This is a genomic window from Rhizobium sp. Leaf371 (assembly GCF_001424045.1).
Lineage (GTDB): Bacteria > Pseudomonadota > Alphaproteobacteria > Rhizobiales > Rhizobiaceae > Ferranicluibacter.
Genome location: NZ_LMQB01000001.1, coordinates 1 through 115,343, shown reverse-complemented (window position 1 = coordinate 115,343; position 115,343 = coordinate 1). Strand labels below are relative to the sequence as shown.

Here is a 115,343-nt window from a genome sequence, read left to right as displayed (position 1 = left end):
GTGGGAGGTCTTCCTTTCGCAAGGTGCTGCGTCTACGGTCTTGCAACCCATCGCTGAAGGAGGCGCGCATGCCGGATATCAACAGCCTGATCGGCTTCATGCTCATCGCTCTGGGCATGGCTCTGACGCCGGGGCCGAACATGGTCTATCTCGTTTCCCGGTCGATCTGCCAGGGCCCCGCGGCCGGCCTGATCTCGCTTGGCGGCGTCGCGCTCGGCTTCGTCGTCTATCTCCTCTGCGCCGCCTTCGGCCTCACGGCGCTGATGCTCGCCGTGCCCTATGCCTATGACGCCTTGCGCTTCGCCGGCGCCATCTACCTGCTCTGGCTCGCATGGCAGGCCGTGCGTCCCGGTGGAGGGTCCCCTTTTCAGGTCCGGAACCTGCCGAAGGACAGCCCGCGAAAACTTTTTCTCATGGGCTTTGCCACCAGCGTTCTCAATCCGAAGATCGCCGTCATGTACCTCTCGCTGCTGCCGCAATTCATTCATCCCGGCAATGGCAGCGTGCTCGTTCAGGCGCTTGTCCTTGGATCGGTGCAGATCGTCGTCAGCGTTGCGGTGAACGCCACGATGTCCTTCTCCGCCGGCTCGATCTCGAAATTCCTCATCGCCAAGCCGGGTTTCGCCACCGTCCAGCGCTGGATCATGGGAACGGTGCTGGCCGGTCTCGCCGTGCGCATGGCGACCGAAGCCCGGCGCTGAGGTGCGCCCGGAACGCTTATGACGACATCGCTCTCCAAACCGCGCTCGCAGGCCCTGCTGGACGCGGGCCGCAAAGGCCCGAACGGAACGACGTCCGGACCCCATTCGTGAGCGATATCGCGGACGCCGGCGTCGTCTACCGCTCGGCTGCCACCAGCGAGAAAAACGCGCCCTGCGGATCGACGGCGTTGACGATATAGGCCGGGCCCGGAACCTCCATCGGGCCGTTGAGGACGCTGCCGCCGCCGGACACGAGGCGGGAGACGGCCGCGTCGAGCCTGTCGACCGTGATGTAGGCGGCCCAGAATGCCTTCTGCATTTGCGGCATGCGGGTCATCATGCCGCCGACGACCTGCCCGTCATGGGCAAAGATCCTGTAGATGCCGAGCTCGCCCATATCCATGTCGTGATCGACCGTCCAGCCGAAGACCTCCGCATAGAAGGCAAAGGCGGCTTCGCAATCATCGGCATAGAGCTCGTACCAACCGAACTGCCCGGGCGACGTCGGCGGGATCGGCCGCGGCGGAACGTCCATCGGCACCGGCGTCATGATACAGAGCACGGCCCCGTGCGGATCGGCGATGACGGCGAAACGCCCGATCTCGGGGATATCTTCCGGTGGCCGCCGGATCGTGCCGCCGAGCGCCGCAACCTTCGCCACCGTGGCATCGCAGTCGGAAACGGACACATAGGCCGTCCAGTTCGGCGGAACGTTTTCCGCCAGCAGCTCCGGCGGTACGCGCATCATGCCGGCAATGCCGGCCCGCCCATCGCCATCCGGCCGGGCCGCCTCGAAAACCGTGTAATCATAATCCGACATTTCGACCGTGGTCCAGCCGACAACCGTGCGGTAGAACGCACCCGCCGCCTCCCGATCGTTCGTCATCAGTTCCGTCCAGATGAATTTTCCATGCTCTTCCGACATTCTGCCCTCTTCGCATTCATCGTGCTTCGCACGGGCATGATGGCATCCTTCTGTGTCACGATCAAATCCACACGCGTGACGCGAATTATGTAAGAGAATGAGAACGTATCAACCGAAAAAGGGTGGAAACGGACGCGCCGTCTCCACCCTCTCGATTTGGTCTCGCCTGTCGGCGATCGCCTCAGCCGGCCTGTCAGGCCACCTTGACCGGCACTTCCGTCGATGTGCGCATGGCATGGCTGTAGGGGCAGACGATATGGGCGGCAGCGACCAGCCGTTCTGCGGTTTCGCGGTCGAGGCCGGGGATGTCGACGAGCAGGGAGACGTCGATGCCGAAGCCGGTACCATCGTCGCGCGGGCCGATGCCGACCGTCGCCGTGACCTTGGTCTCTTCCGGAACCTTGATCTTTTCCTTGCCCGCTACATTCTTGAGAGCACCGAGGAAGCAGGCGGAATAGCCGGCCGCGAAGAGCTGCTCGGGGTTCGTGCCCGTGGCGCCATCGCCACCGAGTTCCTTCGGAACGGTCAGGACGACGTCGAGCACGCCGTTTTCGGACACGGCGCGACCTGCACGGCCGCCGGTCGCAGAAGCTTTGGTGGTGTAGAGAATAGCCATTGGGGTCTCCTGTCGTCGCTTTCGACGCGTTTCGTGAAGAAGAACTTCCGTCTTCCCGGCCTTTATAACGCACAATTCAATTGCACGCAATCCAATTTTGCAAATTGCAATTTTCCGTCGCTTCCTGTAGGTTCACAGCATGAAAAAGCGGACGGCAGACGGGACGGAGAAGGCGGCACAGGCGGTGTCTTTCAGCATTCCCTTGCCGCTCGAAGACCAGCTTTGCTTCGCGGTCTATTCGCTGTCCCACGCCTTCAACCGGACCTACAAACCGCTGCTCGACCGCTTCGGCCTGACCTACCCGCAATATCTCGTGCTTCTCGCATTGTGGGAGCACAGGGTTATGACGGTGAAGCAGATCGGGGAGCAGCTGGGGCTCGATTCCGGCACGCTGTCCCCGCTCCTCAAGCGGCTCGACGCCGCCGGCCTGGTCAGCCGCACGCGCGACCGCAAGGACGAGCGGCAGGTCAACATCGCGCTGACCGGGAAGGGCGAAGCCCTGCAGGCGGAGGCCGGCCATGTGCAGACGGCCATCGGCAGCGCGATCGGGTGCAGCACCGGCGAGGCCGAGGCGCTGCGAACCGTCCTGGAAGCGCTGACCGACCGCCTGTCCCGGCCGAGCGACCCCGCGATATCGGCCGACGACGCGCTTTAGAGTAAGGATGCGTTGACGACGCCCGCCGGCCGTGATCTCTGGTGGTGCAAGGGGAAGCGGAGGGTGACCTGGAGGGATGGTTCGCGCGCACGCGATGGATGAGCACGGGTCGTTGCGGCCGATTGGCGCGCAAGACCGTGACGTGACCCGGAAACGGTCCTCGTCGGTCGATCCCGTCGCGCTGCCACGGCAGAAGCGAGGCTGGCACATGGCCGGGATGGCGGCGGCCTGGTTCTGCGTCGCCGTCGGCCTCGGCATCGGCGCTCTCTGGCTCCTGAAGGTCGGCTTCCTCGCCGACACCCTCCCCATTCTCTTCCGCATGCAGTTCAACACCGCCGTCAGTTTCGTTCTGATCGGCTTCGCCGTTGTCGCTCTCCTGCACGAGAGGGGCCGGGTTGCGGCCATCCTGTCGATCGTCGTGGTGCTCATCGGCCTCGTCTTCCTGCTGGAGCCGATCCTCTTGACGGGGCACCCGCTCGATCGGCTGATGCTCGATCCCTTCCGCCAGACATCGCCCTATCCCGGACATCTGGCGAGCGGCACGGCGCTCTCCTTCGCCCTTCTCGGCATCTGCATCCTCGTCAGCGCCCTCACCGGCAAGCCGACGCTCCTGCGCATCGTCTTCGCCGCGACCGTCTTCATGACGGCTGCCGCGACGCTGCTCGGCTACGGGCTCCAGCTGGTGACAGAAAGCGACTGGCCCCGCTACGGCCATATGTCGCCGCACACCGCGCTCTGTTTTGCAGCCCTCGCCCTGCCCATGATCTTCCTGCGGGTCGAGGAGCTCGACTACGACGCCGCGACCATCGCCGCCATGCTCGGTGCGGCGAGCTATCTGCTCCTCCTGCTTCTGACCTTGCTCGACCTGCAGGATGCCTTCGAGGGGACGGGCGCGACGATCAGCATCGATCCCCAGGGCAAACCGGCCTCCCAGGCAATCCTCGCCGGGCTTCTGGTCGTTTCCGGCATCGTCTATGCCGGCCTGATCGTCTATGCCTTTCGCAACGCGCAGAGCTATCGCGGCATCGCCCTGAAGCTGCGCGAAAGCCAGGAGCGCCTGAGCGCGATCATCGATACCGCCGCAGACGGGATCGTCACCATCGACGCAGGCGGCCAGATCCTCTCGACCAACCATGCCATGGAAACGATCTTCGGCTATCGCACCGAGGACATGCTCGGCCATGACGTCCGCGCCCTCATTCCCGGCTTCCTGCCGGCATCAGGCAGCGACGTCGAGAGCACCGAGATCGCCTGCTCCGCCCGGGAGACCGAGGGCATGCGCCGCAGCGGCACCCGCTTCCCGCTCGACCTTTCGGTCGCCCGCATCGAGCTCGATCGCACGGTGCTCTACAGCGGCATCATCCGCGATATCTCCCAGCGGAAACGGCACGAACAGGAAATCCTCGAAGCCAATGCCGAGCTTGAGGAATTCGCCTACCGCACCTCCCACGATCTGCGGGCGCCGATCGCCTCCTCCATCGGCCTCACCACCATCATGCGCGACATGATCGGCCTCAAGACCCCGACGGCGCAGATGACGCCGGTTATTGAGCGGATCGAGCGCGGCCTTCAGAAACTCGACGGACTGATCGAGAACATCATCCAGCTGAAGCGCAGCCGCCTGCTGGACGAGCCCGTGACGGCGGTTCCCCTGCTGTCTGCCGTCGAGGAAACGATCGAGCGCCTGCGCTTCATCGATCCCGCCCGGCAGGTGTCGTTTACGGTCGATGTCGCAGACGACCTCACCATCCGCACCAAGCCTGCGCGCCTGCGCATGATCCTCGACAATCTCATCTCGAACGCCATCAAATATGCAGACCCCGACGAGGGCGCGCGCCGCGTCGCGATCGACGCCGCCATGGCGCGCGACGGATGGCTGGACCTGCGCATTTCCGACAACGGCCTCGGGCTCGACCCTGGGGACGAGACGAACCTGTTCCAGATGTTCAAGCGCTTCCACCCCTCCCGCGCCGACGGCAGCGGTCTCGGCCTCTACATCGTCAGAAAGAGCGCCGAGCATCTCGGCGGCACCGTGGCCTACGTCCGGCTCGACAAAGGCAGCCAATTTGTCATACGATTGCCCCAGAGGAACGACGCATGACCATAGGCTCCCTCCTGATCATCGACGACGATGAGACGGATCTCTTCATCTGCGGCTATACGATCCAGCGCTTCGACCCGACGATCAAGGTCGTGCAGGCGCTCAACGGCCGCGAGGGGCTGGAGATGCTGCGCCGGGAACAGCCGGACGCGATCATCCTCGACATCAACATGCCGGTCATGAACGGTTTCGAATTTCTGGAGACCTATGCGCGCGATTTCGCCCGGGGGCTCGACGGCCCTGCACCGCTCGTGGTGATGCTGACCAGTTCGCACCTCGGCACGGACCGGAACAAGGCGCTGCAATACGACTTCGTGAAACGGTATTTCGAAAAGCCGCTGACCTCGGACAATCTCAAGGCGCTGGCCGACATCATCGAGACAGGCCGGCACTGACGCCGAGCCGCCGAGAAAAAACCGGCGAAGCCGCCGGTCTTGTGCCAGGTCGAGAAATTTATAACCTCCGGACGGACGCCGACGATCAGACGACGAGGATCGGCGATTTCGTCCGCACGCGATCGTAGAGATCGATGACATCCTGGTTGATCAGGCGAACGCAGCCGGACGAGACGGCCTTGCCGATCGACTGCCATTCCGGCGAGCCGTGCAGGCGGTAGAGCGTATCCTGCCCATCCTTGAAGATGTACATGGCGCGCGCGCCCAGCGGATTGGAGAGGCCGGGCTCCATGCCGCCGTTCTCGATCGAATAGGCGGCGAGATGCGGCTGACGCGCGACCATTTCGTTCGGTGGCTTCCAGCGCGGCCATTTCTGCTTCCACTGGATGACGCCGCGGCCGGACCAGGCAAAGCCCTCGCGCCCGATGCCGACGCCGTAGCGCATCGCCCGTCCGCCCGGCTCGGTCAGGTAGAGAAACCGATCCTGCGTATCGACGATGATCGTGCCCGGCGCCTCTCCGAAGGGATCGGCCACTTCCTGGCGGTAGAAGCGCGGATCGATCTCCTGATAGGGCACGGCGGGAATGGCGAAGCCGTCATCGACCACGGGGCCGTAGATGCTGGCGGCATAGGCGGACTGCGGCGGCAGGCCCGTCATGTAGGCGGCATTCTGGGGCTGGCCGAAGGTCGCGTAACCGCCATTGGCCGGAGCGAAACGATTGTCGAACTCCGGATTGCGGAAATACGGCCGGGTCTCGGCATTGAAGCTGGCGGTGTTGGACGTGTAGTTGCAGGCCGACAGGGCAGCCGTGGCAGCAGCCACGCCGCTCAGGTTCAGAAACTGCCGGCGGGACAGAGGGGACATCGGAGGCTTGAGCGGGCTCATGGGGGCGGACTTCCGGTTGACGCGACGATCATGGTCCGTTTGGCCGACCGCACCGGACCGCTGGGAGAACGGAACCGTGCCTTCGGCTTCATGGAGCACAACAGCCTAGCTAGTGCGCGACAAACGGAGGAACAGCAGGCCCTGCAGGGTTTTTTAGGACCGTTGCAACTTTGCATCCATCCGCTGTCGGCGGTTGTCGCCCTTTATGGCAGGGAGGTGCTGGCGCGAGGCTTGCCAAGCGAGGTTTGCCAAGCGAAGCTTAAAAGGCACGGAGGTCGCCCTATCAGACGCTCGGAGCGCCCAGCGCCGTGTCCCGGCAAAGCTGCGAGACGAAGGCGGCCGGCGGCAGCGGCCGGCTGACCCAGTAGCCCTGGATTTCGTTGCAGCCGGAAGCGCGCAGGAAATCGAGCTGCTCCTGCGTTTCGACGCCCTCGGCGATCACGTCGAGCTTGAGCTTCTGCGCGAGCGAGATGATCGCCGCCGTGATCGCCATGTCGTCCTCGTCGTCGGGAATATCCTTCACGAAGGACCGATCGATCTTCAGGCGGCTGACGGGAAAGCGCTTGAGCGCGCTCAGGCTGGAATAACCGGTGCCGAAATCGTCGATGGCGAGCCGCACGCCGAGCGCTTCCAGCTCGTGCATGGTGGCGATCGCCTGGGGCACGTCCTGCATGATCAGGCTTTCGGTCAGCTCGAGCTCCAGGAATCGCGGGTCGAGCCCGGTTTCGGCCAGCGTCCGGGCGACGCGGGAGACCCAGGCCTTTTCTGCGAACTGGCGGGCCGAGACGTTGACGCTGACGATGAGGTTCGGGAGCCCCGCATCCTGCCAGGCCCGGTTCTGGCGACAGGCGGCATCGAGAACCCATTCGCCGATCTCGACGATCAGCCCGGTTTCCTCGGCCAGCGGCACGAATTCGGCCGGCGAGATCAGGCCGTGTTCCGGATGGTCCCAGCGCAGAAGCGCTTCAGCCGCAAAGATGCGGCCCGAGGCGAGATCGAGCTGCGGCTGGTAGTGCAGCACGAATTCGCTCTGCTCCAGCGCCTGCCGCAGGGCTTCGACGCGCACCAGCTTGGCAAGCGCCGCATCCGCCATCTCCGACGAGAAGAGCTTGAGGTTGTTTCGCCCGAAGGCCTTCGCCCGATACATGGCGGCATCCGCATTGGCCAGCAGCTCGCCCGTACTCTCGCCCTGCTCCGGATAGCACACGACGCCCATGCTGCAGGTGACCTGCAGGGTCTGCCCGGCCAGCGTCATCGGACGGGCGATCGCGCCGCGAATACCCTCGAACCGCGCAAGAACCAGCTCCCGGTCGGCCTGCAGGCCGGTGAGCAGAATGATGAACTCGTCGCCGCCGACACGGATGATCATGTCGCCCTGGCGCACGCAGAGGCTCATCCGCTGCGCGACGGTGCGCAGCAGCTCGTCGCCGGCCGTATGGCCGAGGCTGTCATTGACGAGCTTGAAATTGTCGAGATCGAGGAAGGCCAGCGCCACCCACTCGCCCTTCTGGCGCGCATCCAGCATCGCCCGTTCCATCTGTCCGTCGAGCATGACGCGGTTGGGCAGGCCGGTGAGCGCGTCGTGATGCGCCATGAAATGGATGCGCTCGGCCGCCTCCCGCCGCTCGATGGCGATCGCCGCGAGGCGCGCGGCCATGGCGATCAGGTCGCGAACCGGGTCTGCCGGCAGGCCGGCGGTCTTGGAGTAGAGCGCGAAGGTGCCGAGCACCTTGCCGTGAAAGGACAGGAGCGGCGCGGCCCAGCAGGCCCGAAACGCGAAAGGCCGCACGAAATCGACATAGGGCGCCCAAAGCGGGTCGGTGAGGATATCGCCGACGAAGACCGGCTCGCCGCGATAGGCAGCCGTGCCGCAGGAGCCGCTGTTCGGACCGATCGGAAAGCCTTCCAGCGCCGCCGTGTAGGCCGGGTCGAGACCGGGGGCGACGCCCTTCAGCAGCCGCTGCCCGTCCTCCGTCAGCATGTAGATGGACCCCTGGACGCCCGGCACATGCGCTTCGATCATCAGGATCAGTTCGTGGAAGAGATCCTCGAGAGGCGTGTCCTTGGCGATCATCTCCAGAACGCGCGTCTGGCCGATCATCAGCTGCTCGGCCCGCTTGCGGTCGGTGATGTCCCGGGAGACGCCGACGGTGCCGATCGTCCGGCCGAGCTTGTCGCGCAGCGGCACCTTCGACGTCATCAGCCAGCGTTCGTTGCCCTTGTCGACGGCTGCCCGTTCCTCCAGGCCGATGATCGGCTCGCCGCTGGCGATAACCTGCCTTTCACCATCGGCGATCCGGGCCGCGACGTCTTCGGCGTGGAGGTCGAAATCGGTGAGACCCACGATCTGGTGCATCTCGGCAAAGCCGTTGTCGCGCACGGTCGCCTCGTTGGCGATGAGAAAGCGGCCCTGCAGATCCTTGGCATAGATGTAATCGGGAATATGGTTGACCATCGTCTCCAGCCAGTAATGGCGTTCGGCGATGTCGGTGCGCGGGCCATAGAGACGGGCCGCTTCATTGGCCAGCCGGCGCGTCGCCTCGATCAGGCGCTGCGTATCCTCGTCACCCGGAGGACTTCCGGGGATCATGCCGCGTCCGCGAAGGTTCGTTTTGGTCAAGGCCATCTCCCGCCAGTCATTGGCGCGCGCTGTCGATACGAAGTGCTAAAGGAAAGAAGTTATTCTTCCCTAAACAAGCCCTGTAACAGGCTAGATCTTCCGGAGAGACATGACCACCCGCCGCACCCTGTTTTTTGCTCTCGCCGGCCTGCCGGTCGCGCTCGCAGGCCGGCGCGCGGGCGCTTCCTCGCTGCCCGACGGTTTTCGCGGCGCGCTCGATGCTACCGACTTCGGCGTTCGGCCCGGCCGGCGCGCCGACCAGTCCAAGGCGTTCCGGGCCCTTCTCGCCGAAGCCGCAGAGCGCCGCTTGCCCGTCCTGCTGCCGCCGGGCGATTACCGGCTCTCCCAGATCACGCTTCCGGACGGCCTCACGCTTGCCGGCACGCCGGGTGCCACGCGTCTGATCGCATCGGGAGACGGCCCCGTTCTGATCGCCGAGAACCTCGCCCGCCTCACGCTAACGGGCCTGACGCTGACGGGATTGACGATCGCAGCCGAAGACCTGTCGGGCGACCCCGGCAGCGGCCTCGTGGACCTCGCCGGCATTGCGCGGCTGACGATCGACAATTGTGCGATCTCGGGCCGCACGCGCGGTCACGGCCTCAACCTTCGACGCTGCGGCGGGCGCATTCGCGACAACGATATCGCAGGCCCCCAGGGCGTCGGCATCTTCGCCACCGACAGCACCGGCCTGTCGATCACCGGCAATATCGTCGCCGACTGCGGCAATGGCGGCATTCTCGTCCACCGGTCGCAAACAGGTCCGGACGGAACGCTGGTTTCGGGCAACCGCGTCGCGCGCATCGCGTCGCTCGCTGGCGGCACCGGGCAGACTGGCAACGGCATCAACATCTTCCGTGCAGGCGACGTCGTCGTCTCCGGCAACCACGTGTCCGACTGCGCCCTCTCCGCCATTCGCGCCAACGCGGCCAACAATGTGCTGATCTCGGCCAACCAGTGCCTGCGCTCCGGCGAAACCGCGATCTATTCCGAATTCGGGTTCGAGGGCGCCATCGTGACCGGCAACGTCGTCGACACCGCCGCCAACGGCATCGCGATCGTCAACTTCGACGCCGGCGGCCGGCTCGCGACCGTCGGGCAGAACATCATCCGCGACATCACCGGCATCGCCCCCTACGTCTCCGATGGCGCCGGCTTCGGCTACGGCATTTCGGCGGAGGCGGACACCGTGATCACCGGCAACGTCATCGAGAAGGTGGCGCGCTGGGCGCTGATGATCGGCTGGGGCCCCTACCTGCGCAATGTCTCGGTGACCGGCAACATCGTCCGCGTCGCGCCGCTCGGCTGCGGCGTCACGGTTGCGGACGGCGCCGGCACGGCGCTCATCGCCGACAATCTGTTCGAAAGCGTCGGAGATGCCGTCCTCGGCTATCGCTGGACCGAGAAGGCCAGCGCGGAACTGGTGGACGGGGCAGCCAAAACCTTCCCGCATCTGACGCTCTCGGGAAACCGCCGGGTCTGAGGCGCGACCCATCAGCAACAATCATGTTCGTATCAGCGCGCCCGTCTTCCTTCGCCCGGCCAAAAGCTTACCGTGACGCGAGACCAAACACGGGAGAGCGCCATGCTGACCATCTACGGAGTGTACCGATCGCGGGCCTCGCGCAACTACTGGATGGCCGGCGAACTCGGCATCCCGTTCCGCTCCGTGCCTGTGGTGCAGGCGCGACGGCTGATCGACCCGCTGTCGGAAACGGCCCCGATCAACACCCAGTCGCCCGCCTATCTCGCCATCAACCCCAGAGGCATGATCCCCGCCATCGAGGATAACGGGCTGGTGCTGGCCGAATCGCTTGCCAACAACCTCTATCTCGCGCGCAAACATGGCGGACCGCTTGCAGCCGCGAATGCCGCCGAGGAGGCGGAGATCCTCGACTGGACGCTGTGGGCCGCGACCGAAATCGAGCCGCATGCGGTCAAGATCGTGCTCGCTTATGACGCCGAACCGAACGGTCCCGCGCGGGGCCGGGCGATCGTGGATGCCGCAGCGCAGGCACTGGACACGCGTTTCGGCATGCTGGAGCGACGCCTGTCGCAGCATGCCTACATCGTCGGCGACCGCTTCACGGTGGCGGATCTCAATCTCGCGGAGGTGTTTCGCTACGCCCAGAGCCAGACGGCTTTGTTCGACAGGCATCCCGGCATCAAGGCCTGGATCGGACGCTGTCAAGCGCGCGCCGCCTTCCGCGAGATGATGACGGTGCGCGAGGCCGAGCCCGCCTGACGGGCCGGCAACGCGCGCTACGCCGAGGCTTTGCAGCCCGGCACATCCTCCAGCCTGTCAAAGACCGGAATGCCGCGTTCGCGCGCGATCCGCACATCGTTATCGGCCCCCTTCGAGGCGCCGGGCAGGCGGAGGACGGCGTCGCAGAGCGCCAGCAGCCGGCCGGCGACCGGGTGGAAGATCTCTTCATAGAGCGCATCCCCGACCGTCTTTCCGCCGGCGGCATGCCAGATCGGCAGCGCCACCCATTCCCCGATCATCGGCACATGCCCTGCCTCGAACAAAGCATGCGACGGCGCCTCCAGCACCTTCAGATTGGCTGCCATCTTCGCGGGATCGTCATCCGTGCCCGAACGATAAGGGCCGGCAATCAAAATCAACATGAGAACTCCTTCACGATTTTGCGGTTATTTTCTTGATAATTCTTATTTGATCATGCAGTATCCTGAAGAGTCAAGACGGAGATTTCGATGCTGACCAGCCAGCGCCACGCCCTCATTCTCGATCGCCTGCGCCGCGACGGGCAACTCGTCGCGACAGCACTCGCCGGCGAGCTCGGCCTGTCGGAGGACACGATCCGGCGCGACCTCCGGGAGCTTGCGGGCGCCGGCAAGCTGCAGCGCGTCCATGGCGGCGCCCTGCCGGTCGCCCCGCCGCTCCCGGATCTCGGCGCGCGAACGCAGATCGCCAAGGCGACCAAACAGGCCTTGGCGCTGCGGGCGGTCGCGCGGATCGCGGCCGGACAGCTCGTCTTTCTCGACGGCGGCAGCACCAACGAGGCGCTCGCCCGGGCCCTGCCGCGCGATCTCAGCATCACCATCGCCACCCATAGCCCGACCATCGCCGCAGCGCTTTCCGGCCACGATGCCGAGGTGATCCTGATCGGCGGGCGGCTCTACAAGCATTCGATGGTGGCGACGGGATCGGCCGCCCTGGCCGCCATCGAGACGATGCGCTTCGACCTGTTCTTCCTCGGCGCGACCGCCCTTCACCCGGCCCACGGCGCGACCACGGGCGATTTCGAGGAGGCCGCGATCAAGCGCGCCATCGCGGGCCAGTCCGCCGAAACCTTCATTCTCGCGGCCGGCGACAAGCTCGGCGCCGTCTCGCCGCACCGCATCCTGCCGCTTGCCCAACTGACCGGTCTTGTGGTTTCCGCCGATATCGAGGACACGACACTCTCGCTCTATCGCGAAGCCGGGCTGGAAATCCTTCAGGCCTGAGCCCCCATGTCCCGCGGCGCCGGAAAGGTCTTATCGATGCGATCCCTGTTCCTCTCCTGGCAAGCCTGGGCCCTGCTCTCGGCCGTCTTTGCCGCGCTGACCGCCATCTTCGCCAAGATCGGCATCGAGAACGTCAATTCGGACTTCGCCACCTTCGTGCGCACCGTGGTTATCCTCGCGGCGCTCGGGCTCCTGCTTTCGCTGACGGGACACTGGCAGTCGCCGGCCACGGTCTCCCCGAAAAGCTGGCTGTTCCTCGTCCTCTCGGGTCTTGCGACCGGCGCGTCCTGGCTCTGCTATTTTCGCGCCTTGAAGATCGGCGATGCCGCGCGCGTGGCACCGGTCGACAAGATGAGCGTCGTCCTCGTCGCCCTCTTCGCCGTCGTCTTCCTCGGCGAAAAGCTGTCGGCCCTGCACACGCTCGGCATCGGCCTGATCGCCATCGGCGGCGTGCTTCTGGTTCTCTGAGCGGCCTTGGCCTTTGACCCGGCCGTCGGACGCACTAGCTCTGGCCTCAACCCAGCACAGGAGTTCCCATGCCGCTGCCCACGGAAATGACGTTCATCGATCTGCCCTCCCCCGGCGGGCCGGAGGCCATGCTGCTCGCCAAGGGCCCTCTTCCGGAGCTCGAAGCCGGCCACCTGCTCGTGCGCGTGGAGGCCGCCGGCATCAACCGGCCGGATGTCATGCAGCGCAAGGGCCTCTATCCCGCCCCATCCGGCGCAAGCCCGATCCTCGGTCTGGAAGTCGCGGGCGAGATCGTCGCGATCGGTGACGGCGCGGAGGGCTTTGTTATTGGAGACCGCGTGACCGCGCTTGCCAATGGCGGCGGCTATGCCGAATATTGCAGCGTACCCGCGACGCAGGCCCTGCGCTGGCCGACCGGCTACGACGCGGCCCGGGCAGCCGCCCTCCCGGAAACCTTCTTCACCGTCTGGGCGAACGTGTTCCAGATGGCCGATCTGGTCGAGGGCGAGTCCATCCTCATCCATGGCGGATCGAGCGGCATCGGCACCACGGCGATCCAGCTCGCCGGCGCGTTCGGGGCGCAGGTCTTCGTCACCGCCGGCAGCGGCCCCAAATGCGAGGCCTGCCTGTCGCTCGGCGCGGTCAGGGCCATCAACTACAAGCAGGAAGACTTCAAAGAGGTCATCCTGTCGGAAACCGGCGGGCGCGGCGTGGATGTCATCCTCGACATGATCGGCGCCGCCTATTTCGAGCGCAATCTGCAGTGCCTGGCCACCGACGGACGGCTGTCCATCATCGCGTTCCTCGGCGGCGCAAAAGTCGAGAACGCCAATATCGCGCCGATCCTCTCCAAGCGCCTGCGCGTCATGGGCTCGGCGCTGCGTCCCCGCACGGCGGTGGAAAAGCAGGCCATCCGCGACGATCTGGAGGACAATGTCTGGCCGCTGCTCGACGACGGCACCGTGGCCCCGGTCATGAGCACCGTCCTGCCCTTCGCCAATGTCGCAGAGGCCCACCGGCTGATGGAGGAGAGCGATCACATCGGCAAGATCGTTCTGACGCTCTGAAGAGCCTCTCCGGCGTCCCTCACGTCCTGACAATGGAACGTTACTCTTCGTGATCGGGAAGACGGACGTTTTGTCGGAGAAGGACTTGCGCTTCCCCGAAAATCGCCTATCTTTTCCTCATGTTCAACGTAGTGAAAGGAAGGTGGTCCAATGTCTAATGAGATTTCGGTACTCGTAACGGACAAGGGAAGCATGGTTGCGGAAACGAGGCAGCCCTCGCTCTGAGCCTTCCTTCTACGGACTGAGCCAGCAGCCAGTCCGGGCCGTTTACGGGCCGTATTTCGTGGAAAGGGTCGCTAACGCGGCCCTTTTTCCGTTTTGGGGATTTGGTTTTGTGTGAGCCAATGCGCCGCGACCCGCAGGCCCTGATCGCACGGTCAATTGGATATCAGACACCCAACCGGCCGAAGGCGGGGATCTTGAGTGCGGGCCGCGCGAAATCCACGCCGGCGACCAGCCCCAGGAAGTGCAGCTCGAACCCGCTTCGAACGCCGGCCGAAATGCCGAGCAGGCCATAGAGCGTCGCGTGCAGATCGCGGCCATCGGCATCGATCGAAAAGAGCTTGCCCTCCGGCAGATAGTCCCGCCCGACCGCATCGGGCGGCAGCACGGCGCCGAGATCCGGCACGGTGCGCAGCACATGCGCGACGAAGGTGTTGGAGTTGGGTCCCGGCCAGATGCGATAGGCGCCGGGCTGGGCGTAGGGATAGCTTTGGATCGCCGCCTCGACCTGCGGGATCAGCCGCTCTGCCTCCGCGCCGGTTATGGCGACGACGATGTTCGGCCGGTTGGAATACCAGGCGCCATCGGCCTCACGCATGTTGCGGCGAATGGGCGTGCCCCAGCCGACCTTGTCGTAGCGATTGTAGACCCGGTCTCCCGCACCCTTCGTGACGATCCAGGCATGGCTCGCCACCGCGCCCTTCAGGCCGCCGGTGGCCGCCGAGAGCACATAGACCGCAGCCTCCCGGTCCGCCGTCGCCTTGGGCAGCACGCCGGACGACGACCAGTCGGCATTGCGCCAGCTTTCCGGCCGCTCCTTGACGTACCAGAACCCGGCGGAGGCAAGTGCGGGAAGAAGATAGACGACGAGGATGGCGAGCAGGAGAATGCGGATCAGATTCATGCAATGTCCGGGTTTGACGCGGAAGCGCGATCGGTTATGGCAGGGTACGGAAGGCATAGGCTTTCAGGACAGAGATCGTCGTGACGGAAAGGGTTCGCAAGGCCCGCACCGAAATGTGATGACGAGCAGCGACGGCAAGAGGTTTTGGACATGACGAACCCGGTACTGGTCGAGGTGACGCGCGGCGCGCTCGTGGAAAGTCGCCATCGCGGCATGGTGATCGCGGTGGACGGCGACGGCCGCACCGTCTTCTCCCTCGGCGACGTCGATGCCGGCATCTTCCCGCGCTCGGCCTGCAAGGCGATGCAGGCCCTGCCCCTCATCGAGACCGGCGCCGCCGACGCCTACGGGCTCGATCAGCGGATGCTGGCCCTCGCCTGCTCCTCCCACAATGGCGAGCCGGAACACGCAGCCCTTGCTGCCGAGATGCTGGCGCGGGCCGGTCGCGACGTCTCGACGCTCGAATGCGGCGCGCACTGGTCCTTTGCCCAGCCGGTCCTGATCGATCAGGTGCGGGCGATGGACAGACCGAACGCGCTGCACAACAACTGCTCCGGCAAGCACTCCGGCTTCATCTGCGCCGCCTGCCATGCCGGCGTCGAGCCGGAAGGCTATATCGGCTACGACCACTTCATCCAGCGCGAGATCCGCGACGCGATGGAAAGCCTGACCGGTGCGGCCCTCGGCCACGACACTTGCGGCATCGACGGCTGCGCCATCCCGACCTATGCCGTGCCGCTCAAAGGTCTTGCCCACGGCTTTGCCAAGATGGCAACCGGAACGGGCCTCGGACCCGAGCGCGCGAACGCATCTCGCCGCCTGATCGACGCCTGCATGGCCGAGCCCTTCTATGTCGCGGGAACGAAGCGCGCCTGCACCCGCCTCATGCAGATCGCCCCAGGCCGGATCTTCGCAAAGACCGGCGCGGAAGGCGTCTTCTGCGCCGCCATTCCCGAACAGGGCATCGCCATCGCGCTGAAATGCGAAGACGGCACCACCCGTGCGGCCGAAGCCATGATCGCCGCTACGCTTGCCCGCTTCTTCCGCGACGCGCCCGAGATCGAGGCGGCGCTGCTGGCGGAAGCGACGACCTCCATGCACAACTGGAACGGCATGCCTGTCGGCGATGTCAGGGTGACCGAGGCTTTCGGCCAGGGCTGATGGGTAGGCAGTAGGCAGTAGGCAGTAGGCAGTAGGCAGTAGGCAGTAGGCAGAGAAACAAGATCTTTGGTGCCAGCGTCATCGTCGAGATAGACGTCTAAAAATCGCATCTTCTTTTTTCTTGATTGACGGCTCAATCAAAATTAAGCTGCCTCTTGACGGGGGGAGATGCGGATGCCGAAGGTCGGAATGGAGCCGGTGCGCCGAAAGGCTTTGGTCGATGCCGCCATCAGCGCCATCGGAGACCAGGGCACGCTCTCCGTGACCATGTCGGACATTGCCCGCCGCGCCGGCGTCTCGCCGGCTCTCGCCCATCATTATTTCGGCAGCAAGGACCAGTTGCTGACCGAGACCATGCGTTCGCTGCTGCGCGACCTGCGGCGCGATACGGTGTCGGCGCTGGCCGGGGCCGGTGATCCCCGCGCGCGCGTTTCGGCCATCATCCGCGTCAGTTTTCACGCCGGCCAGTTCGCGCCGGAAACGGTCGCCGCCTGGCTCGCCTTCTACACCGAGGCACAGCGTTCGGAGGCCGTCCGGCGATTGCTGGTGCTTTACGCCCGCCGCCTGCACTCCAATTTGTCGGCGAGCCTGTCGCAGCTCTGCCCGAAGACCGAGGCTGCCCGCATCGCGGAGGCGACCGCCGCACTGATCGACGGGCTTTATATCCGCCGCGCCCTGGGCGCCGCACCATTGACGACCGAGCGATCGATCGCGCTTGCGGAAGACGCGGTCGATGCCGCTCTTGCCCGCATCGCGTTTCGCCGAGAAGAAGGAGCCGCCGCGTGAGCGCCGCCGAGAGCAGCAAGCCGAACATCCTGATCATCATGGTCGACCAGCTCAACGGAAAATTCTTTCCCGATGGGCCGGCGGAATGGCTGCACGCTCCGCATCTCAAGGCGCTCGCCGCTCGCTCGGCCCGCTTCGCCAACAACTACACCTCGTCGCCGCTCTGCGCGCCGGCCCGGGCGTCCTTCATGGCGGGACAACTGCCGAGCCGTACCGGCGTCTATGACAATGCGGCAGAATTCATCTCCTCCATCCCCACCTTCGCCCATCACCTGCGCCGCGCCGGCTACTACACGGCGCTCTCCGGCAAGATGCATTTCGTCGGGCCGGATCAGTTGCACGGCTTCGAAGAACGGCTGACGACGGATATCTACCCCGCGGATTTCGGCTGGACGCCCGACTATCGAAAGCCCGGCGAGCGGATCGACTGGTGGTACCACAATCTTGGCTCGGTCACCGGTGCCGGCGTCGCCGAGATCACCAACCAGATGGAATATGACGACGAGGTCGCCTTCCTGGCCGAGCAGAAGATCTATCATCTCGCGCGCGACATCGGCAGCGCGGATCGCCGTCCCTGGTGCCTGACGGCATCCTTCACCCATCCGCACGACCCCTACGTGGCCCGCCGCCAGTTCTGGGATCTCTACACCGACTGCGACCATCTCCTCCCCGAGGTCGGCATGCTGGACACCCAGGACCCGCATTCCGAACGCCTGATCGCCGCCTGCGACTATGCCAACTCCACCGTCACGGAGACGGATGTCAGGCGCTCGCGTCAGGCCTATTTCGCCAACATCTCCTATATCGACGAGAAGGTCGGCCGGCTTGTCGATACGCTGGAGCGGACGCGCCAGTTGGAGAGCACGCTGATCCTGTTCTGCTCCGACCATGGCGACATGCTGGGCGAGCGCGGCCTCTGGTTCAAGATGAACTTTTTCGAGGGCTCCGCCCGCGTGCCGCTGATGATCGCCGGTCCCGGCGTGACGCCCGGCCTGCATGTCCGTCCCGTCTCCAATCTCGACGTCACCCCCACGCTCTGCGACCTCGCCGGCATCTCGATGGACGAGATCATGCCGTGGACGGATGGCGAGAGCCTGCTGCCGGTGATCGACGGCACGGAGCGCGTCTCGCCCGCGCTGATGGAATATGCGGCGGAAGGATCGATTTCCCCGCTCATCGCCATCCGCGAGGGCAAATGGAAATACGTCCACTGCGCCGACGATCCCGACCAGCTCTACGATCTGGAGGCCGACCCGCTCGAACGTGACAATCTCGCAGCCTCTCCGCCGACCACCGCGATCGCCGCGACGCTGGACGCCTTTCGCCAGATGCGCGACGCCCGCTGGGACATGGCAGGTTTCGACGGCGCCGTGCGCGAAAGCCAGGCCCGCCGCTGGGTGGTCTACGAGGCGCTGCGCAACGGAGCCTACTATCCCTGGGACCACCAGCCGCTGCAGAAAGCCTCCGAACGCTACATGCGCAACCACATGAACCTCGATAATCTCGAAGACTCCAAGCGGTTTCCAAGAGGGGAATGAGGCATGGCGCGAGCGAAATCCAAGGTAGCGACACCGAACGGCATGCGCAAAGCCGTCTTTTCCGACGACATGTTCGGTCGCGGCATCGACAGTCCGGCCGACGAGGTCGTCAACGACGCCGGCTGGTGGGGTTTCCTCGGCACACGCCCCTGGATGCGCGCCCAGCACAATCTCGGGCTCGCGCTGATCGCGGCGGGAGACCACAGCGACGCCACCCCATCCAAGACCGCCACGAAGGACAAGTCCCCATGAGAGCCCAGCCGAAAGCCTCCCACTTCATCGATGGCGCCTATGTCGAGGATACCGCCGGCACCCCGTTCGACAGCCTCTATCCCGCCACCGGCGAGGTCATCGCGACGCTCCATGCCGCAACGCCTGCCATCGTCGAGCAGGCCGTGGCCGCGGCGAAGCGCGCGCAGCCGGAATGGGCGGCGATGAGCCCGACGGCGCGCGGTCGCATTCTGAAGAAGGCGGCCGACATCATGCGGACGCGCAACCGGGAACTGTCGGAGCTGGAAACGCTCGATACCGGCAAGCCGATCCAGGAAACGATCGTCGCGGACCCCACCTCCGGCGCCGACAGCTTCGAGTTCTTCGGCGGGGTGGCGGCGGCCGCGCTCAACGGCGAGCACATCCCGCTCGGAGCCGATTTCGCCTACACCAAACGCGTGCCCATCGGCGTCTGCGTCGGCATCGGCGCCTGGAACTACCCGCAGCAGATCGCCTGCTGGAAGGCGGCGCCCGCCCTCGTCTCCGGCAATGCCATGGTGTTCAAGCCATCCGAAAACACGCCGCTCGGCGCCCTGAAGATTGCCGAGATCCTCATCGAGGCGGGCCTGCCCAAGGGGCTCTTCAACGTCATCCAGGGCGACCGGGACACAGGTCCCCTTCTCGTCGGCCACCCCGATGTCGGCAAGGTCTCCCTGACCGGCTCGGTGCCGACAGGGCGCAAGGTCGCCGCCGCCGCCGCCGGCCAGCTGAAGCATGTCACCATGGAGCTCGGCGGCAAGTCGCCTCTGATCGTATTCGAGGATGCCGACCTCGACAGCGCCATCGGTGGCGCGATGCTCGGCAATTTCTATTCCACCGGCCAGGTCTGCTCCAACGGCACGCGCGTCTTCGTCCAGAAGAGCGTCAAGGAACGCTTCCTGTCGGGCCTCAAGGCCCGCACGGAGAAGATCGTGATCGGCGACCCCATGGACGAGGCGACCCAGCTCGGACCGATGGTCTCACGGCCCCAGCGCGACAAGGTGCTCGCCTATATCGAGACCGGCAAGGGGGAAGGCGCAACGCTCGTCACCGGCGGCGCGATCCCCAACGACGTCCCGGCCGAGGGCACCTACATCCAGCCGACCGTCTTTGCCGACGTCACCGATACGATGACGATCGCCCGCGAGGAGATTTTCGGCCCGGTCATGTGTGTGCTGGATTTTAACGACGAGGACGAGGTGATCGCGCGCGCCAATGCCACCGAATTCGGTCTCTCCGCCGGTGTCTTCACGAGCGACATCGCCCGCGCCCATCGCGTGGTGGATCGGCTGGAAGCCGGGACGCTGTGGATCAACACGTACAATCTCTGCCCGGTCGAAATCCCTTTCGGCGGCTCGAAACAATCAGGCTTCGGCCGCGAGAACTCGGTGGCCGCGCTCCAGCATTATACCGAGCTGAAGACGGTCTATGTCGCGATGGGCAAAGTCGAGGCGCCTTATTGATGGGCCTCGCGCTCCACCACGAGATCGTCGAGATCGACCTTCAAGGCCCTGGCGATGCGCTTGAGCACATCGACCGACCCGGTCTTCTTGTTGCTCTCGATGTCGGAGAGGTCTTGTTCCGCGATGCCCGCCGCCGCCGCAAGTTCGGCCGTCGTCGTCTTGCGGTATTCCCGAAACGTCCTCACGCGGCTGTCGGTGTCGAACAATTCCTTGACCAATTCGTAAGGCCAGGTTTCCTCGCCCGCGGCAATGCGCACCATGATCGCATTGGCATGAAGGCCATCGACGAGATCCTCATAGTCGTCTTCGCTGAGGAGAACGTAGTTCTTGCCGTCAATCGTCAGCTTTTGAACGTCGGTCATGAGTCGTTACCTCTGATAAATGCTTCCGCGCGGCCCCGCATCGATCACCATAATCACCCGGCCGAGATCGTCGATCACGATGCGGTCGTGACCTACTCGAATCCTGAAGTAAGGATTCCCCTGCATCTTCTTGATGTCAACGGCTTCGCCACGCGCATAGGCGTCAAGCTTTGCAAAGATCGCAGCGCGACGTTGCGGCTGCATCCTCTTCAAACTTTTCTGCGCTTCGCGCGTGACGAAGATCTCTTTCATTCATCGAACATAGCTCCGAGAAAATTCGACGGCGAGTCCTTTCATCGTCGGCAGCGCATTTGCCAAACCGTCTTTCACTAGGGCGATAGGATATCATCATGGATGCAGACTTCATCATCGTCGGCTCCGGCTCCGCCGGCTCGGCGCTCGCCTATCGGCTGTCCGAGGATGGCAGGAACACGGTGATCGTCATCGAGGCCGGAGGCTCGGATATCGGGCCGTTCATCCAGATGCCGGCAGCGCTCGCGTGGCCGATGAGCATGAAGCGATACAATTGGGGCTATTATTCCGAGCCCGAGCCGAACCTCAACAATCGCCGCATCAGCGCCCCGCGCGGTAAGGTGCTCGGTGGCTCCTCCTCGATCAACGGGCTCGTCTATGTGCGCGGCCATGCCGAGGACTTCAATCGCTGGGAAGCGCTCGGCGCCCGCGGCTGGGCCTATGCCGACGTGCTGCCCTACTTCAAGCGGATGGAGCATTCACACGGCGGCGAAGAGGGATGGCGGGGCACGGACGGCCCCCTGCATGTGCGGCGCGGGCCGGTCAGGAACCCCCTCTTCCACGCCTTCATCAAGGCCGGAGCCGAGACCGGCTTCGAGATGACGGAAGACTATAACGGCTCCAAGCAGGAGGGCTTCGGCCTGATGGAGCAGACGATCCACAAGGGTCGCCGCTGGTCGGCGGCCAATGCCTATCTCCGCCCGGCCCTGAAGCGCGACAACGTCTCGCTCGTCCGTGGCTTTGCACGCCGCATCGTCATCGAAAACGGCCGGGCGACCGGGGTCGAGATCGAGCGCGGCGGCGCGATCGAGATCGTCAGGGCGAAGCGCGAGGTCATCGTTTCCGCCTCCTCGTTCAATTCGCCGAAATTGCTGATGCTCTCCGGCATCGGCCCGGCGGAGCATCTCCGGTCGATGGGCATCGCGGTCAAGGCCGATCGCCCGGGCGTCGGTGCCAATCTCCAGGACCATATGGAGTTCTATTTCCAGCAGGTCTCCACCAAGCCCGTCTCGCTCTATTCCTGGCTGCCCTGGTTCTGGCAGGGGGTCGCGGGTGCGCAATGGCTAATGACGCGGACGGGGCTCGGCAGCTCCAACCAGTTCGAGGCCTGCGCCTTCCTGCGCTCCGCACCGGGGCTGAAGCAGCCGGACATCCAGTATCATTTCCTGCCGGTCGCCATCTCCTATGATGGCAAGGCGGCCGCCAAGAGCCACGGTTTCCAGGTGCATGTCGGCTACAACCTGTCGAAATCGCGCGGCGCCGTCACCCTGAGATCCGCAGACCCGAAAGCCGATCCCGTCATCCGCTTCAACTATATGAGCCACCCCGAGGACTGGGAGAAATTCCGCCACTGCGTCCGCCTCACCCGCGAGATCTTCCGCCAGCCGGCCTTCGACACCTATCGCGGACCCGAAATCCAGCCGGGCGAGGCCGTGACCAGCGACGAGGATATCGACGCGTTCCTGCGCGAGCATCTGGAAAGCGCCTATCACCCCTGCGGCACCTGCCGCATGGGCGATGCGAACGATCCCATGGCGGTCGTGGATCCCGAGACCCGTGTGATCGGCGTCGAGGGCCTGCGCGTCGCCGACAGCTCGATTTTCCCGCACGTCACCTATGGCAACCTCAACGGTCCCTCGATCATGACCGGCGAGAAAGCGGCCGATCATATCCTCGGCAAGCAGCCTTTGCCCCGCTCGAACCAGGAACCCTGGGTCAACCCGCGGGCCGCCTTTAGCGACCGTCGGTCCTGAGACCGGCCTGACGGAGCCGCGCGACAGCCTTTTCCCACATCTTGCGGGATCGGAGTGATATTTGCTCCGATCTCCTGTCATTGGAAATCCGTTTTTCTGTCTTTCATGACGAAGGGCTGCGATAAAGGCTGTAATCATACAGGATAACCCATGACATCCATGTCCCTTGAAACAACTGCTGCGGCGCTGGCCCGGCAGCTGGAATGTCTCACCCTTGGCGAGCGACTGGCTCTGGTCGCTTCTCTGGATGGCCGTGCCGTATTCACCACCAGCCTCGGCATCGAGGATCAGGTCATTACGGCTGCCATCGGCACCGCAAAGCTCGACATCGAGGTCTCCACGCTCGAAACCGGACGGCTGTTCAACGAGACCGTCGCGCTGATCGATACGACCGAGGAGGCCTACGGCATCCTGATCAAGCGGTTCCATCCCGAGCAGGCCGATATCGATGCCTATGCCGCGACCTACGGCCTGAACGGCTTCTACGAGAGCATCGAGGCGCGCCATGCCTGTTGCGGCGTGCGCAAGGTCAAGCCGCTGGCGCGTGCGCTGGCCGGCGCCACCTACTGGGTCACCGGCCTGCGCCGCGGCCAGTCCGGCAACCGCGCCGATACGCCTTTTGCAGAAGCCGATCTCGACCGCGGCCTGATCAAGATCAATCCGCTGGCGGACTGGGATATCGACACCATCCGCGCCTATGTCGTGGCCGAAGCGATCCCCGTCAATCCGCTGCATGCCCGCGGCTACCCATCGATCGGCTGCGAGCCCTGTACGCGGGCCATCAAGCCTGGCGAGCCCGAGCGCGCCGGCCGCTGGTGGTGGGAAAACGACGAGACCCGCGAATGCGGCCTGCACGTGGCGGAAGCCGCTTCACAGCCGATACCCGACACCAAGGCCTTGGCCGGCAGCGCCGCCTGACGCGCGCCCCGCCCGAGAACGAGACTGGAGACGACCCGATGTCCCTCACGCTTCCGGAAACGGAACTTCACAATCCGCAAAGCGCCCGCCCGCCGCTCGATCCGCATCTGAAGGCGCTCGAAAACGAAGCCATCCACATCTTCCGCGAAGTGGCCGGCGAGTTCGAAAAGCCCGTCATGCTCTATTCGGTCGGCAAGGACAGCTCCGTCCTGCTGCACCTCGCGCGCAAGGCGTTTTACCCCGGCCGCATCCCCTTCCCGCTGCTGCATGTGAACACCGGCTGGAAGTTCGCCGAGATGATCGCGTTTCGCGACGAGATCGTCGAGCGCTACGACCTCGACCTGATCGAACACATCAATCCGCGTGGTGCGGCCGAGAACGTCACGCCGTTCACCCACGGCTCGGCGCTCTACACCGACATCATGAAGACCGAGGGTCTGCGCCAGGCGCTGGACGCCGGCGGCTTCGATGCGGCCTTCGGCGGCGCACGCCGCGACGAGGAGGCGAGCCGCGCCAAGGAGCGGATCTACTCCTTCCGCACGCCCGACCACCGCTGGGACCCGCGCAACCAGCGCCCCGAGCTCTGGAACGTCTATAACGGCATGATCCGCAAGGGCGAGAGCGTGCGCGCCTTCCCGCTCTCCAACTGGACCGAAGTCGATATCTGGCGCTACATCCAGGCCGAGGAAATCCCGATCGTGCCCCTCTATTTCGCAGCGGACCGCCCGATCGTCGAGCGCGACGGCATGATGATCCTTGCCGAAGATCCACGGCTGGAGCTGCAGCCCGGCGAGACCAAGCGTCAGGAGCGCATCCGCTTCCGCACGCTCGGCTGTTTCCCGCTGACAGGCGCCATCCGCTCGAGCGCCACCACGCTCGACGATATCATCACGGAACTTGAGACCGCGACCGTCTCCGAACGTCAGGGCCGCGCCATCGACCGGGACCAGTCCGGTTCGATGGAGAAGAAAAAACGCGAAGGATATTTCTGATGACCGTTTCCGCTTCCACCGGCAGCCAGACGACCTTGCACACGGCGGCCCGCACGACCGGCGACATCAAGGCGCCGACCGGCAACGTCACGGCCTTTGCCGGAGCCGAAGCCCGCGCCCCGCGCGACAGCCGCCCTTTGCGCCTCATCACCTGCGGCAGCGTCGATGACGGCAAGTCCACGCTGATCGGCCGGCTGCTCTGGGATACCAAGGCCGTCAAAGAGGACCAGGCGGCGACGCTCGCCCGCGATTCGAGCGGTAAGCAGAACGATCTCGGTCTGCCGGATTTCGCCCTCCTCCTCGACGGTCTCCAGGCCGAGCGCGAGCAGGGCATCACCATCGACGTGGCCTACCGCTACTTTGCGACCGAGAACCGCTCCTTCATCGTCGCCGACACGCCCGGCCACGAGCAGTACACGCGCAACATGGCGACCGGCGCCTCCACCGCCGACCTCGCCATTCTGCTGGTCGATGCCCGCGTCGGCCTTCTGGAACAGACGCGCCGCCATGCGACGATCGCCACGCTGATGGGCATTCGCCAGTTCGTGCTCGCGGTCAACAAGATCGACCTGACCGGCTACGATCGCGCGCGCTTCGACGCGATCAGCCACGACTTCAAGGAACTGGCTCTGTCGCTCGGCGTGCGCCAGGTCACGGCCATCCCGGTTTCGGCGCTGAAGGGCGAGAACGTCGTGTATGACGGCCGCGCCTCCATGCCCTGGTACGAGGGCCCGACGCTGGTCGAGGTTCTGGAGCTGGCAACCGTCCGCTCCGGCCAGACGACCGGCTTCCGTCTTCCGGTCCAGCGCGTCTCGCGCCCGGGCGAAAGCTTCCGCGGCTATCAGGGCACCGTCGCCGGCGGTTCGGTCAAGCCGGGCGACAGCGTCGTCGTGCTGCCCTCGGGCATGGTGGCCAACGTCACCAAGATCGTCACCTTCGACCTCGTCCGCAATGCGGCGGTGACCGGCGACGCGATCACGCTCGTGCTCGATCGTCAGGTCGATGTTTCGCGCGGCGACATGATCGTCGCCATCGACAGCCAGCCCCAGACAGGCGTCGCCTTCGACGCGCAGATCGTCGCCTTGCAGCCGGACGGCATCCAGCCGAACAAGCGCTACTGGCTGAAGAGCGGCTCGCGCCGCCAGCGCGTCAGCGTCGAACCGGTCAGCCAGCTCGACCTGAAGAGCGGCAAATGGGGCCCGTCCGACGCGCTGTCGATGAACGCCATCGGCAAGGTCCATCTCGCGTTCGACGAGCAGGCCATGTTCGACGCCTACGAGCAGAACCGCACGACGGGCGCCTTCATCCTGATCGACCCCGACACCAACAACACGGTGGCCGGCGGCATGATCACGGGCAAGCGCTCGTCCCTCGGTGGCATCCACACCGATGAAACGCGCGTCCTCCTGTCCCTGCCCGCCGATCTGGCCGACCGGATTCTCGCAAGCGACCTCCTCGCCGGACGTCGCGACGAACTGGAAGTTCGCCGCATCTCGGCCGCCCGCGCACAGGATCTGCTCGATACGCTCGACGGCTGATGCCGCTGCAGGCGCATCTGACGCCTTGACCTTCCCACGGTTGGAAGCCCTATCATGGGGACGTCTCTGAAAGGAAACGTCCCCATGATTGCGTTCGACATACCCGACATGACCTGCGGCCACTGCAAGAGCACGGTGGAAAGCGCCATCCATCAGGTGGATGCACGCGCCGCGATTCGCATCGACCTCGCCGCAAAGACCGCCGATGTGGAAACCGAGGCAAGCGCCGACAGGATCGCCGAGGCGATCGCGGCGGCCGGCTACACGCCCCATCTCCGCTCCCCGCTCTGATCGCCACGCGGGCTCCCGGTTCCGATCGCGGGCCGCCCGGCCGCCAAGGCGTCCGAGGCGCATGTCCGGTCTCCCGCACGGACCATGCAGGTTTGCCCCTTGACCTTCCCATGATGGGAAGGTCTATCTCTACCGGCAGATGACAACAGGGACGCTTCCCGATGACCGTGCATACGCCTCTCCGGCCCCCCAATTCCGCCTCCGCGACGACGACGCTTGCCGTCGATGGCATGAACTGCGCCTCCTGCGTGGGGCGGGTCGAGAGGGCGCTCGCCGCCCTCCCCGGCGTCATCGATGCCAGCGTCAATCTCGCGACCGAGCGGGCCACCGTGACCCATGCCGCAGACCTTCAGAACGGGGCGATCGTCGCAGCGATCGAAGCCGCCGGCTATGCGCCACGGCGCGTCACGCAGACGTTTCCGATCGAGGGCATGAGCTGCGCCTCCTGTGTCGCCCGGGTGGAAAAGGCGCTTGCAGCCGTGCCCGGCGTCATCGAGGCAAGCGTCAACCTCGCGAGCGAGACAGCGACCGTCCAACGGCTGGACGGCACGGATGTCGCGACGATCGAGGCGGCCGTGGCCAAGGCCGGCTACAGCGTCAGACCAGAGGCGGAGGGCGAACCCGCAAGCGATGTCGACGAGACCGGCGATCGCCGATCGCGCGAGGCAAAACGGCTCGCGCGCGCCTTCAGCCTGGCTGCCGTGCTCACCCTTCCGCTTTTCCTTCTCGAAATGGGCGCGCACCTCGTGCCGGCCATCCATGACGGGGTCATCTCGACGCTCGGCATGGAGGGCAGCCGCCGCCTGCAATTCGTGCTGGCAACGCTGGTCCTCTTCGGTCCCGGCCTCACCTTCTTCCGCAAAGGCGTGCCGAACCTGCTTCGGCTCGCGCCCGACATGAATGCTCTCGTCGTGCTCGGCACCTCGGCCGCCTGGTCCTATTCCGTCCTTTCGACCTTCCTGCCGTCCGCGCTGCCGCCGGGCACCGACAACGTCTACTTCGAGGCGGCCGCCGTCATCGTCACGCTGATCCTGCTTGGCCGGATGCTCGAAGCCCGCGCGAAAGGCCGCACCGGCCAGGCGATCCGCCGGCTGATGGGTCTTCAGGCAAGGACCGCGCGCGTGATCCGGGCGGAGGGGATCGTCGAGGTTCCGGTCGGCACGGTGAAAAAGGGCGATCGCGTGCTCATCCGCCCCGGCGAGAAAATTCCGGTCGATGGCGAGGTCGTGGAAGGCCGGTCGCTGGTCGATCAGTCGATGATCACGGGCGAACCTCTGCCCGTTTCCGTCGCGGAAGGCGCCTCCGTCGTCGGCGGCACGATCAACGGCACGGGCACGTTCAATGTCGTCGTAACGAAGACGGGGTCGGAGACGCTTCTGTCGCAGATCATCCGCATGGTCGAGACGGCACAGGGTTCGAAACTGCCGATCCAGGCGACGGTCGATCGCATCACTGCGCGTTTCGTGCCCGCTGTTCTCGCCGCCGCCCTGCTGACATTTGCGGCCTGGCTCGTCTTCGGGCCGACGCCGTCGCTCGGCCTCGCGACGATCAATGCCGTTGCCGTTCTCATCATCGCCTGCCCCTGCGCCATGGGTCTGGCAACGCCGACCTCCATCATGGTCGGCACCGGACGCGCTGCCGAGCTCGGCATCCTCTTCCGCAAGGGCGATGCCTTGCAGGCCCTGCGCGATGTCGACATCGTCGCCTTCGACAAGACGGGGACGCTGACGGAAGGCAAGCCGGAACTGACCGCTTTCGTGCTGACGCCCGGCTTCGAACGCGCGGATGTCCTGCGCCGTGTCGCAAGCCTCGAAGCCCGCTCGGAGCATCCGATCGCCGCCACCATCGTCTCCGCAGCGCGTGGAGACAAGGTCGTGCTTGCGGATGTCACCGATTTCCAAGCCCTTCCTGGCTCCGGCGTCAGGGGCATGATCGAGGGTGAAGCCGTCCTGGTCGGCTCCGACCGCGCGATGCGCGACAGCGGCATCGACGTTTCCGGGTTTGCGCCGCAGGCGGTCGCATTCGGCGATGCCGGGACGTCGCCGATCTATGCGGCCGTTGCCGGCAGGCTTGCCGCCATGATCGCCGTCACGGATCCGGTCAAGCCGGGCAGCGCCGCCGCCATCGCGGCATTGAAGGCCGCGGGCCTCAAGGTCGTGATGATCACCGGCGACAACGGCCGCACGGCGAACGCCGTCGCCCGTGTGCTCGGCATCGACACGGTGGTGGCCGAAGTCCTGCCCGGCGGCAAGGTCGCGGCGGTGCAGGCCCTGCGGCGCGAGGGCCGCCTTGCCTTTGTCGGCGACGGCATCAACGATGCGCCGGCGCTGTCGGAAGCCGATATCGGCATCGCGCTCGGCACCGGCACCGACATCGCCATGGAAAGCGCCGATATCGTGCTGATGTCGGGCGATCTTGGCGGCGTGCCCCGCGCGATCGCGATCAGCAGGGCGACGATCCGCAACATCCGCCAGAATCTGTTCTGGGCCTTCGCCTATAATGTCAGCCTCGTGCCGGTGGCCGCGGGTCTCCTCTATCCCGTGAACGGCACGCTCCTGTCTCCGATCCTCGCGGCCGGCGCCATGAGCCTCTCAAGCGTCTTCGTCCTCGGCAATGCGCTGCGCCTGCGCCGCATCTCTCCCTCCGCTCCCTTGGAAAGGATGGCATCGTGAACATCGGCCAAGCCGCAAAAGCCTCCGGCGTATCCTCCAAGATGATTCGCTATTACGAGCAGATCGGCCTGATCGCGCCCGCCCATCGCAGCGAGGCGCAGTACCGGACCTATGAGGACGCCGACATTCATACGCTGCGCTTTATCCGCCGCGCCCGCGATCTCGGCTTCTCGGTCGAGCAGATGAAGACGCTGCTGGCGCTCTGGCACGATCGCGGGCGGGCCAGCGGCGACGTGAAGGCGATCGCGCTCGAGCATATCGCCGAACTCGACCGCAAGGCTGCCGCCATCGCGGCGATGACGGCAACGCTGCGGCATCTCGCAAGCAACTGCCACGGAGACGATCGCCCGGATTGCCCGATCCTCGCCGATTTCGCCGACGCCCCACCCGAGGCGGACCTGCCGGAGGTCTCCGCCCGCTTCGGGCGTGCCAATCTCGGCTAGGGCGTAACCAGCCTGAAATCCGGCGGCTGACGCGCCCGAAAATACGGTGGATGCCCGAGGCGGAAGCATTGTCGCGTCGCTTTCACGCGATAAGATGGCGCCGCATCGAGCGGAAGGGCCTGCATGTTTCTCGACCAGAACGACCTCGCCGCCCTCGTGGCGTTCCGGCACGACCTGCACCGCCACCCGGAAATTTCGGGCGAGGAGCGCGAAACCGCAGCGCGGGTGCAGGCGCATCTCGAAGCTTTGAAACCGGACCGTGTTCTCACCAGCCTTGGCGGACATAGCGGACAGGCCGGACATGGCGTGGCGGCGGTGTTTGCCGGCAGCGCACCGGGGCCGACGCTCCTGTTTCGCTGCGAACTCGATGCCCTGCCGATCCCGGAAATCTCCGACGCGCCGCACCGGTCCGAATATCCCGGCAAGGGGCATCTCTGCGGGCATGACGGGCATATGGCGATCGTCGCGGCGCTCGGTCGCGGCCTGGCCCGGAAGAGGCCCTTGCGCGGACGCGTGGTGCTGATGTTCCAGCCGGCCGAGGAAACCGGCGCGGGTGCCGCCGCCGTGATCGCCGATCCCGCTTTCGAAGACATTCGCCCGGACATGTCCTTCTCGCTGCACAACCTGCCCGGCCTGCCGCTCGGACATGTCGCGCTCGCCTCCGGTCCCGTCAACTGCGCCTCGCGCGGCCTGCGCGTCATCCTCGACGGCAGGACGGCGCATGCCTCCATGCCGGAAACGGGCATCTCGCCCATGCTCGCCGTCTCCCGCCTGATGCCGCAACTGACCGCCCTGACGACCGGCCGCTTCCCGGCTGCGGATTTCGCCATGGTCACGCTGACCCATGCCGTTCTCGGCGAGCCCGCCTTCGGCATTGCCCCCGGCCGGGCGGAAATCTGGGCGACGCTGCGCACGTTGACCGATGACGGCATGGCCGATCTCTGCGCCCGCGCCGAAGCGCTGATCGCGCAAACGGCCGGAGAGGAGCGATTGCGCCTTTCCCACTCTTACGCGGATATCTTTCAGCATTGCGAGAACGCGCCGGAAGCGGTCGCGCATCTCCGGCAGGCGCTCGACCAGGAGGGCATCGACCATGACGCGGCGGGACTGCCGATGCGGGGGTCGGAGGATTTCGGACGGTTCGGCGCCTGCGGCCCCTCGGCCATGCTGTTTCTGGGCAGCGGCGAAGCGCATCCCGCACTCCACAATCCCGACTATGATTTTCCGGATGCGCTGATCGAGCGCGGGTCACGCGTTTTCCTGCGGGTCGTCGCGAATATTCTAGAATTGCAGCAATGACAGCCCGTGAGCCTGCCTTGCCCTTGTCTCGCCATGATGGCGCCCCATCTGTTGTGCACTGCACCATGCGCCACCCGATATTCCCAGGGGTCCGGCCCAGAGCCCGGAGACGGCCATGAGAAAACTATCCGACACGATCGAACGTCTGGCACGCCTGCGCACCCGGCCGGACGGTCTCCAGCCCGCAACGTCGGCGTTGCGCCCGCTCGACATCACCGGCAGCAACCCCGGCGAGCTCACGGGCTGGTACAGCATGCCTGAAAAGCCGAAAGGCGCGCCGCCGCTGGTCGTCGTGCTCCACGGCTGTACGCAGAACGCGGCAGGCTACGATCGCGGCTCCGGCTGGTCGGCTCTGGCGGAGGAATACGGCTTTGCCGTGCTCTACCCGGAGCAGAGCCGCAGCAACAACGGCAATCTCTGTTTCAACTGGTTTTCAAAGCCCGACGTGACCCGCGGTTCCGGTGAGGTGCTTTCGATCCGGGAGATGATCGCGACGATGATCGCCGATCACGGGATCGATCGGCGCCGCGTCTACGTGACCGGCCTGTCGGCCGGCGGGGCGATGGCGAATTCGCTGCTGGCCACCTACCCCGAGATCTTCGCCGGCGGCGCCATCATCGCCGGCCTGCCGCATGGCGCAGCCAGAACCGTGCCGGAAGCCTTCGACCGCATGCGTGGCCATGGCCTGCCCGACGCGGACAGGCTGCAGGCGCTGCTGTCCGCCGCCTCGCCGCACAAGGGTCCCTGGCCGACCATCTCGATCTGGCAAGGCACGGCCGACAGCACCGTCGCCGACAAGAATGCCGGCGCGCTGATCGACCAGTGGCGGGACGCGCTCGGCGTCGCGGCCCGTCCCGAACGCGTCGAGACGGTGGATGGTCAGGAACGGCATATCTGGGTGGACAGTGCCGGGCGCGAGGTTCTCGACCTCTTTCTGGTGCGCGGCATGGGCCATGGGACGCCGCTCGATACGGCGAGCGGCTATGGCGAGGCGGCACCCTACATGCTGGATGTCGGGATCTCCTCCACCCTCCACATCGCCCGTAGCTGGGGCCTCACGGCCTCGTTCGAGAAGAGGGCGCATCGCCCGCAGCCGGCATCGGCCCGTGCCGAGGCAGCCGGCAACAGCGCTGGCAACAACGCTGGCACTGGCGCTGGCAACAGCGCTGGGACCGCCTCGCTCTTCTCTGCCGCCTGGCCGGGAAAGGCCAAGCCGGAAGGCGTCAAGGACGTCATCGAAGCGGCCCTGCGCGCTGCCGGCCTGATGAAATAAGGCCTGGCGCTTCGGCGCAGGGTCCGAAAGCCCTTTTCGGCCCGTCCCGCTCTGGACCCACGTCCACGGCTGAGGCACAGTCGTGGCACGACGAAGCCGCCATCGGCCTTGAGGGAATGAAGCGCGATCGATGAACTTCTTTGAGAGCCTCCTCGTTCTTCTCCTCGTGGCCATCGCCCTTCTTCAGGTGTCGCGGCGCCTGTCGGTGCCCTATCCCTCCATGCTGGCCATGGCCGGCGTTGCCGCAGCGCTCGTGCCGGGCGTGCCCTATATCGCGTTGGAACCGGAAACGGCGCTCGCGCTCTTCATCGCCCCGGCCCTCATGGATGCCGCCTTCGACTTCCCGGTCAACACGGCGCGGCGCTACTGGGCGGCGCTGATCGTGTTTGCCATCGGCGGCGTGGTCGCCACTGCCCTTGCCGTCGCCTTCATCGGCGCCACTTATGCCGGCCTGCCGATCGCCGCGGCGCTCGTTCTCGGCGCGATCGTCGCGCCGCCGGATGCCGCGGCCGCGACCGCCGTCCTTTCCGGCATGTCCATTCCCCGCAGCACGGATGCGATCCTGCGCGGCGAAAGCCTGTTCAACGATGCCGCCGCGCTCCTGATCTTCGGCGCGGCACTGTCGGTGCAGACCTCGGGCGGGCTCGGGCCGGCGGTCGCGCTGCACTTCGCCATCGCCGCGCCGGGCGGCATCCTCCTCGGCATGGCCGCGGCCTGGGCCACGTCGCGCGTCACCGGTTATGTCGCCGGCACGCTCGGCGGCAACCTGCTGCAATTCGTCCAGACGTTCCTGCTGTGGATCATCGCCGAACATCTCGGCCTGTCCGCGGTGCTCGCCATCGTCGCCTTCGCCATGACCATCGCCGCCAGCAGCACCAGCCGCTCCTCTGCCCGCATGCGCGTCCAGTCCTATGCGGTGTGGAGCGCCGTCGTCTTCGTGCTCAACGTCATGGCCTTCCTGCTGATGGGCATGCAGGTGCGCGACATCATCGGCGGCATGACGACCGAGCGGCTGATCCATGCATCCGGTTTCATTGCCGCCGTGGTCGCGACCGTCGTCATCGTCCGCTTCGTCGTCTTCATCGGCTTCAACCGCCTACGCAACGCTTTGCTCAGCAGCGAAGAACAGACGAATATGCGCCAATCGGTTCTTGCGGCCTGGTGCGGCATGCGCGGCCTCGTCACCCTGGCCACCGCCTTCGCGCTGCCCGCTGATTTCCCGCAGCGCGATCTCGTTCTGCTTGCGGCCTTCGCCGTGGTTCTCGCCACGCTCGTCCTGCAGGGGCTGACGCTTGCGCCGCTTATCCGGCTGCTCGGCCTCGACCAACGCGAACAGGGCGCCCGCGACATGACCGATTTCCGGCTTGAGATCGCCTCCGCCGGGCTCGAACGGATCGGCGATCGCACAGGACCCGAGGCAGAGCTGGTGCGCAGCAAGTTCGCCATCGAGCGTGCCGCATTGGCGGATACGTCGGGTGCCGATGCGCTCCAGACCTACCGCGCCCTCGCGCTGGAGGCGATCGACGCCCAGCGCAAGACCCTGGAGCGGCTGCGAACCGGCAACCGGCTGAATGTCGACGAATACAACCAGCTTCTCGAAGAGATCGACTGGCGCGAACTGGCCGTCCTCCCCGACGACGAGCGGCGCATCGAGGAGACGTAGCCTCTCGACCCCACCCTACGCCTTGGGAAAGAACCGGTTGCCCGGCCGCGGCAGGCCGAGATGATCGCGTAGCGTCGTGCCTTCGTATTCCCTGCGGAAGCGACCGCGTCGCTGCAACGCGGGCACGAGCCGCTGCGCCACATCGTCGAGACCCTGCGGCAGATAGGGGAACACCACGTTGAAGCCGTCCGATCCCTCCGAATCGATCCAGGTTTCCATCTCGTCGGCCACGCTTTCCGGCGTGCCGACGAAGGCAAGGCCCGAATAGCCGCCATAGCGCTGCGCCAGCTGCCGCACCGTCAGCTTCTCGGTCTCGGCCAGCCGCAACACCTGCTGCCGGCCCGTCTTGCTGGCATTCGTGTCGGCAAGATCGCGCGGCAGCGGCGCATCGAGCGGAAAATGCGAGGCGTCGAGGCCGAGCGCGATCGACAGCGATGCGATGCCGCTTTCGAAATGCACCAGACTGTCGAGCAGCGCGCGCTTCTCCCGCGCCTCCTCGATCGTATCGCCGATGACGATGAAGGCGGCCGGCAGGATCTTTAAATGATCGCGCGACCGACCGAGCGCGCCGAGCCGCCCCTTGATGTCGGCATAAAGCTCCTGCCCGCCGGCCAGATCGCGCGGGGCTGCGAAGATCACTTCGGCCGTTTCCGCGGCAAGCTGACGGCCGGGCTCGGATTGCCCCGCCTGCACGATGACGGGCCAGCCCTGTGGCGGGCGGGCGATGTTCAGCGGCCCGCGCACGGTAAGGCTCGGGCCCTGATGGTCGAGCACATGCATGCGCTCGGGGTCGAAGAACAGCCCGCTCTGCTGGTCGCGCAGGAAGGCATCGTCGGCAAAACTGTCCCAGAGGCCGGTGACGACATCGAAGAACTCGCGCGCCCGACGATAACGCTCGCCATGCTCCACATGCTCGTCGAGGCCGAAATTGAGCGCGGCATCCGGGTTGGAGGTGGTGACGATGTTCCACCCGGCCCGGCCCTCGCTGATGTGATCGAGCGAGGCGAAGCGCCTCGCGATGTGATAGGGCGCATCGAACGTGGTGGAAGCCGTGGCGACGAGGCCGATCCGCTCGGTGACGGCCGCGAGCGCCGAGAGCAGCGTGAAGGGCTCGAACGAGGTCACCGTATGGCTGCGCTTCAGCGCCTCCACCGGCATATTGAGCACGGCCAGGTGATCGGCCATGAAGAAGGCATCGAACTTCGCGGCCTCCAGCGTCTGCGCGAAGCGCTTCAGATGCGGGAAGCTGAAGTTCGCGTCCGGGGCCGCGCCGGGATAGCGCCAGGCGCCGGTGTGCAGGCTGACAGGCCGCATGAAGGCACCGAGATGCATCTGCTTGGACATGGGCACTTCCTTGGGTTCCCCGGCACGACAGGCCGGGCCTGATGCGGAAACGGCGCTGCGATCACCGATGGTCGAGGCGATCGACCAGACGATCGCCGATCCACTGGATGGCACAGACCAGCACGATGAGCACGACGACGACCGCGATCATGACCGATGTCTCGAAGCGCTGATAGCCGTAGCGGATGGCGAGATCGCCGAGCCCGCCCGCGCCGATGGCGCCGGCCATGGCCGAGGCACCGATCAGCGTGACGAGCGTGACGGTGAAGCCGGCGACGATGCCGGGCAGCGCTTCCGGCAGCAGCACCTCCCGCACGATCGTCCAGCGATTGCCGCCCATGGAGCGCACCGCCTCGATCAGCCCGCGATCCACATCGCGCAGCGACACCTCCGCGATGCGGGCGTAATAGGGCGTGGCGGCGATGGAGAGCGGCACGATCGCCGCCCATGTTCCGATCGAACTGCCGACGATGACGCGCGTGACGGGGATGAGTGCCACGAGGAGAATGATGAACGGCACCGAGCGGAACCCGTTGACGACAGCGCCGAGCACGCGGTTGACCCAGAGGTTCTCCGAAATGCCGCCCTTGCCGGTCATCACCAGGGCAAGGCCGAGCGGCAGGCCGGCGACCAGCGAGATGATGCCGGAGGCGAGCGTCATCAGGACGGTCTCCCAGAGAGACCGCAGCAGAAGATCAAACAGGATCGGCGACATGACCGGTGGTCTCCACATGGGCGCCGTGGCGCGTCAGGAAGGCGATCGCCTGCGGCAGCGAGGCGCCGGGGGCAAGCGTGATGAAGAAGCGGCCGACCGACTGCCCCTGGATATGATCGATGCCGCCATGCACGAGGCGCACCGGCGCGCCGAGCGCGATGGACAGCGCGGGAAGAAGCGTCGAGGCCTCCGGGCCGACCAGATCGACGCTGAGCACCTGTTCGCCGCGCGCCGCAAGGTCTGCGGCGATGGCCGGCGGCAGGCCGGGGCGGATCGCGCCGAGAAGGCTCTTCGTGGTCGCCGCCTTCGGATCGGAGAACACCGACCAGACCGGGCCGTCCTCGACGATTTTGCCGGCATCGATCACCGCGACCCGATCCGCAACGCCGCGCACGACCTCCATCTCATGGGTGATGAGGAGAATGGTCAGGCCGAGGCGCGTGTTGATATCCTTCAGGAGAGACAGGATCGACGCCGTCGTTTCCGGATCGAGCGCGGAGGTCGCTTCGTCGGAAAGCAGCAGCGCCGGCCGCGCGGCCAGCGCCCGGGCGATCCCCACCCGCTGTTTCTGCCCGCCGGAGAGCGCCGAGGGATAGGCATCGGCCTTGGAGGACAGACCGACCAGATCGAGCAGTTCGGCCGCCCGGACGCGCCGCTGCGCCCGCGGCATGCCCTCGATCTTCAGCGGCAGCATGACGTTTTCCGCCACGGTCTTTGCCGAGAGAAGATTGAAGTGCTGGAAGATCATTCCGATGCGGCGGCGCAGGGGCTGGAGTTCGGCTTCGGAAAGCCCGGTAATATCACGGCCCTCGATCTCGATCGTGCCGCGGTCCGGGCGCTCCAGACCGTTCAGGCAACGAATCAATGTCGATTTGCCGGCGCCGCTGCGACCGATGATGCCGAGCACCTCGCCCTTGCGCACCGAAAGGGAGATTCCGTCCAGCGCGGCGGTCTCGCCGAAATGCCGGAAGACGCCGTCGAGCCACACGACGGGCGTCTCGGCAGCTTGCGCCACACCGGAAACCGGCCGGATATCCGCGTCGGTCGGGGCGGCTCTCGTCTCCGCGCTCGCAGTCATGGTCATTCTCTCGTCCTTCCTCGCCGCAACGGCGAACGGCTCGCGGCAACCATGCCGCGAGCCGTTTTCTATCTTCGACGTCTGTCGGATCAGTAGGCGCTGATGCCCGTGCCCTTGTACACACGATCGAACTCGGCCTTCACCGCCTCGTTCTGGTAGGACGAGACGAGCGTCTTGACCCAGGGCGCATCCTTCTGGTCTTCCTTGACCGCGATGAAGTTGCGGTACGGATTGCCGTCCACCGGCTCCTGCGCGATCCGGTTGTCCGGCGTCAGGCCGCTCTTCAGCGCCCAGTCCGTATTGACGACGGCCGCGTCGAGATCGTCGATGGAGCGGCCGACGATGCCGGCGTCCAGCTCCTTGATCTCGAGCTTCTTGGGGTTTTCCTCGATATCGGTGATCGTCGCGAGGATGCCCGTGCCCTCCTTGAGCTTGATCAGGCCCTCGTTCTGCAGCACGCGCAGGGCACGCCCCTCGTTCGACGGATCGTTCGGCACGCCGACGACGGCGCCTTCCGGCAGATCCGCAATCTTGGACGTCTTGCGGGAATAGACCCCGATCGGCCAGACGCCGGTATAGCCCGCAGGCACGATCTTGTAGCCGTGCTGCTTGATCTGGTTTTCGAGATAGGGAAGGTGCTGGAAGGCATTGGCGTCGATCTCGCCGCGCTCCAGCGCCTCGTTCGGCTGGGTGTAGTCGTTGAAGACGACGGTCTCGACCGAAAGCCCCTTCTTGCCGGCTTCCGCCACGACGACGCGCCAGACGTCCTCGTCTTCGCCGCTCATGATCCCGACCTTCACGGATGTCTTGTCCTGCGCCAGAGCCGGTGCCGGCCCGATGGAGACGAAGGCAGCGACGGCTGCGGACGCGGCAAGCGCAAGGCCGGCGCGACGGGTAAAGGCGGTCTTCTCGATGAGGCGGCTCAAGGTTTTCGTCATGGCGGGTCTGCTTTCGGTCTGGATTCGGTCTCGGGAGGAGAACGTCTGTTCGATGCCCTGAAAAATGGCAAATGGTCCCTTATGAAGCAACGAAGGATGGCCTGCCGATCCGCGTTGCCGTAGAAATTCGGTCCAAATCCGCGGCAGGTCACGCAATCTCATTCTGGAGCCCCGGCTCGTTCTGGAGGCCCGGCTCGTTCTGGACGCTTCATCCGTCAAAGCCGCGATATCGGGCCGTCGGTCCTCTTCGCAATCCTTCTGGGCGCTCGGCGATCAGAACGGCGCGATGTCGAAGCGGTCCGTCATCGTCACCGACGTGAAATCATCCACCAGCACCGTGACGCGCACGGTCCAGGCGCCGCCGACGGACAGCACGAAGCCATCGGCCTGAAAGCGCCCGTCCTCGCCCAGCCGGGCTTCGCGCACGAAGGGCCCGATGTCGCTGCCGGACTGCGCGAGTTCGACCGTGACCGAGAGGGGATCGACCGGCTGCCCGTCGAGCATCAGCCCGGCGACAGAGACGCGAACCGGACCCGGCCGCGCCGGCGTGAGCGAGAGCGTCGCCATCAACCCCTCTTCCTCGAGCACGTGATCCTGGAGGGTCGGCGCCGACATGGCCAGGGCCCGGGGCGGCGGGGTGAAGCGCCAGAGGCCGAGGACGGCAAGCACCATCGTGCCGATCACGACCTCCGCCACGATGCTGCGCCTCAAAAGACGCAAGGCCCCAAGCGACCCCTCTGCGGCAGGGCGGGTCCAAAGAAACCGATTGGCCGCGGCCAGCACGACCAGAAGCAGGACGAGTGCGAGCTTGGCGAGCAGCACCCGCCCATAGGCCGTGGTCCACAGGTTCGACACCGCCTGCACCTGAACGATCGCCAGCAGCAGGCCCGAAGCGATGAGCGCAGCCAGCACGAAGGGGATAAAGCGCGAGAACAGCCGAAGCGCCGCGCCATCGGGATCAGCCCGGGATGACGCGCCCCGCGCTGCGCCGAGCGCTGCCCGAAGGGGCAGAAGACCGCCGATCCAGGCCATCGCGCCGAGCATGTGCAGCATGATCGCGGGAACGGTGACGATCCGTGGCGGCGCGGTGGCCGCATGTCCCGCAACGATTGCGGAAACGCCCGCCAGCCCGAAGGCAAGCGCGGCAAGCCAAAGCCGGAGGGATACGCGGCGCGCGCGCAGCGACACGATCGCCGCGACGATGGCCCCGGCGCAGAGGAGCGCGGCGCGACCATAGGCCGTGCCCTGAAGCCCGGCGGACCAGACCGCGGACGACGCCCATCCCCGGGCCGCCTCCCCCAGCGCATCGAAGCCCTGAAAGGCGATCCACACCGGCGTGGCGGCAAGACCGAGCCAAAGCGAAGCCGCCACGAGGGCCGGAGCCGGGACCGGCAGAGCCGCGGAAGGCGAATCCGGCGCAGGCTGCAACCGGGAAAACAGGGCCACCCACCCCGCGCCGCCGACCCCGAGGACAAGGCCGGCCATCACCAACAGGCGCGAGACGAACAGGCCGACCGCGGTCACTCTATCGCCCGAGGTCGCGCCGCCATCGCCGAGGGACGCGGTCGCTTTGCCGATGGAGAAGAAAAACCCGCTGCCGATCGGATGTCCATCCGCCGAGGTCACCCGCCACGACAGGCTGTGCGTCCCCGAAGCGAGCGCTGGCGGCAGTGTAACGACGAGCCGCGTCCCGGCCGTTCCTATCCCTGCCCCGGCCGCCGGCAGCGCCTCGATCCCCCCGGCCGGGTCGCTCAGCCGGAAGACCAGCGGGACGACCGGCTCCGAAAAAACGAGCACGATCTCCCGCGGCGGTGCGGCAAGCACTGCCCCATCGGCAGGATCGGACGAGACGAGCTGCGCATGGGCAAAGGCCACGCCGGCGCTCGCCAGCAGGCACAGCGGCAGGATCGACAGCACGCGCAGGCTTTTTTGCCAAAGCCAGTGCCGATGCCAGTGCGAGTGCCGACGCCAGTGCGAGTGCCGGCGCCCGCCAAGACCTCGCCCGACCGCCTTCACACTGATGATGCCAAGCAGCACGGCGCGGTCAGGGCGTCACGTCGAAGGCAGGCGCCGGCTTGTCCGGCTCGCCCGCATCCGCACCCGAGGGGATCTTGATCCAGCGTTCGGCGGCATCGCCGCATTGCTGGACGATCGGCACGTAGATCCGGCCCTTGGCATCGGCCGCGACTTTCGCCTTGAACGCGAACTCCGCATGGTCGGACGCCGCAATCGTGCCGCCCGTCCAGCCGATCTGCGCCTGTTTCGCCTTTGAGCCGCCGGCCGCAGCTGTGGCCGGCGTCACCACGGCGGTCCAGCCGGCCTTCTCCTGTGGCTCGATATCGGACAGCACGGCGGGCACCGCGACCCGCAGCCCGGTCGTCGCGGCACCGCCGCAACCATGCGGTATCTTGAGCACGAACGTGCTCGTCTTCCCGGCCTTAACCGCCTTTGCGGCAATGGTGACATGCGCACCGGCCGGCCCCGAGACGAGGGAAAGGCAGAGGGCAAAGCCGGAAAAAAGCACCCGGCGGGCGCGCTCGGCGCGGAAGGAAGGGACGGAATGGCGCATGATCTGCCTCTTTTGCGTCTCTCGCACCGCAGGACCAGGCCATGCTCACGCCCGAGACAGCGACGTCGGATAGGCGCAGATCTAGCGCGCTCGCGCTCGCGAGGAAAGCCGGGCATTGGCCCATGCCCTGCGGCGAAGCGGCGCGGCGGCGCCCGTCTCGCAAGGCGCGCAACGGCCGCAGGCGACGGCACGACCCAGCAGGCGGCGACAGCGTCCAAGTGTCGTTGCTCCTCGAATGCGAACGCACCGTGCTGCGAATGCAAGATTGTCTCCATGCCAGGGACTGTGCGAAAACGCCGGCACCACATCGAGACGAGCAGGACAATATCATGAAAAAGATCGGCTTCCTCTCCTTCGGCCACTGGACGCCCTCGACGCAATCGCAGACGCGAAGTGCCGCCGATACGCTGCTGCAGTCGATCGACCTTGCCGTTGCGGCGGAAGCGCTGGGCGCCGACGGCGCCTATTTCCGCGTGCACCATTTCGCCCGCCAGCTGGCATCGCCCTTTCCCCTCCTGGCCGCCGTCGGTGCGCGCACCAGCCGGATCGAGATCGGCACGGCGGTCATCGACATGCGCTACGAAAATCCGCTCTACATGGCCGAGGATGCGGGTGCTGCCGACATCATCTCCGGCGGCCGCCTGCAGCTCGGCATCAGCCGCGGTTCGCCGGAACAGGTGATCGACGGATGGCGGCACTTCGGTTATGCGCCGGCAGACGGCGAAACGAGCGGCGACATGGCCCGGCGCCACGCCGAGGTCTTCTATGACGTGCTGCGCGGCGAAGGCTTTGCCGAGCCGAACCCCAACCCGATGTTTCCGAACCCGCCCGGCCTTCTGCGCCTGGAACCACACGCGCCGGGCCTTCGCGACCGGATCTGGTGGGGCGCAAGCTCCAACGCGACGGCGATTTGGGCCGCGAAACTGGGCATGAACCTGCAGAGCTCGACGCTGAAGGACGACGAGACCGGCGAGCCCTTCCATGTGCAGCAGGCCGACCAGATCCGCGCCTACCGCGCCGCCTTCAAGGCTGCCGGCCACGCCCGCACGCCGCGTGTCTCCGTCAGCCGCAGCATCTTCGCCCTCGCCAACGATCTCGATCGCGCCTATTTCGGCCGCTCGGGCGAGGCCCGCGACAAGATCGGCTTCATCGACGCCGACACCCGCGCCATCTTCGGTCGCGGCTACGCCGCCGAGCCCGACGTCCTCATCGAGCAGCTCCGCACCGACGAAGCCATCGCCGAAGCCGACACGCTCCTCCTCACGGTCCCCAACCAGCTCGGCGTCGACTACAACACCCACGTCATCGAAACCATCCTGACCCAGATCGCACCGGCGCTCGGCTGGCGGTAGGGCCGAACAAGAGACTCATCGAAGCCATGGTTGCAGTCAGCGGGCGGCGGGCGTTGGCAGGCGTTCTCTGCCAGCCTCTCCTCACCGCTCCGCCAGCATCGCCACGAGCACGTCCGATTGCGAGACGATGCCGACGAGGCGGTTCTGGGGGTCGGTGACGGGGAGATGGTGGAGGCCGCCTTCGGCAAAGAGGAGGATGGCTTCGGAGAGGGAATCGTCGGGCGATACCATTCGCACGGGGCTGGTCATGATGTCCTTCACGGTGCCGTTCGGCGCCGTCGAGCCGGAGACGGCCAATTGGTAGCGGCGACGGAAGCCGATGGTCGGACGGCCGCGTGTCCAGTCGGCGCGATCGAGAATATCGGTCTGGGTCAGGATGCCAATGACGCGGGCATTGTCGTCGGTCACCGGCAGGGCCTTGATATGGTGGGCCCGCAGGAGCGCATGCGCCTCCGACAGCGAGGCATCCGGCGCGATGGCGATCACGTCGCGCGACATGATCTGCCCGCACGGCGTCTGTCCGGACTGGCGCTGGAGCGCGCGCAGCTCCGTGCGCTTGAGGATGGTCGCAAGCTCGTCGCGCTGGATGTCGAGAACCCGGTCGTAATCCTTCAGCACGGCATCGAGATCCTCGGCGGCAAAGCCGATGCGGGTCGCAGGCGACGGGTCCTTCGTCTGGTGCGAACCGAGCGCGGGAGCTGCGACATGCGGATAGCGGCGACCGGTCAGGTTGTTGAAGAGCAGCGCCGCGGCCAGGAGCAGCAGCGAGTTTCCGAGCACCGGCCAGAGCAGAAAACCATAGCCGAGCGAATGGATCGACGGGCCCCCGAGAACGGCGGTCAGCGCGATCGCCCCGCTCGGCGGATGCAGGCAGCGCAGGCTCATCATCGCGCCGATGGCGATCGCGCCCGCCAGGGCGGCGCCGAGCATCGGATCGGGCACGAACGTCACCACCGTGACCCCGACGAAGGCCGCCACCAGATTGCCGCCGATCAACGACCAGGGCTGGGCAAGCGGGCTGGACGGGACGGCGAACAGAAGGACGGCCGAAGCCCCCATCGGCGCGACCAGTGCCGGCGAGAGGGGGAAGGTCGCGATCAGGAAGGCACCGAGGAGGCCGGTGACCAGCAGGCCGAACAGCGCGCCCGCTGCCGAGCGAAGCCGCTCCTTCGGGCTGACGGGCGATGCCGGCCAGGGCATGAAGCGGGCGGCGCGCGAAAATGGGGTCGATGGCATGCAGTCGTCTCCCGCAGGGTCGGTATGCGTCAGCGGCGAACCGCCTCGAAGCGCGAGCGCCCTACCCCTCGCCCTGTCCATCCAAATCCCGTTTGGCGAGTTCCCGTTTGGCCAATTCCCGTTTAGCCAGTTCCCGTTCGGCAACATCCTGTTTGCCGAGATCGTGCCCGCCCTGATCATGGCCGTCGGCGTCATGGTTGCGCGCCGCGATATCCGGCGGGGTCCAGCCGCGCTCGGTCCGGTCGTGCAGCGCGCTGCGGTCGCCCATCATGGCCTGTTCCAGGATCTCCGAGATCTCGCGGGCACGGGCGATGTACGCCTTGTTTTCGAACACGGGCACATCGTGCTTCCAGAGCGGCGCAAGCTGGCGCAGACCCCAATTGTCCTGCCGGACGAACACGGCCTTGCTCTTTTCCACGTCGAAAGGGTGCATGCCGAGGCTCTGCAGCGCATATCCCGCAGCCCGGACGGAGCTGTCGAAAACCTCGCGCACGATGTCGTCGGCACCCGCTTCGTAGAGCTGGTAGACATGGTTGCGATCGTAGGCGCGGGCGATGATGTGGATCGCCGGGTTTTCATGCCGGGCATGGCGGACGATGCTCGTGGCCCGTTCGATATCGTCGATGGCGACGACCAGCAGGCGCGCCTTGCGCAATCCGGCGGAGTGCAGCAGATCCGGACGACCGGCATCGCCGAAGAAGGAGCGCACGCCGAATTTGCGCAGCCCGTCGATGACATCCGAGCGGCTGTCGAGCACGATCGTCTTGTAGCCGTTGGCGAGCAGCATGCGGTTGATGATCTGCCCGAAGCGGCCGAGACCGGCGATGATGACGGAGGCCTCCTCCCCGATCTCGTCGGCCTCGTCCACCTGCCCCCGGTCGAGGCGCGGCACGATCACCTTGTCGAACAGGATGAAGAGCGCCGGCGTCAGCAGCATGGAAAAGGCGATCACGAGCATGATGATGGCGGCAAGCTCGGACGGCAGAACGGCATTCTGCACCGTGAAGGAGACGAGAACGAAGCCGAACTCGCCGGCCTGCGCCAGCCCCAGCGCCAAAAGCCAACGGTCGGAGCCGCGCAGCTTGTAGAGATGCCCGATCAGCCACAGCACCGCGGCCTTGACGGTGATGACGCCGACCGTGAGCAGGAGAACGAGGCCGAGATTGGCCGTGAGCAGCGAGAAATCGATGCCGGCGCCGACCGTGATGAAGAACAGGCCGAGCAGCAGGCCCTTGAACGGTTCGATATCGCTTTCGAGCTCGTGGCGGAATTCGCTGTTGGCCAGAACCACGCCGGCCAGAAACGTGCCAAGCGCCGGGGACAGGCCGACCATGCTCATCAGCAAGGCGGTGGAAACGACGAGCAGCAGGGCGGCGGCCGTAAACATCTCGCGCAGCCGGGACGCCGCGATCAGCCGGAAAACGGGGCGCGAGAGAAAATGCCCGGCCACCACGACGAAGGCGACGGCCAGAAGGGTCACCAGCGCCACCTGCCAGCCCGGAAGGTCCGAGACGAGCGTCGCCGCAGTGCCCGCGCCATGAGCGGCGTGATCGCCACCCTGCAGCGCCGGAAGGGCGAGAAGCGGCAGGACGGCCAGCATGGGAATGACCGCGATATCCTGGAAAAGCAGCACGGAAAAGCTCGATCGCCCGCCTTGCGACTTCAGGAGACCCTTTTCGCTCAGCGTCTGCAGCACGATGGCGGTAGAGGACAACGACAGGATGAGCCCGACCGCGACCGCGGTCTGCCAGGGCAAGCCGGCGGCAAGACCGATGCCCGCGACCACCGCGGCCGAGCCCACGACCTGCAGGCCGCCGAGGCCGAGCAGCCGGGCCCGCATGTCCCAGAGCGCCTGCGGCTGAAGCTCCAGCCCGACCAGGAACAGCATCATCACGACGCCGAACTCGGCGAAATGCTGGAGATCCTGCGTTTCGTTGCCGACCAGATGAAAGACAGGGCCGATGACGATGCCGGCGATGAGATAGCCGAGCACCGAGCCGAGGCCGAGGCGGGCGGCGATGATGACGGAGGTGATCGCGGCCGCGAGATAGACGAAGGCCTGGAACATGAAGCCGCTCATTCGGATATCCTCGCGCTGCTGGGGCCGACCGGCGGCACGGGTCTGGTGGGCCTCGGCTCTCCCGGCGCCACGATCAGCGACAGGGCGTCGTCGTCGAGGAGCTCGACCTTCGAGACCGCCTCCAGATCCAGCGTCTCGTCGCGCAGCGTGGCCAGCAGCCGGAGATAGGCGGCGATATGGGTCTCCGCCCGCCCGTCGGCGGCCGAATCATGCGCGGAAAACAGCACCGCCGGCGGCAGGAAGCGCATGCCGCAGAGCAAGGCGGTCTGTTCCAGCGGCGACAGCAGCGTGCGCAGCCGGAAATGATTGGAGCCTTCCTCGCGATAGGCATCCCGCGCACCGCCGGTGGTGACGACCGGCAGGAACAGCTTGCCCGCAAGCTTGGAGCCGCTCTGCCCATAGGCAAAGCCGTATTCCAGCACGAGATCCTGCCACTCCTTGAGAAGGGCCGGCACGGAATACCAGTAGATGGGAAACTGGAAGAGGATAACGTCGTGAGCGACCAGCCGTGCCTGCTCCGCATCGATATCGATGTTGAAGCGGGGATATTCGGCATAGAGATCGACGAAGGTCACCCCGTCGAGCAGCGCTGCCTCTCGCGCCATGCGCACATTGAGGCGCGAATGCCGCTGGCCGGGATGGGCAAACAGAATAAGGACGCGGGCCATGATCTCTTTCTCGGGCAGTCTTCTTTTGGAGCCGTTTGCTCCGGGAGAGACGAGCCGGCTGGAAGAAGCGACGCGACGGAGGCAAGAATCGGCCAGAACGGGGCATGGCCACCGCAATGGCCGCCGCGACAATCGGGGTTGCGGGAAGATCTTGTCAAGCGGCAAGACGAATGCGATGGTAAAGCCGAGCGTTACGCTCCCGATGTGCACATCTCATTGCCGGCCGGCACCCTTGCGGGCGCCGTCAGTTGCCGGAGAGAATGAGATTTGGTACTTTTCTTCGCTCTTTTTTCGAGCCAACCCCTTTTCATGACGGACGTGTGGTGAGATAAGGAGCGCCGAAGTCACCATACCACCGCCCCAGCGGGCGACAGAGATCAAGGTTCGAGATGCAGGTTCTGGTTCGAGACAACAATGTTGAGCAGGCACTGCGCGTGCTCAAGAAGAAGCTTCAGCGCGAAGGCGTCTTCCGCGAAATGCGCATGCGCGAAGCCTATGAAAAGCCGTCCGTGAAGCGTGCTCGCCAGAAGGCTGAAGCTGTTTCCCGCCAGCGCAAGAACGCCCGCAAGCAGATGCAGCGCGAAGGCCTCCTGCCCGGCCCGAAGAAAAAAGTTGCGACCCGCTAAGATCTGACGGGCGCCCGTCGGACGGTATCCGACACGGCGCGGCTGGTCTTCGAAAATACCCCGGAACGACGGTCACCGTCGCGCCGGGGTTTTCTGCGTTTTTTCTTGGCATGCTGTTTTCTCTCGGATGCAGCACGGGACAGCCCCAGACCGGTCGTCCCGACAGGTCTGGGGCTATTGCCGACATCAGGTCGCCGCGTCGAACAGCGTCTTGTACTGTCGTGGCTGGCAACGGAGATATTGCGGCGCCGCTTTGACGGTCGCGCCGAGATGGGCGGCGGCGTGCCAGGGCCAGCGGGGGTCGTAGAGGATGGTGCGGGCAAGCGCGATCATGTCGGCATCGCCGGTTCCGATGATGGATTCGGCCTGTTCGAACTCCGTGATCAGCCCCACGGCGACGACCGGGATCGAGACGGCCTGTTTGACATCGCGGGCAAGCGGCACCTGATAGCTCGGGCTGACCGGAATGGCCTGCGCGTCGCTAAGGCCGCCGCTCGACACGTGGATCGCAGCGCAACCGCGCTTTTCGAGCGCCTGCGCGAAGGCGACCGTCTGGGCGCTGTCCCAGCCACCCTCGACCCAGTCCGTCCCCGAGACGCGCATGGTCACCGGTCGCTCCGCGGGAAACGCCTCCCGCACCGCCTCGAACACCTCGAGCGGAAAGCGCATGCGGTTTTCGAGCGAGCCGCCATAGGCGTCGGTGCGCGTATTGGAGAGCGGCGAGAGGAACTGGTGCAGGAGATAGCCGTGGGCTCCATGGATCTGCACCGCATCGAGGCCGAGACGCGCGGCCCTGCGGGCGGCGTCCGCGAAGGCGCTCCTGATGCGCTCAAGTCCTTCGGCATCCAGAGCTTCCGGCGCGTCATAGGACGGCTTGAAAGGGGTCGCGGACGGCGCCACGGTCTTCCAGCCCTGTGCATGATCGGGGGCGAGTTGCGCGCCGCCCACCCAGGGCAGATCGGTGGAGGCCTTGCGCCCGGCATGACCGAGCTGGATGGCGATCGGCATGTCCGACCAGCGGCGGATGCCCTTGAGCACGCGGTCCATGGCGGCTTCGCAGGCATCGTTCCAAAGCCCGACATCGCCGAAGCTGATCCGGCCCTCGGGCGTGACCGCCGTCGCCTCGATGGTCAGAAGCCCTGCACCCGACTGGGCAAGCATGCCGAGATGCGTCAGGTGCCAGTCGGTCATCTCGCCATTCTCGGCGGAATACTGGCACATCGGCGCAATGACGATGCGGTTCTGCAACGTCAGGCCGCCGACCTCGATGGGCGAGAAGAGTTTGGGGGACGTCATGTCGATCTCCTGAATGCATCAGCGCGGCCCGGGAACGGCCGCGCGGCACGGCACATATAGGGCGGCACCCCGCCTGTTGCATGCCGATGCGGGCAAACGGGTTGGTCCCGGAATGTCGTCGCCTGCTTCCGCTTGCGAAACGCGATCGGGCGGGCGACAACATCACCGGAAACCGCGCCGCTTGCCTCAGAGGGAAGCGGGAGCGGACATGACAAGACAAGAGGGAGTGCGCATGTTCGACCACGTTTCCATCGGCGTCCGGGATATCGATCGGTCCCGCACCTTTTACGATGCCGCGCTCACCCCGCTCGGCTATGGACGGCTTACCAGCGGTGCGAAGATGCTCGGCTATGGCGACGAACAGGTCGGTCTCTGGGTGACGCAGGCCGAGCATCCGGTTCGCCCGGATCTGCGCTCCGGGCTTCACTTCTGCTTCAAGGCCTTCAGCGAGGAGGCGGTCGATGCGTTCCACGCCGCCGCGGTCGCCCATGGCGGAGAAGACAATGGCGCCCCCGGGCTGCGACCGGAATATGCCACCTTCTACTATGCCGCCTTTATCATCGATCCCGACGGCTACCGGCTGGAAGCCTTCTTCCACAAGCCGGATCTCTAGCCCTCGGCCAGCGGGCGTTCCGGGTGATCGATCAGACGGAGATCTGGTCCGCCACATCCCGGTCCGAGGGTCGCTCGCTTTCCGAAAGCCCTTTCGCGACACCGAGGCGATCGGCTTCGTTGCGGTTCTGGCTCATCTTGCGCTTGCCTTCCAGATGCGTGATCGGCATGCGCAGTCCGACGATTCCACGTAGCTGCGAGGCAATGAATTCCGCCGGCGCATCCCCAACGGCCCAGGGCAACGCCCTCGGCTCTTCATGCAGATCCGTCAGCCGCGTGACCACCTCCAGCAGGCGCTCCGGATCGTCGAAGAATTCCACGGGACCGCGCGCCTGCACCGTCACATAGTTCCAGGTCGGAACGACCTTTCCCGTCTCCCGCTTCGTCGCGTACCAGGCCGGCGTCACATAGGCATCCGCCCCCATGAAGATCGCCAGACCATCGCCGACCGGCGCGGTCCGCCATTGCGGATTGGCCCTGGCAAAATGCCCATAGAGAACACCGTGTTCGCCCTCGGTCTCGTCCACGAACAGCGGCAGCGGCGTCGCAAACGGCCCGTCTGCCGTGGCCGTGACGACCGTCGCCAATCGCGCCGCCCGCACCGTGGCCAGCAGGGCGGTACGATCCTCGATGCGGAATGCGGGCGGCGTATACATGGCGGATATCCTCGTTCGGCGCGGGATCTTATCGCACAACCGGCCTCGAACACCAGCCGCCTGCGGGCAAGGCCCGCTGGCTCTCAGGCGACTTTCACGACCAGCTTGCCGAAGTTCCGGCCTTCCAGAAGGCCTCTGAAAGCTTCGGGTGCTGCTTCCAGCCCCTCCACGACGTCCTCGCGATAGCGCAGCCGTCCGTCCGCGATCCAGCCGGCGGCCTCTTTCAGGAAGGCGTCTCGCTGGTCGCTGAACTCGAGCTGGATGAAGCCGCGGATCTGCAGGCTGCGGGTCAGCACCTGCCGCATGAAGCCCGGCAGCCGGTCCGGGCCCGCATTCGCCTCACCCTCCTGGTTGTAGTGGGCGATCAGGCCACAAACCGGCACCCGCGCATAGGTGTTCAGCAGCGGAAACACGGCCTCGAAGACATGACCGCCGACATTCTCGAAATAGACGTCGATGCCGTCGGGGCATGCAGCCTTCAACTGCTCGGCGAAATCGGATGCCCGGTGATCGAGCGCCACGTCGAAGCCGAGCGCGTCGCGCAGGAAGGCGCATTTTTCAGGTCCACCGGCAATGCCGACGGCGCGCGCGCCCTTGATCCGGGCGATCTGCCCGACGACGGAGCCGACCGCGCCGCTGGCCGCCGCCACGACCACCGTCTCGCCCGGCTTGGGCTGGCCGATCGTCAGCAATCCGGCATAGGCGGTAAATCCCGGCATGCCGAGAACGCCGAGCGCCGTGGAGACAGGGGCAGCCTTCGGATCGAGCTTTCGCAGGCCCCGGCCATCGGAGATCGCATAGGCCTGCCAGCCGGAATGCGAGAGCACGATGTCGCCGGGCTTGAAATCGGGATGGTGCGAGGTGACCACCTCCGCCACCGTACCGCCCTCCATGACATCGCCGATCTCGACCGGCTTGGCATAGGACTTTGCCGTGCTCATCCGGCCGCGCATATAGGGGTCGAGCGAGAGATAGAGGATCTTCAGGAGCACCTCGCCTTGAGCTGGCTCGGGAACCGGCACCGGCTCGATGTGAAAATCCTCGGCGACCGGCGCGCCCTGCGGCCGGCGGGCAAGCGTGATCCGCGTGTTCTGGAGGTCTGTCATACCGTCTTCCTTGCTGTCTTCGTCTTCAGGCATCTCACGCCTGAGATAGGCACGGAAACCACAGCGGCAAATTTTCATTCCGCATCCATCGTGGCTCGACGACGGAGAAGAGCGAGACGGCGATGAACAAACCGCGCCCGGCTGAGTTCGCATCGTGACGACTGGACGTTCACGAAAAGGCCATTCCCATGAACGATATCCCCGCCTTCAACCGGCGCGGCCTGCTGAAGCTCGGCGGTGTCGGCGTAACCGGGATGCTGCTGTCACCCTCCGTACAGGCAGAGACGCAAGGGGGCTCTTTGCCGCCGCCCTCGCCGGTCGACACGGGCGCCGTCAAGGACGGCAAGGTCACCTTTCCGGAATGGCGCGGCCCTTCGGAGGCACCGAGCGGCAACCCGAAGGCGCCTCTGCCGCCGGAAGAACGGGTCGGCTTCGCCGTCGTGGCGCTCGGGCGGCTCAGCCTCGAGGAGATCCTGCCGGCCTTCGGTGAAACGAAAAATGCAAGGCTGGTCGCCCTCGTCTCCGGCTCGCCCGAGAAGATGAAGACGGTTGCAGCGCAATACGGCATCAAGCCGGAGGCCTGCTACGACTATGAGGGGTTCGACGCGATCAAGGACAATCCGGCGATCAAGGCCGTCTATGTCGTGACCCCGAACGGGCTGCATCGCGACTTCGTCGAGCGCGCGGCAAAGGCTGGAAAGCATGTTCTCTGCGAAAAGCCGATGTCGGTGAATTCGACCGAAGCCCGGGCCATGCTCGACGCCTGCAACGCCGCCGGCGTCAAGCTGATGATCGCCTATCGCATCCAGTACGAGGCCTTCAACCTGCATCTCGCCGAGAAGGTACGCTCGAAAGCCTATGGACGGCTGGTCGGCATGTCGGCCATCAATGTCCAGACGGTCGCGGAAAACGGTGCCGAGCAATGGCGCCACAAGAAGGCGCTCGCCGGCGGCGGGGCGCTGCCGGATATCGGGCTCTATTGCCTCAACACCGCGCGCTTCCTGACCGGCGAGGAACCGGTGGAGATCATGGCGACCCAGTACAGCCCGGCCGGCGATCCCCGCTTTGCCGAGGTGGAGGAAACCGTGTCCTTCACGCTGCGCTTCCCGTCCCACACCATCGTCAATTGCTTGACGAGCTACGGTGCCCGCGACGACAAGCATCAGCGCCTGAACTTCGAGCGGGCCAGCGTCGATATGCCCAATGCCTACAAGTATAAGGGTCAGAGCCTGACGGTGATCGAACGTGAGGGCGACCAGACCGTGCAGAAGACGATCGACCTTTCGGCCAACAATCAGTTCGCCGCCGAGATCGACCATCTCGCCGACTGCATCCTGCATGACAGAAAACCACGCACGCCGGGCGAGGAAGGCGTGCAGGACCACGTGCTGATGGAGGCGATCTACCGCTCGGCCGCAACCGGCGCACCCGTCCGTCTCGACCCCATCCCCGGCCTCGACGCCTTCCGCGGTCCTCCCGCAAAGGTTGATCTCTAGGCCAGGCACTAGGCCAGCCACTGGGCCAAACAAAAGTGCGCGCCAGGCGGCCGGCCTCTACATCCGCCATCTCGGGCGGCGCAACCTGCGACGGCCCGGAAACCTTAACCCCCGCCTGCGCGTTAAGAGGGCAGACATCCACAGGGCGAGTGCAGGAAGCAAGGCATGAACGAGCAGCAGAAAACGTCCTTCGACGCCAGCCTCCTCAAGATCGTCATCGTCACCGGTGCAGCCCTTCTCACGGTCTCCTTCCCGGTACTCCTGCTCGTCTGACGATCCGCCTGCCGACGAACGAACGGACGTAAGGCCGGCCGGGAGCGCAACGGGCAATCCCCATTCGATGACGTCTCAGGAGAGACTGTGGATGCCGGCACCGTCCGCCAGGGGAATTTCCTCCACGTCGGCGGACGCAACGGCCTGTGCCCGTGCGAAGTCGGCTGTGACATCGTCGCTCTGCCTCGGGAAACACGTCACGAAGGCGCCCTCCGCGTCGATGATCCAGATCTTCGATCCGCCGATGATTTCCGCCCTGAAGGGCCGCCTCAAACTCACGCCGAACTCCTTCGGTTTTCAAGACTGCATTGCGCACGTTGTGGTGTCGCTGCGCCGCCGGTCGAAACCCCGGGGACGGAGAGCCCGGCCCCCCGGCCCGATGACCCCACATCGCGATCGGAACGACGCCCCTCGCTGCCCTTAAAAAGCAAACCCTGTCGAACCGCTGTCCAAGGTTGAATCCCGGCGACGAACGCGCACGGATGGTTGCGGTCCTGTCCGACGTTACAATGTTGGACAGACCCATGTGGTTCCGTGCGGCGAAGAATGGGTTCCGATATCGAGACATGTCCCGGAACAAAACGCCTACCTTTACGGCCTTCACGATATTTTAGCGATCCTGGTTTTAGACTTCGCTCCGATGAGATTGGAGGACCTCCTCCGATCAGCGGAGAGGCATCGCGTGAAAAACCTTACGATTTCCCGGCTGCTCGTTCTGTTCGGGCTCGTCGTCACCCTGGGCCTGGTCATGTCGATCGGCATCCAGACGCAGGCCCTCGGCACCTTGAAAGTGGGAGGGCCGGTCTACGACGAGATCGCCAATGGCAAGGATCTGATCGCGGATATCCTGCCGCCGCCCCTCTACGTCATCGAAGCCTATATGCTGGTCAACGAGGCGGTCGTGCACCCCGGGCGCCTGCGGGAAAACGACGAGAAGATGAAGGCGCTCCGCGCCTCGTTCGAGGAACGGCGCGTCTTCTGGAAGACGGCGCAGCTCGACGAGGGCCTGCGCGGCAAGCTCGCAACCGAGGTGATCGCGTCCGGAGACGCGTTCTGGACCGCCGTCTCCGACTATCAGGTTCAGGCCGGCGCGAGCGATGCGGCAGCGCTCGATCGCGTTCAACAGGCCTTCTATGTGCACGACGCCAGCGTCCGGGCCCTTGCGGCGCTCGCGACATCGACCCTCGAAAGCTCCGTCGCCAAGGCGAACGGGGAAAGCCGGAAGTACACGGTGATCGCAGCCGGTGGCAGCCTGCTTTCGGTCGTTCTCTTTCTCGGCGGCCTGTGGCTCCTGCGCCATCGCGCCATCGTGCCCCTCGTGAAGATCGGGCGCTACATGAACGTTCTCGCACGAGGCGACTATTCGCAGGATGTGCCGCTGGCCGCACGACATGACGAAATCGGTTCGATGATCGAGAGCGTCTCCATCTTCCGCAACGCGGCGATCGAACGCCAGCAGATGCGCCTTGCGGCCGAGCAGGAGCGGTCCCTGTCGGATGCGGAACGCGCCGACCAGCAACGCCGCCGCGAACGCGAAGCGGAAGAGCTCAAGATCGTCGTCGAGGCGCTGGGTGCGGGACTGGCCCGCCTCGCCGATTGCAACATTCGCGAAACGCTCGACGAGCCCTTCGCGGATCGGTTCGACAGCCTGCGCTGCGATTTCAACAACTCGATCGCCACCTTCCAGGAAACGCTGGAGCAAGTGCTCGGAAAGACCAACGAACTGTCCGGCAGTGCCGCCGAGATGCATGAAGCCGCCGACCAGCTCTGCAAGCGCACCGAGCAGCAGGCGGCCGCTCTCGAACAGACCTCCGCCGCGCTGGAACAGGTCGCAGCGACGGTCAGGTCCTCGGCCGAACGGGCGACCGAGACGCGTGACCTCGTGCGCGCGGCAAACGACTGTGCCACCCTCTCGGGAACGGTCGTCGGCGACGCCGTCAACGCCATGCGCCGCATCGAGGCGTCCTCGACCCAGATCGGGCAGATCATCCATGTCATCGACGAGATCGCCTTCCAGACCAACCTCTTGGCCCTGAATGCCGGCGTGGAAGCGGCCCGCGCGGGAGAGGCCGGCAAGGGCTTTGCCGTCGTGGCGCAGGAGGTGCGGGAACTTGCCCAGCGCTCCGCCAAGGCCGCCAAGGACATCACCGCGCTCGTCAAGACATCGACGGCCGACGTCTCCGACGGCGTTCGCCTCGTGGATCAGACCGGAAAAGCCTTGGATCAGATCACGCTCTATGTCGCCGATATCGACGACAAGGTCGATGCCATGACCACGGCCTCACGCGAACAGTCCGTCGGGCTCCAGGAAATCAGCACCGCGGTCAATGCGATCGACCAGATGACGCAGGCGAACGCGGCGATGGTGGAGGAAACGACGGCCATCAGCGCCAACCTGTCCGAAGACGCCTCGGTGCTCACCGACCTCGTCGGCGGCTTCAAACTGAACCGTCGAAAATCCGTCCGCCAGCCGGGCGCCGCCGTCGGCCGGCAGAGGGCCGCCTGATCGCGGCGGCACATTCGGCAGGACCACGAACACCGAATGAAACGGCGCACGACCGTGCGGATCCTGTAGAGATTGAAGGTCGGCTTCGGGAAAGCCAAAGACTAAGCTGGTCGGAGTGGCAGGATTTGAACCTGCGACCCCCACGTCCCGAACGTGGTGCGCTACCAGGCTGCGCTACACTCCGTTACCAGCGGCGCTTCTATAGAACAGGGGGGTTCATTCCACAAGCGGCAAATCACAGGTTCGGCAGAGTTTTTGACAGGAAGATGGCGCCGTGCGGGATGGGACGGCGGGAGGTAGAGATTTTCGGCAACGCTTGGAATTTATTGCGTATCGGCAGGTTGCGACCGATTTTCATTCGAGGCGATTGGCGCTAGAGGCGTGGGAGAACGGGCGGGACGCCTCGATGCCGGCATGGGGCTGGCGGCAGGCGGCAGAGCATCCGGTTTCAGGATCTTTCGAAGGGGACGATATATGACCTTGCGGGTTTTCGCCGCTGCCGGCCTTGCGCTGGCGCTTGCCGGATGCACCACCATTGCGCCACAGCAGCAGAATGCGGTCGAAGCCCGCTGGGCCGGACAGCCGGCCGGCGTCTTCTTCGCGCAGTTCGGCCCGCCGATCGCCGACGTGCAGAGCGGCGGCAACACGCTCTATTCCTGGAAGGGCGGCTACCGCAATCGCAAGGTTCCCGCGACCTATGCCAAGAAGCCGGACGGCTCGCGCGGCAAGCAGACATCCCCCGCCCGCACCGACTATCTCAGCTGCTCGGTGCAGCTCACCGTATCCTCGGACTACGTCATCCGCTCCGTGCGCCTCGTCGGCGACCGCCGTCAGCCGGGTGGCCCGAGCTGGTGCGAGGAAGTGCTGGCCGGCGCCAAGGCGTCCTGAGCCGATACCGTCCGATCCTATGACGACACGACACCGGGGCGCTTCCGCGCTCCGGTGTTTTTCGTTGCGGGTACGGGACCGCGCCGGATCAGGCTTTCGCCCGTCCCCGGCTCCCGTCCAGCACGACCAGCAGGACCACGCCCGCGAGACCGACGAAGCCGCCGAGGATCGACGTGAAGCCGTAATCGCCGATCCGCGTTCCCGCTGCAAAGACGACGGCACTGATGCCGGCACTCAGGAACATGTTGACCGCGATCAGCGAGCTTCCAAGGCCGGGGCGGTCGGCAATCAGGTCCTGCAGGTACGTGATCGGCAGGCTGATGATGGCGGCGGCGGCGATGCCGCTGAGGAGCGTCTGTGCGTAGATGTGCCAGGTCTGCGTCGCCATGCCCTGCAGCGCGAGATAGACGGCATAGAGCGTGCCGCCGATGACCAGCGAGCGCAGCGATGTGATCCGCCGCTCGGCCGCGCTCCAGAACAGGATGAAGACGATTTCGAGCAGCGCGACCACGCCGACGACGATGCCGATATCGCGGACCGTGCCACCGACCTTGCCGATGATGATCAGCGAGCGCACCGCGTCGTTGACGAACAGCATGGAACAGATGAGCGCGATCGCAAGTATCCGCAGCGCGACGCGCGGGGATGCGACTTCGGCGAGCGACGAGAGGATGCGGTAGCGCGCGGCATCGTCGCGGTTGTCGAGGGGAAGCGGCCGCGGGAGATAGAAGGCCGCGAGGATGAAGCAGACGCCGGCGGCGAGCGCCGCGATCAGATAGGCCGGCAGCATGGATTGCGAGCCCGCCAGCGCGATGCCGACGAGGCCGGGCACCAGCACCCAGGACAGCGAGATCGTGGCCCGCATCGTCGCGTTGACCGCAACGAGCTGCGATTGCGCCAGCCCGCCGGACGCCGCGCGCACATTGGCGAAGATGAGCGAGTTCAGCGCGCCGAAGACGGGCAGCAGAACGAGCTTGGCGATGACGAAGGCGGTGATCGTCGCGGAGAGATAGACCAGCCCGAACCCGGTAATGCCGAACAGCGCGACATAGAGGATGGAGGTCCTGTAATCGCCGAGCCGATCGGCGAAGATACCCATCAGCACGCTCGCGGTGACGCTGACGGCGGCGGCCGCAAACATCAGGCTGGCATAGCCGCTATCGCTCAGGCCCAGTTCGCGGATGCCGATGATCGACTGGTAGGGCTGCGTCGCAGCACCCGAGAACCCGAAGAAGAATATGGCAAGCGCGCTGACGCGCAGCGATGGATCCCGCAGGGCGGTCGCGATCGATAGGCTCATGGAGACACCAGGGCGCGGATCGGCCCAGTTGGAGAGACGGCGGACCGCCGGATGTGAGGATGCGGCCTACAGTAGAGTTGTTACCGCATTGTCCGACGCCGAAGCGATCCCGCTTCGGCTGGAAATGATGTAGACGCCGACACCCCGAGTGCAACGGTGCGAAGCGCGCCGCTGCCTGTTTTTCAGCCGTGACGTCGTGTCAGATGCGCTTATATCCAGCGGGCGGAGGATTGCGGCTCCGGCACATAGTCGAAATCCCGCTCGAAGGGAAATGACGGGCGCTGGCGCCGGGCATTGGTCAGGCGCTCGATATCCTGGTTGATGACGCCGTCCGTCAGCGCCATGAGGTTCGGCCGTGCGATCGGCGCAAGCTCGGGCGAGAGGTAGCCGGACTTGACGACGAGCAGCCGCACGCCCTCGGGATCGATGCCATGGCGCGTGAAGTCGGCGATGTTGTGGTACGGCCGCCGGCGCGCCGCGAGAATGACCGTGATGCCACCGACGGTGACCACCGCCTGCCGCTCCTGCGGACCGGCGGGATCATCGAGACGGACCACGATCGCGGAGACGTCCGCCGAGGGGCTTGCGGGATCGAGCGCCCCGCCGATCGTCAGCGACAGGGTCGCGCCCTCGCCGGCCGCAAAGCAGGCGTCCACGGCCGGCGGATCGGTGATGCCCCCGATGACGGCACCCTGAAAACCGCGCGCGACGAGAGCGTTGAGCACGTCGGCCCGGTCGCCGACGCCCCCGCCCGTCGGATTGTCGCCGGAATCGGCAAGAATGACCGGCCGTGTTTCCGTCCGCTCGGCAATATCGAGCATGTCTGCCAGCGCTCCGGTGACCGGGCCGAAACGGAAGGCCTCGCGGGCGTTCCAGTAGGACATCGCGATCTCCGCCGCGGCAGCCTCTGCCGCTGCCTTGTCCGTTCCCGTCACGACGGCGCAGGCCGTGCCGCGCGGCTCGTCCGCCCAGACATAGCCGACCATGAGGTTGGCGTCCCAGATCCCCGGCACCGCATCGTGGCGTGACAGCGCGTCGTAGAGACTCCTTGCCGGCTCGTCCTCGGTGGAGGTGCGTTCGCCCGGCAGCAGCACCGGCACCGGCGCCCAGGCGACGCCGGGTTTGGCGCCCGAATGCAACGTTTTCACGAGCATGGACCAGGCCCGCACCATGGTGTCGCGCACGTCGATATGCGGCGCGGTGCGATAGGCGGCGAAGATATCGAGCTGGTCGACGATGCGCTGCGTCACGTTGCCGTGCAGGTCGTAGCTGGCGGCAACGGGGATGTCGGGACCGACCACGCTGCGCGCCGCCGAGATCCAGTCGCCTTCGGCATCGTCCATGCCTTCGACGTTCATCGCGCCATGCATGGCAAGGTAGAGACCGTCGAGCGGCAGCGCCGCTTTCAGGAGTGCAAGGAACTCGGCCTTGAAACCCTCATAGGTCTCCCGCGCGAGCGGCCCGCCGGGGACGGCACGGGCGTGAAGCAGCGGCTGGACATCGGCCTCGTCCAGAAACGAGAAGGAATCGGCCGACAGCAGGTCGGAACCCCGCAGCACGCGGAAATCCTCCGGCCGCATCAGGACCGGGGACGAGGTGCTGCATTCGGTATGGATGCCGCCGACGGCGATACGGAAGGTCATGATGTCTGGCCCTTGATCGGGTTTCGGGATGAGCAGGAGAGCAAGACGAAAGGGAACGGAGCCCCCTTCCGCCCTGCCCCTAGAGTTTCGGGCTCAACGGCGCCAGCGCGGCAAACCGCTGCCAGGCCTTGCGCTCCCGCGGTGTCCACGCGGCCTCGGCGATCGCGGCGAGCCTTGGGAAGACGAGGTGGTTGAAATAGTCGCGGTTGAGGAAATGTTCCGACCAGATGCACGCCTGCACGCCGCGCATGCGGGCCTGCAGCGCCTCGGGGAAATCGCCGACCGCCTCGTACGTATAGGTGTGCTGCGGCGGCACGGTGCCGGCCCAGCTCGCGCCCGGCTCCTGAAAGGCCTCGTCCTGCACCATGTCGAGATAGTAGGCCTGCCCCGGCGTCATCACGACATCATAGCCTTGGCGTGCCAGCTCCACGCCGACCTCGGGCTTCTGCCACGCCATCAGCAGCGTCCCCGCGGGATCGACACCGCCGCCATGCGACACCTCGTCCCAGCCGGCGAGCCTGCGGCCGCGCTCGGACAGCATCTGCTGGATGCGCTTCATGAAATAGCTCTGCAGCCCGAACGTGCCCTCGACGCCCTCGTCCGCCATCAGCTTGCGCGCCAGCGGCGACGCCATCCAGGTGTTCGACGCGACTTCGTCGCCGCCGATATGGAGAAGCTTCGAGGGGAACAGCGTCACCATCTCGTCGAACACCTTGCCGAGAAACACGTAGGTCTCCTCGACCGCAGGGTTCAGCGCATTGTTGGGAAAGCCTTGGACCGAGCGGTAGCTGTCGGGCGCTTCCTGCCCGTCGGCAAGCGCCGGCAGGGCGACCAGCGTCGCCGTGCTGTGGCCGGGAATATCGATCTCCGGCACGACCTCGACCTGCAGCGCCAGCGCATGCCCGACGATCGCCTTCACATCGTCCTGGGAATAGAAGCCGCCGACCGGCTCCGCCCCGTTGCCAAGCTGCGGCAGCATCGGCTCGTCCGGTCCGCGCAGCACGCCGAGCGTCGTCAGCGTCGGATAGGCCTTGATCTCCAGCCGCCAGGCCTCGTCGTCCGAGAGGTGCCAGTGGAACACGTTCATGCGGTACCAGGCGAGAATATCGATCAGCCGGATGACATCGGCAACCGGATAGAACTGACGCGACACATCGAGATGGCAGCCGCGCCAGACATAGCGCGGCGCGTCCGCGATCTCGCCGGAGGCGGGAAACCGGAACACGGCCTTTTCCGTACGGGCGCCATGCAGAATCTGCGCGAGCGCGGTCAGCCCATATTGCCGGCCGGCCGCGCCGCCGTAAGCGAGAGTGACCACATCGGCGAAATCCAGCCGATAGGCTTCGGCACCGAGGGCGTCCGCCTGTCGAAATTCGAGCGCGCGCCCCTCATGCACCGGCGCAAGCGACAATGGCACATGCCCGACGCTGAAAAGCCGCCGGTAAAGCGCGATGACGGTGCTCACCGCCTTCAGGTCCTCGCCGCCCGTGCCCTCGGCGGGATAGAGCGCCACGGGCACGGCATCCCCGGCCGTCAGGCTGGCGGCCTTCGGCCAGGGCAGCAGATAGAAGGGTTCCGTCACCCTGCCCTTCGGTAGCAGGTCCGGGGCGGGCTCGGCCGGGCGCCCGTCGAGAAGCAGGTCGTCCACATCGACCGGGACATGGCGGCCGTCAGGAAGCGTCAGATAGGCCGATTTTGCGCCGTCCGTCCGGTGCTTGGCCGGACGCCAGAGACCCGACACGGTGAAACGCCAGCTGCCGCCCGGCGCGAGCACCAGGCCCTCTGGCGGGGCGAACTGGTGGAAATTGGCGTTGCGCAGGAGGAAGGTGGCATTGTCGCAGGCCGGATCGTCCATCACGCGCGTCAGCGACGTATAGGCCAGCGTGAAGCCGGAAATCGGCGCGTCCGACAGGTTGAACAGCGTGAAGACGAAGCCGCCGCACGCGTCTCCATCGATCGGGTGCCAGCTGTTCTCGAGCCGGAAATCCTGTGCGTTTGCCATGGTGGTTTCCCTTCTGGACGGTCGTGATGTCAGTAATGGTCGGATTGCGAAAAGGTCCGCGCCAGCTCGGCCTGCCCCGCGGTCAGCCCGCAATCCACCGCCAGGCAGACGCCGGTGATGGCGCGGGCCTGCTCGCTGGCGAGGAAGAACACGGCATTGGCGACGTCTTCGGCGGTTGCGATCCGGCGCAGCGCGTACCAGCGCTTCACATCCTCGAACACCTGCGGATTGGCGCTGGCGCGCGCTTCCCAGGCCTGTGTGCGCACCGTGCCCGGCGCGACCGCATTGGCGCGGATGCCGAACTTGCCGTATTCGACCGCGATCGACTGCGTCAGATGAATGAGCCCGGCCTTGGCCGCGCTATAGGCCGGGTGGCCGAACACGGCGAGGCCGTTGACGGAAGCGATGTTGACGACCGCGCCCTGCGCTTCTTTCAGCGCGGTTTCCAGCGCGCGGAACACCAGAAACGGCGCTTCCAGATTGAGCGCGGCATCGGCCCGCCAGATCGCACCGTCCGTATCGTGCAGGCTCACGGCGCGCGCCGCACCGGCATTGTTGACCAGCGTGCGCACGAGGCCGAGCCCGGCCGTGACCTCCGCCATCGCGCTTATGCTCGCCTCGTCCGTGATGTCGCAGACGACGGAGATGAAACGCTCGGAAGAACCGAGTTCACGGGCGGCAAGCTCCAGCGCCGCGGCATCGATATCGACCAGCGCGACGATGTCGTGGCTGTCCGACAAGCGGGCCGCAATCGCGCGGCCGATATCGCCGGCCGCACCCGTGACGACGGCAATCGAACGGGTCATCGGCATTTCGCGCGCCCGTAGGCAGAGGTGCACGGCATGGTCAGTCTCCGAGAATCTGGCGGTCGTCACCGTCGCGGTGTTCGACCAGCTGTTGCTTGATGTGGCGCAGCGTCACGGTCGAGAGCTTGCGGTTGCGATAGGCGACGAGGCTCGCGATCACATCCACCACCGCGAGGAAAGCAAAGCGGGTGGAGGTCGGACGGAAAATGTTCGCCCCCTCCGGCAAATCGATGCCGATGACGAGTTCCGCCGCCTGCGCCACCGGACTGTCCGATTGCGTGAGCGCGATGGTGGTGATGCCGCTTTCGCGGGCGAGCGCAAAGCAGCGGGCGAGTTCCTGGTTGCGGCCCGAAAAGGAAGAGCCGACGATCACGTCGTTGGTTCGGGCGGCAGCCGTCAGCATCAGCTGCATGTTGTGATCGTTGCTGGCGGTGACGCGGGAGCCGAGACGAAACAGCCGGTTCTGCAGCTCGGTCGCGATCATCGAGGAATTGCCGCCCGAGCCGAAGGTATAGACCATCTCGGCGCGCGACAGCCGGTCGGCCACCTTGTCGAGAAGCACGGAGTCGAGCGCGCGATGCATCATGAACAGCGCGTTCTGCGCCTTGGTGATCACGTCTTCCGCCACATCGGCCGGCTCGGTGCTTTTTGCCTCCGGGTTGAGATAGCGCACGCCGATGAAGGCGGTCTTGGCGAGATTGACCTTGAAGTCGGAAAAGCTCTGGCAGCCGACATTGCGGCAGAAGCGCGTGACCGTCGGCGGCGAGACCTCCGCCCGTTCGGCAAGCTCGATGATGGAGGCATTGACCGCGAATTCGAAGTCGCCGAGGAGAATATCGGCGATCCGCTGCTCGGACGGCGAAAACTGCGCCCGGCCTTCCTGGATCGTCGTGAAGATATCCATTCCGCCTCCCCGAAGCTTGCCCGCCCGGCGCCTGAAGCCGTCAGACCGGCGCCTTGTAGGCGACGCAGTCGATCTCGACCTTGCAATCCACCATCATGGACGCCTGAACGCAGGCGCGCGCCGGCGGGTGCTCGCCGAAATAGGTCTGGTAGATCTTGTTGAAGGTCCAGAAGTCGCGCGGATCGTCCAGCCAGACGCCGCAGCGCACGACATGCTCGACGCCGTAGCCGGCCTCGTCCAGAATGGCGAGGAGATTGGCGATGGTCTTGTGCGTCTGCTCGACGATGCCGCCCGAAATGATCTCGCCGTCTTCCATGGCCACCTGGCCGGACACGTGCAGCCAGCCGGCAGCCTCCACGGCGCGGGCGAAAGGCAGTCTCTGGCCACCGGCACCGGCTTTCTCCGTGCCATATCGCGTGATGGTCATCCCGGCCCTCTTGCAAATTATTTTCGTCAATTGTTGACAATGGACCATAGAAAACCGAACTTGACCAGAGTTTTCGAGCCTCCATGAAAATAATTTAGACCAGAGGTCGTCCCATGCGTGATCCCCATGCCAATCCCTTTCCGGCAAGCGACGTGGCGCGCCACGCCATCTGGGAGATGCTGGTTCCCCGCGATATCGATGCCTTTCTGGCGGCGGACTGGTCGATGGTCGCGGGCGACTTCGTCGAGGACGGCTTTCTGGCCATCAGCGGCAATCACAAGCCGGACCCGGACGACTGGACCCTCGCCTTTCCCTCCCTCGCCGCCTACCGCGACGAATGGCTGAAGCAGGCCCGCGATTTTCAGAGCCAGACCTATGGCGAGGACCCGCGCCAGGCGATCTTTGCCACGACGACGCTGGAGGCGATCGAGGTGAAGGGGGAGACGGCGCTTGCCCGCAAGAAATTCCAGGGCGGCATCCGCAAGACCGATGGCAGTCTCGACGTGATGCAATGGCAGACGCTCTACACCTGCCGCCTGCACGAGGGGCGCTGGAAGATCTGCGGCTTCACCGGCTACCTGCCGAACCCCGCCCGGTAGCGATGACGGACGGCGCGCGATCGGCGCCTGCCATGCCCACTCCTGACCCCGCCAACCTGTGGAAAGCCGAACACCGTGCGTCTCTTTACCGCCGCCCTTGCCACGGAAACCAATACCTTCGCGCCGATCTGCATCGACCGCCGCGCCTTCGAGGAGTCCCTCTACGCGCCTCCGGGCCAGCATCCGGAAACGCCGACGCTCTGCACCGCGCCGATCACGGTGGGGCGAAAGGTCTGTGCGGAGAAAGGCTGGACGCTCATCGAGGGCACGGCCGCCTGGGCGGACCCGGCGGGCCTGATCAACCGGCAGGCCTATGAGAGCCTGCGCGACGAGATCCTCGACCAGTTGAAGGCCGCGATGCCCGTCGATGGCGTGGTCATGGGCCTGCACGGCGCGATGGTGGCCGATGGCTATCTCGATCCGGAAGGCGATCTGCTCGCCCGCATCCGCGAGATCGTCGGGCCCGATCGTCTCGTCTGCGCCGAAATCGATCCCCACAGCCACCTCACCGCCAAGCGCGTTGCGGCCGTCGATTTCTTCGTCGCGTTCAAGGAGTTCCCCCATACCGACTTCGTCGCGCGCGCCGAAGACCTCTGGCGGATTGCGGTGGACACGCTGGAAGGGCGCGTGAAGCCTGTCATGTCCGTGTTCGACTGCCGGATGATCGACGTCTTCCCGACCTCGCGCGATCCGATGCGCTCCTTTGTCGATCGGCTGATGCGGATGGAGGCCGGCGATCCAGAGATCCTCTCGCTCTCCGTCATCCACGGCTTCATGGCCGGCGACGTGCCGGAGATGGGCACGAAGACCATCGCGATCACCGACAGACAGAAAGAGAAAGGCGAGCGGCTGGCGCGCGACCTCGGGCTGGAGCTGTTTTCAAGGCGCGGAACCTTCATGATGCCGCAGATCGACGAGGCGGAAGCGATCGACCGGGCGCTGGCGAACCCGCTCGGGCCCGTCGTCATCGCCGATATGTGGGACAATCCCGGTGGCGGCACGGCGGGCGATGCGACGGTCATCCTTGCGGCCCTCCTTGCCCGCGGCGTGACAAATGTAGCCGTCGGCATGATCTGGGACCCGATCGCCGTGCAGATCTGCATGGCGGCCGGCGAAGGCGCGGAGATCCCGCTCCGCTTCGGCGCGAAATCTGCGCCCGGCACCGGCAACCCGATCGACGGGCAGGTGACGGTCCGGCGCGTCGTCCGCAGCGCCGAAATGCGCTTCGGCGAAAGCGTCGCACCCTTCGGCGATGCCGCGCATATCCATCTCGACGGCATCGACATCATCCTGAGTTCGGTGCGGGTCCAGAGTTACGATCCCTCGCTCTTCACCGCGCTCGGCATCGATCCGACGACAAAGCACCTGCTGGTGATCAAATCCACCAACCACTTCTATGCCGCCTTCTCGAAGATCGCCTCCGAGATCCTCTATTGCGCGGCCGGCTCGCCCTATCCGAACAACCCGGCCAAGACAGCCTATCGCCGCGCCTCCCGAAACATCTGGCCCATTGTCGAGGACCCGCACGGACTTGCCACGATGACACGGGATGCGGGATAGAAATGGCGTCTGCGCCTGTGCAAAGCTCGCGCAACCCGCAGACGAGGAACCACTGTGAAGACGATAAGACCAACGGGAGAGACGCCGATGACAACCCCGCTGCGGCCGCAGGTCGGCCAGCCCATCCTGTCGCTGTCGACGCCCCTGCCCCTCATCGACGAGGACAGGCTGGCCGCGAACATCGCCCGCGTGCAGACCTATCTCGACGGCCATGGCCTCGCCTTTCGCCCGCATATCAAGACCCACAAGATCCCGGCCATCGCCAAGGCGCAGGAAGCGGCCGGCGCGCGCGGCATCAATTGCCAGAAGATCACGGAAGCCGAGGTTTTCGCGGACGCCGGCTTTGAGGACATCCTCATCACCTTCAATATTCTCGGGCCCGAAAAGCTCGACCGGCTGAGGGCGCTGAACGAACGCATCGCAGGCCTGAAAGTCGTCGCCGACAGCGGGGTGACGGTCGAAGGCCTCGCAGCCCGTTTCGCCGGCGCCAGGCCGCTGACGGTGCTGGTCGAATGCGACACCGGCGCCGGACGCTGCGGCGTGCAGGACCCGGCGGCGGCCGTGGCTCTCGGCCAGAGGATCGCGGCGGCCGATGGCCTCGTCTTCGGCGGCTTGATGACCTATCCGAAGGCCCATGACGAAGCGGCGGTGGAGGCGTTCTTCGCAAGCGCGATCGCCAGCCTTGCCGCTCTCGGCATGCCCTGCCCGATCGTCAGCAACGGCGGCACGCCGAGCCTGTTCTCAGCCCATCAGGTGCCGTCCGCCACCGAGCACCGTGCCGGCACCTATGTTTACAACGACCGTGCCATGGCCCGCTCCGGCCATTGCTCGCTGCAGGACTGCGCCATGCAGGTGCTGGCAACCGTCGTCGCGCGCCCCACGCCCGACCGCGCCGTGCTCGACGCCGGTTCCAAGGCGCTGACATCGGACCTTCTCGGATTTTCGGATTATGGCATGCTCGTCGATTATCCCGACGCCGTCATCTCGGGCCTGTCCGAGGAGCACGGCGTGGTGGACCTGTCGCGGGTCTCCGGCGCGCGGCCCGACATCGGCGACAAGGTGCTGATCGTGCCGAACCACACCTGCGTGGTGTCGAACCTGTTCGACATCATGACGTTCCACCGGAACGGCGTGGTGACGCGCATCGAGGACGTCGCCGCGCGCGGCCTTGTGTGGTGAGAGACGGGTGAGAGACGGCGGAAGGGCGCCCGGCCCTTCCACCCTTCGTTTAGGCCCTTAAGCCGCCGTCATGGCTGCGGGGATCTCGAGCGTCTGCCAGTCCACGGTGCGCTCCAGCGCTTCCCCATTGGCCTCGAACAGATGGCAATCGGCCGCCATGATGCCGGTGGAGACAGGCTGTTCGACGGCGAGCGGCGCGGAACCGGGCAGCAGCACGCAATAGGGCGTGCCGTCCGACAGGCTGGAATAGGCCACGGTATTGATGCCCAGACGCTCGATCACCGAGGGGATGATCGGAATGTTGAGGTCGCCGGGCGTCAGCATCGTATGTTCGGGACGAATGCCGAGCGTCAAAACCTGCCCGACGAGATCCGCGCGACTGGCGACCGGGATCGTGACCGTCTGGCCCTGATAGTCGACGGTGACGCCGACGGGGCCGACGGCCGTGCAGGTGACCGGCACGAAGTTCATTTTCGGATTGCCGATGAAGCCGGCGACGAACAGGTTTTTCGGCTTGTGGTACAGCTCCAGCGGCGCGCCGACCTGCGAGATATCGCCGGCATTCAGCACGACGATGCGGTCCGCCATGGTCATGGCTTCCACCTGGTCATGCGTCACGTAGATCATCGTCGCCTTGAGTTCGCGATGGAGTTTCGCAAGCTCGATGCGCATGTCGGCCCGCAGCGCCGCATCGAGGTTGGACAGCGGCTCGTCGAACAGGAAGATCTTCGGCTCGCGCACGATGGCGCGGCCGATGGCGACGCGCTGGCGCTGGCCGCCGGACAGCATGCCCGGCTTCTGCTGCAGGCGCTGATCGAGATGCAGGATGCGCGCGGCGTTCTCGACCTTGGCCTTGAGCTTGCTCTCCTCCATCTTTTCCACGCGCAGGGGAAAGGCGATGTTCTCGAACACCGTCATGTGCGGATAGAGCGCATAGGACTGGAAGACCATGGCGATGCCGCGCTTGACCGGCGGCAGATCGTTGACGCGAACGCCGTCGATGACGATGTCGCCGCTCGTGGTGGAGTCGAGACCCGCGATCATGCGCAAGAGCGTGGACTTGCCGCAGCCGGACGGGCCGACGAAGACGACGAACTCGCCGGTCGTCACCTCGAGCTGGACGCCCTTGAGCACTTCGAAGTCGCCGTAGGACTTCTGCACCTTGTTGAGGAAGAGCTGTATCACGATCGGTCTCCGGTCGCCGAAGCGGGCGGCGTTGGTCTGGACGAAAAAGGGAAACGGGTCGGCAGGCAGGCCGGTCCTACGCCCCGGGAAGGGACTGTCGCGACGGCAGGGGCCGCCGCGACAGCAGGCTGGACAAGCTTATTTGTACTCTTCGATCGCGACCGAAGCCTTCTTCAGAGCATCTGCCGGCTCGGCCTTGCCGGTGACGACCGACTGGACCATTTCGATGATGGCATTCTGGAAGCCCTTGTAATCCTTGAACAGGGGCTCCGGACCACCGAAGGCGATACCGTCGATGAACGGCTTCCACGACGGATCGGCCTTGACGAATTCGTCAACCTTGGCCGAAGGGCGCAGCGGGGTCAGGCCAGCGCCGCCCTGCAGTTCGTATTCGCCCTGCGGGCCCGGCGAGGTGATGAACTTGGCGAATTCGATCGCCTTGTCCTCGACGCCCGTGCCCTTGAAGATCGCCAGGCTGTCGGTGATGAGCAGCGTGCCCTCACCCTTGGCCGAGGGACCGAGCGGCAGCGGCGCAACGCCCCACTTCATGTCGGTCTTCTTCAGCAGCGCTGCGGCGCCCGATGCGGACTGGATCATGCCGGCCTTGCCATCGAGGAAGATGGCGCGGATTTCGTTCTGTTCGTAGGCGGTCGCACCTTCGACGGAATAGGGCGTGATGTCCTTGACGGCTTGCAGGGCTGCCAGCACTTCCGGGCTGTCCATGACGATCTTGTCGCCATCGATGACCTTGCCGTTATTGGTGTAAACCCAATGCATGAACTGGTGCATGGTGTTGTCGAAGGTCTTGGCCGGAAGGCCGTAGCCGGCAATGCCGGTCTTTTCCTTGATCTGCTTGGCGAAGGCGATCTCTTCGGCCCAGGTCTTCGGCGGCGTTTCGGGATCGAGCCCGGCCTTCGCGAAGAGGTCCTTGTTCCAGTAGAGCGCCTTGGTCGAGAAGGCGATCGGCACGCCCCACTGGTTGTCGTCGAAGGTCACGGTGTCGACGATGTTGGGGTAGTAGGTCTTCTTTTCCGCGTCGGTCATCGGCACGGGAACGATCAGGTCGTTCTCGGCGAATTCCTTCAGCGTGCGCGAGCCGACATAGGCCATGCCGACCGGGTTACCGGCAGCGGCCAGCGTCGTCGCCTTGTCCTGGCACTGTTCCCAGCCGACGAGCTCTGGCTTCACGGTCCAGCCGGCGTTCTTGCCTTCCCATTCCTTGATGTACTTTTCATGGATCGGGTCGATCTTGTCGCCGCAATAGATCCAGCTGATTTCCTGGTCTGCGGCCTGTGCGACTGTGGCAGTCATCGTGCCGAGTGCGGTCGAGCCGAGCAATGCAAGGGCCATGAGGCCGGTCTTGAATTGGATTGTCACGTTTAAGCTCCCGTTGTTCTCTGGTGGTTGGTCTTATTGTTTCACCGCGCCGGCGGTCAGGCCGCTGACGAGATAGCGTTGCAGGAAGAAGATCACGATCATGGCCGGGGCTATGCCGACGAAGCTCGCCGCCATGAGTTCGTTCCAGACGACTTCCTGACGTCCGAAATAGGCGAACAACCCGACCGGGAGCGGCGCATATTCGGACTTTGAATTGAAGGTGAGCGCATAGATGAACTGCTGCGCATAGGACCCGATGAAGGTCGTAATGGCCACCACCACGATACCGGGCATGGCGATCGGCAGGATGACGCGGCGCAACGTGTAGAAGTGGCTGGCGCCGTCCATGAAGGCGGCTTCGTCCAGCTCCCGTGGAATCCGCATCATATAGGTGCGCAAAAGCCAGATCGCGGTGGGGATCAGGAACGCGACGCCCGGCACGATCATCGCAAAATAGGTGTTCAGCACGCCGAGCGAGCGCATCAGCCGGAAGAGCGGGATGAGCAGCACGGCGCCCGAGAACATGTTGACCGCGAGAAAGGCGCCGAGCAGCTGGCCCGAGCCCTTGAACTCGAACCGGGCAAAGGCGTAGGCCGCGGGCACGACGAGGATCAGCACCGCGATGGTGACGACGCTGGAGATGAACAGCGAATTGAAGATGTAGCGCGCAAAGCCGGGCACGCTGACCCACATGGTCCGGTAGGCCTCGAACGATCCGTTCTCCGGAATGAAGCGATAGGGCGACGAAAACAGCTGGCTGAGCGGCTTCAGCGAGACCAGGAAACCTTCCACGAAAGGCGCCAAGAGGAAGGTGAGAAAGACGAAGATCCCCGCATAGATGCCGACGATCTCGTACCAGGCATAGCGGTTGATGAGGACGGACGGTTCTTTCATCGCTTGTCTCCGGCAGAAAGGCGGCTGGTCATGCGGAAATAGAAGACGCAGAAGATCGACAGGAAGATGCAGATCAGAACCGCCCGCGCCGCGCCCTCCCCGTACTTGTTGGAGCCGATCGCCGTCTTGTAGGTGTCGATGATCATGGTCGTCGTCTCGCCGGTCGGCCCGCCGCGCGTCAGAATCCAGATGATGTCGAACGAGTTGAAGGTGGAGATCAGCGAGATCATCGACATCGTGATCATCGAAGGCACGAGCAGCGGCAGCGTGATGCGGCGGAAACGGTAGAGGCGGCCGGCGCCATCCGTCCAGGCGGCCTCGTAAAGGTCCTGCGGGATCGATTGCATCGCGGCCAGCATGTAGAGCGTGACCATGGGAACGCCGATCCACACATCGGTAATGACAGTCGCCCAGAAGGCGGTCGACCCCTGCGCCAGGAAGGCGATCGGGCTGTCGACGAAGCCGAAGCGCTGGAGCAGGCCCGAAATCATGCCGAACTGGCCGTTATACATCCAGCCCCACATGAAGATGCCGATCGCCATGGGCACGATCCAGGGCGGCATGGTCAGCACGCGGAACAGCGCCCGGCCGGGCACCGCCGCGTTCAGCATGGACGCGCCGAACGTGCCGATGATCATTTTCAGCGCCACCGAGAAGAACGTCCAGATGAAGGTCCGGATGATGACTTCGGCGAAGGTGGCGTTGAAGATCTTGCTGTAGTTCGCCCAGCCGACCCAGTTCGTCGTCTTTTTCAGGGAGGCATCCGTAAACGACAGGATGAACGTATCGACAAGGGGATAGGCGACGATGACGGTGACGTAGAGAATGGCCGGCGCCATGAGGAGCCAGGCGAAGAGGACGGTGCTTCGTTTGGCTTCCATGACGGGCCCTCTCAAGCAGACTTGGTCTGCGGTGCGGATGACGCGGCAGTCGTGCCGTGCAGGCAGGCATCGTACTCGGCCCAGACGGGCGCGAGATCGACGACCTTGCGGGCAAACCGGGCCTCGTCCATCGCCAGCGCCAGAATACCGGCCTCGATGGCGTTCAGCGCCGACACCGGCAGCGCCTGCCCCTCGGTGATGAACTTGAAGACGTCCTCGGCCATCTGCTCGTCGGCACCATAGTGGTGGGAGGTCTCGGACGGCGCCTGGTACGTCTTGGCGACGACCTTTTCATTGTTGCGCGCATTGTGCACGTCGAGATAGCCGCGCACGAAGTCGCCTTCCGCCATACCCTTGGAGCCGATCACGCAGAAGCGGCGGAACTGGTCGGGAACGTTCAGATTGGTATGGAACGTCATCGCGGCGCCGTTCTCATATTCGACGATCGCCGTCTGGTAGTCGATCAGGTCGCCATCGCTGTCGAACACCTTGTCGGAGCCCTCCCAGCCGCTCGGTTTGCGGTGATAGAGTTCCATGTCGTTCGCGCCGTCAGCGCGCGGATCGTTGGCGGGAACGAAGCTCTTGCGGCCGCCGAAGGACGACACGTAGCGCGGACGCGCGCCGACCACGCCATTGTAGAGGTCGAGGTCGTGGCAGCACTTTTCCAGCATGAAGCCGCCGGCATAGCGGCCATAGCGGCGCCAGTCGCGCATGAAGAAGGCGCCGTGATAGGGCTCGATATGCTCGGACGCCTCGATCGAGACGATCTCGCCGAGACGACCCTCCGCCTGCGCCTGACGCAGGTCGCGATAGAGCGGCGAATAGCGCAGCACGAGGCCGACCAGCAGCCTGTCATGGCCATGACGGTTGAGCAGACGCGCCAGCTCAAGGCTTTCCTCGATGGTCACGACGATCGGCTTCTCGGTGAAGACGGTCAGCCCGGCCTCGAGCCCGATGCGGATATGCTCGAGATGCATGTGGTTGGGAGAACCGACCATCAGGAGATCGAACGTCTCCGAGGCGATCATCTCCTGCGGCGTCGCATAGGCCTTTCCGGCGGAAATCCCGGCTTCGGCAAGGCCCGGCAGGCCTGCCGGCGCGGGATCGACATGACCGACGATCTCGAACGTCGGATCCATGTCCCTGAAAATGCGGCCGAGATATCCCAGCCGAAACCCAAGCCCGATCATGGCGACCTTCATATCGGCCTGCTCCCCGTCTTTTCGTAATTAATTTTCGCAGCCTGTGTCAGATCAGCGATCTCGTCAACATAAAAACCGTTTCCATGAACAGCCATGAAATTCATTTTCACAAAGTGAAAATCCACGGAGTCCCGATCTCGCCTATCGACCGCATTGACCCTATCCGCCGAGCCCCGGAGCTTTCTTCGCCCCGGTTACGCAGACAGCACACGGAACGGCGAGCGCCTTCATTCGTCAATGACCATACCAAAAACAGGCCAATCGTCCAGCCCTTTAGGAAGGGAATTTTAACGAACGGCATAAGTCACTGTAGTCAATGATATTATAATGCAATGCCTTCATGGTTCTGCTCTCGGTGTACCCGGCAAATTGGTTTTTTTTGGTATTGCTAGCCTTGGGGTTGCCGGAACGACACTCCTCCATTTCGCGAGCGGAGGGCGCACCGTCGCGCGCTCGACCTGCACGTCTCCTGGCATTCCGGTCATTTTTACTTTCGCAAGGCGTGAATTAGGCGTAAAGCAGATTCCGTTAACGTACACGTCAACGGGAGGAACCGATGGCACTCTTTGATTATAAGGGAAGAGACGCAGGCGCAGAGGTATCGGAGGCATTCAACCTCGCGCGCTATGGACAACTACGTGCGTTCGGAGCCCTGGGAGAGCTCGGAACGACGCTGACGGAGACCACGGGCAACTTTTCGCCTCCGGCAGGCTGGCATGATCTGACAGCCAGCGACGTCGGTCTTCCCGCAGACACCGTCGACAGCTTCGGCTTTTTCCACGGCGCGACGTCTGCCAGCGCGCAGGTCAAGATCCTCGCCTATACCGGCGCCGGCGGAGCGATCGAGCGGATCGGCGTCAGCTTTGCCGGAACCAGCGATATCGGCGACCTCCCCGCTTACTTCGCCCTGGCGAAGGGGGAATATCTCGATCAGTTCGTCTATGTTCTCGAAGCCGCCGCGCGCTTCGCGAAGGCCAACGGTCTGACGGGCGAGGATGTCGTCGTCACGGGCTACAGCCTCGGCGGCGGCGCCGCCAACATCCTGGCGGAGCGCTCCGACGTCGTCGCCGACGGCTTCTACGACACGTCGAACTATTTCGGGTTCGACTCGCCCAACATTTACGACAACAGCGAGAAGATCATGAACCTCGGCGGCGAGAACGACCTCGTCTACCGCTCGCTCGGCACATCGACGGACAGCATTCCCGAGGGACTGACCGAAGCGTTTCTGCACAAGGACCGCAACTTCGGCAGCTCCGCCGACAACATCGTCCTCTTCAATGACCTCTACGCCAATCCGCTGTCGCCCTTCGGGCCGACAACCGTCTTCAACATCCCGGGCGGCTGGAGTTCGCATATCGGCAATCTGTTCAACGACGCCTTCGCAACGATCGTCCGCTCAAGCTTCGCGTCGATCATGGAGAAGGACAGCGCGATCATCGTCTCGCAACTGAGCGATCTCCTGCGTCCGGTCGTCTGGGTGGAGGATGTCGCGCGCAGTACGTCCAGCCATTTCGGCCAGCCCGCCTTCATCCTCGGCTCCGATCAGGCCGACCGGCTGCGGGACGGCAAGGCAAGCGACTTCCTGGAAGGTTTTGGCGGAAACGATCGGTTCAGCGTTTCCAAAGGCAATGATACGATCGCGGGTGGCGACGGCACGGATACGGTCCAGATGCCTGGCGCGATCGGCAGCTACGAGGCCATCCGCCTCTCGGACGGAACGCTCGTGATGCGTGATCTGTCAGGACAATACGGGCTGAAGGACATGACCTCGGTCGAGCGGATCGAGTTCGGGACGCTCCTTCCGACGAGCTACACCGTGACGACCACCAAGCTCGACACCTTGCTGTTCGCAGACAAGACCTATGTCGCCCATGTCGAAGGCACGGCCGGGGACAACAGTCTCGGCGGCACGGCCGGCGTCGACCGCATCTTCGGTGTCGCCGGCAACGATGTCCTTCGTGGCGGTGCGGGCAACGACCTCCTGCACGGCGGCACCGGCAATGATCAGCTCTTTGGCGATGCGGGCGATGACGATCTCCATGGCGGGATCGGCAACGACGTGCTGACAGGGGGTGCCGGCAACGACCGCCTGTCCGGCGGCATCGGCAACGATGTCTTCGACTTCTCGAAGGTCACTTCCGGCCGCGATGTCGTAACCGACTTCAACGACGGCGTGGAGGGGCACGATATGCTCCTCTTCGGCGCCTCGCTCTTCAAAACGGCGGATGCGGCCCTCTCGCATTTCGTCCAGATCGGCGCGGATGCCGTTCTGTCCTGGGTCGGTGGCAGCGTGGTTCTCGCGGATACGAAGGTGTCGGATCTTCATCATGGCGACATCCTGATCGTCTAACGGGCGCTCGACGTCGAAGATCTGGCGGCGGAACCGTGCGGGCCTCATCGGTCTCGCCTGGCGTCCGCCGCCTGCCCCCTCTGTCAGGCCGGACATCGGCCGTCAGTGCGTCGTTTCCGAGCCGGCCTTCTGCTCGTGGGGCCGCGCCTGCCGGGCGATGCCGCGGGCACCCACGACGCCGCGCGGGAAACCGGATCGATCACTGTAGTCCTTGACGGTTTTCGGCCGCGCTTGCTTCGCGGTCACCGCACTTGCCGCCAGAAGATCGATCGCCGCGATCCCGACAGCCATTAAAAGCGCCGTCTTCACCGTCTGGCGTCGCGGATTGCCGGTCGAGAGCAGCGCCAGCAGCGTCACGATGTCGAGGCCATCGCCCGCGACGCGGCTCGCAAGCCCTGCCCGCTTGTCGGTCGAGAGCGTGAGCATGCCGCTTGCGATTTCCCGGGCCCCATATGCGCGGACCACATGCTCGCCGCCGCGCAGCCCGAAAGCCCGGGTGATGCGCTGCGGCGCGACCATCTGGAACAAGCCGAGGCCGAGGCTGAACCATCCGAGCCCGCGCGTCAGCCCGTCGGTCGCATCGTGCAGGCGCGGGCCGGACGACAGGATTTTCGGATCGCTCTCGTTGCGCGTCAGTCTGGAGAGAAGGGACATGATTGCCTCCTGTCAGGGTTTGAGGACGACCTTGATGCAGCTGTCCTGCTTGTTGCGGAAAACCTTGTACATCTCGGGGCCTTCCTCGAGCGTCGCGGTGTGTGTGATGACGAAGGAAGGATCGATCTGCCCCTCCTCGATCCGGCGCACCAGATCCGGCGTCCAGCGGTTGACATGCGTCTGTCCCATGCGGAACGTCAGCCCCTTGTTCATCGCCTGCCCCATCGGAATCTTGTCGACGAGGCCCGAATAGACGCCGGGAATGGAGATAATGCCGCCGGGACGACAGACATAGATCATCTCCCGCAGCACATGCGGCCGGTCGTTCTCCAGCAGCATCATCTGCTTGGCGCGATCGAGCAGCGTATCCGGCTGGTTCATGGAGACGTGGCTCTCCAGTCCCACCGCGTCGATACACTTCTCCGGCCCCTTGCCGTCGGTCAGCTCGTTCAGCCGCTCCACGACGCTTTCCGCGCTGAAGTCGATGGTCAAGGCGCCGCCGGCTTGGGCCATGCTCAGGCGCTCGGGAATGCAGTCGATCGCCACGACGAGCTTGGCGCCGAGCAGCACCGCGCTGCGGATGGCCATCTGGCCGACAGGCCCGCAACCCCAAACGACCACCGTGTCCGTCGGCTCGATGTCGCAATGCACAGCGGCCTGCCAGCCGGTCGGAAAGATATCGCCAAGGAACAGAACCTGCTCGTCGGTCAGGCTGTCCGGCACCTTGATATGGGTCGAGTCCGCAAAGGGAACGCGCAGATATTCGGCCTGGCCGCCGGGATATCCGCCGGTCAGGTGGGTATAGCCGAACAGGCCCGCCGTCGCATGGCCGAAGGCCTTGTCGGCCAGAGCCTTGTTGCGGTTGGAGCGTTCGCAGACCGAAAAATTGCCGCGCCGGCATTGGTCGCATTCGCCGCACTGAATGGTGAAGGGCACGACGATCCGGTCGCCCTTCTTCAGTTTGCCGTTCATTCCGGACCCGGTTTCCACGACCTCGCCCATCATCTCATGGCCCATGATGTCGCCCGGCATCATCGCCGGTATGAAATTGTGAAACAGATGCAGGTCCGATCCGCAGATCGCGCAGCTGGTCACCTTGATGATCGCATCGCGGGGATCCTCGATTTCGGGATCGGTGACGGTGTCGCACCGGATATCTTCTTTGCCATGCCAGACGAGCGCGCGCATAAAGGCCTCCGTTGTTCAAAGGGTATTCCGGCTGGACGCAAAACAGGGCCGACAGAACACGTGTTCGCCAACCGGACCGGACTTTCGGAACCGGTCCTCTCCCGAAAGGTTCCAGAAAAGCTCGCATTCCCACGTCTCCAAGAACGTCAGGCGCCTGCGCGATGGGGCAACCATGCGGCCATGGTCCGGTTGCCTACGAACGGAACAAACCGCGACGTCAGCGATGCCTTCCCTCGGCTTCCAGGCCGATGGCTCCCCGCCGGTGCAAAGGCGACGCTCGGACAGACGCCGGTGCCTGGGCCTGCAAAGCCCGGCGGCGGCGGCCAGCGCGACCGGAGGCCCGACCACGGGGCTAACGGTCGGTAACGTCTTGATCAGAGGAGCGGAACCCGGATCAGGCAACGGATGCCGTCATCCAGAAATTGCAACTCCGTCTTCGCATTCAGCTGGTAAGGCAGCGCGCGCTCGATCAGCTCGCGGCCATAGCCCTTGCGGCGCGGCGTCTCGCCTGCCGGCATGCGGACGCCCGTCTCCCGCCATTCGAGCCGCACGGCTCTTTCTTCGTCGGCGTCCTCGACCGTCCAGGAAACGCGCAGCACGCCGCTCTCCTGGCTCAGCGCACCATATTTGATCGCATTCGTCGCAAGCTCGTGCAGCGCAAGGCCGAGCGCCTGCGCGCCGAGCGTGGGAACCGTCACCGGCGGCCCTTTGGCCTGCACGGCGTCCATGCGCGAGGCGGCCCCGTGCGCGCCGAGTTCGCCCTCGATCAGGTCACGCAGCGCGATGGATTCCGCCGCCCGCGCCACGAGCCCCTGAACCCGGCTCAGCGCGCGCAGGCGGCTCGAAAATTCGGGCCCGAAACTTTCCAGCGACGAACTGCTGCGCAGCGTCTGGGTGGCGACCGACTGGACGACGGCCAGGAGATTGCGCGTCCGGTGCTGAAGTTCGGCGACCAGCACGTCCTGGCGGTCTTTCAACTCCCGAAGCTCGTGAATATCGGTCATAGTGCCGATCCAGTCGCCGGTCTCTTCGCCATACGCGCTCATGACCGGCAGCGCCCGCGTCTGGTGCCAGCGATAGGCGCCGTCGGCCGCACGGCAAACGCGATGCTCGACATAGCATTCGCCGGTACTGGCTGCCGCCTGCCAGGCCGCCAGCGTCAGCGCGCGATCCTCCGGGTGGACCGCGTTCAGCCAGCCAAGCCCGAGGCTCTGCGGCTGGTCGAGGCCGGAATATTCGACCCACTGCGGACTGCCCCAGGTGCGGGACCCATCCGCCACGCAGCGAAACACGAGCTGGGGAATGTTGGTGGCCAGAAGGCGAAAACGCTCCTCGTTCTCACTCAGCCTCTGGCCCGCAAGATGCGACTCCGTCCGGTCGCGCAGGATCTTTACGAAACCGGATCCGTCGCTGAGCGGCATGGTCAGCCCGGATGCCCAGAAGCGGGTGCCGTCCTTGCGCATCTGCCAGCGCTCGTCCTCCGCCCGCCCCTGCGTTCGGGCATCTGCCCGCTCCAGCGCCGGCAAGCCGGCCGTCCTGTCTTCCGGCGTGAAGATCACGTCGCCGGACTGCCCGAGAATATCGGCTTCCGTATAGCCCAGCACGCGCTCGGCGCCGGCGTTCCAGCTCGTCACACGCCCCTCGGCGTCGAGGGAGAAGATGGCAAAATCGATCGCGCTCTCGAAGACGACCCGCAGGAGATCATCGCTTTTCGGAGCAAGAAGTGGAGGGTGAGGCGCATCATGAAAGGTCATGGCCCGGATCCTCTGTCTGTCGGCCGAATTACAACCGGCTCAGGAGCTGTAGAAGTTCGTCGGGATCGGCCGGTTTCTGGAGAAAGGGCGACTGGCGAAACCGCTCGGGCAGATCGCGCCGGTCATAGGCCGTCAGGAAGGCGAAAGGCACCTTGCGCAGGGACAGCGCATCCGCCACCGGATAGACCTCCGCGCCGCGCAGGTGAATGTCGAGAACGGCGGCATCGATCTGTTCCGCCTCGTCCACCAGCTTCAAGGCGCCTTCCAGAGACGACACGGGTCCGATCACGTCGGCTCCGGCGCGGCCCAGCACATCCATAATATCCGCCGCCACCAGATATTCGTCTTCGACGACGAGAAAGACCTTGTCGAAAAGTTCTGCTTCCTCGCTCACAACCCGTACCTCGTCATCCTGTCGTTTCCTCTTTGCGCCGATCCGATGCCCTTGCGTTTCGGTCCTGTCGTTGCAGGCGGGCATCCGGCTTTCGTAACGGTGCCGAACCCCGCATCGGTCGGTTCGGTTCCGCGGACGAAGGCGATAGAATCAATTGCCTCCCTTGCGCAAGATCCTCGGCGATGCGGCTGTCCGGTATCGGCGCGCTTTGCGGCGCGAAGACGACGGGCCGGCAGGGCAAGCATGTCCGCAGACGGTCATTCATGGCGAAAATCGATAGGTCCATGCGGTTTTGGAGGGCTAATCCAGGCGCGTCCAGCACCTATCTGCATGGTGCCGCACGCCCCCTCCCATTCACCGGGTGCGGACCAACGACCGGAGGTCCTCATGAAGACCATAGCCACCACCATCGCCCTTTCGGCACTTGCCGCCACAGGCGCTGCCGCCGAAACCACCGGCACCGAAGCCGGGGAAACCCGGCGGACCCGCATCGCGCCCGCAGCCGTCTACGATGTCGCGCCGGGGCTCGGCCATTTTACCGATGACGTCCTCTTCGGCGACGTCTGGCGCCGCCCGCAGCTTGCCGCCCGTGATCGCAGCCTCGTGACCGTCGCAGCCCTTGTCGCCACCGGCCGGACAGCGCAAATCGGCGGTCATGTCGGGCGGGCGCTCGACAATGGCGTGAAGCCGCAGGAAATCGGCGAACTCATCACCCATCTCGCCTTCTATACCGGCTGGCCGAATGCCATGTCCGCCGTGACCGAGACGAAGACCGTGTTCGAGGCCCGCAAGATCGCAGCCGTCGGCGAGAGCGACGCGGGACGGATCGTGCTGGAGCCCGGAGCGGAAGCCACACGCCGCCGCACGGTCGATGCGTCTGTCGCGCCGACCGCGCCGGCCCTTGCAGAGCTGACGAACGAGGTTCTCTTCGGCGATCTCTGGCAGCGCCCGGATCTCAGCGCGCGGGACCGCAGCCTTGTCACCATGGCCGCGCTCGTTGCCATCGGCCAGCCCGAACAGTTGCCATTTCATTTGAACCGGGCCATGGACAACGGGTTGACGGCGACGGAAGCTGCAGAGGTCGTGACGCATCTCGGCTTCTATGCCGGCTGGCCGCGGGCCATGTCGGCTGTTCCCGTCCTGGAAAAGGTCCTTGCTGCCCGTGATGAAGGGGCCGCCCGTCCTGAAAAGAAAGCCGAAGCCATGTCCGAACCGTCCGAGACCGCAAACCCCGACATCACCCTGACCCGTGCCGGCTCTGACGCCAAGCCGGGTCCGGAGGCTTACTTCACCGGAAATGTGCAGATTTCCGCGCCCTACAAGGGCACGGACCCCGCCCGCATCAGCGGCGCGACCGTGTCCTTTCCGGCCGGGGCGCGCACCGCCTGGCACACGCATCCGCTCGGCCAGACGCTTTACATCGTCTCCGGCCGGGGCTGGGTGCAGAAGGAGGGCGGCCCGCGCGAGGCCTTCGGCCCCGGAGACGTCGTGTGGATTCCGCCGCTGGTCAAGCACTGGCACGGCGCCGCCGCCGATACGCCCATGGTCCACTTCGCGGTGGCCGAAGCCCTTGACGGCAGCGTCGTCACCTGGCTCGACAAGGTGACCGACGCGCAATACGCGGCCGACCCCGCGATCGACTAAGACCGACAGCCCTGCGGGCCGTCCGGGAATGGGCGCCCCGCCCCCCAGGACTAACGGGCTGAACGGGCTGAAAGCCGCCGGGCGACGACACGGTCGCCCGGAACGCGATGCGCAGGCGGGGCTCTCTGCCCCAAGGTCTTTTTGCTCGCAAGAAAGTCCAGTCCCGCATCGCCGTCGTATGCTACACCAGACCCTGTCCTCATCCTCACAGCCGGCGGCGCATGTTTCATCTCATCTTCGGCCTCCCCTGGCTGGTCGTCCTCGTCCGCTTCATCCAGCCTCTTCCCTGGCTCTGGTCGGCAAAGGCGGCTCTGGCCATCCTGCTTCTGCTGGCCTCCCAGTATCACCTGTTCAGCCGCATCTCCTCGGGCTCCGTCTTCTCGCCGGAGTTTCCGCGCTGGCTGGTGATCGGCTTCAACCTGCTGTTCGGTGCCATCATTCTTCTGGCCGTTCTCCAGATCGCGCTCGATCTGGTGTCGCTCGGGCTCGCCCTCGTGAAAGGTCACTGGATCGCCGTGCCGCCAGTGGTCCGGTACGCCATGGGCGTTACGGCGCTGGTCACGGCAGGCATCGGCGTTGCCAATGCCATCCGCGTTCCCCCGCTGAAATCGATCGAGATCGCCATTCCCGACCTGCCGCCGTCCTTCGACGGCTATCGGATGCTGCAGCTGACCGACATGCATATCAGCCGGCTCTTTCCACGAGCCTGGGCCGAAGCGGTCGTCGGGAAGGCCAATGCACTCGCACCGGACGTCATCGTCATCACCGGCGACCTGATCGACGGAAGTCTGGAAAACCGCCGCGACGATGTGGCGCCGCTCGCCGGTCTCAGCGCCCGCGACGGCGTGATCGCCATTCCCGGCAACCACGAATATTTCTTCGGCTATACCGGATGGATGGCCCATTTTGCCTCGCTCGGCATGACGGTGCTCGAAAACGCGCATGTGTCGGTCGCCCGGGACGGTGGCTCGATCACCATTGCGGGCGTAACCGATCTTTCCGCGCGCGCCAACGGCCTGCCCGGCCCCGATCTGGCGCAAGCCCTGAAGGGCGCGCCGTCCGACGCGCCGATCATCCTTCTCGACCACCAGCCGCGCGAGGCGCAGACGGCCGCGGCAGCCGGGGTCGCGTTGCAGCTTTCGGGCCACACCCATGGCGGCATGGTGATCGGCCTCGACCGCCTCGTTTCCGGCCCGAACAACGGTTTCGTCTCCGGCCTCTACACGGTCGGCGGCCTGCAGCTTTACGTCAACAATGGCACCGGCCTCTGGCCCGGCTTCGCGCTCCGCCTCGGCCGCCCTTCGGAACTCACGGTCATCACCTTCCGCCGCAAGGGATAGAAGACGTCACCTAGCCTCGCGCCCGAAGAGCCGCCGTCAGCGGCAGGCGCGTGGCGGCAAACGCCGGAACAAGACCGCCGAGCGCGCCGATCGCCAGGCCGAGCAGCCCGGCGACGACAGCGACATCCGGCGTCACCGACAGCTGGAAGGCGAGCCGCGCATTGTTGGCCCCGATGGTGCTGGCCTGCCAGCCATTGAAGGCGAGCCAGGACACGACGAGGCCGAGGACCACGCCGACAGCGGCCAGGCACAACGCTTCCACCCAGGTTCCGACGAAGGCGGCAGATCGTCGGAAACCGAGCGCCCGGACCGTGGCGATCTCGACCGTCCTGTCGGACACCGAACTCATCATCGTGTTCAGCGCCCCCGCCGTCGCGCCGAGCGCCATCAGCAAGGCCAGCGGCCAGGCGAAAAGGCGGATGAGCCGCGCCGTGCGGCCCGATTGCGCCGCATAGAGATCCGCCTCCGACAGCGCAGACAAAGGCACCGTTCCGACCGTCGCCAATCGGGCCTGCAGACGCCCGAGCCCGGACGGGTCCATCAATCGCAGGCGCAGGCTCTGCACCGCATTTTCCCGATCGAAGGCCGCACGCACCGCATCGAGATCGGCCCAGATCTCGGACTCGAACGCGCTGCCATGCGCCGAAAACTGCCCGACCACCGTCCAGTCCACGGCGCCAAGCCGGACGCTGCGGCCGACCGTCATGCCGAGCGTGGCGGCAAGCTGGTCGCCGACGACGATCTCCCGCGCACCCGGCACGAAGAGCCGCCCTGCCGATAGCGCAACCTGATCGCGCATGGCGGCTCCCGCGCGATCCATGCCACGGACAGCAATGGTGCGGGCCGCCTCGTCGCCGGCCGTCTCGACGTCCACCGCCACCACGATCTCCCGCGAGGCGACCAGTTGTCCTGCCGCATCCCGGACGACGCCGATATCGCCCGTCGTCGCCTGCAGGGTGCGGACGGCCTCGGCCGGAATATCCGAACCGCTTTCCTGCTGCGTGCCGCCGCCGAGAACCACGGCCACCCGGGGCGATCCCGCTCCGGCAAGCGCGCGCTCGAAACCCTTGGCCAAAGCCAGAAAACCGGCAAGCACGCAAACGACGAGGGCGATGGACAAGGCCATCGACAGGGAGATGGCCAGACGACGCGGCAGGCTGAGAAGATTGACACGGATGAGGATGCCGGTCTGTCTGAGAAGCATGGACATGGAGATCACCGTGTTCTGAAGGCGTTGATGACGGGAATGCGAAGCGCCGCGATGGCCGGAAGCGCGCCGGTCGCAAGACTGAGCGCGACCATGATCGCCACACCCTTGGCGAGCACCGCACCCGAAAAGACGAGCCCGAGCTCGGCTCCGGCAAGCTGCGCGGCAAGCCATGCCAGAGACAACCCGACGCTCCCGCCAAGCAGTACGACGAAGAAGGTCTCCACCAGAACGAGCGCGACGATATGGCCCCGCGAGAAGCCGAGCGTCTTCAAGACGCCGATCTCGAAGGTCCGCTCCCGGATCGCGAAGATCATCGTGTTGATCACGATCATCAGCAGCGTGACGAAAGCCGCGCCGACGACGAGGTTCACGATCAGCCCGACATCGGCATATTGCCGGAGGAACGCCTCCAGGAACTGCTTCTCCGACTGGGTCTGCGTGGGCGTGGCGGAGCTGGAAAACCGCGCATCGATCCGGGCGGCGAGAACGGCTGGAGACACGGCCGGCGATGGCAAGACGACGAAGGCATCGACCATATCCCGTCCGCGCGCCCGGACAGCGTTCACATAGTCGAAGCGGGCAATCATGAAATAGGTATCGGTCGAGGCCGTCTCGCCGTCGAAAATGCCGGCAATCTCGAACCGCCAGTCGCGACCGCCCGCCTGCCGGAACACATCGAACGCCGTGATGGTCACGCGCTGACCGACCACCCAGCCCTGTGCCTCGGCCAGCGCCCGGCCGACGAGCACGCGGTCACGCGCGCCGTCCATGGCCGAGAGCAGCGCCGGCGTCAGACCCAGGCCCTTGCCGTTGACCTGCATCAATCGCGGCATATCCGCCGCGCTGACGGCAATCCTGTTCTTCTCGACACCCGCATAGCCCCGCAGGCGCGCGACATAGCCGACGGCGGCGACGTCGGGGATGTCGGCAAGTCTGGACAGCAACTGGATCGGCAGCGCCTGTGCCCGCCCGCCGGCACTGGTGATACCGAGGATATCCTCGCTCGCCGCCGAAGCGCTCTGGGCTCCCCCAAGGAAACTCGTCGTCAGGCCATAGATCAGGAACGCGATGGCGATACAGATGATGAGGAGAACGGCGCGCAGGGGTTTCCGCAGCGCGTTGCGTTTCGCGAGAGAGTAAAAGCTCATCGAGGCGCCCTCGCCTCTTCGACGAAAACACCTTTGTCGAGATGCAGCGTCCGCTTCGCAAGCCGGGCCGCCTGCGGATCGTGCGTCACCATGAGGATCGTCTTGCCGAGCACCTGATTAAGCGTCTGCAACATCTCCAGGATGTCATCGGCGGACGTGCGATCGAGATCGCCGGTCGGCTCGTCGCAAAGCAGAAGGCCCGGATCGGCGACGATAGCCCGGGCGATGCCGACGCGCTGTTGCTGACCGCCCGACATCATGCCGGGATATTGCCGCTCGCGTCCGGAGAGCCCGACGAGATCGAGCACGCGCTCCACCCGCAGACGCCGCTCCCGCGCCGAGAGAGGCTTCAGAAGAAGCGGGAGTTCGACATTCTCCGCGGCATTCAGCATGGGCAGAAGATTGTAGAACTGAAAGACGATGCCCATGTGATGCGCCCGCCAGGCGCCACGGGCCGCCTCGCCCATCTGGTCGAGCTGATGCGTGCCGATGCGCACGCGCCCGGCATCCGGTCGGTCGATCCCGGCCAGCATGTTGAGAAGCGTCGATTTTCCGGAGCCGGAAGGCCCCATGACGGCCACGAAGTCGCCGCGGGGGATCGCCAGATCGAGGCCGGAAAAGATCGGGATTGCCTGCCCGGCAATACGATAGGCTTTGCTGACGCTCTCCAGTCGAATGTAGATGTCCGGCGTTTCCGTCATGGCGCGATATCTCCTGTCGGGTGGATGGGAATGCGAATGCGCGCCGCCATGTTGGGCCGCAGCCCCTGCGGCGGATCAACGAGGTCGAGGCGGAGCGCCACCGTTCCCTTTTCAGCCGAGGCGACCGGCGCAAGACGCCGGATTGCAACCCGAAATGGCTTGTCCGGAAACGCATCGAGCACGGCCTCGCCGGCAAGCCCCGGCGTCAGCACCGCGACCGTGGTCTCCGCCACATCCGCATCGATCACGAGGCGGTTCATATCGGTCAGCGTCATCAGGCTCTGCTCTTCGCGAACACTGTCGGCGCGCGACAGAACCGTATCGCCGACATGCACGGAGAGGCCGGTCACCCTTCCCGAGAAGGGTGCGGAAATCATCTGCTCCTCGAGACGCTCCTGCGCGATGCGAAGCGAAATTCCCGCACTTTCGACCGCCTGGCGCGCCTGCGCCGCGGCATTCTCGGCCTGATCCCGCCGAAGGCGGGCCTGATCGAGCGCCTGTCTGGACACGGCGTCGCTCGCAAAGAGCCGGTCTGTCCGGTCGCGTTCGGCCTCGGCTTGCGAAAGGTCGATGCTCCGTGCGGCCTCTTGCAGCTGCGCGGCGGCCTGTGCGGCTTGTGCCTGCTCGAGCGCGAACCTGGCATCGCGATCTTCCAGCACGACGAGCACCTGCCCGCGCCGCACGAGATCGCCAATATCGACGGCAACCGTGATGACCCGGCCTTCATATCGCGAAAAAATCCGGGTTCCCTGCTCTGCGACGACGAAGCCCGAGCCGGTGATTTCGCGAACGGCCAAGGGCACGGCCGGCGACGGGGCAACCGCATCGGATGCAGACGATGCCGGTGTCTGGGGCGCGGCCGTCTGGTCCCGCGGCGGCGATGCCGTCCGTCCAGAAAAGACGTCCGCACCGTGCGAAAACAGCAAGGCCGCACTGCCTGCGCCGGCCATGAGAACAAGGACGCCGATGGCGATGATAGGCCGACGCGATGGATCACGCGTCGGGATGGAAGCTGGCCTTGCCTCGGACGAGAAGGATTGAAGCGTCTCGACGAGGGAGAGGGCGTGAGGTGTGGGATGGTCGATCTGGTGTTTCATGCCCCCAGACTGACGATCGCCGATCTCAGTCGAGACCTGAAACGGGATGGAGGTCGTGCTCGATCGCGTTCGAGGACGCTTTCTCCCGCCATTGCAGCGGCGTCATCTCGGTCACGCGCTTGAACTCGCGGTTGAAATTCGATTTTGTCTGAAAGCCGACATCGAACATGATTTCGGTGACCGAACGCCCGGTCTCCGTCAGCAGCCGGCAGGCCTCCGCGATGCGCTGCTCGTTGACATATTGCGAGACGTTCTTTCCGGTTGCGCGGTTGATGGCGGCGGAGATCTGGCGGGCGGGTATTCCGGCCTTGCGGGCCAGGCGGTCGAGGTTGAGATCGACGTCGCGATAGACGCGCTTTGTCTGCAGGCGTTCGATGGCGTCCATCGTCCCGGCCTCTTCGGCGGTTGCTGCCTCGGGGACCGGCCCTTCGAAAGCCGGCGCTTCGAACCCCGGAACGTCCGGAGCGGACGGCAGGACCGGGACCCGTTCCGGCGGCGCACCGGTCGATGCGGCTGCGATCGACAGGATCACGAGCAGGCAGAGATTGGCGATTGCGATCACCGGCCGGACATAGGCGCCTTGCGCCCAGGCGAGATCCAGAACGACGAACAGATCGACGGCTGCCGAGAGAAGAAGGCAAAGTGCTGTGAACAGACTGGCGCGATAGGCCGGCGCCGCGCCCTCGAACGGCGCCAGTCGCAAGGCATCCGTGCCGGGCCGCATGAGACGGAGAATGGCAAGGGCATAGCCGACGAAGATCGCGATCAAAGCCGCATCGATCGCCTCCCGCGCCAGAATGAGGAGCAGCACGATTGCCAGGGCGGGAAGCCCATGAACCCCATACCGCCACCACCCCCACGGCCTCTTCCTCCGCACGAGATTTTCAACACCGGCATAGGCAAGCGGCGGAACGAGCGCCGGCCCGACAGGCGCCAGAAACATCATCGCCTGCACGTCATAGCCCCAGCGCAGCCCGGAGAGGACCGATTGCCAGATGCCGATGACGATCAAGACGATCAGCGCAAGACGCCGCGACACCCCCTCGTCCCGTCGAAGCACGGTGGCGAGAAGCAGGAGAAGCAGCAGGGCAACAACGAAGGGCAGCGGAATGAAGGGCATCGGGAGCGCGACGATCTGGATGAAGACGAAAGCGCCATCATGGCAAATTCCGATGCCTCGGGCGACCTCGATCAGGATCAAGGTCGCGGGGGTGACGATGGCTTGACCGCCATCGTCCCCGCCCCATCAGTCCCGGCAATGTCGATCACGTTCTCCACCGTCCAGCATGGTTGAACACCCAGCACCATCGGATGCCCCTACCGGCCGAGCATGCGGTGCAGCACCCGGCCAGAAGGCACGCCATCCCCTCCCCCGCGTCACGCATCCCAGAAACACCAAAACCCCCGGCCATTACGGCGCGGGGGTTTTGGTGTGTCGGTTTTTATCTGTGGTGTGTTTTGGTTGCGGGGGCTCACAACCAACGATTCCTGCGATTGGTTGAGCGACGCGTTCTGCAGATCGCAGCGTGACATCATCCACCGCCTTCGACGAATACAAACTATACTTCGAGAAAAATGTTTAGTTGTTGCGCCGTTGGCGGAATCGAGCGTCACGTATTTAGGGACGTTTCCTGCGTTCAATTGCCCCCTGAAAAAACAGCAGGCGAGCGACGATTCCCAAGGGCGAGGCCGCTCTATCCACCGCCTAAGCGGCCCGCTGAACAGCGGGCAAATTGGCACGGATGATACAGCCGCTATCATAGCCAGGCCGCGGCCATGTCGATCAACTGTTCGCCAAAAGACCATGCCACCGGTCCTGTCCTTGGCTATGCAAGCGACTGGGACGGCAATCGCTTGACGCACCGACGGCTTGGGTCAACCCACCAAAATATTGTCTTGCGCCCGTTTGCAGTACTCATAAAGCAGCTCGTATCGCCAAGCATCGTAGCTTGTGATGCTCGACCGCCTGAAGGATTGGAAACAACGCTGCTCGATGGAGAAAGGCATTCGAAACGACGCTATTGTAGCCCAAACTCCGCCAATACCGCCGATTTGTCGACAGCACTCTCCCATCAGCCTAATCTGCTTCGAGAACCCACAAACCGCGTCCCGAAGTTTCAGGCCACCCAAAGCATTTTGCTAGCTGTTGCTGAGGTCCAGGCCTGGTTGAACGGACTACAGTCTATGAAACAAACCAGTCAAAATCGTCATCGCCAAATTCCCCTCCGAATCCTGGAAGAATGATTTCCGCCTTTCCTGATATTGTCCCCGTAGTGTAGTTTTTCAGCACTGCTGATTTTGTTGCGGAACCGTCATAGAGCCGGATATTCTGGCCACCGCCCGGAGATCCAAGAACCCAGTTTTCCCATTCTCCGGAATTTGCTTGTAGTGAAGAATTGGAGTCCGGAACGAGCCTCCGCCACGATCCTTTCATCAACGGAAGTCCTTCGGTCAATTCTAGTACAGTGTGCTTTGTTGGCCTCACCAGCCTCAGCTTGAAAACTGCCACGACATTACCTCCGTTGGTCATTCCCTAATGTAAAAAGCTGCCGGCAGTCAGCGCCGCACGCGCCTCCAGACACCTGGTCTATCCGCGCTATTTGCAGCTTATCTTGGCCGGCGAGACTTCCCGCTCAATCCTCTCATCTCCCACTCGATTGTCGGTGTATTTCTCGACGTCCTTTTCGTTCTTAATGACGGTGAAGTTGCCGGTAAGGGTCCTCTTGCCGCCCTTCACATTTTCCAGTTCCCACGTAAAGCCGCACATATAGCTGGGCTTGGCGCTGCCGTCATGGCTGCATTTGATAACGGCTTCCTTGTCGCCGAGGCTATCGTTTCGAAAGCTTGTCTTGCACGCTGGCGCCGCGCTCGCGGCTCCTGCGTACGAAAGGCAGAGCATGGCCGGTACAAGTAAAAGCATCTTCGACATGTAAAGCTCCATTCTGCTGATTGACCGTTCCATCGGGTTTGTATCCTGCTTGCAATGTTTCGCCTGAATTGGGTTAGCGTGGTTTACTACCAGGTCGCTGAATATCGTGGATCTCGATCCTCGCGGAGAAGCTGGGGCCAGATGCGACGAAGGTTGAGTTGTTGAACATGTCGACCTCGGTCACCGGCTCGCGAGCCGTTCGATGGCTGGACCGCGTATCGTGGCTGGAATGCGGCTCGATGACTCTGGTGGGGTCTTTCGATTCTTTGCCCGCCATCGACTGGCTCGGCTGACCGGAAGGCGCTCTAGGCTTTGGGTAGTCAATATATGTCGCAGGCATTCTGCGATCGCGCTCTTCGACATAGACGTAGATTTTACCCTCTCCTAGTTCCTCGAGCCGGGCCGCGTCCACGCTGATGTCGTGAAACTCCCAGATCGTTTGAATGTTCTTGGTATTGTCTCCCCGCATCTCATAGCGAACGTCGCGCGGGTGTACCGGCGATCTGCGGACACCGCTTGTGTCTGAAACCTCGTGGACCAGCCACGTTCGCACGAACGGCGTTCGCAGGTTCCTGTTCGGATCGTCGATACGCTGTTTCCTGAGTGCGTCCCGAGCCTCGGCACTGATATCCAGTTCCCTGATGCCAACCGATGCTGGACCTGTCAGCGTCAGGTTCGATACCGTCAACGTCCCGTTCGCCATCGTGGTTTTAACCTTGAGATTGCGGTCAGGAAGCAACTGGCTCCAAACCACGATGGGTTCCGAAACCCTGATGTCGCCCAGTATGCTGTTTGCCTGGAAGCGCACCAAACCAAACCGAACGAACGGGTTCGTGGCGTTTTCGGTTGTCAGGTCGATATCGACAAACCACTCTTCCCGATCTGTATCGAAGCATGGAACGTAAGTGAGCAGGCTCGCCTTCAACGGGACAAATGCATCAGGACTGTCGTCTGTGCGGCCTGGCAGCCGAATGGGAACGGCCACGTTTTCGCGAACTTCGGGATCATGCGGGTTCGATGCTCGGGCCACGTCATCGAGATCGGCGTCGATGAACACGGATTTCGACATCAATGTTTCCTTCGATGGCGCACGGTCCTCCCTGATCGGGTCGCCTCCCCAACGGGTGATGAACGAGCCAGCTACCCCCAAGTCTGCATCGACAAGGTTCGTGACGTCCAGTTGGCCGGCCCGATGATCCAGGACAACCTTGTTCAACTCCGTCGGTGCCTTGGCGGAGAAGATCGTTGGTGGCCAGACAACCAGACCTACGCGCTCGCCCTGCCCGGAGGAATACCAGCTGCGCTTGAGATACACCCGGGTTTTCGCGTGACGGATTAGCTCGAAGACCGTCTCGGCACCCTCGCCATGCCTTGGCTTTCGTTCGATGGAGATCATCGGAACGGGTGCCTCCGCGTCGCACTTGGCTGGCCGGACCGTCGACGGCAACCAGACGCGCTGCGTTTCGCCGCGTTGCCTTAACTCTTGCTGCTGCAGCTCCTGCCGCAGCAGCACCCGCGACCTGGCCTTTTCGCCATCCCAGAAGGGTGCGGTCTGGAAGTCGGTTGCGAACCGGGAATAGGAAATGGGGCGCAGGAGAAGTTCTCGCGCTCTTCCGTCTGGAAATGCATGGACCTGCAGTGCCTTGAGGAGTGGCAGGCCATGTTCGTCGACGATCACCTCGCCCGATCGCGCCAAGGCATGGACGAATGCCAGGTCGATCGCTGCCATTCCACCGGCGTCTATGCCCTTGAGGATATCTGCGGGAAGATTGGCTGGATGCCCCAGGAATTCGATGCGCAGCAAGGTGACGCGCGACGTCGCCAGTGAGACTTTGCCCGTGACGGGATCGATATCCTGGAAGCCATAGACATCGCGAACGGTAGCGTCTGCGCGATCGCCATTCAGGTCGAAGCGCCTTGGCCATGTCCCCGCCAGGCGGGCGCGCAGAGACCGCTTTCGTTCCGGATTGTCGAACACCGGGTCGCGGGGCGAAACCGTTTCGGCTTCGATTTCAATGGTCCCGGTAGTGGATGCGTGAAATTTCAGCTGCCCCCTCAGCAGGTAATCCTTGGTCAAGGCGACGTTCGTGCCCGCCTCTTCAACAATTTTTGACTGTTCTTCCCATTTGCGGGAGCGCAGCGTCCCGGCCGCAGGCAGGTCCTGTCCCAACCCCTTTCGTGCAGCAGGTCGCAGAAGCGAAATGCCCTGCAACTGAGGTGCGGCGAAAGGACGATTGACCGCATGCGCAAGGCGAATGGTTTCGAAGGCGGAAAGCTCGGGGATATTCGTCTGAGACTTGATCTTGTCGACGACCACGTCAGCCACGTCCTTGAGGTTCGAAGGGACGGCGAGCCCACGCGTGGTCGGCGTCCCGCCGGGGGTCTCGGCTTTTGCCAACAGGAGTTTGAGACAATCCGAAATTCCGGGATCGACGGCTGGCTTGTCAGCCTGTGTCATGCCGGCTTTCGTCGCTGGCCCCTTGCCCTGATGAGCTAGGGCGAGCGCACCGAGCGTCTCGATCAGGGCAAATTTTTTGGCAAGCTGTTCTGCAGACGGCAGATAGAAGACATCGGCTTCGAAATCGTCGCCTCGCAACAGTTCGATCTCGACGACGACGACGGGCTCGCCGCCGGGCGCACCAATCCTGATTCCGTCGTATGTCGATGCCGAAATGCGCGTCACCGGACGACCGCTTTTCGGATTGGCACGTGTCTGGTTTGACTTTCGAACCTGTAGGACGACGGGCTTGCGGTTGGGATAGGCACCAAGCTTGTCGTTCTCGACAACAACCGCATCGCCAGCCACCACGCTCGTGCCGGTGTAGCGGAACCGGATGAACATCTCCTCGGCGGCGGGATCTGGCCTGAAGGGGGCGTGCTGATGGCTGGTCCGGCTCCGACCTGTAAAAACACCGGTTCCCTGCGCTCCGTCCGACCCGTCGGGCGCTCGGCGTGATTGTTGCTCTGACCAGCCAAGAGCGCGGCTCAGGTCGATCTTTCCGTCATCGAACCCGGGGCGGCTTTTCGTTACCAAGGACGGAAATCGCGGCGCCGGCTTGTCTTGCGAAGAAAAGCGGGGAGGAAGACCGAAAGCGACTTTCTTCAAGCCGCCCTCTAACATCGCCGCCCGCGTCCCCAACACGTCGAGACTGCTGTGCCGCAACAATTCGTCGAGCGACGCTTCCGGTGGGATGATCACCCGGATGGTGTCTGGACCACTCAGCCGCGTCGAGAGCGGGACATACTGGCGCCCCTTGATGAATGGCTCCGCAGTCTTGAGGTCCTCCGGATCATTTCCAATCACGCCGCCTGCCGAGCGCAGGATCGCAGAGAGGTGACGCTCGAAGTCCATTGGCGATGGCCGGCTGCCGACGGCAATGGCCTCCGGCAGCAGGACGATGGGGGCGCCCAGAGCCTCGTGCCGCAGGAAGCGGCGTGCCGGCGTCGCATATCGTTCGTCTATACTGCCCGCTACGATCGACACCCCACCGGGGTACACTGGACGGGCAAGTTTCCGATACGTTTCGCCATAGCGCAGCGGCGGTAGCCTGAGATCACGCTGCGTCGGCAAGTCGAGCTCGGTCGATACTCCAAGCTCGAGCACGTCTCCGGCGTCCAATGCGCGAGAATCTTCGCCACAATAGACCGCCATCGGCGAGCCATCCCAGGTTCCCAGCGCCTGCTCGACAATCGCTTCTCGCTCGACCCCCTCCCCCGTGCCCGTGACAGGGACAAGCCGCGTCGCAGTCGTCAGGATGGATTGATCAATCATCCGACGGCGCGGCGTGCCCTTCTTGCCAAGCATTATTTCGATCAACCGGGCCGTCTTGGCGGGATTGGCGTCTCCATCCAGGCGATAGTCGACGCTGCGTTCGGCAAGGCTGCGCCAATGTGTCATGTCCTTGCGCACCAGGCCGATTTGCAGGCGCATTCCAACCATGAGGTCTTCCGCGTCGATCTCGAACGGGCCAGAGTCCCCACACGCGTCGCACGCCTGTTTCGCGCGTGAAAGCGTTCGCACCATTGCGCGCGCCCGCCCCCGGTCGATCAGTGTCAGGCCCGATGACTTGAAGAGCTGCGGCCGTTCATTAGCGACGGACCCATAGAACCGGTCGACCTCCACAGCCCTGCGCACATCAAGCGTGACGAGCTCGTGCCTGGGATCGCCTGTGTCGGTTTTCGTGTTCAAGTCAATGAAGCCGTCTCGAATGTCCGTGCACGTATCGATGCTGGTGGTCGGCCAGAAGCCAGTTTTCTCCAACTTCGCCCAGGTGCTGACAACCGGAAGTCCCGGTATCTTGTCGGCCTTGACAGTCACCTTGAGCTTTCCGGACAGGTCTGCTGGAATATCCTTGCTGCGTACGACGACATCGACCGCGAAACCAAAAAGACGGCTCCACGCCGGAGACGAGCTGATTGCGTAATAAGCCGCCAGCGCCATGCGCAGCTTTGCATTCGCTGCCTGGTCTTTGGTTGCATCTTCGCCCACTTGCTTGGGCGGGCCCGCATCCGTTTGCGGATGATAACCGTATCTGTGGCTGGATACCGCGTCGGCAGCTTCCTTGGAGGTCCCTGCGACGACTTCCGCGACAAGGGCTGCATGATCCTTTTCATCGGCCGCCGCGCATTTCTCGCCTTTCCACCAGTCATTCGCGTTCTTGCGGTCTTTGGCGGTGTCCATGACAAGCTTGTCGAATTCCAGCTCCCACCGCTCCTTGCGCAGATCATCGGCGGACCTTTCCGCCACGCCGGCGGAAGCGCCACGCATTTCGGGCTCTGGGTCTGTTTCTGGCTGCGCCAGTCCTGCAAGCCTTCGGGCGACGGCTGCCGCGCGCTCAAATTCCTTGTGGAAGGCAATGTCGCCTTGTTTCACCGGGATCACCGAGGTGATGCTTATGACACCGCCCGCGACCTCGCTCGCGGCGATCGCGGGATGCTTGCCGTCGTCTGTGCCGGGTGCCTTTGGATTTGCATCGGTTATCGCGCCTTTCGTCGACGCAGACTGCAAGGAGTGCCTGATCGTCGTGGCAAGGCTCTTCCACACCGCGTCGTCAGGGTCGGCGGCGACTGCCCCCTGCCATGCCTTGTTGATGCCCGCGTAGACCGCCGATAGGTCCTTTGAACTCTCAAGGTAGTCTACGACGGCCGGCACAGGTTGCACCGTGGTCCCGTCGTCAAAGTCGATTTTAATCCGATATTTGTCAGCGGCTTCCGGCTTCTTTGCAAAATAGGTCCGGATCTCTTCTGGCCAGGCGTGCAGGCTGATTGTCGATGTGTCGGGGGTCTCCTGGAAGACAGGCGAGACCAGCAACGTGATCCGCAGGTCGCCGGAGGGTTCTCGTCCACTTGCTATCGCCCGAAGATAGGGTTTTACGGCTACACTCATCACCACGCCTTCTCAAATTAGGAGGTCGAAATAATCCATGAATTTATTGGGGTCCTGCTCAAGACCCTTGGTCTTGCGCCTGGTGTGCGTCAGCCTGTCGATCGTTGATGTCGTCGAATCCGTCACCATTGGGTCGATAAGCTCGTTGGGGTCGTGGTCGATCGTGATGGGTGCGCGCGAAGGACGGCGGTCAGGCGCGATCGATTGCGTCGAGCCATTGCTCAGCGCGCCCTGCGACTTTCGCATCTCGCAGCGATAGTCGTAGTCGACGATCCCCATCGAGAAGGAGAAGGTGAAGATCGCAACCCCCTCCATGCTCCCGGTGCCGCCGGTCATGCCAAGCCTGACGTAGAGCGAGGCGGCGAAATGGAAGATCCAGATGGATGCGGCCCCCCCGGCATAGAATGTTCCGTAGAGATCCGTAATGCGCTTGCCGTTCGACAGCGTCATCGTGCGGATGTAGATGCCGGTATCGATGAAGCCCTGGCCGACAAGTGGCCCTGCCTGGAACGCTCCCCCGCCCCCGAAGGCAAGCGACATCTCAAAGCCCTTGACCCCATCCACATTGGCGGTCACCGCAAGGAACCCACCGCCTGCGTAAGGTGAAGCGGCGATGCGGAAGAGCGAAGTCGGGCGGCCGAGCGATATCTCGAACAGGGCCTCGCTGCCATCGAACGGTAGAATGACGGCCGTGTTCAACGAAATATTGGAGAACGAAACGTTGCCGAGCATGATGATGGGGAGGCTGATGCCGTATCCGGCCTTGATGCCCGGCACGCCGCGCGCCGGCTCGATGAAGAAGCCGCTGCCATCCTTGTTGGGCTTCAGCCAGGCTTGCAGTTCCTCGATGAACTTCAAGGCAGGCCCGATCTTGAAGTCTCGGTAGAAGACGTCGAACTTCGCCGACCCGCCGCCGTCGAAGGAAAACTCCGCGCCTTCGAAGGAGAGGGTCAAGGCATCGATGAAGCCTCCGACAAGCTTGATGTCGAATGCGTCGATTCGACCGCGGGCCGTCATTTTGGTCTCGAACTTCAACAGGTCGATGGTCGCGGCCATCTCCAGGGAAAAACGACCCCCCCGCTTCGGTTGGAAAATCTCGGCAATCGGGTTCGCGGGAAGATCCTTGAACGCAAAGTCCAGCTGGTATTTCAAGGTGCGCTTGAGAGGAACAAGCTCGGCGATACGTTCTTCGATTTCCTCCCGCAGTGCTCCAACGTCGATAAGCGTCAGCAAGTCGCCGCGCTCGAGATCCCTCGCCACTGCCCGGATCTGGCGGCCGAGCTTTTGTAGCGCCGCTCTGTCTTCGCCATAATTCTCGAGGTAGCTCCGCAACTTCTCTCGCGCGCTTGCGTCCGACAGGGGATGACCGGTGACTTGAACTTCGCTCAGGAGTTCCTGCTCCCGACGCAGGTCGTCGAAGGGCTCCGGTTTAACACCGAGCTGGATCGGCCCGACGACGATCGCCTGCTTGATCTTCAGGAAAGCCCCCGCCCCCAACGCAAACTCTCCATAAACCTTGTCGCGATTGTCCGTGAGCTCTCGATGAAGCGAGTGGATCTTGTCAACGAGCCCTGCAGCCCATGGATCGGCGATGGCTAGTACCTTGCGCTGGTTGTCTTCAAGCTTGCTGGCCTCGGCCGTCAAAATGTCCTTGAGTTGCTGCAGGGCATATTGCTCAGCATTCGCCCGCACTTTTTCGGCGCGCGCCTGGAGCATCCCGGGCAATCCCCGCGCGCGGGATGCAAGCCGAGAACCATCGATCGTCACCTGGCTTGCGGATCGGGCAATCTTTAGAAGCTTCTCGTCGAGGCGTAGCTCGACGATGATCGGCTGGAGGATCTCGACCAGCTGTGCGAGTGCCGTGCTCTCGGCCAGGGAGGCAACGGCCGTGGCCAACTGGTTGATCCCGCCCGTTCCGGCCGCGAGACTCCGGCCTAGATCATCGATGCTCCCTGCAAGTTCGCTGCGCTCGGGATCGAACAGCGCAAGGTAGCGGGCTTCGCGGATCTGCGCGGCGAGGACGGGAAGTTGGCCAGTGAGGTTGGACGACGGGTCCGCGAGGCTCGCAGCCGAAGCCGCGACCCACTTGACGCACCGCAGGGTCCATTTGGCCAGTTCCGCTTCGCTTTGATCCGCGAAGTCCTTGACGGCCTGCGCTCTGGCCTCCAGCCTCGTTCCCTTCAGCGCGTCGGCAAGGGCGCCGGCAAGTACAGCCAGCCCGATCAATCCCGCCTGGCGAGAAAGCGATGCGACCAGGCTCTTGGCATCTCGGATAAAAGCGGCAAACAATGTCTTTTCTATCGACGCCACCCGTCGAACTTCGTGGCCGAAAGCTGTGACCAGGCCCACGATCCTTTGATTGTCCGGCGCGACGGTCGCGAGTTCGTCGTCGATCGCCTTCAGCAGCGTTTCGAGGCCATCCCCAGTATTTTCCGCGTGGTGGCGAAGCAGGATCGTGGTTTGGAATATGCCTTGCGTGGCGCGAATGGAATCCGCCAAATTATTACATGTCTTGACCAGTTCCATTTTTGTGAGATCAGGCACCTGGGTTGGAATGCCGTCTCGCACTTCGGCGATTTTTGTGAGAGCAGCGGCGCTCTGGACGATTATCCGGGCGAAGTCTGCCATTGGATCGCCGCTCGACGACTCGATGATCTCGGCGGATTTTTGCAGGTCGCCTGCCAAGGCGAAGGCGCCTGCCCCGCCGGGAAGCCTCGGAATCGCTCCGCCGAGAAATGCCTGGACACGGGTCCGGGCGCCACCGGCCCACGGCCTTATCGCCTTGGCCATATTGCCCGCAACGAGCCTGGATACGCTGGCGAGGTCAGTCCCCATCCAGTCGCCGGCGATGCGCACGACTTCCCGCCGGACATGTATTTCGTCCCGGCTGTCAAGCAGACGCTTTATGGTTTCGAACATCCCGGTCAGGCGCCGTTTGGAAGCGATGACCAGCTCGACGGCTTCGGAATGGCTCGCAAGAAGATCGCTGCTCTCGGCCTGAACGGCCTTCAGCAGCCTTTCGATTTCAACTCCATATGCGTCCAGCCATGCGAGAAGCTCCGTCTTCAATTCATCCGACAGGCTCGATTTCTTGAGTTCTGCGCGTGCCTCATCCAGTTGCGTTTTTGCGCTTTGATAGACAGCTTCGCATATCCTGATGACAGCTGCCTTGGCTTTCGACGGATCGGCTTGCACCGCTCTTAACTGATCACGGACCGTCGCTTTGATCGATCCACCGTCGAGACGACCGAGGATCGGGCGCAGGTTATCGACTAGGACGGCGGCTGCATTGGCGTCGGATATCGCGTTCGCAGTCCTGTCAATGATTTCAAGTGGCAGCGGCAACCCGAGAAACGCCAGGAATGCATCGGTACCGTCTTGAAAGAGGTCATCGACCAGCGTGAACACTTGTTCAGTCAGCGTCGCCTTGACCGCATCCGCCCAGATGCGTACCTGGGACACGACGACATTGACGAGCCTGCTGACGTCAGCTGTGAAAGCGTCAATGCGCCGGCGTATCTCCGCCTCGACACGCTCGATGGGATTCGAGGCGATCACCGCGAGTTGCCGCCCCAAGCTCTTTCCGGCTTCGTGGACTTCGGCAAGCATCGCCAGGGCGAGCACCGGGTCTTCGTTGGCGATTGCGCGATCCAGCGCCTCGTCAAGAGACGCCAGGCCGGCATCGATCTCAGGATAGATCGTCTTGACGGACAAAGGCCCCGTCGCAAGGCTGCCTGTGTCGAGGCCACGTTGTTTCTCGCGCAGCCTCCTGTCAAGATCTGCCCATTGCTCCCGAACGCGCCGCGTCAGTTCCCGCAGCGGCACCAGTATCTCGCGACGCACCAGGTCAAGGCCATCGCGTGCACCGCTCTGGAGGCTTGCAAGAGCCTCGGTACCAAATTCAACCGCCTCCTTGAGGACGGGCAGTGCATCGGTCGCGCCCGAAATATCAAGGAAGTCGATGAGATCCCTGAGCTTGATGACCCCCAGAAGCTTGGCGTCGTCAGCGAAGAAGTCCTTGTAGGTCGTGCTGGCCGCCGTGCTGCCCTCACCGGCCTTGGTGAGCGTGGTGGTTCCCATCGAAAAATGCTCGGCGAGCGAGAACATCTCCTCAGCAGGCTGTCGCGGATCCGAGGGCGTCAAGGCTACGAACAATTTTGTCGAAAAGCCCGGCCGAAGCGAATAACTCGGCTCAGTCCCACCAAGCGGACCAGATTTCCTTCCCAACGCAGCAATCAACGCATTCGGTTGCGCGAGTGCACCCGCCTGCTCTCCCTTAGCGCCCATTCCCAGACGAGGTGGAGCGTGATCGGCGATGCAAAGAAAGACCTCCGCCGGGTTCTGTACGGCCGAAGACGTTGTGGATTGATCCACGGCAAAGCCGTTTCGGACGTAGTGGCCATCGTACTTCACCCGGACACTTCGACCTGTCTCTCCGGTCAACGTCTCGACTTGCTCGATGCGAATGTGGGCAGCGCCCATGATCGGGTAGAATGGTGGTTGAGATGCCGATTCCAGCGCCTGGATATTACCGTACTCGGTATTATCCTGCGACCACGAGACACTCCCATCTCCCGCGTAGCGCGCCTCGGCCCGCAAGACGATCGTGTCAGTGGCAAAGGTCGTGTCACCACTCACCTTCGACGGCGCGAACTCAAGCGTCTGCCCGCCCATCTGGACCTTGCAGCGTGCATCCTCGTCGCCGACGGCGCGGGTTGCGCTTGAGAACTGGTTGTAGTGGTCCACGACCGTCTTGACCGACCCGTCATATTGGGTCGTAGCCTTATCGACGAACATGAGCGGAAGGCTCGTGGGTCGCCCATCGATCTCCAGGTCGAAAGACACCAGCCCAGAGTCAGATAGGGACGTTTTGGGCCAGAAGGCAAGTCCAGACCCGGAAAACTTGATGCGTCCGTTCAGCTCCACGTCTCCCGGTCCAGCGTTAGACGCAATGCCGGTCGTCGAGATCATCGGATCGACGATATCGGGGGTCGTCTTGGTGATAAGCTTAACTGTTCGCCCACACCACCGTCTTCCTTCATTTGGATGGCCGACTGCCGGATAGACCTTGTCGGGATCGGAAACACGAATGAACATCCGCTGCCTCAACGGAGCCTTTATTTCTCCGGACTTGCTTCGGTGGAATACACGCTCGGTTACCTTCACCAAGGATGCCTTGTGTCCGAACGGAAAGAGAAAGCCCGAATAGACGACGGTGGCGATGATATCCCGGCCGAGGACCGTCTTGTGTTGCCAGCGCTCTATCGACAGGCCATCGAAAAAAGCCTTGCCGCTGATCGATCCGCGCGCCGGTGCCGGCGGCACGAAGATCGTGTCATGATCAAGCGATCCGCCAAGTGCGGTGAGCGTCAGTTCGTTCAGGTCGAGGGTCTTCGGGACATAGACAGCCTGTTCACCGGTACCGTCTACGAGCACAAATTCTGGATTAGGCTTGAACTGGCTGCCGCCGGCCGCGTTGCCCGCGGGCAGCACCGGAAGGCCGTATGTCGAGGATAGCAATACCAGTTCATGCCGGTCGTAGGCGTCGAGAGAACTGCGAAAGAACCTGACGTCATCGGGCAGTTTCGAACGAATGTCGAACTGGGCGCAAATCCACCCTACCAAACCGGTTCGCGGTGTTCCGCCCTGTTCCTCTTGCTTGCAAACCTGGGCCTGCATTCCGCCCTCCCACTGGTCCCGGCCGAGGGTCCAGGGCGCGTATTTCCCACGGGGCGGCGACGCCTCACCAGGAATACGATCTGTTTCGTTTCCGACCGGATATTCGGAGCGGGAGAGGGCACCAGGCCGGAAATCCGGTGAATCAACGACACGGACGCCGGGCTTCAGCCCACGTAGCCCGTCTGTTGTCATCAGTCGAGCCGACCATAGGGGCTCGGCCGTGAACTCCGAACGTGGCATCTGCCCTGGGGCCTGCCTCTGGGCCACCGGCGATGGCGCCTTGCAAGCGCCGGCACCTGTAGGCCTGCGAGGGGATGGACGGCGCCTTTTGGTGCTCCATACGGCGTCCTGGGCCGTGGAAAGGATCACTCTCGACGGGATTTCGATGTGCGTTTCGAAAGGCGCCGGCGTTTCATTGACGGAGGCCTGGATCTCACGCATGCGCTGCGAGGCGGTCTGGTGCGGAGCTTCGGAAATGCCTTGGAACACCAGCATCTTGTTCAAGTCCAGATCCCCGGCGCGGTCAGCGACCGGCGGCAGTTCGCCGCCTGCGGTCGGCGAGTAGATGTTTCGAGCTCGACGGGTTACGGCAGGTTCATGGTGTGACCAATCCGTGAGCGCCTCAAAGGTAAATGGAAAAGCACTGAAGGACGTCCCGAGGCCCCCGGGCGCCTTGGGCGACGAGCCCGATGCGGCCGGGAGGCAGTTTGTCTCCGGATCATCCTGGGCAGATGGCGTGCAATTGATGTGGAAGGCGAGAAACGTGGGACCGGAATGTCGCGCTTTTGCAAGCTCGGGTATCTCTTCCTGGCCCGACAGCCGATCGATCATCAACTTCACGGCCTTATCCTTGGTCGCCTTGTCGAATCTATCTCCGGTGCCGAATTTGCCGTCCTTGGGACGGTTGCCGTCCATGAGCCATTCAAGCGGTGCGCCGCTCCCCTTCTGGTCGAGAACCGTATCGCGCCAGCAGTCGCGCCACAGCCTGTAGACCGGAAGTTCGTTTTCGATCTCCCGCTCGCGCCGAAGAGCCTCCGTCAGGTCGGGTGCATCCGGGTTTCCGCCCGTTCCCGAGTATTTCCTCGACAAAAGATCAGATGCGTCCTTTTCAATGGCAGCCGGCGCCGCGGCAAGCGCCTGGGAAAGAACCTTGTCGCGTTCTCGCCTGGCGATATCCATGCCGTCGGGATCCAACCCCAATGGGCCGATGTAGACCTTTTGGTCCCGCGGCAGAACCGTTGCCACTGCGCCGAACAATCCGGCGAAGTGTTCGAAGGTCAGCGGGCTCGGCGTCGATGCGCCAAGGCGGCTGGCGACCTCCATGGCAATCTTGCGGGCCTGTACCTCAATCCGGAAATTTCTTCGGCCTTCTTCGTCGGGAATGACGTCTAGCCGGGCGAGCACGGCTGCCGCGCTCTCCATGAATTTGGGCGGCGTCTTTACTCCCGGGTCGCCGCGCTCCAGAAAGGTCGGTGCATCCGGCAAGGGCGGCGGCTCCAACTGGAAGAATGCTTCCTCCATCACGTGTTGCGGCGCGAATTCGACCGACAGGATGGGCCGGTTGTCGATCACTGTGCCGTCGACGGCCGACCTCACGCCGCAATCATCTGCGCGCGGCTTGATCTGTCTCTGGTAGCCGAGGCCGGTCGACGTGAAATCCAGGCGCATGTCGGCAAATCGGAACGTGAGATCGACCAGGTCACGGTCACCTCGCGCCTTGAGGGCTGCCCTCAGCAGATCGAAGCGGGCCACGGGGAGACCCGCTGCCGCAGGCCCGAGCCAGATGAATGCTGGCGGTTCGGCCAATGCCTGTTCGTAGAAGGGGACCCCTGGTTTCGCGGTTAGCGATACGCCGTCAGTAAAGGCAAGGCGCAGGAGCGTTGGATCGAACTGCAATTGGCTGTCCTGGACGTCCGGCAGCGCGGCGTCGAGGCCAACGAGGTGCAGGTCTGCTGAAAACCTCCGAACAACCGAAGGGCGGCCGTCGCCAGCAGCGTAGAGGGTGTTTTGCAAGACGCCGGATCGATCGCCCAGCGCGGCCGAGATGATCTTACCGATTCTCGTCCGCAAGCTGTCCTTTGTTTCCGCCCCGGGTTTTTCGGCAGGTACCTGTCGGTAGCGAACGCGGCCGATCCGCGTATTGACTTCGCCGATCGAGTCATCGCCCGGATCCGGATCGACAAAGTCCTTGGGCCTGGTCTTATGCAGCAAACCCGCATCTCCCCAGAATGCAGTGCGTCTTGGCGTGCCTTTAGATGAGAGGCTGAGGGTTTGGCTGATCGTGGCCTCATGGAACGGCAGCGTCGCGAAGCTTGCAATGGGCGCCGATGCTGCCGGTCTGTCCGTCGTGATTTGCCCGGCGACCGGTTGGATCCACGCAACCGCCGCGGCCTGCGGGCCAGATTGTGAAGGATCGCGGCTTGAGAAGGCCGCAAGCTTGCGGGTCCTGCCGATGAGCGTGAAGTTAGCGCCCTCTCCGCCTGAATCCGCATGGATCGTAAGCGGGAGTTCCTTGCTCGTACCAAGCGGCAGCGGCTCCATCTTGACCACCTCGGCAGTGGCGAGAAAGAGCGCCTCGGTACTTGCCCGAGCCTCCGCGGTCGAGGCGCTAATTGATTCTTGCTGCCATCCGAAGGTAAGGTCGCCAAGGCGGACCTTTCCGTCAAATGTCGACAGCAACCCATTGACGTGCCAATTCATGGCGCCGTCGAGTGCAACCGTCGAGATGCCCGCATCGCAGCGGATCAATCCATCGGCCAGCAATTCGAAAGTCTTGTTGATGCGGGCCGGCGTCAGTGTCATCGAAAGGCGTGCCGCGCCGTCAGCCTTGGCCATCTCGCTGAGCGGCTGGCCGTCCTTTGCGGCCACGTGGTATTGCTTGCGCCCACCTCGTTCGCTGTGCCAGACATCGGTGATCATCCCGACGCGCCAGTGCCTGCCGCCCTGATCAGACTCGTAGAAGCGCAGGATCACCGTGCCGCCGGCAAGTTCGCCATAGGAAACGTCGCGAACCGCCAATGCGTGAGCCGCCTCCAGGTCCTTGTCGATGAGCGTGCGCGGTTCCAGATCGAAAAACGCGTTCTTGCCGAATGCGGAGGCATGTAGCTCCCATGCCTGCCATTGGCGGGAAAGGTCCGCCGACTTACTCCCCTCCGCCGCACCGGCATCATTAGACTCGAAGGCTGGCCGTGCGACGCGAACAACGCGAACAGTGGCTTCGTCAGGCGAGAGGTCGAAAATCAGGTCGGTGTCGCTGTCCGGTGCCTCCGCTGCAAGAGCTTCCTGTGCAACGGGCAGCGAAGCAACACCCAGCAAGAAGCCACGGCGTGAGATCTCAAGCCCTTGACGATTGTCCATGCCCCCTCCTGTGGTCTACGCGCGCGCAAAAGCACGCACCTTCGGCGAAGAGCGGAAATCCGGCCCTGCCAAGCGCAAGTGAGAAGTCTGATTGCAACAAATCCAGTGATGACGTCCGCAACCCCCAATACATGCGAACGTTCCGCCATACTCGTCTAGCAATTCGCAAACGTCAACGCGGCAACAAGGGGAAATAGAAAAATATATTTGGGACAAGCTATACATGCTAGTTTAGAATTCGAACTTGCTGTTCATATGGCGTGTTCGATTGGCGCGCGCTTCAAAAGAATAATCGCCTGACGAGTTGACTGATAGACACAGCGTCGCTGCTTAGGAATGATGCTTCCGGATAACAGCAGAAAAGACGTTGAAATCGCATTCAGAAGTAGAGGTATTACCGGTGCTGAAAAGAGATATTGGTAAAGTGCTATTGGGGGCGCTGCTCTTCACGGGGGCTTACTTTCCTGCCATAGCAGCGGATGTGACAATCCGCATCGTCGGCACTTCTGGTGGAACGGCCTCAGTCTTCTTAGATGGCGACAGCAAAAGATGGGCCGGAACTAATGATAATCCTGGGGATCTACTAAAAGCACGAAGTGGTTCCTATAAAGCCGGGACCAACGTCGTTCCTGGCTTCGCTGTCAAGGGCACTGGTCTTCTCGTCGGCGTTGATGGTAGGGAGGTAGAAGCCTTCCTTTACAACCTCATTCCCGCGGAGGCACACGCCGGGGCCACTGGCGACGTCCACCTGCTCGGAATGACCACGACGGGAAAATGGACCGTTCGTTAAAATGAAGCAAGACTTAGCGCGTTGCATACAGGTCGGCTGGCTGCTGTGCCAGACTAATTCCAAACTCCGCCGTGCCGTGCATCGCTACGCTTCCATCGCCAGGACGAAGGCCTGCTGTTCAGCCGCCGCTGTAACTCGGCTGGTGTTCATCCGGCGAAGGCGGCGGTGCTCATAATTTCGGTTCGTGTGCCATGATCCACTCGATCATGTCCGCATGAAATTTTCAGGCAACTCGTTCAACTCTGTTACCGGCTGCCAAGCCTTCGCCTATAGTCCTGCGACTATTCGTATGTGAACGATAGGCTAAATATGAATGCAGATAAGAAACATGGCGCCGAAAGCATGCGCATAGAACTCGACATGCTTCGCGCAGTAATCGGTCATCTCGCCCCTGAACGCCGGGAGCCGACGCCACGTAGGAGAATCGAAATCGATAAGGATCAAGGACCGGGCGCGGACGAGATCATTGCGGCAACGTCTGCGTTAGCAGATTCGACAGCCGACCCCTACGTCGACGCCGCAGTCATGTTGAAACTGCTTGATGCAATCGAGTCGCTCGGCAGACACGGGATGCAGATCGACACGCTCCGCGGCCGGGTGACGGCCCATGTCGAGCGACGTTGGCCATACTTCGCCGAACCGCTCGTCAATCGTGCATTCGATAGCTACCAACCATCATTTATTTTCAGCGTGTTTCCCAAACTCCGGTCCGAAGGTGCCCTCTTCGCGCGACTCGCGGCCTCCATTGCCACTCGGCAGCACTACACATTTCAGCTCGAGAGGGTCCTCGACGAACTCACGCCGGATGCGATCTCGGTGGCACGAACGCTTGTGGCGGCGCTTGTTGAACGCGGCAACCGCGATAAGGAGGACCTTGTTCTTGCAACGTCTCTGTTCTGCACTCTTGGGCGCGGCATAGGCTGGACCGCCTGGGTGTCATTGCAAGCGATCCTGCATGTGCGGCCCGACTATGCTGGTCTCCATGCAACCTTTGAACGAGGGGGCGATCGTTCAAAGGATTCTCAAGCGGATATCGACCACCGTCTTGAGATGGCGCAGGCAATCGAGGCGCAGACTAAAGTACGCGACGTTGCGAGTTTGGTGCTTGAACTGGTTGGGCAGGGCGCAGGATGGCGCGACCACGGTCTCCTAAGCCGCCCAGCGGAAACCCGTGCGGCATATGTGGACAAGCTACGTGCAACGATCGGGGAGGATCCGCAACTGCGGCAGGCGGTCGTCGAAGCTTTGCTGTGGTCTGGTGAAGGTCGAGCAGCAGATCTCGCCCAGTTCGCTGCTGTCGCTCTCACACGGCCCGAAGATCGCGCCGCGCTTCTCGAGCTTGAACAGCATCCCGTCCGCCTAGTTCAGTACGCGGCCCGCGCGGTAAGAGCCGCGAAGCTTGGCGAGCAACTTGGCATCGGAGTTCTTCCCGCCAACGGGAGCTTCGCGCAAGCTCTCGTCACGCTTGACAGCGGCGTCGCACCTACCGACGAGCCTGCGCGCACTTGGCTCGGCGATCGCGCCGTGGAACGTCTGATCGAACAGACGATCGCACGCGTAGAAGCCAGGGTTGCTCAAGAATATATAAGTCACGGCGATGAAGGTGAGGATCGACTGCTTTCCTCGCTGTTCCGCGAGCTTGCACTCCGCTTCACCGACCTTGATCATGCGCTTGAGGCATTGGCTCGCGCTGCCGCCGCACCGCATCGCGCCTCGGTCACCATGGAATACCGCAACGTTGACCGCGCCGAAGAGGGTGCAAAAGGCATCCGGAAGGTGAAAAGCTTTTCAGCCGATTTGTGCCTGATCGTGGACCCTATTATCGACGGCATCTCACTCGGTCGGCGCGTGACGCTCGTTCAAGCCAAACGCCTCTACCGAAACAAGAAGGCCCGTAAGCAGCCGGCTTGGTCTGACTCGTTCAAGATTGACCGCGACCAGCGTATTCACCTGCAAGAGCAGACGCACGCAAGCGTGTATTTCTTCCATGGGCCACCGGCTGGCGGTCGCGGCGTTCCGGTGATCCCCACCCATTTGGTTGCCGATCTGTCCGAACACAGAGGATCGGGGACAACGCTCTCTCGAGATGTGGTTGCCGTAGCCTCCCGCTCACTGGCAGACTGGCTTACATATGACGCGCTCGCACTCCGCGTTGGCGATCCCTATACGGAGCTTGTCAAGCGAGCGGGAGGCGCGCCTGGTTCGCTGCCTCGCCCGCTGCTCGGCGTGCCAACGATGGAGATCCAAGTCGCTTTGAGGCCGCGCAGCGAACTCCGCTGACATGAAAGATCATCTACATTTCAAGAAGTGAGATTATGGATGGTCACGCGATACGGTAACTGGAACGATATTCTCGTTTTGCCAGAAGAGTTGATCGCATTTGCATGGTCGGCGCCGATGCGCGATCTCGCCGGAGAGCTTGATATTTCGGATGTTGGGCTGCGGAAGCAGCTATCCAATTATGGCGTTCCTTTGCCACCGCAAGGCTACTGGAACAAAGTGCATGCCGGAAAACCACTGAACCGCCCCAGATTTGCCGTTACGGATACCAAGCCGTTGATCACATGATGGCCGCGCAAGAATAGAGGTGTGCAAAGCTGCCCTCCCCTGCCTTAGACTAACTGGGTTGGAAAAACGTATGCTGGTGTCAGGGCAAAAACAACAGGGTGGCTGCGACGGCAATAACGCCCAAGAAGGTTGGGAGGTAGAATACACTAATTGACCAGCTCAAGAGCGTCCGGAGAAAGGTGGCTCCTTTCACGTTTGCAACGGAAAGCCGAAAATCTGGGGCTACCGTAACCGGTTCGCTCCTAACCTGTTCATAGAGCGTCCTATAACGCTGCTCAAGCCTCAAGTATTGTGCATCCAAGATGGCAAAAATCATGACTGGAACAATGGCCAAGAGGGCCATGTAAGGGCGATGCAATGTGGTCGCCAAACCACACACTGCAGTCACCAGCGTGATGCAATAGTTTTTATGGGCGCTGTTACTGTTGGCAAGGCGCGCAATCACGGATTGGATCATTTCAAGGTGCTTTATTTTCGCATCAGTAAATACTTTTTCCATGAAAACCCAATAAACTTCAACGCTAAACATCTTCCTCTGGTAAGAAACATAGCGGTAGTGCATTGTAAAGACAACATATTCACTACCGGCAGTCTGGCGCTGCCAGCGCAAAGAAAGTCTGGGATGTCTCACAGGAAGCGGCTGTTCATATCGCATGCAAAGGAAGACAAAACTCTTATTGCGCCGCTAATGGAGGAACTCGTATCGCACGGATTCGAGCTCTGGTTGGATCGCACGTACGAGGAGACATTACCCTGGCCGGAATCCCACCCAATTCGAAAGCACGTGACGAGCCTGAGATTCGGAAAGGTCTGGCATCTGGAGCTCGGAAAAGCACTTAACGATGCCGATGCTTTGGTCGTCTTTTGGTCAAAACGATCCGTCGATCAGGCCAAAAAGCCTATCATCTTGATGGAGGTCGCGGTTCATCTATTTCGAGGCACAGCGTTCCAAGTTTATATTGACGATGCTGAACCGCCGCAGGATGTCCGAAGCGCGCATCAGTTTGCCAGGCTATCGGAAAAAGGTTCGTTCGAGGCCCTCATTCGAGAGTTAATCTTGAGCACGAGCAAAGAACTGCCTCTTGCCAATGAAGCGGGGCTGAGTTTCGATAAAAACGACGTCCGCGCCTATTGGGAAATCCTTCAATACACGGCTGGAGGCGAAAAATGCCAACTCCCGACTGCAACGTGCATCCCCGTGAGTGGGTCGGATAGTGCCTTTTGGATTTCCCGTCACGCGGAAAACATTAAGGCGGGGGAGTTGAAATCCCTGCTGGAAAAAACAGCTCACCTTCGGGACTCAATTCTTCACCTCAACCAATGCAAAGCGGCCTTCACACCGGGCAACATAGATTGGGGCAAAAATCATCCGTTCGGCCTCGAATGGTCCGCTGGAGACGGCGTCTACTGCAGAACCGACCAAGGTCCGCGCATCCTCAGACATGGGTCAGATATGCTGGAACCGATACTGCAGGACAGTTCTGCTTCACTTTGGATCAACAGGGCTAGGTAGAATGCACCCAGACGATATCTCCCCCGAGCTTGAGACCAACAAGATTCTAGCCGAATCTGCTGAGGTCATCAAGGAAACCCAGAGCCAGGCCGCATCGCAGGCCCACCCGATCGAACAGGGTGATGAACCCGGTGTGCCGGCATTTTTCCTCGATGACATGATCAAGCCGATGGAGGTGCCGGTTAGACCTCTCGGCGAGATATTGGTGCATGACGACCTTACAAGGTACCTGCTGGCTATAAAGGACGCCAGACTTGGCTGGGAAGACAAAAATTGCGTCCCTAAGCGGATCTGGACGACGGACGCCCGCTTCATAAGGATGATGCTCGGCGCGTCAGATCAAGAGTGGTCCCTTATCGATCATGTGACGCTTAGCAGGGAACGTCTGGAGCAGGCGACGGCTGAAGAAATAGGTAGAAAGATCAGAGACGTCCACGGGCCGTCGCTGGTCGAAATTGACATCGTGCAGTTGGGTGAGCCACTTGCCGACGCACTCTGGCGCGAATTGGAGGGGTGGCACGGGCAGACGATTCTTGCAATTGTCGCGAGTTCTAAGCAAGTCGGTAGGCGCGCGTCGATCGAACGAATCGATGAGCTAGGAGTGTTGCAGGCACTTATCGATGTTGAAGGTCTATCCGGCGGCTCGACCGAAGAGAAAAACTTTCGTGAACAGGCGAGCCTCAAAAATTGGGATAGCACCTCGACCAGCGTGCTCGATTTTATCTTGACCGACGGAACTCAGTTTGAAGCGTTCTTCGAAGCCTTCCTCGAAGAGCCCGCAGCAAATATATCTCCAAGTCGAGCCGCGGGGCAGAAACTTGCTAAGGAAGCACTGCTCGATCCAGACGGCATACTGCTTCCGGTGGCATTCGCATTAAGCCAGATTGAGAAGATTCCCAGGACGACATTTCGCTATTTGTGCGAAGGTTTTTCCGCGCGACGGGCGACGACAGACGGCCCCAAGATGCGTGTCGGCACTGTTTTGTTGACGCAGTTGACCGCGAGCGCGCGCGACTATCCAAGCGGCAGCTACGTGCAGGTTGCTGGCGACGGCCGACGATTAGGCATGGCAGAGACATTCCGCCAGGGCTTCATGGAAGCAGAGGAACTCTTTAAAGAAATCGTTGAAATCCTTGTCCAGAGCGGCGTCGAAGAAGGCTTTGAATTCGAGGCCGGCCGCCTATTCGCAAAAGCCACTCTCTTCCCACTCCATCGAACCGATCCTGCCGCTTTAGCGACTGGGCTCGAGGCGTGTTTAGTCGCGGTTCTTCGCAATAAAGAAACGTTAGGTGATCGTGAGATCGCCTTCCGGTCAGTCACCGCTATAAATGGCTTCATGCACGAACTTGCCGAAGCGGACTTGCCCGAAAGCCCCCGCTTCCCGCAGTTGATCGGCCAGATCCGCTTCAAGCAGTTGAGCGACATCGAAGACATCGAGAGGGCTATCTGGATATCAGGTAGCGCGCTTGCGCAGCTTGTCGTATCTCACGGCTACAGCCTGGCCGATATAATCGAGATTGATCATCTCCACACATTTCCCTGCTTTCGCGGGTTTTTCGAAACTCTTGCCGAGGTCCTGCCGGACCCATACCACGTGATTGCCCTGGGGCTCGAATTTCTCCAGCAGTATCGTGCAACAAACACCGTCGGATTGCTTGTTGCTGGAATGCACCTTTTCCAGATCGGAAGCTTTGCCTATTGGCACGCGAAGTTGATCGGGGAAGCAAGCGCCATGGCAGACTGGAACGCGTCCGTTTTAAATCTCAGACCGGACGATCTGTCGCTAATCATGTCGACGGGCCCATATTTTGAGCCGCCCTTTCCGGCAATAACGACATGGATACAGACAAGCGTGCCCACGTCACTCGAGCGCAAGATTAGCCGGAGATATCAAGTGCACGTGTTAGACGTCCGTAGGGCACGCCTCGTTTCTCCAATGGTGGTTGCCGTATCTGAGCTGTTACTGTCCGGGCAAGACGATCGAGTTTTCCTTACCGCTCTTTACGCCTGGGCACGGGCACACGGCGCACCGAACAGTGCTCCGAACGTGCGGTATATCTCAACTTGGTTGAAAACCACTCCCCTTGGGATTTCGCTTCAAACCATGCATGCCGCGCTGGAGCCCTTTGCCAGGATGAACCGCGGCCTTTGTTTAGCAACGCTAATCGACATTTCCAGTAGCCGGGAAAACGCTTCGATAAAACTGAAGGACCTGAGTCGCCCCGGAGCGTGTCGGCTGGAGAGGCTCGAATTCAGGGAGGGAGTCGAGGACGTCAAACGACTGCTCCATTCGGTCGTACAACTTTATGACGCTGCTAAGACCAGCGTTACGAAAAGCAGGATCGACAAGCTCGTCAACTCGAGCAGAATACTAAGGGATCGCTTGTCGGTAATCCTGAAGGGTGCGTATTGAAGCGCTGTCCGAGGTTATATTCGCCAGCGCTATTTGAATAACCGTCGCCAGACAGATTGCTTCGGCATCGCCTCTGGTTGAAGGCCTTCGATTGGTAGTGCGTCGTCAGGAACATCCGTTTTGTGTTCTGCTACATGGCGGTCTTGAACCTCTGCGGCTCGGCGACGGCGTGACTCTGGGTTATGCGACATCGCCGGCACTTGCACCTCAACCCGGCTGCGCTGACTTTGCATCGCTTCGAGAAGCGAAGTAATTTTTGCGAGGGCCTCGGTTGTGCTTTCCAACGCTGCCGATGTGCGGCTGATATCCTTTGCAACCGAATCGTTGTTTTGATCGACGAGAACCGCAATCTGACGCCTCAGTTTTTCGGGATCCAAGGTATCGATGTAAGCTTTGAAGGTGTCGCCAAGCTTCCTTTGATCTTCCAATATAGAGTTGACGGCGCCGTCGAACGAGTTGCGCACTGAAACCAATTCTTGGAGACCCGACCCGATCGCGTCCGTCAGCCTATTCAGGCGATCATTTGCGACGCGCGTCGCTTCCGTCGAGTTCCCTACTGCGTTCGAAATTTCAGAGAGTTGCGTTATGAAAAACTTGTCCTGAGGCAATCTGCGGCCAAGATCAAAGACTGCCTGCACAAGAACAGAGAACGCCAGGAGTGTCTGGATATAACGGCGGCGGACGATCTGTGCCAAAAGAATGATCGTGATCGATGCGAGAAGGCCTGCAATGGAAGTACCGAATGCAAGGCTGAGACTCCCGAGCATGTCATCGACAATGGCATTTCCATTCGACAAACTGGTTCCACTGCCGAACTTTGCAACGCTGAAGCCCCAGCCAAGACCAACAAACGTGAAGAAAACCCCACCCTGTAGGCAGATCCGCTGCGCTGAAGCCAGTCGCGAAAGATCTTGAGATAGCGTCTCTCGGTAGCTGGACAGAATTGTGGTGGTTGGTTCAAAACGGCCAGAAAGGGATTTCTGGATGAGTTCGTTAAACAACTCACTCGCTTCGGGAGGCCCCCCGGAAAAATCACCACCGAATAAGCTTACAAAGTCGTCACGCGTCGCTGATCCCTTGGCCGAAATCGCCACAATGTCGTCGGTCTTGCCCACGGCAGCATTGCTGGCATTAGCGATTTTCAAAGCATAGGCGCGCTCGCGATCCAATCGACGCAACGCCAAGATCGCCGACCCGAACATGAAGAATGGGATGACATGAAGTATACCGGCAGAAACAATGCGGATCCAATCTTCCCAACTGTCCACCATGCTATGCGGCACGATGAAAGGCCATTTCAATTGTTCGCCAGGAAAAAACGTGAGGGTAGGAACAACAGCGACGAGAGCACCGACGTAAAGCACGAAAACGACTGGCAACCACCAAGATCCACTTGCACCGGTTGCAACCGCGCGAATATTTGACATTCTCAGTTTCTGCCTTGTCTCAAGATTCTGTGGATCTGCTTTGGTTTTCGCTGTCCTCGCTGCTTATCTCTAGAGGCGGCTGCGAAGCAGGGATTTGACCCGGGCGAGATGGTGCAATGGTCAAAAGCCCCTGACGGTCAAGAAACGCCTTCGCTGCGGCGTGAACGTTCTGATCGTCGGCGATATACTGGAGATAGGGGTAGAGATTGTCGCGTAGCCCCTCAAACGTCTCTTGCGCTCCCAACTCGCCTTCCAGAAGTTTGCCCTGTACCGCCAAGAGCTTGCCAAGGCGCTCCTCGGCCATTGCAATTTTCCGCTCCGATTCCCCGTCATCGATCGCGTCTATCAAAACGGCATTTTGAAGTACCTGGCGTTTTAAATCCCGTCGTGCATCTTCTAGCTCCCCGCTCATGTTGTTGCCGTCGTCGACAAGCACCGTGATTTGACCAGGAGGGATCTCAACGACCAGACCATGATACGTCTCTATCCGCTCCATCAGAACTGTTGCAAGAAAACCATCAAGCCGCGTTGTCCTTAAGTTCTCACGATAATAGTAGTTTGCGGGGATTCGGCGGAGAACCGCCACGCAGCAATCTTCAACGGTCTTTTTCACAGCTTCGATATGAGCGGCGAGATCCTTTTTCAGCGAGTGGTCAATGAAGATCTCTTTATAGCGCGCAATGCTCGAAAGCCCGTCGACCCTCATTCGGACGTCAAACTTTACAGGGTAGGTGGTGCCCCGGGAATCCTTCACTGGTTCCCCATATTGCAGTTCGTACCGCTCATTCGTGAGTAGTGACAACCGTTCGAGTGCAGGATTGGTTTCAAGCCTGAAAGTCATGCCACGGCTGTTTGAAACCACGGCGAAACCAACGCCAAGATCGGACAGATTTGCTTCAATCGCTTCTCCAAGGCGAAGTCTCAAAGCGTCGCTTATTTTAAGCTCCGTTTGTGAGGCGAAATCGAAAAACTCCCCAGCTGTCGTCGTCCTAGTCACGTCCTGAACCGCCACCTTCATACGATCCCTGATTATGTCGATGCTTTGGACACCGCTTTGCACGCTACTCAACAACGCGAGTGGATCAACAACTTTGAGCAAGACGGAAAGGCCCAATCTGGCGAACCCACGGTTTAGCCCGAGTGGGAAATCCTGAATATCTAGGGTTACGCTACTGCCACCCTTAACGACGAAAGCATCAGCAAAAGGTTTCCCGTCAAGAACGACTTCACTTAACTTCCATCCGTAGGGCAGCAAGTGCTTGTTGGCATTCTCTCTGACTTTTTCAGCCATCTCCAAGACATCAACTCGGTTCAGAAGAATATCCAGTGCATATTGGTCGCCGCTCTGCTTTGCGACACGGGTGAGCGCAGCTTGCAACTCCGTTGACGCGACGGGCGCCATATCGCGCACGGCCGCGTCGTTCCTTTTAAGCCGCTCCCAAGTTGCCGCGTCGGTCAACTGAACACCGGCGGAATAGCTCACCTCCGTATCGCGGCCTAGTAACGAGAGACGGAACTTGCCGTTCACCGACACTGCCCGGTTTGTACGCTCCTCGGGGCTGTTTATGACGATAGGCCCGACGATCTGCCGGCCAAACTGTGCGGTTTTCGCGTTTATGAATTGGCGCGTCTCGGCGCGGATCTGATCCGAATTAAAGCGCCATTGCTGCAAAGGGTATCTTCTCTCAAGATAATCCCTCAATTCAGCGTGGAGCTTTTCCACAATGACTTGAGACGGAGCGCTCGAGGTATAGTAATCAGTATCGCGCGCGGGATTTCGCTCGAGCGAGAAACTAATATCGATGGAAAGCGGATCTGCGTCTGTTTCGACGATCATTGAGCGTTTGAATTGAACAGCAGTTACACCCGGATCAGCCGGTTCAGCGATGGTTGATGTCAGGGTAAGCCCAATCTCACTCAGCTTCGGTGCAAGCCTGTCATAGAGATCTGCGGCTCCATCTTCCCCACACAAAGCGAGAAGGGAGGCAAAGCGGTTTCCACCTCTCGCTGCCTCGTTGAATGCTGCGTCAACCTGGCTGTTCAACGCCTGAAGCCAAGACGTCCTTGCAGAGGCAATTGCTGCTCGTTCGGCCGCGTCCGGGCCGTCGATTACGGCGTGCACTGAAACGTCAATACGCATTGAGCGATCGTCACCGGCTGCGCTGTAGTCTCGGCGCAGTCGGCTTGTCGCCTCCACACCTGCCCGCACGTATCGCTTGTAGCGAGCGCTCATCAACCCCGAGAAACCTGATACAGAGCGGCCTTTTCTATCCAACCGTATTGAAACAGGAATTACAGAGGGTTCTTTGATTTCAACATCCGAGATCAGTTCTTCGAGCAGCAAGTCTTCGTCCCCCTATTGCAAATCCAAACTCGCCTTTCTATCGTGACAACATCAACGGTTGGTGGCAATATTGTTCGACGATGGCTCGCATTTAAACACATCATTTGATGACGAAACCGTCAACCCGTTCACCGATTTGATGCCGGCTCTTCTTGCTACGCTTCTGCTCATGCTCGTCGTCAGTAAGTTGTTCTTTGTCGAGGTTATGGGAGGCAATGTCGACCTCAGACGGGTCTGCGAGGCTAAGCAGCGCATCGTTGTGGCACTGGCGAAAAGTATGTCTTCCTCAACTGATCTTTCCAACGACCGCCCATGCAATGACGTTGAACTGACAATCGTTGGCCTTGGCAAAACAATCAGAATTACCAATGAGCCGACGTCGCAGCGCTTTTCTTTTGAGGGCGATACCATTTTTGAACAGAACAGAGCTGATCTCCTTCCGGGAGGGCAGGAGGTCCTAAGGAACTTTGGGTCCTCAATTGCGCCCATCCAAAATTCGTTTGAGGAGATCCAGATCCTAGGTCACACCGACAATGTCGGCAGTGAGAAGTTCAATCTTCAGCTCGGCGCTCAAAGAGCAATGACGGTCTTCGACTATATGGTCGGGCCCGTCGGCATCAACCCACTTTCAACACTCGTATCTGTCTCCAGCTTCGGGTTCTACAGCCCGGTGGCTCGCATGAGGGACGCCACATTTTCGTCAAATGATTTATACGTGGCCAACTCAGATGATCTCAAGCGACGCAACAACCGGCGAATTGAGATCCTGATTAAATACAAGTTTGGCAGGGCGGAGCATTAGTGTGACGGATCATTCTAATGCTGCATCCTTGGACCAGTTTGCCGTCGATCCAGCCTTGGCGAACCGGCGATCGCGATATTCGTTCGTCCGACGAGACATCATGCTCGATTTTCTCGGAAGGGCGGGCCATCATAAAACTGAACCGCGCCGGGTTTGCCGGAGGCCATTTCGGTTAAGTTATGCGGCCATGGCTGGTTCGTCCAGCATGGCGTAGTAGCGTTCCTCGGCTTCGGCTGCGTTCTCTCCAGCATGAACCGCGCCGGGTTTGCCGGAGGCCATTTCGGTTAAGTTATGCGGCCATGGCTGGTTCGTCCAGCATGGCGTAGTAGCGTTCCTCGGCTTCGGCTGGCGGTATGTTTCCGATGGGCTCCAGAAGGCGTCGGTGGTTGAACCAGTCGACCCATTCCAGGGTAGCGAACTCGACCGCTTCGAAGCTCCTCCATGGTCCACGTCGATGAATGACCTCGGCCTTGTAAAGACCGTTGATCGTTTCTGCGAGGGCGTTGTCGTAGCTGTCGCCGACGCTTCCGACAGATGGCTCTATACCGGCTTCTGCCAACCGCTCGGAATAGCGAATGGACACGTATTGAACGCCGCGATCCGAGTGATGCACAAGGCCACCGCCATGAGCAGGACGCCGATCATGAAGTGCCTGCTCCAGCGCATCGAGGACGAAGCTTGCGTGTGCCGTCCGGCTCGCCCGCCAGCCGACGATGCGACGAGCGAAGACGTCGATCACGAAGGCCACGTAGACGAAGCCCTGCCAAGTGGCGACATAGGTAAAATCCGAAACCCACAGCCTGTTCGGCGCAGGGGCTTTGAACTGGCGGTTCACGCGGTCAAGCGGGCTCGGAGCCGTCTTGTCCGAGAACGTCTTGCGGATAGGCTTTCCCCGAATAACACCTTGCAGGCTCATCGACCTCATAAGTCTGGCGACAGTGCAGCGGGCTACATCGAAGCCTTCACGCTTCAACTGCCGCCAGACCTTCCGAACGCCATAGACACGAAAGTTCTGCTCGAAGACACGGCGTATCTCGATCTTCAGGCTGACATCGCTGCGGGCGCGGATCGACAGGCGATCCACGTCCAGACGTTTGGCGACATTCTCGTAGTAGGTTGACGGGGCGATCGGCAGCAGTCTGCAGATCGGCTCGACCCCAAACACACCACGGTGTTCGTCGATGAACGAAATCATCGCTTGAAGGGGCGGTCGAGCTCCGCCATGGCGAAATAGGCCGAAGCTTTGCGCAAAATCTCGTTGGCCTGACGAAGCTCGCGGTTCTCCCGCTCGAGAGCCTTCATCTTCTCGGCGACATCGCTCGGCAGGCCTGTTCTTTTGCCACTATCGACCTCGGTCTTCTTGACCCATTCGTGCAGCGTGGCTGGCGAGCAGCCAATCTTGGCAGCGATAGATGAAACGGCAGCCCAGCGTGATGGATGCTCGACCTCGTGGTCCAGCACCATACGGATGGCACGCTGACGGACTTCAGGTGAAAACTTGTTCGTTGTCTTGCTCATGGTGGCTCCACTTTCTCAGAAGTTGGAGCCTCCGGCAAACCCGGCGCGGTTCAW

90 protein-coding genes, 1 tRNA gene, 1 pseudogene and 1 other annotated feature are annotated in these 115,343 nt (G+C 63.4%); of the genes and pseudogenes, 42 read left to right on the top strand and 50 right to left on the bottom strand.

The features are described 5' to 3' along the window. The first annotated feature begins 68 nt into the window (after positions 1-68). On the top strand, positions 69-701 hold the full coding sequence (locus ASG39_RS00450; protein ID WP_062591776.1) for a LysE family translocator: 633 nt from the start codon (positions 69-71) through the stop codon (positions 699-701). Between the two features lie 136 nt (positions 702-837). Here the strand turns inward: ASG39_RS00450 and ASG39_RS00445 are convergent, their stop codons facing one another. Together ASG39_RS00445 and ASG39_RS00440 are read right to left on the bottom strand one after the other, a co-directional pair. Then, positions 838-1,626 (bottom strand): VOC family protein, encoded by a 789-nt coding sequence (locus ASG39_RS00445; protein WP_062591774.1) that lies wholly within the window; start codon positions 1,624-1,626, stop codon positions 838-840. Between the two features lie 193 nt (positions 1,627-1,819). Continuing rightward, positions 1,820-2,242: an organic hydroperoxide resistance protein gene (locus ASG39_RS00440; RefSeq protein WP_062476814.1), complete on the bottom strand. Its 423-nt coding sequence runs from the start codon at positions 2,240-2,242 to the stop codon at positions 1,820-1,822. Positions 2,243-2,381: 139 nt separating this feature from the next. Here ASG39_RS00440 and ASG39_RS00435 point away from each other — a divergent pair, with 139 nt between their 5' ends. From ASG39_RS00435 to ASG39_RS00425, 3 genes are all read left to right on the top strand, one after another. Further along, the gene (locus ASG39_RS00435) at positions 2,382-2,897 is read left to right on the top strand and encodes a MarR family transcriptional regulator (protein ID WP_082476798.1); all 516 of its coding nucleotides are present in this window, start codon (positions 2,382-2,384) and stop codon (positions 2,895-2,897) included. A 142-nt stretch (positions 2,898-3,039) separates the two neighbouring features. Further along, entirely contained in the window at positions 3,040-4,998 is a 1,959-nt protein-coding gene (locus tag ASG39_RS00430) for a PAS domain-containing sensor histidine kinase (protein WP_156467966.1), read from the top strand. Beyond that, entirely contained in the window at positions 4,995-5,393 is a 399-nt protein-coding gene (locus ASG39_RS00425; protein WP_062591769.1) for a response regulator, read from the top strand. The genes ASG39_RS00430 and ASG39_RS00425 overlap by 4 nt, the downstream gene beginning before the upstream one ends. Before the next feature lie 85 nt (positions 5,394-5,478). On the opposite strand, the gene ASG39_RS00420 is transcribed toward ASG39_RS00425, so the two are convergent. Both ASG39_RS00420 and ASG39_RS00415 read right to left on the bottom strand, forming a co-directional pair. Then, complete coding sequence (locus tag ASG39_RS00420) at positions 5,479-6,258, bottom strand: L,D-transpeptidase (RefSeq protein ID WP_062593256.1); 780 nt, start codon at positions 6,256-6,258, stop codon at positions 5,479-5,481. Positions 6,259-6,562: 304 nt separating this feature from the next. Then, the gene (locus ASG39_RS00415) at positions 6,563-8,869 is read right to left on the bottom strand and encodes an EAL domain-containing protein (RefSeq protein ID WP_156468008.1); all 2,307 of its coding nucleotides are present in this window, start codon (positions 8,867-8,869) and stop codon (positions 6,563-6,565) included. A gap of 139 nt (positions 8,870-9,008) precedes the next feature. Here ASG39_RS00415 and ASG39_RS00410 point away from each other — a divergent pair, with 139 nt between their 5' ends. Next, positions 9,009-10,382 carry a TIGR03808 family TAT-translocated repetitive protein gene (locus ASG39_RS00410; protein WP_062591765.1) on the top strand — a complete coding sequence of 458 codons (1,374 nt, stop codon included), beginning with the start codon at positions 9,009-9,011 and terminating at the stop codon, positions 10,380-10,382. 102 nt (positions 10,383-10,484) lie between these two features. Next, positions 10,485-11,144 (top strand): glutathione S-transferase family protein, encoded by a 660-nt coding sequence (locus tag ASG39_RS00405; protein WP_062591763.1) that lies wholly within the window; start codon positions 10,485-10,487, stop codon positions 11,142-11,144. Between the two features lie 17 nt (positions 11,145-11,161). On the opposite strand, the gene ASG39_RS00400 is transcribed toward ASG39_RS00405, so the two are convergent. Next, complete coding sequence (locus tag ASG39_RS00400) at positions 11,162-11,527, bottom strand: hypothetical protein (protein WP_062591761.1); 366 nt, start codon at positions 11,525-11,527, stop codon at positions 11,162-11,164. 87 nt (positions 11,528-11,614) lie between these two features. Between ASG39_RS00400 and ASG39_RS00395 the strand changes: the two genes are divergently transcribed. The 3 genes from ASG39_RS00395 to ASG39_RS00385 all read left to right on the top strand — a co-directional run bounded on the left by ASG39_RS00395 (position 11,615) and on the right by ASG39_RS00385 (position 13,902). Beyond that, positions 11,615-12,367: a DeoR/GlpR family DNA-binding transcription regulator gene (locus ASG39_RS00395; RefSeq protein ID WP_062591759.1), complete on the top strand. Its 753-nt coding sequence runs from the start codon at positions 11,615-11,617 to the stop codon at positions 12,365-12,367. 36 nt (positions 12,368-12,403) lie between these two features. Continuing rightward, the gene (locus tag ASG39_RS00390) at positions 12,404-12,835 is read left to right on the top strand and encodes an EamA family transporter (RefSeq protein WP_062593254.1); all 432 of its coding nucleotides are present in this window, start codon (positions 12,404-12,406) and stop codon (positions 12,833-12,835) included. A 68-nt stretch (positions 12,836-12,903) separates the two neighbouring features. Further along, positions 12,904-13,902: an NAD(P)H-quinone oxidoreductase gene (locus ASG39_RS00385; protein WP_062591757.1), complete on the top strand. Its 999-nt coding sequence runs from the start codon at positions 12,904-12,906 to the stop codon at positions 13,900-13,902. Between the two features lie 388 nt (positions 13,903-14,290). On the opposite strand, the gene ASG39_RS00380 is transcribed toward ASG39_RS00385, so the two are convergent. After that, positions 14,291-15,028, bottom strand: a complete 738-nt coding sequence (locus ASG39_RS00380; protein WP_062591755.1) for a DUF3750 domain-containing protein — start codon at positions 15,026-15,028, stop codon at positions 14,291-14,293. A gap of 150 nt (positions 15,029-15,178) precedes the next feature. Between ASG39_RS00380 and ASG39_RS00375 the strand changes: the two genes are divergently transcribed. The 5 genes from ASG39_RS00375 to betB all read left to right on the top strand — a co-directional run bounded on the left by ASG39_RS00375 (position 15,179) and on the right by betB (position 20,225). After that, on the top strand, positions 15,179-16,189 hold the full coding sequence (locus tag ASG39_RS00375; protein ID WP_062593253.1) for an asparaginase: 1,011 nt from the start codon (positions 15,179-15,181) through the stop codon (positions 16,187-16,189). 174 nt (positions 16,190-16,363) lie between these two features. Then, positions 16,364-16,975, top strand: a complete 612-nt coding sequence (betI, locus tag ASG39_RS00370; RefSeq protein WP_062591753.1) for a transcriptional regulator BetI — start codon at positions 16,364-16,366, stop codon at positions 16,973-16,975. Further along, a complete protein-coding gene (betC, locus tag ASG39_RS00365; protein WP_277995947.1) occupies positions 16,972-18,513 on the top strand; it encodes a choline-sulfatase in 1,542 nt (513 codons plus the stop codon). The genes betI and betC overlap by 4 nt, the downstream gene beginning before the upstream one ends. A 3-nt stretch (positions 18,514-18,516) precedes the next feature. Further along, complete coding sequence (locus ASG39_RS00360; RefSeq protein WP_156467965.1) at positions 18,517-18,765, top strand: hypothetical protein; 249 nt, start codon at positions 18,517-18,519, stop codon at positions 18,763-18,765. Beyond that, positions 18,762-20,225 carry a betaine-aldehyde dehydrogenase gene (betB, locus tag ASG39_RS00355; RefSeq protein WP_062591749.1) on the top strand — a complete coding sequence of 488 codons (1,464 nt, stop codon included), beginning with the start codon at positions 18,762-18,764 and terminating at the stop codon, positions 20,223-20,225. Before ASG39_RS00360 ends, betB begins: the two co-directional genes overlap by 4 nt. Here the strand turns inward: betB and ASG39_RS00350 are convergent. Next, positions 20,219-20,587: a helix-turn-helix transcriptional regulator gene (locus ASG39_RS00350; RefSeq protein ID WP_062591747.1), complete on the bottom strand. Its 369-nt coding sequence runs from the start codon at positions 20,585-20,587 to the stop codon at positions 20,219-20,221. The two genes, betB and ASG39_RS00350, sit on opposite strands and share 7 nt — an antisense overlap. Positions 20,588-20,593: 6 nt before the next feature. Next, entirely contained in the window at positions 20,594-20,839 is a 246-nt protein-coding gene (locus ASG39_RS00345) for a hypothetical protein (protein ID WP_062591745.1), read from the bottom strand. 98 nt (positions 20,840-20,937) lie between these two features. Here ASG39_RS00345 and betA point away from each other — a divergent pair, with 98 nt between their 5' ends. The 10 genes from betA to ASG39_RS00295 all read left to right on the top strand — a co-directional run bounded on the left by betA (position 20,938) and on the right by ASG39_RS00295 (position 33,682). Continuing rightward, positions 20,938-22,593 (top strand): choline dehydrogenase, encoded by a 1,656-nt coding sequence (gene betA, locus ASG39_RS00340; RefSeq protein ID WP_062591743.1) that lies wholly within the window; start codon positions 20,938-20,940, stop codon positions 22,591-22,593. 150 nt (positions 22,594-22,743) lie between these two features. Then, positions 22,744-23,511 carry a phosphoadenylyl-sulfate reductase gene (locus ASG39_RS00335; protein ID WP_062591741.1) on the top strand — a complete coding sequence of 256 codons (768 nt, stop codon included), beginning with the start codon at positions 22,744-22,746 and terminating at the stop codon, positions 23,509-23,511. Between the two features lie 38 nt (positions 23,512-23,549). Continuing rightward, the gene (gene cysD / locus ASG39_RS00330) at positions 23,550-24,503 is read left to right on the top strand and encodes a sulfate adenylyltransferase subunit CysD (protein ID WP_062591739.1); all 954 of its coding nucleotides are present in this window, start codon (positions 23,550-23,552) and stop codon (positions 24,501-24,503) included. Beyond that, positions 24,503-26,041 (top strand): sulfate adenylyltransferase subunit CysN, encoded by a 1,539-nt coding sequence (gene cysN, locus ASG39_RS00325; RefSeq protein ID WP_082476794.1) that lies wholly within the window; start codon positions 24,503-24,505, stop codon positions 26,039-26,041. The genes cysD and cysN overlap by 1 nt, the downstream gene beginning before the upstream one ends. 84 nt (positions 26,042-26,125) lie before the next feature. After that, positions 26,126-26,332 (top strand): heavy-metal-associated domain-containing protein, encoded by a 207-nt coding sequence (locus ASG39_RS00320; protein ID WP_062591737.1) that lies wholly within the window; start codon positions 26,126-26,128, stop codon positions 26,330-26,332. A gap of 161 nt (positions 26,333-26,493) precedes the next feature. Continuing rightward, positions 26,494-29,004, top strand: a complete 2,511-nt coding sequence (locus tag ASG39_RS00315) for a heavy metal translocating P-type ATPase (RefSeq protein ID WP_062591735.1) — start codon at positions 26,494-26,496, stop codon at positions 29,002-29,004. Further along, positions 29,001-29,447, top strand: coding sequence for a Cu(I)-responsive transcriptional regulator (gene cueR, locus ASG39_RS00310; protein WP_062591733.1), 447 nt, complete (start codon positions 29,001-29,003; stop codon positions 29,445-29,447). The genes ASG39_RS00315 and cueR overlap by 4 nt, the downstream gene beginning before the upstream one ends. A gap of 123 nt (positions 29,448-29,570) precedes the next feature. After that, a complete protein-coding gene (locus ASG39_RS00305; protein ID WP_062591731.1) occupies positions 29,571-30,746 on the top strand; it encodes an amidohydrolase in 1,176 nt (391 codons plus the stop codon). A gap of 115 nt (positions 30,747-30,861) precedes the next feature. Then, on the top strand, positions 30,862-32,019 hold the full coding sequence (locus tag ASG39_RS00300) for a PHB depolymerase family esterase (RefSeq protein ID WP_062591729.1): 1,158 nt from the start codon (positions 30,862-30,864) through the stop codon (positions 32,017-32,019). Between the two features lie 130 nt (positions 32,020-32,149). Further along, positions 32,150-33,682 carry a cation:proton antiporter gene (locus ASG39_RS00295; RefSeq protein WP_062591727.1) on the top strand — a complete coding sequence of 511 codons (1,533 nt, stop codon included), beginning with the start codon at positions 32,150-32,152 and terminating at the stop codon, positions 33,680-33,682. Between the two features lie 15 nt (positions 33,683-33,697). Here the strand turns inward: ASG39_RS00295 and ASG39_RS00290 are convergent, their stop codons facing one another. The 6 genes from ASG39_RS00290 to ASG39_RS00265 all read right to left on the bottom strand — a co-directional run bounded on the left by ASG39_RS00290 (position 33,698) and on the right by ASG39_RS00265 (position 40,326). Then, complete coding sequence (locus tag ASG39_RS00290; protein WP_156467964.1) at positions 33,698-35,032, bottom strand: LLM class flavin-dependent oxidoreductase; 1,335 nt, start codon at positions 35,030-35,032, stop codon at positions 33,698-33,700. Positions 35,033-35,087: 55 nt separating this feature from the next. Then, the gene (locus ASG39_RS00285) at positions 35,088-35,741 is read right to left on the bottom strand and encodes a methionine ABC transporter permease (RefSeq protein ID WP_062591723.1); all 654 of its coding nucleotides are present in this window, start codon (positions 35,739-35,741) and stop codon (positions 35,088-35,090) included. Then, positions 35,722-36,825, bottom strand: a complete 1,104-nt coding sequence (locus ASG39_RS00280) for a methionine ABC transporter ATP-binding protein (protein ID WP_082476792.1) — start codon at positions 36,823-36,825, stop codon at positions 35,722-35,724. The genes ASG39_RS00285 and ASG39_RS00280 overlap by 20 nt, the downstream gene beginning before the upstream one ends. An 83-nt stretch (positions 36,826-36,908) precedes the next feature. Continuing rightward, entirely contained in the window at positions 36,909-37,757 is an 849-nt protein-coding gene (locus tag ASG39_RS00275; protein WP_062591721.1) for a MetQ/NlpA family lipoprotein, read from the bottom strand. 273 nt (positions 37,758-38,030) lie between these two features. Continuing rightward, positions 38,031-39,674 carry a copper resistance protein CopC gene (locus tag ASG39_RS00270; RefSeq protein ID WP_062591719.1) on the bottom strand — a complete coding sequence of 548 codons (1,644 nt, stop codon included), beginning with the start codon at positions 39,672-39,674 and terminating at the stop codon, positions 38,031-38,033. Between the two features lie 127 nt (positions 39,675-39,801). After that, positions 39,802-40,326: a YcnI family protein gene (locus ASG39_RS00265; protein ID WP_062591717.1), complete on the bottom strand. Its 525-nt coding sequence runs from the start codon at positions 40,324-40,326 to the stop codon at positions 39,802-39,804. 329 nt (positions 40,327-40,655) lie between these two features. On the opposite strand from ASG39_RS00265, the gene ASG39_RS00260 reads away from it, so the two are divergent. Beyond that, complete coding sequence (locus ASG39_RS00260) at positions 40,656-41,678, top strand: LLM class flavin-dependent oxidoreductase (RefSeq protein WP_062591715.1); 1,023 nt, start codon at positions 40,656-40,658, stop codon at positions 41,676-41,678. Positions 41,679-41,759: 81 nt separating this feature from the next. Here the strand turns inward: ASG39_RS00260 and ASG39_RS00255 are convergent, their stop codons facing one another. The 3 genes from ASG39_RS00255 to ASG39_RS00245 form a co-directional block, all read right to left on the bottom strand. Beyond that, complete coding sequence (locus tag ASG39_RS00255; protein WP_062591713.1) at positions 41,760-42,914, bottom strand: HPP family protein; 1,155 nt, start codon at positions 42,912-42,914, stop codon at positions 41,760-41,762. Between the two features lie 61 nt (positions 42,915-42,975). After that, positions 42,976-44,994: a monovalent cation:proton antiporter-2 (CPA2) family protein gene (locus ASG39_RS00250; protein ID WP_062591711.1), complete on the bottom strand. Its 2,019-nt coding sequence runs from the start codon at positions 44,992-44,994 to the stop codon at positions 42,976-42,978. Further along, positions 44,991-45,662 (bottom strand): NAD(P)H-dependent oxidoreductase, encoded by a 672-nt coding sequence (locus ASG39_RS00245; RefSeq protein ID WP_062591709.1) that lies wholly within the window; start codon positions 45,660-45,662, stop codon positions 44,991-44,993. Before ASG39_RS00245 ends, ASG39_RS00250 begins: the two co-directional genes overlap by 4 nt. 389 nt (positions 45,663-46,051) lie before the next feature. Here ASG39_RS00245 and rpsU point away from each other — a divergent pair, with 389 nt between their 5' ends. Continuing rightward, the gene (gene rpsU, locus ASG39_RS00240; RefSeq protein WP_062476898.1) at positions 46,052-46,288 is read left to right on the top strand and encodes a 30S ribosomal protein S21; all 237 of its coding nucleotides are present in this window, start codon (positions 46,052-46,054) and stop codon (positions 46,286-46,288) included. A gap of 186 nt (positions 46,289-46,474) precedes the next feature. On the opposite strand, the gene ASG39_RS00235 is transcribed toward rpsU, so the two are convergent. Further along, on the bottom strand, positions 46,475-47,584 hold the full coding sequence (locus ASG39_RS00235; protein WP_062591707.1) for an NADH:flavin oxidoreductase/NADH oxidase: 1,110 nt from the start codon (positions 47,582-47,584) through the stop codon (positions 46,475-46,477). Positions 47,585-47,816: 232 nt separating this feature from the next. Between ASG39_RS00235 and ASG39_RS00230 the strand changes: the two genes are divergently transcribed. Continuing rightward, positions 47,817-48,197 (top strand): VOC family protein, encoded by a 381-nt coding sequence (locus ASG39_RS00230; RefSeq protein WP_062591704.1) that lies wholly within the window; start codon positions 47,817-47,819, stop codon positions 48,195-48,197. A gap of 31 nt (positions 48,198-48,228) precedes the next feature. Here ASG39_RS00230 and ASG39_RS00225 read toward each other — a convergent pair whose 3' ends face one another. Both ASG39_RS00225 and ASG39_RS00220 read right to left on the bottom strand, forming a co-directional pair. Further along, the gene (locus ASG39_RS00225; RefSeq protein WP_062591703.1) at positions 48,229-48,852 is read right to left on the bottom strand and encodes an FMN-binding negative transcriptional regulator; all 624 of its coding nucleotides are present in this window, start codon (positions 48,850-48,852) and stop codon (positions 48,229-48,231) included. Positions 48,853-48,935: 83 nt separating this feature from the next. Beyond that, a complete protein-coding gene (locus tag ASG39_RS00220; protein ID WP_156467963.1) occupies positions 48,936-49,958 on the bottom strand; it encodes an NADP-dependent oxidoreductase in 1,023 nt (340 codons plus the stop codon). Between the two features lie 188 nt (positions 49,959-50,146). Here ASG39_RS00220 and ASG39_RS00215 point away from each other — a divergent pair, with 188 nt between their 5' ends. Next, positions 50,147-51,454, top strand: a complete 1,308-nt coding sequence (locus ASG39_RS00215; RefSeq protein WP_062591701.1) for a Gfo/Idh/MocA family oxidoreductase — start codon at positions 50,147-50,149, stop codon at positions 51,452-51,454. Between the two features lie 348 nt (positions 51,455-51,802). On the opposite strand, the gene ASG39_RS00210 is transcribed toward ASG39_RS00215, so the two are convergent. Further along, complete coding sequence (locus tag ASG39_RS00210) at positions 51,803-52,006, bottom strand: hypothetical protein (RefSeq protein WP_156467962.1); 204 nt, start codon at positions 52,004-52,006, stop codon at positions 51,803-51,805. Between the two features lie 403 nt (positions 52,007-52,409). Here ASG39_RS00210 and ASG39_RS00205 point away from each other — a divergent pair, with 403 nt between their 5' ends. Next, positions 52,410-54,233, top strand: a complete 1,824-nt coding sequence (locus ASG39_RS00205; RefSeq protein WP_244481087.1) for a methyl-accepting chemotaxis protein — start codon at positions 52,410-52,412, stop codon at positions 54,231-54,233. A 107-nt stretch (positions 54,234-54,340) separates the two neighbouring features. Here the strand turns inward: ASG39_RS00205 and ASG39_RS00200 are convergent. Then, positions 54,341-54,417: transfer RNA gene (locus ASG39_RS00200), tRNA-Pro, on the bottom strand. A 290-nt stretch (positions 54,418-54,707) separates the two neighbouring features. On the opposite strand from ASG39_RS00200, the gene ASG39_RS00195 reads away from it, so the two are divergent. After that, a complete protein-coding gene (locus tag ASG39_RS00195; protein ID WP_062591695.1) occupies positions 54,708-55,121 on the top strand; it encodes a hypothetical protein in 414 nt (137 codons plus the stop codon). A gap of 88 nt (positions 55,122-55,209) precedes the next feature. On the opposite strand, the gene ASG39_RS00190 is transcribed toward ASG39_RS00195, so the two are convergent. From ASG39_RS00190 to ASG39_RS00165, 6 genes are all read right to left on the bottom strand, one after another. Beyond that, the gene (locus tag ASG39_RS00190; protein WP_062591693.1) at positions 55,210-56,421 is read right to left on the bottom strand and encodes an MFS transporter; all 1,212 of its coding nucleotides are present in this window, start codon (positions 56,419-56,421) and stop codon (positions 55,210-55,212) included. A gap of 209 nt (positions 56,422-56,630) precedes the next feature. After that, positions 56,631-58,064 carry a M81 family metallopeptidase gene (locus tag ASG39_RS00185; RefSeq protein WP_062591691.1) on the bottom strand — a complete coding sequence of 478 codons (1,434 nt, stop codon included), beginning with the start codon at positions 58,062-58,064 and terminating at the stop codon, positions 56,631-56,633. 79 nt (positions 58,065-58,143) lie between these two features. Continuing rightward, complete coding sequence (locus tag ASG39_RS00180; RefSeq protein WP_062591689.1) at positions 58,144-60,066, bottom strand: family 20 glycosylhydrolase; 1,923 nt, start codon at positions 60,064-60,066, stop codon at positions 58,144-58,146. A gap of 29 nt (positions 60,067-60,095) precedes the next feature. Beyond that, positions 60,096-60,872: an SDR family oxidoreductase gene (locus tag ASG39_RS00175; protein ID WP_062591688.1), complete on the bottom strand. Its 777-nt coding sequence runs from the start codon at positions 60,870-60,872 to the stop codon at positions 60,096-60,098. Between the two features lie 40 nt (positions 60,873-60,912). Next, entirely contained in the window at positions 60,913-61,776 is an 864-nt protein-coding gene (locus ASG39_RS00170) for a MurR/RpiR family transcriptional regulator (RefSeq protein WP_062591686.1), read from the bottom strand. A gap of 40 nt (positions 61,777-61,816) precedes the next feature. Continuing rightward, positions 61,817-62,203 (bottom strand): RidA family protein, encoded by a 387-nt coding sequence (locus ASG39_RS00165; protein ID WP_062591685.1) that lies wholly within the window; start codon positions 62,201-62,203, stop codon positions 61,817-61,819. Positions 62,204-62,316: 113 nt separating this feature from the next. On the opposite strand from ASG39_RS00165, the gene ASG39_RS00160 reads away from it, so the two are divergent. From ASG39_RS00160 to ASG39_RS00150, 3 genes are all read left to right on the top strand, one after another. After that, complete coding sequence (locus ASG39_RS00160) at positions 62,317-62,802, top strand: hypothetical protein (RefSeq protein WP_062591683.1); 486 nt, start codon at positions 62,317-62,319, stop codon at positions 62,800-62,802. 75 nt (positions 62,803-62,877) lie between these two features. Then, positions 62,878-64,362: a M81 family metallopeptidase gene (locus ASG39_RS00155; RefSeq protein ID WP_062591681.1), complete on the top strand. Its 1,485-nt coding sequence runs from the start codon at positions 62,878-62,880 to the stop codon at positions 64,360-64,362. An 87-nt stretch (positions 64,363-64,449) separates the two neighbouring features. Continuing rightward, entirely contained in the window at positions 64,450-65,541 is a 1,092-nt protein-coding gene (locus ASG39_RS00150; protein ID WP_062591679.1) for a D-TA family PLP-dependent enzyme, read from the top strand. A gap of 57 nt (positions 65,542-65,598) precedes the next feature. Here ASG39_RS00150 and ugpC read toward each other — a convergent pair whose 3' ends face one another. From ugpC to ASG39_RS00125, 5 genes are all read right to left on the bottom strand, one after another. Next, positions 65,599-66,726, bottom strand: coding sequence for a sn-glycerol-3-phosphate ABC transporter ATP-binding protein UgpC (ugpC, locus tag ASG39_RS00145; protein ID WP_062591677.1), 1,128 nt, complete (start codon positions 66,724-66,726; stop codon positions 65,599-65,601). 138 nt (positions 66,727-66,864) lie between these two features. Continuing rightward, positions 66,865-68,103, bottom strand: coding sequence for an extracellular solute-binding protein (locus ASG39_RS00140; protein ID WP_062591675.1), 1,239 nt, complete (start codon positions 68,101-68,103; stop codon positions 66,865-66,867). A 33-nt stretch (positions 68,104-68,136) separates the two neighbouring features. Then, a complete protein-coding gene (locus tag ASG39_RS00135; RefSeq protein ID WP_062591672.1) occupies positions 68,137-68,997 on the bottom strand; it encodes a carbohydrate ABC transporter permease in 861 nt (286 codons plus the stop codon). Continuing rightward, positions 68,994-69,878 carry a sugar ABC transporter permease gene (locus ASG39_RS00130; protein ID WP_062591671.1) on the bottom strand — a complete coding sequence of 295 codons (885 nt, stop codon included), beginning with the start codon at positions 69,876-69,878 and terminating at the stop codon, positions 68,994-68,996. Before ASG39_RS00130 ends, ASG39_RS00135 begins: the two co-directional genes overlap by 4 nt. Before the next feature lie 11 nt (positions 69,879-69,889). Next, entirely contained in the window at positions 69,890-71,080 is a 1,191-nt protein-coding gene (locus ASG39_RS00125; RefSeq protein ID WP_062591669.1) for a Gfo/Idh/MocA family oxidoreductase, read from the bottom strand. Between the two features lie 556 nt (positions 71,081-71,636). On the opposite strand from ASG39_RS00125, the gene ASG39_RS00120 reads away from it, so the two are divergent. Beyond that, positions 71,637-73,433, top strand: a complete 1,797-nt coding sequence (locus ASG39_RS00120; RefSeq protein ID WP_062591667.1) for a calcium-binding protein — start codon at positions 71,637-71,639, stop codon at positions 73,431-73,433. A 102-nt stretch (positions 73,434-73,535) separates the two neighbouring features. On the opposite strand, the gene ASG39_RS00115 is transcribed toward ASG39_RS00120, so the two are convergent. The 4 genes from ASG39_RS00115 to ASG39_RS00100 all read right to left on the bottom strand — a co-directional run bounded on the left by ASG39_RS00115 (position 73,536) and on the right by ASG39_RS00100 (position 77,423). Next, the gene (locus tag ASG39_RS00115; RefSeq protein ID WP_062591665.1) at positions 73,536-74,087 is read right to left on the bottom strand and encodes a hypothetical protein; all 552 of its coding nucleotides are present in this window, start codon (positions 74,085-74,087) and stop codon (positions 73,536-73,538) included. Positions 74,088-74,099: 12 nt separating this feature from the next. Continuing rightward, positions 74,100-75,275, bottom strand: a complete 1,176-nt coding sequence (locus tag ASG39_RS00110) for a zinc-dependent alcohol dehydrogenase (protein ID WP_062591663.1) — start codon at positions 75,273-75,275, stop codon at positions 74,100-74,102. A 374-nt stretch (positions 75,276-75,649) separates the two neighbouring features. Then, the gene (locus tag ASG39_RS00105; protein WP_062591661.1) at positions 75,650-77,029 is read right to left on the bottom strand and encodes a PAS domain S-box protein; all 1,380 of its coding nucleotides are present in this window, start codon (positions 77,027-77,029) and stop codon (positions 75,650-75,652) included. A gap of 28 nt (positions 77,030-77,057) precedes the next feature. Further along, on the bottom strand, positions 77,058-77,423 hold the full coding sequence (locus tag ASG39_RS00100; protein WP_062593244.1) for a response regulator: 366 nt from the start codon (positions 77,421-77,423) through the stop codon (positions 77,058-77,060). Between the two features lie 387 nt (positions 77,424-77,810). Between ASG39_RS00100 and ASG39_RS00095 the strand changes: the two genes are divergently transcribed. Both ASG39_RS00095 and ASG39_RS00090 read left to right on the top strand, forming a co-directional pair. Beyond that, entirely contained in the window at positions 77,811-79,067 is a 1,257-nt protein-coding gene (locus tag ASG39_RS00095; RefSeq protein ID WP_062591659.1) for a carboxymuconolactone decarboxylase family protein, read from the top strand. A gap of 221 nt (positions 79,068-79,288) precedes the next feature. Then, on the top strand, positions 79,289-80,407 hold the full coding sequence (locus ASG39_RS00090) for a metallophosphoesterase (RefSeq protein WP_062591657.1): 1,119 nt from the start codon (positions 79,289-79,291) through the stop codon (positions 80,405-80,407). Between the two features lie 10 nt (positions 80,408-80,417). Here ASG39_RS00090 and ASG39_RS00085 read toward each other — a convergent pair whose 3' ends face one another. The 9 genes and pseudogenes from ASG39_RS00085 to ASG39_RS00050 form a co-directional block, all read right to left on the bottom strand. After that, a complete protein-coding gene (locus ASG39_RS00085) occupies positions 80,418-81,617 on the bottom strand; it encodes an ABC transporter permease (RefSeq protein WP_062593242.1) in 1,200 nt (399 codons plus the stop codon). A gap of 5 nt (positions 81,618-81,622) precedes the next feature. Beyond that, complete coding sequence (locus ASG39_RS00080) at positions 81,623-82,765, bottom strand: ABC transporter permease (protein ID WP_062591656.1); 1,143 nt, start codon at positions 82,763-82,765, stop codon at positions 81,623-81,625. Then, positions 82,762-83,466, bottom strand: coding sequence for an ABC transporter ATP-binding protein (locus tag ASG39_RS00075; RefSeq protein ID WP_062591655.1), 705 nt, complete (start codon positions 83,464-83,466; stop codon positions 82,762-82,764). The genes ASG39_RS00080 and ASG39_RS00075 overlap by 4 nt, the downstream gene beginning before the upstream one ends. Beyond that, complete coding sequence (locus tag ASG39_RS00070; protein ID WP_062591654.1) at positions 83,463-84,563, bottom strand: efflux RND transporter periplasmic adaptor subunit; 1,101 nt, start codon at positions 84,561-84,563, stop codon at positions 83,463-83,465. The genes ASG39_RS00075 and ASG39_RS00070 overlap by 4 nt, the downstream gene beginning before the upstream one ends. 25 nt (positions 84,564-84,588) lie before the next feature. Beyond that, positions 84,589-85,724 (bottom strand): annotated as a pseudogene (locus ASG39_RS00065) (AraC family transcriptional regulator). 1,021 nt (positions 85,725-86,745) lie between these two features. Further along, positions 86,746-87,072, bottom strand: a complete 327-nt coding sequence (locus ASG39_RS23585; RefSeq protein WP_156467960.1) for a hypothetical protein — start codon at positions 87,070-87,072, stop codon at positions 86,746-86,748. A gap of 87 nt (positions 87,073-87,159) precedes the next feature. Beyond that, positions 87,160-87,525: a hypothetical protein gene (locus ASG39_RS00060; RefSeq protein ID WP_062591653.1), complete on the bottom strand. Its 366-nt coding sequence runs from the start codon at positions 87,523-87,525 to the stop codon at positions 87,160-87,162. 40 nt (positions 87,526-87,565) lie between these two features. Continuing rightward, positions 87,566-92,878, bottom strand: a complete 5,313-nt coding sequence (locus tag ASG39_RS00055; RefSeq protein ID WP_062591652.1) for a hypothetical protein — start codon at positions 92,876-92,878, stop codon at positions 87,566-87,568. 12 nt (positions 92,879-92,890) lie between these two features. Beyond that, positions 92,891-101,914: a hypothetical protein gene (locus ASG39_RS00050; RefSeq protein ID WP_062591651.1), complete on the bottom strand. Its 9,024-nt coding sequence runs from the start codon at positions 101,912-101,914 to the stop codon at positions 92,891-92,893. Positions 101,915-102,281: 367 nt separating this feature from the next. Between ASG39_RS00050 and ASG39_RS23580 the strand changes: the two genes are divergently transcribed. From ASG39_RS23580 to ASG39_RS22960, 3 genes are all read left to right on the top strand, one after another. Next, positions 102,282-102,704 (top strand): hypothetical protein, encoded by a 423-nt coding sequence (locus ASG39_RS23580; RefSeq protein WP_156467958.1) that lies wholly within the window; start codon positions 102,282-102,284, stop codon positions 102,702-102,704. Between the two features lie 309 nt (positions 102,705-103,013). After that, positions 103,014-104,984: a hypothetical protein gene (locus ASG39_RS00045; protein ID WP_062591649.1), complete on the top strand. Its 1,971-nt coding sequence runs from the start codon at positions 103,014-103,016 to the stop codon at positions 104,982-104,984. Positions 104,985-105,023: 39 nt separating this feature from the next. After that, a complete protein-coding gene (locus ASG39_RS22960; RefSeq protein ID WP_244481086.1) occupies positions 105,024-105,272 on the top strand; it encodes a hypothetical protein in 249 nt (82 codons plus the stop codon). Positions 105,273-105,351: 79 nt separating this feature from the next. Here the strand turns inward: ASG39_RS22960 and ASG39_RS24050 are convergent, their stop codons facing one another. Then, positions 105,352-105,834: a hypothetical protein gene (locus ASG39_RS24050; RefSeq protein WP_210168561.1), complete on the bottom strand. Its 483-nt coding sequence runs from the start codon at positions 105,832-105,834 to the stop codon at positions 105,352-105,354. Positions 105,835-105,894: 60 nt separating this feature from the next. Between ASG39_RS24050 and ASG39_RS00035 the strand changes: the two genes are divergently transcribed. Together ASG39_RS00035 and ASG39_RS00030 are read left to right on the top strand one after the other, a co-directional pair. Then, positions 105,895-106,785, top strand: coding sequence for a toll/interleukin-1 receptor domain-containing protein (locus ASG39_RS00035; protein ID WP_062591646.1), 891 nt, complete (start codon positions 105,895-105,897; stop codon positions 106,783-106,785). 1 nt (position 106,786) lies between these two features. Beyond that, entirely contained in the window at positions 106,787-109,198 is a 2,412-nt protein-coding gene (locus ASG39_RS00030; protein WP_062591644.1) for a hypothetical protein, read from the top strand. Positions 109,199-109,227: 29 nt separating this feature from the next. Here ASG39_RS00030 and ASG39_RS00025 read toward each other — a convergent pair whose 3' ends face one another. Together ASG39_RS00025 and ASG39_RS00020 are read right to left on the bottom strand one after the other, a co-directional pair. Further along, positions 109,228-110,625, bottom strand: a complete 1,398-nt coding sequence (locus ASG39_RS00025; protein ID WP_156467956.1) for a hypothetical protein — start codon at positions 110,623-110,625, stop codon at positions 109,228-109,230. A 19-nt stretch (positions 110,626-110,644) separates the two neighbouring features. Then, entirely contained in the window at positions 110,645-112,969 is a 2,325-nt protein-coding gene (locus tag ASG39_RS00020) for a hypothetical protein (protein WP_156467955.1), read from the bottom strand. A gap of 70 nt (positions 112,970-113,039) precedes the next feature. On the opposite strand from ASG39_RS00020, the gene ASG39_RS00015 reads away from it, so the two are divergent. Beyond that, positions 113,040-113,771 (top strand): OmpA family protein, encoded by a 732-nt coding sequence (locus ASG39_RS00015; RefSeq protein ID WP_156467954.1) that lies wholly within the window; start codon positions 113,040-113,042, stop codon positions 113,769-113,771. A 289-nt stretch (positions 113,772-114,060) separates the two neighbouring features. Here the strand turns inward: ASG39_RS00015 and ASG39_RS00010 are convergent. Next, a protein-coding gene (locus ASG39_RS00010) for an IS3 family transposase (RefSeq protein WP_156467953.1) occupies positions 114,061-115,289 on the bottom strand; the annotation gives its coding sequence in 2 pieces (ribosomal slippage) (positions 114,061-114,995 and positions 114,995-115,289; 1,230 coding nt in all). Continuing rightward, positions 114,892-115,008, bottom strand: a sequence feature (AL1L pseudoknot). (Overlaps the previous gene by 117 nt.) Positions 115,290-115,343: the final 54 nt, after the last annotated feature.

Coding starts and splice junctions, on each gene's coding strand:
- ASG39_RS00450 (WP_062591776.1), top strand. CDS start 69: ATGCCGGATATCAACAGCCTGATCGGCTTCATGCTCATCGCTCTGGGC.
- ASG39_RS00445 (WP_062591774.1), bottom strand. CDS start 1,626: ATGTCGGAAGAGCATGGAAAATTCATCTGGACGGAACTGATGACGAAC.
- ASG39_RS00440 (WP_062476814.1), bottom strand. CDS start 2,242: ATGGCTATTCTCTACACCACCAAAGCTTCTGCGACCGGCGGCCGTGCA.
- ASG39_RS00435 (WP_082476798.1), top strand. CDS start 2,382: ATGAAAAAGCGGACGGCAGACGGGACGGAGAAGGCGGCACAGGCGGTG.
- ASG39_RS00425 (WP_062591769.1), top strand. CDS start 4,995: ATGACCATAGGCTCCCTCCTGATCATCGACGACGATGAGACGGATCTC.
- ASG39_RS00420 (WP_062593256.1), bottom strand. CDS start 6,258: ATGTCCCCTCTGTCCCGCCGGCAGTTTCTGAACCTGAGCGGCGTGGCT.
- ASG39_RS00415 (WP_156468008.1), bottom strand. CDS start 8,869: ATGATCCCCGGAAGTCCTCCGGGTGACGAGGATACGCAGCGCCTGATC.
- ASG39_RS00410 (WP_062591765.1), top strand. CDS start 9,009: ATGACCACCCGCCGCACCCTGTTTTTTGCTCTCGCCGGCCTGCCGGTC.
- ASG39_RS00405 (WP_062591763.1), top strand. CDS start 10,485: ATGCTGACCATCTACGGAGTGTACCGATCGCGGGCCTCGCGCAACTAC.
- ASG39_RS00400 (WP_062591761.1), bottom strand. CDS start 11,527: ATGTTGATTTTGATTGCCGGCCCTTATCGTTCGGGCACGGATGACGAT.
- ASG39_RS00395 (WP_062591759.1), top strand. CDS start 11,615: ATGCTGACCAGCCAGCGCCACGCCCTCATTCTCGATCGCCTGCGCCGC.
- ASG39_RS00390 (WP_062593254.1), top strand. CDS start 12,404: ATGCGATCCCTGTTCCTCTCCTGGCAAGCCTGGGCCCTGCTCTCGGCC.
- ASG39_RS00385 (WP_062591757.1), top strand. CDS start 12,904: ATGCCGCTGCCCACGGAAATGACGTTCATCGATCTGCCCTCCCCCGGC.
- ASG39_RS00380 (WP_062591755.1), bottom strand. CDS start 15,028: ATGAATCTGATCCGCATTCTCCTGCTCGCCATCCTCGTCGTCTATCTT.
- ASG39_RS00375 (WP_062593253.1), top strand. CDS start 15,179: ATGACGAACCCGGTACTGGTCGAGGTGACGCGCGGCGCGCTCGTGGAA.
- betI (WP_062591753.1), top strand. CDS start 16,364: ATGCCGAAGGTCGGAATGGAGCCGGTGCGCCGAAAGGCTTTGGTCGAT.
- ASG39_RS00360 (WP_156467965.1), top strand. CDS start 18,517: ATGGCGCGAGCGAAATCCAAGGTAGCGACACCGAACGGCATGCGCAAA.
- betB (WP_062591749.1), top strand. CDS start 18,762: ATGAGAGCCCAGCCGAAAGCCTCCCACTTCATCGATGGCGCCTATGTC.
- ASG39_RS00350 (WP_062591747.1), bottom strand. CDS start 20,587: ATGACCGACGTTCAAAAGCTGACGATTGACGGCAAGAACTACGTTCTC.
- ASG39_RS00345 (WP_062591745.1), bottom strand. CDS start 20,839: ATGAAAGAGATCTTCGTCACGCGCGAAGCGCAGAAAAGTTTGAAGAGG.
- betA (WP_062591743.1), top strand. CDS start 20,938: ATGGATGCAGACTTCATCATCGTCGGCTCCGGCTCCGCCGGCTCGGCG.
- ASG39_RS00335 (WP_062591741.1), top strand. CDS start 22,744: ATGACATCCATGTCCCTTGAAACAACTGCTGCGGCGCTGGCCCGGCAG.
- cysD (WP_062591739.1), top strand. CDS start 23,550: ATGTCCCTCACGCTTCCGGAAACGGAACTTCACAATCCGCAAAGCGCC.
- cysN (WP_082476794.1), top strand. CDS start 24,503: ATGACCGTTTCCGCTTCCACCGGCAGCCAGACGACCTTGCACACGGCG.
- ASG39_RS00320 (WP_062591737.1), top strand. CDS start 26,126: ATGATTGCGTTCGACATACCCGACATGACCTGCGGCCACTGCAAGAGC.
- ASG39_RS00315 (WP_062591735.1), top strand. CDS start 26,494: ATGACCGTGCATACGCCTCTCCGGCCCCCCAATTCCGCCTCCGCGACG.
- ASG39_RS00305 (WP_062591731.1), top strand. CDS start 29,571: ATGTTTCTCGACCAGAACGACCTCGCCGCCCTCGTGGCGTTCCGGCAC.
- ASG39_RS00300 (WP_062591729.1), top strand. CDS start 30,862: ATGAGAAAACTATCCGACACGATCGAACGTCTGGCACGCCTGCGCACC.
- ASG39_RS00295 (WP_062591727.1), top strand. CDS start 32,150: ATGAACTTCTTTGAGAGCCTCCTCGTTCTTCTCCTCGTGGCCATCGCC.
- ASG39_RS00285 (WP_062591723.1), bottom strand. CDS start 35,741: ATGTCGCCGATCCTGTTTGATCTTCTGCTGCGGTCTCTCTGGGAGACC.
- ASG39_RS00280 (WP_082476792.1), bottom strand. CDS start 36,825: ATGACCATGACTGCGAGCGCGGAGACGAGAGCCGCCCCGACCGACGCG.
- ASG39_RS00275 (WP_062591721.1), bottom strand. CDS start 37,757: ATGACGAAAACCTTGAGCCGCCTCATCGAGAAGACCGCCTTTACCCGT.
- ASG39_RS00265 (WP_062591717.1), bottom strand. CDS start 40,326: ATGCGCCATTCCGTCCCTTCCTTCCGCGCCGAGCGCGCCCGCCGGGTG.
- ASG39_RS00260 (WP_062591715.1), top strand. CDS start 40,656: ATGAAAAAGATCGGCTTCCTCTCCTTCGGCCACTGGACGCCCTCGACG.
- ASG39_RS00255 (WP_062591713.1), bottom strand. CDS start 42,914: ATGCCATCGACCCCATTTTCGCGCGCCGCCCGCTTCATGCCCTGGCCG.
- ASG39_RS00250 (WP_062591711.1), bottom strand. CDS start 44,994: ATGAGCGGCTTCATGTTCCAGGCCTTCGTCTATCTCGCGGCCGCGATC.
- ASG39_RS00245 (WP_062591709.1), bottom strand. CDS start 45,662: ATGGCCCGCGTCCTTATTCTGTTTGCCCATCCCGGCCAGCGGCATTCG.
- rpsU (WP_062476898.1), top strand. CDS start 46,052: ATGCAGGTTCTGGTTCGAGACAACAATGTTGAGCAGGCACTGCGCGTG.
- ASG39_RS00235 (WP_062591707.1), bottom strand. CDS start 47,584: ATGACGTCCCCCAAACTCTTCTCGCCCATCGAGGTCGGCGGCCTGACG.
- ASG39_RS00230 (WP_062591704.1), top strand. CDS start 47,817: ATGTTCGACCACGTTTCCATCGGCGTCCGGGATATCGATCGGTCCCGC.
- ASG39_RS00225 (WP_062591703.1), bottom strand. CDS start 48,852: ATGTATACGCCGCCCGCATTCCGCATCGAGGATCGTACCGCCCTGCTG.
- ASG39_RS00220 (WP_156467963.1), bottom strand. CDS start 49,958: ATGACAGACCTCCAGAACACGCGGATCACGCTTGCCCGCCGGCCGCAG.
- ASG39_RS00215 (WP_062591701.1), top strand. CDS start 50,147: ATGAACGATATCCCCGCCTTCAACCGGCGCGGCCTGCTGAAGCTCGGC.
- ASG39_RS00195 (WP_062591695.1), top strand. CDS start 54,708: ATGACCTTGCGGGTTTTCGCCGCTGCCGGCCTTGCGCTGGCGCTTGCC.
- ASG39_RS00190 (WP_062591693.1), bottom strand. CDS start 56,421: ATGAGCCTATCGATCGCGACCGCCCTGCGGGATCCATCGCTGCGCGTC.
- ASG39_RS00185 (WP_062591691.1), bottom strand. CDS start 58,064: ATGACCTTCCGTATCGCCGTCGGCGGCATCCATACCGAATGCAGCACC.
- ASG39_RS00180 (WP_062591689.1), bottom strand. CDS start 60,066: ATGGCAAACGCACAGGATTTCCGGCTCGAGAACAGCTGGCACCCGATC.
- ASG39_RS00175 (WP_062591688.1), bottom strand. CDS start 60,872: ATGACCCGTTCGATTGCCGTCGTCACGGGTGCGGCCGGCGATATCGGC.
- ASG39_RS00170 (WP_062591686.1), bottom strand. CDS start 61,776: ATGGATATCTTCACGACGATCCAGGAAGGCCGGGCGCAGTTTTCGCCG.
- ASG39_RS00165 (WP_062591685.1), bottom strand. CDS start 62,203: ATGACCATCACGCGATATGGCACGGAGAAAGCCGGTGCCGGTGGCCAG.
- ASG39_RS00160 (WP_062591683.1), top strand. CDS start 62,317: ATGCGTGATCCCCATGCCAATCCCTTTCCGGCAAGCGACGTGGCGCGC.
- ASG39_RS00150 (WP_062591679.1), top strand. CDS start 64,450: ATGACAACCCCGCTGCGGCCGCAGGTCGGCCAGCCCATCCTGTCGCTG.
- ASG39_RS00135 (WP_062591672.1), bottom strand. CDS start 68,997: ATGAAAGAACCGTCCGTCCTCATCAACCGCTATGCCTGGTACGAGATC.
- ASG39_RS00130 (WP_062591671.1), bottom strand. CDS start 69,878: ATGGAAGCCAAACGAAGCACCGTCCTCTTCGCCTGGCTCCTCATGGCG.
- ASG39_RS00125 (WP_062591669.1), bottom strand. CDS start 71,080: ATGAAGGTCGCCATGATCGGGCTTGGGTTTCGGCTGGGATATCTCGGC.
- ASG39_RS00120 (WP_062591667.1), top strand. CDS start 71,637: ATGGCACTCTTTGATTATAAGGGAAGAGACGCAGGCGCAGAGGTATCG.
- ASG39_RS00115 (WP_062591665.1), bottom strand. CDS start 74,087: ATGTCCCTTCTCTCCAGACTGACGCGCAACGAGAGCGATCCGAAAATC.
- ASG39_RS00110 (WP_062591663.1), bottom strand. CDS start 75,275: ATGCGCGCGCTCGTCTGGCATGGCAAAGAAGATATCCGGTGCGACACC.
- ASG39_RS00105 (WP_062591661.1), bottom strand. CDS start 77,029: ATGACCTTTCATGATGCGCCTCACCCTCCACTTCTTGCTCCGAAAAGC.
- ASG39_RS00095 (WP_062591659.1), top strand. CDS start 77,811: ATGAAGACCATAGCCACCACCATCGCCCTTTCGGCACTTGCCGCCACA.
- ASG39_RS00090 (WP_062591657.1), top strand. CDS start 79,289: ATGTTTCATCTCATCTTCGGCCTCCCCTGGCTGGTCGTCCTCGTCCGC.
- ASG39_RS00085 (WP_062593242.1), bottom strand. CDS start 81,617: ATGTCCATGCTTCTCAGACAGACCGGCATCCTCATCCGTGTCAATCTT.
- ASG39_RS00080 (WP_062591656.1), bottom strand. CDS start 82,765: ATGAGCTTTTACTCTCTCGCGAAACGCAACGCGCTGCGGAAACCCCTG.
- ASG39_RS00075 (WP_062591655.1), bottom strand. CDS start 83,466: ATGACGGAAACGCCGGACATCTACATTCGACTGGAGAGCGTCAGCAAA.
- ASG39_RS00070 (WP_062591654.1), bottom strand. CDS start 84,563: ATGAAACACCAGATCGACCATCCCACACCTCACGCCCTCTCCCTCGTC.
- ASG39_RS00060 (WP_062591653.1), bottom strand. CDS start 87,525: ATGGAACGGTCAATCAGCAGAATGGAGCTTTACATGTCGAAGATGCTT.
- ASG39_RS00055 (WP_062591652.1), bottom strand. CDS start 92,878: ATGAGTGTAGCCGTAAAACCCTATCTTCGGGCGATAGCAAGTGGACGA.
- ASG39_RS00050 (WP_062591651.1), bottom strand. CDS start 101,914: ATGGACAATCGTCAAGGGCTTGAGATCTCACGCCGTGGCTTCTTGCTG.
- ASG39_RS00045 (WP_062591649.1), top strand. CDS start 103,014: ATGAATGCAGATAAGAAACATGGCGCCGAAAGCATGCGCATAGAACTC.
- ASG39_RS22960 (WP_244481086.1), top strand. CDS start 105,024: ATGGTCACGCGATACGGTAACTGGAACGATATTCTCGTTTTGCCAGAA.
- ASG39_RS24050 (WP_210168561.1), bottom strand. CDS start 105,834: ATGCACTACCGCTATGTTTCTTACCAGAGGAAGATGTTTAGCGTTGAA.
- ASG39_RS00035 (WP_062591646.1), top strand. CDS start 105,895: ATGTCTCACAGGAAGCGGCTGTTCATATCGCATGCAAAGGAAGACAAA.
- ASG39_RS00030 (WP_062591644.1), top strand. CDS start 106,787: ATGCACCCAGACGATATCTCCCCCGAGCTTGAGACCAACAAGATTCTA.
- ASG39_RS00025 (WP_156467956.1), bottom strand. CDS start 110,625: ATGTCAAATATTCGCGCGGTTGCAACCGGTGCAAGTGGATCTTGGTGG.